The sequence below is a fragment of the Chryseobacterium sp. CY350 genome (assembly GCF_027945075.1).
Taxonomy (GTDB): Bacteria; Bacteroidota; Bacteroidia; order Flavobacteriales; family Weeksellaceae; genus Chryseobacterium.
The window spans coordinates 3,056,587-3,171,929 of record NZ_CP116034.1; the positions used below are offsets into that span (position 1 = coordinate 3,056,587).

The window sequence follows — 115,343 nt, forward strand, 5'->3', positions numbered from 1 at the left end:
GGTTTACAAAAAACAATCTGGTGGTAAGGGTAAATTTGCTGATATCGTATTTGAATTAGGACCAGCTGACGAAGGTAAAATAGGTCTTGAGTTTATTAATGAAATCAAAGGTGGTAACGTTCCTAGAGAATTTGTTCCTGCAATTGAAAAAGGCTTTAAAGCTGCAATGAAAAACGGTCCTTTGGCTGGTTTCGAAGTTGAAGGTATTAAAGTTATTCTTAAGGACGGATCTTTCCACGCGGTGGATTCTGATGCACTTTCTTTTGAGATGGCTGCAAAATTAGGATTTAAAGAAGCGGGACGTGCTGCTAAGCCAACTATTATGGAGCCTATTATGAAATTGGAGGTTGTAACTCCGGAAGAATATATGGGTAACATCATTGGTGACCTTAACAAGAGAAGAGGTACAATCAGTGGACAAGAAGAAAAGAACGGTGCCGTTGTTATCAAAGGTTCAGTTCCATTGTCTGAAATGTTCGGTTATGTTACTACTCTAAGAACACTTTCATCAGGAAGAGCTACTTCTTCTATGGAATTAGAGAAATATCAGGCTACTCCTCAAAACGTTGCTGAAGATATTATTGCTAAAGCAAAAGGTTAATTTTTTAAATCAAAGAAATGTCACAAAGAATCAGAATAAAACTAAAATCTTACGATTACAACTTGGTAGACAAGTCTGCTGAGAAAATCGTAAAAACGGTAAAGGCTACTGGTGCTGTTGTAAACGGACCAATTCCATTACCTACAAATAAGAGAATCTTTACAGTACTAAGATCTCCGCACGTAAACAAGAAAGCTAGAGAGCAGTTCCAATTATCAGCTCACAAGAGATTGATGGATATCTACTCTTCTTCTTCTAAAACTGTTGATGCTCTAATGAAATTAGAACTTCCTTCAGGAGTTGACGTTGAAATTAAAGTGTGATAAATTAGCCTTTGGCTTATCATCTTAAATATAAATCCCTTTTCGAAAGAAGAGGGATTTTTTTGTTGATATATCAATTTAAAACCACAGTTGATTTTTTGAATTAAACTTTAATCCTATATTTGTTTTGATAAAATTATTCATATGAGAAAGATTTTTTTGTTGATCGTTCTATTCGCTGTATCAGTAGCTGCACAAACTCACCGGTTTATCTATGATGTTGTTTATAAGCCTGATTCTACATCATCGGAAGTACGTAAAACAAATTATCATCTCGATATCAATCCTGACGAGACCTTCTATTATGAAAGAACGTTTTTCGAAAGCGATTCTATTTATAAAGCAACGGGATTACGTACTTTTGGTGGGCGGCCAAGTGATTTAATGAGTAAAAATCTTAAAGAAAATCAATATGTTCTTTATAGTATTCAGAATTATGATGTCTATAAGCTGAAAGATAAGCCGTCTATTTCGTGGAAAATTGGAAATGAAACTAAAGTTTCTGCATCACTTCAGCTTCAAAAGGCAACGTCTAATTTCGGAGGTAGAAAATGGACAGCCTAGTTTTCAAAAGAATTTCCTTTTCAGGAAGGACCTTATAAATTTAATGGATTACCAGGAATGATTATTGAGATTTATGATGAGAAAGAAAACTATCATTTTACACTCAACAAAACTCAGAATTTTGATGAAACTCAATTTATAGATTTTTACAAAAATGCCAAACAGAGAGGTGTTGAAATACCTTACAGTAAATATCAATCGATGCTCCTTGGGCATTTTAATGATCCGCTAAAATTTGTTAACAGCGGTCAGCTTGAAATTAATGAAAACAACAAACTTACGCTTGATGACGGAAGAGTGATCTGCAAACCTGAAGATCTCAGAACTTACAGCTTTGAAGAAAGGCAACGAATAAAACGATACAACAATCCTATAGAATTAGATAAAGCAGTAAAATATCCTGAAGTGAAAAAGTAACAACTAAATAATATCTCCCGAATTAATGATTTTTAGCTATTCTGTATATTACGTTTCTCATAATTTTTTATATTTGTAAATGATCAAAATGAAAACAATTTTATTAATTATCATAATGATAAGCATTACTTTAACAGCACAGACGCATCGTTTCATTTACGAATATCATTATAAAGTAGATTCAACTGATGCTGAAAGGCGCAAAGTAAGTATGGTTCTGGATGTCAATCCGTCAGATGTTAAATTTTATAATTACGATTTTGTAGTTACAGATTCTACCAATAAAACGAAAGGCCAGAATAATATTATTTGGGACGATACGCCTGCGTTAATCAGAAAGAAAAACTCTAATTTCAACTCAAATTATATCAACGTTCAAAATATGTTTATCGTAGATACAGAAGATCATGTAAATTGGAAACTCTCTGATGAAACTAAAAATATGGGAGGATATCAGTTGCAAAAAGCCACTACAGGATTTGGAGGCAGAAAATGGACAGCGTGGTTTACAAAAGATATTGCTTTATCAGAAGGACCTTACAAATTTAAAGGATTACCGGGAATGATATTTGAAATTTCAGATGATAAAGGTAATTTTAAATTTACTTTAGTTAAAAGTTATAAGCTTGCGAAAACATACGACACGACATCGATCATTGAAAATTTTGCAGGGCAAAAAGCTGTTAAAATTCCTGAAGCGAAACTTAAAAAAATTATGCTTGATAATTTTAATGATCCACTTCATGAGTTTAAAGAGCGGATAAAAAATAATACAGATCCTACCGCAAGATTTATGGTGATGGGAATTGAGGTTAAAAGTTCGGAGCAGATGAAAGAATTATCTGAAATGACACAGGATCATCTTAGAAAAGGCAATAATCCGATAGAGCTAAACAAGGCCGTTCGTTATCCTGAGAAATAATCTTTAAGTTGAAACAATTGGAAAGATCTTAAAATTACTATTGAAATAATTGGAAACTCCACGTATGACGCGGAGTTTTTGTTTACATTTAAGAAAAATTTAATGGTAATGTCAAAGACAGATAAAGATATTTTTGAGAGGTTTTCTAATTGGGCAACAAAGTTCACTGGTAGTTCTTATGCATTTATTAGTGCGGTAGCTATCGTTGTCATCTGGGCAGTTTCGGGTCCTGTTTTTAAATATTCAGAAACCTGGCAGTTGGTCATCAATACAGGAACTACAATTATTACTTTTCTGATGGTTTTTCTGATTCAAAAATCTCAGAATAAAGATTCAAAAGCGATTCAGATAAAATTGAACGAATTAATTGCTGCCAATGAAAAAGCAAGCAACCGAATGGTAGATATTGAAGATCTAACTGAGAAAGAGCTAGACCAGATTCATTGTTATTACGAAAAATTGGCCGACTTTGCCGAAGAAGACGAAGATATTCATGCGTCACATTCAATTGATGCCGCCAAAAGAAACCAAAATAGGAAACACGAAACCTTCAAAAGGAAACATGAAATATGGTTGCAGGAACAGAAACAAAAAAAGGAATCGTACTGATTCCTTTTTTTTATTTATTTATTTCTAAAAATTATCTCTTCATAAAATAATCAAAGTAACTACAGCTTCCTAAAAGAGTTCTCGCAGTTTCAGTATCGGAATATTGAGATTTTAACTGAGCAAAATAGGTTCTGTATTTTTGATTCTTAAGATCGTTCATCTGCTTTTGATAATCGTCATTTTTTTCAGACCATTTCGGATCAGAATAATCAGTGCTTGCTGGGTTTTTTGCTTCATATTGATAATATTTTCCCTGCTCCGCACTTGCCATCTGGAAAAGCAATCTTGCTTTCTGTTCTTTATTAGCAGAAACCGATAAGGCTTTTTTATAATAATTTAAAGCTAGATCAAAATTATCGGGTTCGATATAAGTCGTCGATGTGAAATTTTTATAATAATATTGATAAGGAGTTTTTTTGTCGGTACTCCAGAAATCGTATTTTCCTCCGTTGCTGTTGTCGATGTCCATTACAAAAACTTCACGATAATATCCTAAAACAGAAGTGTTATAAAGTAAATTACCGATCAGCTGATTGGCTTCAGCAGCTTTTTGATCTTTGCCATTTCCGATTTTTTTAAGCTGAATCACGGCTTCTGCAAGTTCAAGTTTATTCATTTTTGGTTTAATGAAAGGAAAAGCGCTGTAATCTTCTGACTCCATACTTTCTGCATCGGAACTCTGGAAGCTTTCCCAAACATTATGACCAAAAATCAAATCCGGTATGTTTTTAAAACCATCATAATTTGTACCGTCATAAACTAATTTCTCGTAGCTGTCAGTTTTGGGATTATAGGTTTCATAATTTTCTCGTGGAATTCCGCTAAAATTCTGCGCCTTCTGATAATAAGATTTCGCTTTATCAAAGTCTCCCAATCTCATTGCTCTGTCACCGTAGATTACATTAAAAAACGCATCAATATTCCCAACGTTATCCATGTTTTTTGAAATGATTTGTTTTTCAAATTCCGTCTTATCAGTCTTTCTGTAAAACTCTTCCACACTTTTTACCAACGTAGAATTTGGGTTATACTGAAGATCAGATAATTTGTTATTCATCAGGAAAGATTTTCCATCTTCGCCCTGTAGAAAGTATCGGTTTGCTAAAACGTCTTTAAGAAAGGAATCTGTAGAAGGTACAGATCCGTAATAATCATATCCTACCTCATTCGTGCTGTCTTTTTCGATTTTCTTTTCTGCAAAATATTCTTCATAATCTTTCATCAGATGATCTTCATATTCTGCGGTGATCTTTGGCTGAGAAACAATATCGTTCAGCACTTTCATTCTTTTGATCTCTTCAAGATATTCGGGATTTGCAGTTTTTATTTCGTCTAAAATTTCTGTACTCGATTTGTAATCTTTCTTTAAAAATTTAAGATAGGCATCTGCAATCTGCCAATATTCGTCATTCGATTTTCCTTTAGTTTTATCAGTGAATTTCTCCAGATCTTCAAGAAAATCTTTCTGCTTTTCGTCGTAGTAATAACTTTGATTTTCTGTGTAAAAAGGAATTCTATTAGGATTGTCTAACAGCTCATCGTCACTTTGATCGCTTTTTGTGCCGTCTTTAGACTTATCAGATTTTGAACTAAAGAGATTTTTGAAAAATAAAACAACTTTTTGCCAGAAGCTTAATTCTTTCGGTTTTACCTCTTTCGTCTCTGTGGTATTTGCAGAAGTTTTCACTTCTCCTGATTTTTCAGAATTTTTTGCTTCATAATAATAAGTTGGAAGGTAGCTTCTTTCCAATTCATTAATACTTCTAGCTGCCATCACTTTCAGTATTTCAGAATTTGGATCTATGTCGTACATCTTCTCCATCATCGGAATCGGATTTGTAAAATCTTCATATCCTAAAAGAAAGTAAGCCATATTTTTCTCGTCATTGGTTCCGGCTCTTTTCAGAATATTGTTGAAAGACGCTGTATCCGAAAGTTTCATAGAAACAAAAGCTCTTTCTTTTCTGCTTTTACTGTTTATGAAAACCTGAAAGAAATTCCAGTTTGCATCGCTTCCCATTTGCAAGCCTCGCTGCGCGCCCGCCAATTGATCGAGTGCCATATAATAAGCTGCACCTCTCAGTGAAATGGGTTGTACATAATTCTTGAAAGCCTGAAGTGCAACATCGTAATTTCTTGTGTAGTGATTAAAACGTACGATCTGAAAACCATATCTCTGCTTAACCTCCGGGTTTTTCGCAGCATTATATAAAGATGTTAATGCCGATATCGTTTTTGCATAATCTAAATTGGTTGCATTTTTATCACTTTCATTTTCACGGTAGTAAAAAGAGTCGGCCGATTCTACATAATTGATTTTCATGTACGGCTCTAGATATTTTGCTTCAATAAGATAATCGAAACCTTCACGATATTTCTGATAAGAATTCTGACCCAATTTTTTAAGTAAAACGTTACCAGTATTTCCTTTTTTTAAGTCATTAAGATCATTCATCGAAAGTTTATTCACGACAAATTCTGTTTCTGAGTAACTCAGTTGATTGTTGAAGAATTTCCTCCAAGATTCAATATTCTCATCAGGAATCTGTGATCTCTTAAAATCAGTATAAAATCGCGACGAATAGTTGTGAAGAAAAGGAAGGTAAGATTTATCTTTAATAATACTTTGGGTAAAAAGATTAAAGTAATCATAGTCTGGATCTGCCCATGCGCATGCTTCAGATTTAGTGTAAAAAAGCGATAAGACCGCTAGTGAAAGAATGTACTTTTTCATATTATTTTTGTGTAATATTTATTGATGTTTAAAAGTGTTGGAAAGATCTGCCTTCTACAAATTTACTATCTAATTGATAATATATAATGTTGTAATGACTTATTTTTTGATCTAAAAATTTCACAACATCTGAAATCTGTTGGTCAGAGATTTCTTCTGCTTTTATTTTAAAACCTTTACTGAGGAAATTTCCGAAATAAAAGCCGTCTTTCGCAACTTCAATTTCATCATCAGATATTTTTTTGAAATTTTTATTTTTCAAATCTTTTTTTGATAATGCATTAATGAGTTTGTGTTTTCCTAAATGATTTGTTACTATTCCCCATGAGTAAATTGGTAATGCAACTTCAATATTCTTTAACGGGTAATCTTCGAGTTTTGATAAGTAGCTTTTCAAAATTTGAACATCTAATATTGAATTTCTATCTGAATTTTCCAGCGGCGAAGAAGTAGAGTAGCACATAAGATACACTTTCTGCAAGGGAGGAATTCCCATCAATTCCTTATCCTTCACCTGATGAAGCCGCAGTGTGCAGCTAATTTGTTTACCCGAGATTTTTTTTAATGCGTTTAAAAACTTAAAATAATCTTCTCTAGTTCCGGCAGTCCAGTCGCAATCGATTTGAATTTCTTTGCTCGAAGATAATTGGTAATCTTTTACTTTCTTCTGAATTAACTGACTAACGCTTTCTGCAAGAAATTGTATTTCATCAATTTTTATATTATAAAATGTACGGTTGGTGATAAAAACTGTTGGAATGATTTCTTTTTCTGTACTGAAACTTTTGTCTTTTGTGATGACAGCAACAGGTTCAAATTTCCCATTCACTTTGTCAACATCAAAAAATCTTGTGCACAAAAAATTGGTGGTAGATTCGGCTAATGCTTTTTTCTCAGTTTTATTTAAAGAAAGATTTGTTTTCCAATAATAGTAAGCATAAGGATGAATCTTTTTATCGCTACAAGATGCAACGAGGAGGAAAGTTAAAAATAGTTGAAGGATTTTCATTATTTATAAATATTGAGTAGTTGAAATATTTTTCAAGGGAAGCATCAATGTGATGGAAATATTTTTCATATACTTTTTTCTCAAAATTAAAGAATTATTCAGAAGAATTTCGTTTCAAAATTCATGCAAATCGCTAAATCATTAAAAATCAAAATATTTTACTATTAATATTTGTCAAATTAAATATTATTCATACATTTGCACACTCATTTTAGGGGAGGAATATGCCCAATTCAAACTTGGTAATTATTTGAGATCCCGAAAAGTGAACGTGAATACAAGGAAATTTTATAACATATTATATAAATAATGTCAGGTATTATTGGAAAAAAAATCGGGATGACTTCTCTGTTTGACGAAAACGGCAAAAATATGCCGTGTACCGTTATTCAGGCTGGTCCTTGCTCGGTTTTACAGGTCAGAACCATTGAAAAGGACGGTTACAAAGCTGTTCAGTTAGGTTTCGATGACAAGAGTGAAAAGAACGTTGGTAAAGCGTTGGCTGGCCATTTTAAAAAGGCTGGTTCAGCTCCTAAAGCTAAGTTGGTAGAATTCTACAGAGAATTCGTAGATCAAGTAACTGTAGGAGAAGATGTAACTGTGAAGCTATTCGCTGAAGGCGAATTTGTGGACGTAACAGGAACTTCAAAAGGTAAAGGTTTCCAGGGTGTTGTTAAAAGACACGGTTTTGGAGGTGTAATGCAAGCTACTCACGGTCAGCACAACAGATTAAGAGCTCCAGGTTCGATCGGTGCGGGATCAGATCCTTCTAGAGTATTCAAGGGGATGAGAATGGCAGGTAGAATGGGAGGTAAGCAGGTAACTGTACAAAACCTTCAGGTATTAAAAGTGGATCAAGAACAAAATCTTTTAGTAGTAAAAGGTGCTGTTCCGGGAGCTAAAAATTCTTATGTAATTATCAGAAAATGGAACTAGTAGTATTAAATACATCAGGAAAAGAAACCGGAAAAAAAGTAACTCTAGACGAAACAGTATTCGGAATTGAGCCAAATAAGCACGCGGTTTACTTAGAAGTAAAACAATATCTTGCTGCTCAGCGTCAAGGTACTCATAAATCAAAAGAAAGAAGCGAAATTACTGCTTCTACTAAAAAACTTAAGAAGCAAAAAGGATCTGGTTCTGCTAGATACGGTGATATTAAATCCCCTACTTTTAGAGGTGGAGGTAGAGTATTCGGTCCTAAGCCAAGAGACTACAGATTCAAATTGAACAAAGCTCTTAAGAGATTAGCAAAAAAATCTGTTCTTTCTCAAAAAATGAAAGACAACAGCATCAGAATCGTAGAAGGATTGAGCATTGCTGCTCCTAAGACGAAAGATTTCATCACTGTATTGAATGCATTGGCATTGAATGACAAGAAATCTCTATTCATTCTTCCTGATACGAACAAGAATGTATATTTATCTTCAAGAAACTTACCTAAGACTAAGGTTATGAAATTCAACGAAATTTCTTCTTATGACTTAATTAATGCAGGTGAGATCGTTTTCTTAGAAGGTGCAGTTGAAAAATTCCAGGAAAATTTAAAGAAATAAATCATGTCACTAATTATTAAACCAGTTATTTCAGAAAAAGCAAACTATCTTACAGATTTAAGAGGTGCTTATTCTTTCTTAGTACAACCTAAGGCGAATAAAATCCAGATTAAAAATGCAATAGAGCAGGCTTATGGTGTAAAAGTAGCAGACGTTAGAACCATGATTTATGCTCCTAAAGTTTCTTCGAAATACACTAAAAAAGGTCTTCAAGTAGGGAAGACAAACAAATCAAAAAAGGCGATTATCACTCTTGTTGAGGGAGAAGTAATCGACATTTTTGCTGTAAATTAATTATTAATTATAAATAATAGTAATGTCTGTTAGAAAATTAAAACCTATCACCCCAGGACAGAGATTCAGAATTGTAAACAATTTTGAGGAAATTACTACCAACAAACCAGAGAAATCTCTAACAGTTGGTATTAGTAAGTCAGGTGGACGTAACCAAACTGGTAAAATGACCATGCGTTACACCGGAGGTGGACACAAAAAGAAATACAGAATTATCGACTTCAAAAGAAACAAGCATGATGTTGAAGCAACGGTAAAAACTGTAGAGTATGACCCAAACAGAACTGCTTTCATCGCTTTAGTGGAGTACGCAGACGGAGAAAAAAGATATATTATCGCTCCAAACGGGATCAAAGTTGACCAAAAAATCATTTCAGGAGAAAGCGTAGAACCTAATGTAGGTAACGCAATGAAATTGAAAAGTATTCCTTTGGGAACTGTAATTTCTTGTATCGAAATGAAGCCTGGTCAAGGTGCAATCTTAGCAAGAAGTGCTGGTTCATCAGCTCAATTAACTTCAAGAGACGGAAAATATGCAATCATCAAATTGCCTTCAGGAGAATCTAGAATGATCCTTACTGAGTGTTATGCAATGATTGGATCTGTTTCTAACTCTGATCATCAGTTAACTGTTTCAGGTAAGGCTGGTAGAAGCAGATGGTTGGGTAGAAGACCTAGAACTAGACCGGTAGTAATGAACCCTGTAGATCACCCAATGGGAGGTGGTGAAGGTCGTTCATCTGGAGGTCACCCTAGATCTAGAAACGGAATGCCGGCTAAAGGTTACAAAACCAGAAAGAAAAATAAAGCGTCTAACCGTCATATCATATCTAAACGTAAATAATTATGGCAAGATCACTTAAAAAAGGACCATTCATTCATCATACTTTAGATAAGAAGGTTCAGACAAACATAGAGTCTGGTAAGAAGACAGTTATTAAAACTTGGTCTAGAGCATCAATGATCTCTCCGGACTTTGTAGGACAAACTATTGCAGTACACAACGGGAAATCTTTTATCCCTGTTTATGTTACAGAAAACATGGTTGGTCACAAGCTAGGCGAATTTTCTCCAACAAGATCTTTCAGAGGTCATGGTGGTAACAAAAACAAAGGAAGTAGATAATCATGGGATCAAGAAAAAGAGAAAGTGCATTAGCACGTAAATTAACAAATCAAGATGTAGTAAAAGCATTACACAATGATTGCCCTTCATCTCCTAGAAAGATGAGATTAGTTGCTGATATCATCAGAGGGGTAGAAGTTGACAAAGCTTTAAGCATCCTAAAATATTCAAAGAAAGACGCTTCAAACAAATTAGAGAAAGTATTACTTTCTGCGATGGCCAACTGGCAATCAAAGAACGAAGGTGCTGATATCGAAGAAGCTAACCTTATCGTTAAAGAAATTTTTGTAGACAGTGCAAGACAATTGAAGAGACTAAGACCGGCTCCACAAGGAAGAGGGTACAGAATCAGAAAGAGATCAAACCACATTACACTAATCTTAGGTACAAAAGAAAATTAATTCAAGGTATGGGACAGAAGACAAATCCAATTGGTAACAGATTAGGTATCATCAGAGGATGGGATTCTAACTGGTTTGGTGGTAAAAACTACGGTGACAGAATCGCTGAAGATTACAAAATCAGAAGATACCTTGAAGCAAGATTATCTAAAGGTGGAATTTCAAAAATTTATATTGAAAGAACACTTAAATTAGTAACAGTTACAATCACTACTGCTAGACCGGGATTAATCATCGGTAAAGGAGGTCAGGAAGTTGATAAATTGAAAGAAGAATTGAAGAAACTTACAAAAAAGGATATTCAAATCAACATTTTCGAAATCAAAAGACCTGAGCTTGATGCAGTATTAGTTGCAGACAGTATCGCTAAGCAGATCGAAAACAGAATCTCTTACAGAAGAGCTGTGAAGATGGCTATCGCTTCTACAATGAGAATGGGTGCTGAAGGTATCAAAGTTCAAATCTCTGGTAGATTGAATGGTGCTGAAATGGCAAGATCTGAGTCTTTCAAAGACGGAAGAATTCCATTATCAACTTTCAGAGCAGATATCGATTATCATATCGGTGAGGCATTAACTCAATACGGTAAGTTAGGAGTTAAAGTTTGGATCATGAAAGGAGAAGTTTACGGTAGAAGAGATCTTTCTCCATTAGTAGGACAGCAGAAGAAAGGCGGTCCTTCAGGTGGCGGAAACAGAGGAGGCGGAGACAGAGATAACAGAAGACCTTCTAGAGATAAAAAAAATAATTAATAAAATTTTAGAGGATAGTTTTTAAATGACCGTTACTTTTTTAAAATCTAAATTCTAAAATCTAAAATTTAAGAAATTATGTTACAACCAAAAAGAACCAAATTCCGTAGAGTTCATAAGATGAAAATGAAGGGGATTGCTCAAAGAGGTAATCAACTTGCTTATGGAACTTTCGGAATTAAAGCTAACGAAGGTGCTTGGATCACTGCAAGACAAATCGAAGCTGCTCGTATCGCTGCGACAAGATATATGAAAAGAGAAGGTCAGCTATGGATCAAAATATTCCCGGATAAGCCGATTACTAAAAAACCAGCCGAAGTAAGGATGGGTAAAGGTAAAGGTGCTGTAGAATATTGGGTAGCTGTAGTAAAACCAGGTAAAATTATGTTCGAAATCGGAGGTGTATCTTACGAAATCGCTAAGGAAGCTTTAAGACTTGCTGCACAGAAATTACCAGTTACGACTAGATTTATAGTTGCCAACGATTTTGTTAAACCTCTTTAATCTCTGAACAATGAAACAAGCTGAAATTAGAAATCTAAGCGCTGAAGATATTCAAGCGAAATTGACTGAAGCAAGAGCTGAATTCTCTAAAATGAAAATGGCTCACAAAATCAGTCCGCTAGAAAATCCAATCCAAATCAGAGATTTGAGAAAGACAATAGCAAGACTAAATACTGAGTTAACTAACAAACAATAATCCTTTTTACAATGGATAGAAATTTAAGAAAAGAAAGAATCGGAGTGGTTTCCAGCAATAAAATGGAAAAAACTATTGTTGTTAGTGAAACTACAAGAGTAAAGCACCCGATGTACGGTAAATTTGTTTTGAAAACGAAAAAATATACTGCACACGACGAGAACAACGAATGCACAGAAGGAGATACTGTATTAATTACAGAAACAAGACCTTTGAGCAAGAGCAAGAGATGGAGATTAGTAAGAATCATTGAAAAAGCTAAGTAATGTTACAAACAGAATCAAGATTAAAAGTTGCTGATAACACAGGTGCTAAAGAAGTACTAGTGATCAGAGTTCTGGGAGGTACCAGAAGAAGATATGCTTCAGTTGGTGATAAAATCGTAGTTACTATTAAAGATTCTACACCATCAGGAAACGCTAAGAAAGGTCAAGTATCAAAGGCGGTAGTAGTAAGAACTAAAAAAGCAGTTAGAAGAAAAGATGGATCTTACATCAAATTCGAAGACAATGCTTGTGTTCTACTAAACGCTGGAGGAGAAATGAGAGGAACACGTGTTTTCGGACCTGTTGCTCGTGAGTTGAGAGACAAAGAATATATGAAAATCATTTCATTAGCTCCTGAAGTACTTTAATATTTAAAATTTTAAAAAAAATGTCAAAGTTAAAAATAAAAAGAGGAGATAACGTAATCATTACCACTGGTAAAAAAGAAATCAAGGGTAAAACTGGTGAAGTTATTGAAGTGATCAAAAAAGAAGGAAAAGACCCTAGAGTAATCGTTGCAGGACTTAACATCGTTAAAAAACACGTTAAGCCTTCAGCTTCAAATCCTCAAGGAGGAATTACAGAAAAGGAAGCTTCTATTCATATCTCAAACATAGCTTTAGTTGGTAAAGACGGAAAAGCTATCAAAGTTGGTTACAAAATCGACGGAGATAAGAAAGTAAGAATCGACAAAAAAACGGGTGAAACTTTATAATTTTAAATAACACATGGAATATATAGCAAGACCCAAAAAAGCATATCACGAAACAATTGTTCCAGCAATGATGGAAGAATTCGGTTACAAATCAGTAATGCAGGTACCAAGACTAGAGAAAATTATTTTATCTCAAGGTTTAGGTGATGCTACTGCTGATAAAAAAATCATCGATTATGCTGTTGAAGAACTTACAAATATTACCGGGCAAAAAGCTGTAGGTACTATTTCAAAAAAGGATGAAGCTGCTTTCAAATTAAGAAAAGGTATGCCTGTAGGTGCTAAGGTAACTCTTAGAGCTCACAAAATGTACGAATTCTTAGATAGATTGACTTCTTCTGCTTTGCCACGTATTAGAGATTTTTCTGGTATCAAAGCTGACGGTTTCGATGGTAGAGGTAACTATAACTTAGGAATCACTGAGCAAATTATCTTCCCTGAAATCGTAATCGACAAAGTAAAGAAAATCCAGGGGATGGACATTACTTTCGTTACAACTGCGAAAACAGATAAAGAAGCTAAAGCATTATTAACTCACTTCGGTTTACCTTTCAAAAAGAACTAAGAAATGGCTAAAGAATCAATGAAAGCGCGTGAGCGCAAAAGAGAAGCTACTGTAGCTAAATACGCTGAGAAAAGAAAAGCTCTTAAAGAAGCTGGTGATTACGAAGGACTTCAAAAATTACCTAAAAATGCTTCTCCTGTTAGATTACACAACAGATGTAAATTGACAGGAAGACCAAGAGGTTACATGAGAACCTTTGGTATTTCTAGAGTAACTTTCAGAGAAATGGCCAACAACGGTCTTATCCCTGGAGTGAAAAAAGCTAGTTGGTAAGCAATAAAAATTTTTACAGCTGACTTCTATATTTTTATAAGTCAGCTGTATTTTAATAAATAGAGTATAAAATTAAGTCGATTTAAAGGCAGAAGAAAAAAATAAATATTATTAATTTTTTTTGTACTTTTGCACCCGCTCAGGAAATTATTATTTCTCTGGGAGACTAATCTTCGTTTTAGCTATGTTTATTAGAATAAAATGAAGTTAAAAAAAATCAAAGTGACAATTAAGTTGTTGAGATACTGAGGATAAAGAGATTAGGTGAAGAGAGATTCGGAACCATATAGTCTTTAATCTTCAAGTCTTTGCAATACTGATTGTCATTAACCAATAATTTAAAACAAAGAAATGGTAACAGATCCAATTTCAGATTTCCTAACAAGAGTAAGGAACGCACAAAGCGCAGGCCACAAGGTGGTGGAAATTCCTGCATCGAAAATCAAAAAGGAGCTTACGAAAATCTTATTTGATCAAGGGTATATCTTAAACTATAAGTTTGAAGATAACGCTGTTCAAGGGACAATCAAGATCGCTCTTAAGTATGACAAGCAAACAAACAAGCCTGCAATCAAATCTATCCAGAGAGCTTCAAGACCAGGTCTAAGACAATACAAAGGTTCTGCGGAACTTCCAAGAGTATTGAACGGTTTGGGTGTAGCAATTATCTCAACTTCTAGAGGAGTAATGACAGATAAGAAAGCTAGAGAAGAAAAAGTAGGCGGTGAAGTAATCTGCTATGTTTATTAATTTTTAATCAAAGGAAAATGTCAAGAATTGGTAAAGCAATTATAACAATTCCAGCTGGAGTTACTGTCTCTGAAAAAGATGGCGTTGTAACTGTAAAAGGTCCTAAAGGAGAACTTACTCAGGAGCTTACAGACGGAATTACTTTAGAACAAGAAGATGGTGTGCTTACATTCAGCAGACCGTCTGATTCTAAACAACACAGAGCGCTTCACGGTTTGTACCGAGCGTTGATCAACAACATGATTATTGGAACTGCTGAAGGTTTCACTAAAAAGTTGGAACTAGTGGGAGTAGGATACAGAGCTTCTCACTCAGGTCAAAAACTTGAGTTAGCTTTAGGTTTCTCTCACGGTATCGTTTTAGAACTTCCAAAAGAAGTAATTATCGATACATTGACTGAAAAAGGTAAAAACCCAATTATTACTTTAACGTCTCATGACAAGCAACTTCTAGGAATGGTTTCTGCAAAGATCCGTTCGTTCAGAAAGCCTGAGCCATACAAAGGAAAAGGTGTAAGATTCGTAGGAGAAAATGTTAGACGTAAAGCTGGTAAATCTGCTTAATAAATTTTAAGAAAATGGCACTAAGTAAATTAGAAAAAAGAATAAGAATCAAAAGAAGAGTAAGAGGGAAAATCTCTGGATCTTCTGAATTGCCAAGATTATCTGTATACAAGAGTAATAAGGAAATTTACGCTCAGTTAATAGACGATAAAGATGGTAAAACTTTGGCTTCAGCTTCTTCGAGAGAAAAAGGTGTAGATGCTAAAGGTACTAAAAGTGAAATTTCTGCTGCTGTAGGTAAAGCTATTGCTGCTAAAGCTATTGCTGCTGGAATTGAAGCTATTGTATTTGATAGAAACGGTTTCGTATATCACGGTAGAGTTAAGGCTCTAGCTGATGGTGCGAGAGAAGGAGGACTTAAATTCTAATCATTAAATTTCGGAAAATATGTTAGGACTAGATAATATAGAAAGAGTAAAACCGGGAGGATTAGAATTAAAAGATCGTCTCGTATCCGTAAACAGGGTAACAAAAGTAACTAAAGGAGGTAGAGCTTTCGGATTTTCTGCAATTGTTGTTGTAGGAGACGAAGCTGGAACTATCGGTTTTGGTTTGGGAAAATCTAAGGAAGTTGCTTCTGCTATTGCTAAGGCTGTAGAAGATGCTAAGAAAAACTTAGTAAAAGTTCCTGTAATGAATCACACAATTCCTCACCAGACAACTGCTAGATACGGTGGTGCAGATATCTTCTTGAGACCTGCTTCTCACGGTACAGGTCTTATTGCCGGTGGTGCAGTAAGAGCGGTATTGGAGTCTGCTGGTATTCATGATATCCTTTCAAAATCTAAAGGATCTTCAAACCCTCATAATGTGGTAAAGGCAACTTTCAAAGCATTGTTAGACATTAGAAGACCAGAAGAAATTGCAAGAATGAGAGGAGTTTCTCTAAGTAAAGTGTTTAACGGTTAATAATTATACAATGGCAACAATTAAAGTAAAACAAGTAAGAAGCGCTATTGGTAGAACAAAAACCCAAAAGAGAACGCTTGAAGCATTAGGATTTAAGAAACTTCACCAAGTTGTAGAGCACGAAGCTACTCCTTCTATTTTAGGAATGGTAGCTGCAGTTAGTCACTTACTTGAAGTTCAAAAATAATTTTTAAAATAATTTTAAAATGAATTTAAACAACATAAGACCTGCTGCAGGTTCTACTTTTAGTTCAAAAAGAATTGGTAGAGGGCAAGGTAGTGGAAGAGGTGGTACATCTACTAAAGGTCACAAGGGTCAGAAAGCAAGAGCTGGTTATTCTCAGAAGATCGGTTTCGAAGGTGGACAGATGCCTTTACAAAGAAGATTACCTAAATTCGGTTTCAAAAACGTAAACAGAAAAGAATATAGAGCAATCAACCTGGATGATATTCAAAACTTAATTGATACTAAATCTTTAACAGGAGATATTACAAAAGAAGTTTTGGTACAAAACGGTTTGGCTACTAAGAACGAAATAGTGAAAATTATGGGTAGAGGAGAATTGAAATCTGCGGTTTCAATTTCTGCTGACAAATTCACTAAATCTGCTGAAGAGCTTATCTCTAAAGTAGGTGGAAAAGCAATTACCTTATAATAACACTAATGAAAGAATTTATACAAACCCTTAAGAATATTTGGAGCCTTAAAGAACTTAGAGATAAAATTCTCTTTACTTTGGGTATTATCCTTGTGTATAGATTCGCATCTTTCATCTCTTTACCTGCAATTAATCTTGCAGAAGTGGGAGATCTCTTAGAGCATTATAAAGATCAAGGCGGTAACAAGCAAGGAGCAGGTCTCCTTGGCTTGCTTTCGTCGTTTACAGGAGGTGCATTTAGTCACGCTTCAGTAATGGCGTTAGGTATCATGCCTTACATTTCTGCTTCTATTATTGTTCAGTTGATGGGGATGGCAATTCCTTATCTTCAGAAGCTTCAAAAAGACGGAGAGTCCGGTAGAAACACATTAAATCAGATTACCAGATGGTTAACAATTGGAGTTTGTCTTGTACAGGCGCCTTCTTATTTAACATCTATTACTCAGCTGTTTTTACCATATGCTCAATTCCAGTCTGCATATCTTATCGATCCAAACTCATTTATGTTCTGGTTCCCAAGTATTGTAATCTTGGTGGCAGGTTCTGTATTTGCGATGTGGCTAGGTGAAAAAATTACCGATAAAGGTATTGGAAATGGTATTTCTATCCTTATTATGGTAGGTATTTTATCTAGATTACCAGAAGCATTCGTACAGGAAATTGCTGTACAGAACGGAAAAGGAGGTTTAGGATCAATCATGATTTTGATTGAAGTGATATTCTGGATGTTGGTGGTTCTTTTAGCGGTGGTATTATCTGTTGCTGTAAGAAAAATACCTATTCAGTATGTAAGCAGAGCTCAGGCAAGAGGAGGTGTAAATAAAAATCTTATGCAGGGAGCAAGACAGTGGATTCCATTGAAAGTAAATGCAGCTGGTGTAATGCCAATCATTTTTGCTCAGGCATTGATGTTTGTACCCGGCTTATTGACAAAATTTGATGAGTCGAACACTTTTCTTGCAGGTTTCAAGAATGTTTTTAGCTGGCAGTACAATGTATTGTTTGCGCTATTAATTATTATCTTTTCATTTTTCTATACCGCAATTACAATTCCGGTAAACCAAATGGCTGATGATTTAAAGAGAAACGGAGGTTTGGTACCAAAGGTAAGACCTGGTAAAGAGACAGCTGATTACTTAGATGACATTTTATCAAAAATTACCTTGCCAGGTGCAATATTTTTATCTATCTTTGCAGTCCTTCCAGCAATAGTGCATGGAAGTCTTGTTCAGACAGATGCGTTCGCCTTATTTTTTGGGGGAACTTCGTTGCTAATTATGGTTGGGGTGGTACTAGATACTGTTCAACAGATTAACACTTATCTGCTGAATCATCATTATGATGGCTTAATGCAGTCTAAATTATCAAGATCGACTGGATATTAATTTATGGCAAAACAGAAACATATTGAACAGGATGGCGTTATTACGGAAGCACTTTCGAACGCGCAGTTCCGTGTAGAGCTAGAAAATGGGCATATACTTATCGCTCATATTTCTGGTAAAATGAGAATGCATTATATTAAACTTTTACCTGGTGATAAGGTAAAACTAGAAATGTCTCCCTACGATTTAACAAAAGGGAGAATTACATTTAGATATTAAACAACCGCCAAATGGAATCTTCTGATCTCCATTTGGCTATTGTTAAAAATAAATATATTTCAAAGGATATCGTGAGAGAGCTTTGATTTAGAAAAAAATTAAATATTTCAAATGAAAGTTAGAGCATCAATTAAAAAAAGAAGTGCTGATTGCAAAATCGTTCGCAGAAAAGGCGTTCTATTTGTAATCAACAAGAAGAACCCAAAATTTAAACAAAGACAAGGCTAAATTATGGCGAGAATTTCAGGTATTGATTTACCAAAAAACAAAAGAGGTGTTATCGGTTTAACTTACATCTACGGAATTGGAAGAAGTACTTCTTCAGAAATCCTTAAGAACGCCGGTATCAGCGAAGATAAGAAAGTCAACGAATGGAATGACGATGAATTGGCTGCAATCAGAAATTACATCACTGAAAACATTAAAGTGGAAGGTGAGCTTAGATCTGAAGTGCAATTGAACATTAAGCGATTAATGGACATAGGATGCCAACGAGGAATACGTCACAGACTAGGACTACCTTTAAGAGGCCAGAGAACGAAAAACAACTCGAGAACCCGTAAAGGAAAGAGAAAAACAGTTGCTAACAAGAAAAAAGCAAGTAAATAATCGTTAGGAATTATGGCAAAACAAAGTAAAGTAGTTAAAAAAAGAAAAGTAAAAGTTGAAGCTATTGGTGAAGCGCATATTCAAGCTTCTTTCAATAACATCATCATTTCTTTAACAAATAAAAACGGAGAGGTTATCTCTTGGGCATCTGCCGGTAAAATGGGTTTCAGAGGTTCTAAAAAGAACACTCCTTTTGCTGCTCAAATGGCAGCTGAGAATTGCTCTAACGTAGCTCACGAAGCTGGTTTAAGAAGAGTAAAGGTGTATGTGAAGGGTCCAGGTGCAGGTAGAGAATCTGCTATCAGAACTATTCACAATTCAGGTATCGAGGTGAGCGAAATTATTGACGTTACTCCTATGCCGCACAATGGATGTAGACCACCAAAAAGAAGAAGAGTTTAATTTTTAGAATTTACCCATTATGGCAAGATATATTGGACCAAAAACTAAGATTGCTAGAAAGTTTGGAGCTGCAATCTACGGAGACGATAAGAACTTCGAAAAAAGAAAAAACCAACCGCCAGGACAACATGGTGTTAACAAAAGAAGAGGAGCAAAGAAATCTGAATACGCTGTCCAGTTAATGGAAAAGCAAAAAGCTAAATATACTTATGGTATTTTAGAAAGACAGTTTGCTAACTTATTTGAAAAAGCACACAGAAGTAAAGGTGTAACAGGTGAAGTATTATTACAGCTTTGCGAATCAAGATTGGATAACGTTGTTTACAGATTAGGTTTTGCTAAAACTAGAGCTGGAGCAAGACAGTTGACTTCTCACAGACACATCACAGTGAATGGTGAGATCCTTAACATTCCTTCTTATTTGGTAAAAGCAGGTGATGTAATCGCTGTAAGAGAGAAATCAAAATCTCTTGAAGTAATTACTGATTCTTTAGCTTCTAAAGCAAATTACGAGTGGTTACAATTCAACGATGAGAAAAAGCAAGGTACTTTCGTATCTGCTCCAGAGAGAATCCAAATTCCGGAAGACATCAAGGAACAGCTTATCGTCGAACTTTACTCTAAATAATTTTTTAATCAAATTTTTGCTCAACCCAATAATATGGCAATTTTACAATTCATAAAACCCGATAAAGTAATTCTACTTAACTCTGATGAATTTAAAGGTCAATTCGAATTCAGACCTTTAGAACCAGGTTTCGGGCTTACAATCGGTAATGCTTTGAGAAGAGTGTTGCTTTCTTCTCTGGAAGGATATGCTATTTCATCTATCAAAATAGAAGGTGTAGAGCACGAATTTTCAACGATTCCGGGAGTAATAGAAGACGTTACCGAAATTATTCTTAACCTTAAGCAGGTGAGATTAAAAGCTACGGCAGAAAACCAGACAAATGAGCAGGTTGTTGCCAAAGTTTCCGGTCAAACTGTAATTACTGCTGGAGATTTAGGGAAGTCGATCAGCGGTTTTGAGATTCTTAATCCAGAATTGATGATCTGTAACCTAAACTCAGATGTAACTTTCGAAATTACGTTTAATATAGAAAAGGGAAGAGGGTATGTACCTTCTGATCTTAACAAGACAAACAATGCGCCTGTAGGTACTATTGCTATCGATTCTATTTTTACGCCAATTAAAAAAGTGCAGTACAGCATTGAAAATTATCGTGTAGAGCAAAAGACAGACTACGAAAAATTAGTATTAGATATTGAAACTGATGGTTCTATAAGCCCTCAGAATGCTTTAACTGAAGCTTCAAAGATATTGATTTATCACTTCATGTTATTCTCTGATGAGAGGATCACTTTGGAAACTGAAGCTGTAAAAGCATCTATCCAATACGATGAAGAAACTCTTCACACTAGACAACTTCTTAAGTCTAAATTAGCAGATATGGATCTTTCTGTAAGAGCCCTTAACTGCTTGAAAGCTGCTGAAGTTGAAACATTGGGAGAATTGGTTTCTTACAGTAAGTCTGATTTGATGAAATTCAGAAATTTTGGTAAAAAATCTTTGACAGAACTAGAAGAATTAGTGCATTCAAAAGGTCTTAACTTCGGTTTCGACGTTGCAAAATATAAATTAGACGCTGATAATTAAATAATAATGAGACACGGTAAAAAATTCAATCACTTAGGAAGAACAGCTTCTCACAGAAGCGCGTTACTTTCTAATATGGCTTGTTCTCTAATTGAGCATAAAAGAATCAACACTACTGTAGCTAAAGCGAAAGCTTTAAGAGTATATGTTGAACCTCTATTAACTAAAGCAAAAGAAGATACTACACACAACAGAAGAATTGTTTTTTCATATCTTCAAAGTAAAGAAGCGGTTACTGAACTTTTCAGAACTGTAGCTCCGAAAATCGCTGAAAGAAACGGTGGTTATACGAGAATCATCAAGACTGGTTTCAGACAAGGTGATGCTGCAGATACTGCTCTTATTGAGTTAGTTGATTTTAATGAGCTTTATAATCCTAATGCTGAGGAGAAAAAGACGACAAGAAGAAGTAGAAGATCTGCTTCTACTGCAAAAGTAGCTGTTGAAGCTCCTGCAGTAGAAGAAAAAGTTGAAGAGCCTAAGGCAGAAACAACTGATTCTACTGAAGAAAAAGCTGGTGAATAATTTTCATTCAGATATATAAAAAACCGCTCAGAAAACTGAGCGGTTTTTTTGTGTCTTTATATTTTTGTTTTTACCAACTCTATGATGTTTTCTCCTTGATGTAAAATCAAACTGTCACCTTTTGCAGTGGCTTTCATTTCACCTTTTTCATAAGTAGTTTCAGTTCCGGTAGATTTTACTTTATCAAGGATAAATGTTTTTTTATTACTCGTGATAGTAACATTGCTCGCTTCGGGATCGTAGTTATAAACAACTTTTACTAAAGCTCCGTCGGTAGCTTTATAAACATAATCTGTCTTAATGCTTTTTTTACCATTAATATCAACATTATAGCCGACGGTAGAATCTATCTTTCCGTTGTCTGCAAGGATTACGTTTTCAGATGAATCACTATTTATGACACCTTTGTTCCCACTTTTTTTGTCGCAACTACTTAAGAATAAAGCGACAAATGATACAACTATCAGTATTTCTTTTTTCATTTATTATTTTTTGAAAATTATTAATTCGAAATTAATCTTCTGTATACAGAAATTTCGTTAAATTTAATAAAAACTAAAAACAAACCAATACCTGAAAACTCGAATTTTAAAAATTACACAAAAGTGTAATTGTTTTTCCCTTGTTTTCTGTTGAATTTTGTTCTAATGAAATCATCAGACATGAGCATTTCTATAGCCATAGTAGAAGACGAAAAGAACTACAACAATGCGTTGAAGAAAGTGGTCGATTACCAAACAGATATGAAGGTAATCGCACAGTTCTTTGACGGAAATACTGCGCTCAAAAGTTTATCAGATTATTCTCCCGATGTTGTGATGATGGATATCCAACTTCAGGATATGCTTGGCATTGACATTATTGTAAAGTTGAAAATGAAGATGCCAAATACTCAATTTATCATGTGTACAAGCTTTGAAAATGACGAAATGATATTTAATTCCCTAAAAGCCGGTGCAATGGGATATTTAATCAAAGGCGAAAGTATGGATAAAATTCTAACATCAATCCGGGATGTTTATAATGGTGGTGCTCCTATGAGTTTTTCAATTGCAAGAAGAGTTTTAACTCATTTTGAAAGGAAAATAATTGAAGTTAAAAATTTCGAAGAGCTTACAAAACGTGAAACCGAAATTGTAGAACTATTATCTCAGGGACTTTTATACAAAGAAATTGCAGATAAAATATTTATCAGTATAGATACCGTAAAAAAACACGTAGGAAACATCTACAGAAAGCTTCATGTAAATAACAAAGTGGAAGCTATTAATAAATTTAACCATTTTAAAAACTAAGAATTATGGAAAAAAATAAGTTATTACAACTAATTGAAAGTGGATACACTCTCACAGAATTTAAAAAAGGAGATATATTCTTTGCTTTAAGAGCACCAATAGATTGTAGCAAGGGAGATGATATGATAACATCCTTCGATACTCGATTCCCTAATTATAAAGAAAAAGTATTTACTTTGACTAAGGAATTGATGAAAGATCTTAAAGGAAGAAAAAGAGACCTGGAGATTCATTTTATAGATGATGGAAATGGGATTGATCTTGCGTATCACCATCAAGATGAAACTTATTGCTATGTAAATAAAACTCCGAACGTAGTAATAAACTTTCAAGATGCAGTTGCTAAATTTAAAAATGATCATAAAACTAATCTACTTGTTGATGTGAAAAACCTTAGCTGTCCTGATTTTATTGTAATTCCGGTTAGCGATCTTAATGAATTTAATGACGCATCACATCATCGTGCAGAGTTTTGCCTTTCGATTTGTAATTCAAAAGGAGAGCCTCGTAGAGAGAATAGAGTGAGTTTGGTAATGAAATATATAGACTCAGGAAATAATGTAAAAATGTGCTTTGATACCTTCGATCCCCACCCTTAATAGGTATGTACGAAATTTATTTAGTTATACTATTTTTTTGCCTTGTTTTATCTTTTATAAATGAAGTCGCAAGGTGTAAATATTTGGGGATTTATTTTATAGTCGCTTTTATTTCAGAATTATTGATTTACTTTGAAATTTTAAATAGAAATAATTATGATTGGTTAAATGTACTTTATACGGTATTTTTTTGTTGGTATTATCTGATAGAATTTTTAAAAAAAAGTGAATTAATATTTGTCACTCTTATTTTACTTATAGTTGGTTATTTATTTATAAATGAAAGACAAAACTTAGTAATCATTCAAGCGTCTGTGTATATATTAGTAACTGCAAACTGGTTTTATAGACAAGTGAAAAGCACAAATGAAGTACCAATTTACAAGAAATTAAACTTTTGGATCAGTACAAGCTTGTTATTGTGGAGCTGCGTTTATATATTTCGAATATTACCATCCTATTTTTTTGCACATGAAGACATAAATTTTTTAGAAAATACAATTAATATAATTTATCAATCTATGGTTATTTTAAGCTATTTAATATTTTTAAAAGGACTTTGTTGTAAACAATGAAAGAACTTCCTTTTGAAATAAAACTTACATATACCATTGCAATGATTGTGATGATATTTTTTATTGGCTTCATAATTTTTATAATTCTTATGTACAACAAAAAACAACTGTTATACATAAAAGAAAAACAACTCCAAGAATCAGAATACCAAAACCAACTCCTCCAAAAAGAACTCGAAAAGCAAAAATCAATAGAAAAAGAGCGTGAACGAATTTCTCACGATATGCACGATGATCTTGGGGCAGGGATTTCCGCAATAAAACTTCAGGCAGAATTTCTGAAACAAAAGGCTGAAGATGAAGATTTGAAAACGGATATCAGCGAACTTCTGAAAACTTCCGAAGAAATGAATATTTCTATGCGCGAAATGCTTTGGAGTTTACATTCTGAAAATGATACCGTCCAAAGCTTTGTAGATTATTCTAAAATTTATGCGGAAGGCTTTTTGAAGAAGACAGAGTTGGAATTAAAGTTTGTAAACGATGTGAAAAACCCCGTTCTCCCAATATCTACAGAACTTAGAAGAAATATGTTTCTTTGTCTCAAAGAGTCACTCAATAACGCGTATAAGTATTCGGGCGGTAATCAACTAGAAATTTCGTTTAGATTGAATGACGGTTTATTCATCATGGAAATCGCGGATAATGGTAAAGGATTTAGGAAAGAAAATGTTTGTGGCAACGGCCTTCGGAATATGGAAAGGCGGATGAAAGAATCCTCTGGCAGTTTTGAAATAATATCCGGGGAAAAAGGAACATCTGTTTACTGTAAGATCAGTGTTTAAAATTATTGTTAAAACATAAAGTCAGCATCATGAAAATGGTGCTGACTTTTTTATTGAAAATCACCCATTTGTGTAATTGACTTGCTTTGTTGATTGTCAGAAATTTGAAGTATGAATTAAAAACTGATAACCATGAAAACTACAATTAATAACAGTTTTGAAGACTTTAAAAAAACATTAAGCAACAGCATTGAACTGCAACAGGAATTTCAGACAGATCCGATAAAGGCACTGAACAATTTTGAGGTTAAAAATCCGAAAGAGACAGATTCCTGGATATACAGAATTATTGTTTTGATGCTTGGCTTGTCTATCATTGCAATTATAGTAGGATTAATACTCCTTGCGTTTTGGGATCGCAGAAATCCAGACAGTCAACTGATAACCATTTTTGCTACAATTTCTTCCGGAGCAATAAGTGCTTTAGCCGGCCTTCTGGCTCCATCACCCAATAAATAATACTAACTAAAAAAAATTATCAATCATGAACGAAACTAAAATCCTCAGCTACATCTTAGAATGGAATACCAGTTCTAATGTTGGAAAAATTATTTTGGATCTTGAAGATGCGGAACCAAGATCTATTGAAAATTTAAATTTTGAAAAATTCAGTGCAATAACGAAAGTACTTGAAAAAAGTAATGCATGGATTAGAAATAACAACATCATATATAATAAATTCTTATGAAAAATCTACTTTTATCAGCTATCATAGTGACACTTACTTCTTGTGGTGCTTTTCACAAAGCAACATTAGAAAAGTTAGAAAATACAAATTATCAGATGTCGTACGATGCGATGAGAAGGGGTACTGTATTAAGCATCAATAAAGACGGAGAGATCAACACGATTCTTTCTGAGGTGCAGCCGGATGCAGCAATAGCAAAAGCTACAGAAATTACCAGTAAAATTGCGGCCAACCTGGATGAGAAAAAGAATGTTTCTGTTGACCAAATGACAAAAATAACTGAAACACTAACTAAGTTAGGAGAAAGAACTGCCCAGGTCAACATGCTTAGAGATGCATTGTATAGATTAGAAGAACATTGTGTTAATTTTAAATCTCAATGTCTGGACGAGCGCTATTGGAATAGTTTCGACGGAGTCGTTAAGGCTATTACAAGTATAAAGCAATCTGAGGCTGTAGAAGCAGGAAATGAAGCATTAAAAGCCGAGAAAGAATTGAAAAAAATTCAGGAGTTTAAAACGCTGTCGCCTGAAGATAAAGCAATATATTATAAAAGTAAATAGTAACAATTTTCATTTAATACTCGATCTCCATGTAAAATGGAGATTTTTATGTATGTAAATCATCAAAGAGCGTTTACATATAGCAATAAGATTATTAAAATTAACTAAAATTTAACTTTCAAACTATCAATTAAAATCTACAGTATAATGCAAAAACTTATTTTTTCATTAAATTTGTCTGAACTATAAATAAACAAAAAATGAGTTACATTTCTTACATAGAAGCAAGACAGATTTTGGATTCAAGAGGAAATCCTACAGTTGAAGTTGATGTATTTACAGAAAGTGGCGCGATGGGTCGTGCTGCAGTACCTTCTGGAGCATCTACCGGAGAACATGAAGCAGTAGAATTGCGTGATGGTGGTTCTGAGTGGATGGGAAAAGGTGTTTCCAAAGCTGTAGAAAATGTAAGAGAAGTAATCGCTCCTGAATTGGTGGGTCTTCCGGTTTATGATCAGAATCTTTTAGATCAGATCATGATCGATTTAGACGGAACCAAAAATAAAGGAAATATTGGTGCTAATGCAATTCTTGGTGTTTCTTTAGCTGCTGCAAAAGCTGCTGCTGCTGAACTAAAAATGCCGTTATACAAATACATTGGTGGTGTAAATGCAAATACACTTCCTGTTCCGATGATGAATGTAATCAACGGTGGATCTCACTCAGATGCGCCGATTGCTTTCCAGGAATTTATGGTAATGCCGGTAAAAGCAGATTCTTTTTCTCACGCATTGAGAAAAGGAACTGAGATCTTCCACAACCTTAAAGCGATTCTTCATTCTAGAGGTTTGTCTACTGCAGTAGGTGACGAAGGTGGTTTTGCGCCAACTTTCAAAGGAACCGAAGATGCTTTAGATACTTTACTTCAGGCAATCGAAAAAGCTGGTTACAAACCGGGAGACGATGTGATGATCGCATTAGATTGTGCAGCTTCAGAATTTTATAAGGATGGAATTTACGATTACAGAAAATTCCAGACTCCTGATGCAGCTCAGTTCTCAAGCAGCGAGCAGGTATCTTATTTAGCTGAATTGGCAAATAAATACCCAATCATCTCTATCGAAGACGGTATGCAGGAAAATGACTGGGAAGGTTGGAAAATGTTAACTGATAAAATCGGCGACAGAGTACAATTGGTTGGTGACGATTTATTTGTAACCAATGTTGAGAGATTGAAAAGAGGAGTAGACGAAGGAATTGCAAATTCAATTTTAGTAAAAGTAAATCAAATTGGTTCTCTTTCTGAAACAATGGCGGCAGTACAAATGGCTCAGCACAATAAGTTTACCTCAGTAATGTCTCACAGATCAGGTGAAACTGAAGATTCTACGATTGCTGATTTGGCAGTAGCGATGAATTGTGGCCAGATCAAAACCGGTTCTGCATCAAGATCAGACAGAATGGCGAAATACAATCAATTAATCAGGATAGAAGAAGCGTTGGGTGAGACTGCATATTTCCCTGGATTAGACGCCTTTAAAATAAAAAGATAAAATAAAATAAAAAAAACAGCAAACTTTTTTAGTATTGCTGTTTTTTGTGTATTTTTAAGAAATTTAAATAAAATATATATAATGTCAGACAACAAAGTTATATTGAATTATGACGGTAATTCGTATGAATATCCTATCGTAGATAGTACAATCGGAGACAGAGGAATAGATATTTCAAAATTAAGAGACCAAACGGGTCTTATTACCTTAGATTTAGGGTACAAAAATACAGGTGCTACATTAAGCGAGATTACTTATCTTGATGGTGACCAGGGAGAATTATTCTACAGAGGTTATCCTATCGAGCAGATAGCTGAAAAATCAAATTTCACTGAAGTAATGTATCTTTTGTTGCACGGCGATTTACCTACAACAGAGCAATTCAATACCTTCAACGGTAATATTAAAAAATATAATTTCGTAGCAGAGGAGATGAAAAAAATCATCGATGCATTCCCTCGTTCTGCCCACCCAATGGGAGTTTTGTCTTCTCTTACTTCTGCTTTGACGGCTTTTAATCCTAAAGCTGTTAATGTAAACTCAAAAGAAGAGATGGATCTGGCTGCAGAATTATTGATTGCTAAATTTGCTCATCTTGCAGCTTGGACTTACAGAAAAACTCTAGGCTTACCGCTTAACCACGGTGATAACAGTCTTAATTATGTAGAGAATTTCTACAAAATGTCATTCAGACAACCGAACGAAGAATTCGAAATCAACCCTGTAGTTGTTGATGCTTTAGATAAATTATTAATTCTTCATGCTGATCATGAGCAAAACTGTTCTACATCTACTGTAAGAATGGTTGGTTCTGCTCATACAGGTCTTTTTGCTTCAGTTTCTGCGGGTATTTCTGCACTTTGGGGTCCGCTTCACGGTGGTGCAAACCAGGCAGTAATCGAAATGCTTGAATTAATTGAAAAAGATGGCGGAGACGTTAATAAATGGGTTGCTAAAGCAAAAGATAAAAACGACAGCTTCCGTTTGATGGGCTTCGGACACAGAGTTTACAAAAACTTTGACCCTAGAGCAAAAATCATCAAAAAAGCTGCTGATGATTTGTTACTTGCGTTAGGAATCGAAGACAAAGCGTTGGAAATTGCAATGCAGTTAGAAAAAGTGGCTTTGGAAGACGAATATTTCATCGAAAGAAAATTATATCCAAATGTAGATTTCTATTCTGGAATTATTTACAGAGCATTAGGGATTCCTACAGAAATGTTTACCGTAATGTTCGCATTGGGAAGACTACCTGGATGGATCGCTCAGTGGAAAGAAATGAGACTGAAAGGAGATCCTATCGGAAGACCAAGACAGGTTTACCAAGGAGCTCAAAAAAGAGATTATATTGATATTGCAAACAGATAATCTTATTTTAAATATTTAAAAATCCCAAAGTTTACTTTGGGATTTTTTTGTGACTTATATGAGATAAATTACGCTGTTAACTGACAATCTTTAGCAGTTGTTGCTTTATTCAAATAATTCAAATATTAAAATAAACTGTCCTTTAATGTAGTACTTAGAATATGTTTTTCGGTAAACCAAAATGAAAGGCCAGAAGGAATTTATTCTAAATGATAGCAAGATTGGTCATTATTACTTTAATAGTTTTATCGTTTAGTTTTAAAAATAGATGCTTAATTTACATACTAAAACACTTGATCTGTAACTAAAATTTGCGGATATTTTGCAATACTTACATTTGAAATAACAGTAATTAGTGATCTTATTTTTATTAAAAATTAAATTTTTGACTTCGAGCGCGTTTCATTATATTTGTGGCTCATGCTATGTAACGAATGCTTAAATAAAGCAGATACATTAGAAGTATTTTTATGAAACTAAATATTAAAAACGAAACAGGCAGATTAAAATCAGTCGTTCTCGGGCAACCCAATTCAATGGGGCCAGATCCTACATTAGAAGAAAGTTATGATGCGAAGTCATACCATTCCATTCAGCATAATATCTATCCGAAAGAGAAAGACATCATCAATGAAATGGAAGATTTTGAGAAAGTACTGAAAAAATATGATGTTGAAGTTCTTCGCCCAAGCATCATTAAAGATTACAATCAGGTTTTTGCCAGAGACGTTTCATTTGTGATTGAAGATAAAATGATAATCTCTAATGTGATCGCTGACCGTGCAGACGAGCAGGATGCTTACCGCTCAATTTTTGAAAAGGTAAAATGGCGAGACATCATAAATCTTCCTGATACTGCACATATTGAAGGAGGTGACGTTATTGTCTGGAATGATTTTATTTTCATAGGAACTTGTTTTTCAGAAGATTACAGAAATTATAAAACTGCACGAACTAACGAGTACGCCATCGAAATACTAAAGGAATACTTTCCCAAGAAAAGGATACTTGATTTTGAACTAAAGAAAAATGACCGTGAACCTTATCAGGGAATTTTGCATTTAGACTGTACATTCAATCCGATTGGCAACGACAAATGCATTGTTTATAAAAATGGGTTTGTTGACGAAAGCGATTACAGTTTGATCATTGATATTTTCGGAGAAGAAAACTGCTTTCATGTAAATGACGAAGAAATGTTCGAAATGTTTCCGAATATTTTTTCAATTTCCCCGGAAGTTGTTGTTTCAGACAGTTCATTTACAAGGATGAATAATCACCTCAGAAACGAGTGGGGAATGACAGTTGAAGAAATACCGTACAGAGAAATTTCGAAAATGGGAGGTCTTTTACGTTGTTCTACAATGCCTTTGGTAAGAGAGTGATCGTATTATGATTGTGATTTTTTTAATTTTCCAATCATTTAATTTTTAAATATAATACAATGCAGACAACAGATACAGTATTAATGATAGAGCCGATTGCGTTCGGTTATAATGCAGAAACAGCAGAGAACAACTACTTTCAGATAGAGCAGAAAGGTGCAGATATTCAGTCAAAAGCTTTGGCAGAATTCAAAATTTTTGTTGAAAAACTAAAGAGTAAAGGTGTGAATGTCATCACAATACAAGATACAATAGATCCTCATACTCCGGATTCTATTTTTCCGAATAACTGGGTAAGTTTTCACAACGACGGTAAAATAGTTTTATATCCTATGTTCGCTTCCAACAGAAGAGTTGAACGAAGAGAAGATATTATTGAAAGCATTAAAAACCAAGGTTTTGAAGTTACTGAAATCGACGATTGGTCTTTACCTGAAATTCAGGGACATTTTTTGGAAGGAACAGGAAGTATGATTTTCGATCATGACAATAAAATCGCTTACGGATCGGTTTCTTTACGATTAGACGAAAATCTGTTCAGAGAATTTTGTAAAAAATACGGTTTTGAGCCGATTGTTTTTCATTCTTTTCAAAACGTAGGTTCAGAAAGACTTCCGATTTATCATACCAATGTCATGATGTGCGTCGCAGACCAATTTGTCGTAATTTGCCTGGATTGTATTGATAATGAACTTGAAAGAAGCAAAGTAGTCGAAACAATTAAAAATTCAGGAAAAGAAATCATTGAGATTACAGAAAATCAGATGCAGCAGTTTGCCGGAAATATGCTTCAGGTTCAGAATAGGGATGGCGAAAAGTTTTTGGTAATGAGCCAGACTGCTTATCATTCTTTAAATGCTGATCAAGTTTCAAATATCGAAAAATACTGCGAAATCATCTATTCAGATTTAAATACTATTGAAGTCAATGGTGGAGGTAGTGCGAGATGTATGTTGGCTGAAGTGTTTTTACCTAAAAAATAATCGATTTAATTTAAAAATAATGCTTCTGACTTTTAGTAGAGTCAGAAGTTTTTTATTTACATACTATGAATCGCCCGTTAAAAAAATAATTAAATTTGTAAAAGATAAGGATGATCATGATCAAAAAAATATACTTGAGTTTAGCTATTCTGCTGAGTTTGTCGATGAATGCCCAGCAAAAAACTTATTGCAACCCGATCAATATCGATTATGGTTACACACCATTTGAAGTTTTTTCTAAACAGGGAAAACATCGTGCAACAGCAGATCCGGTAATTGTTAATTTTCAGAAAAAACTGTTTTTATTCTCAACGAATCAGGAAGGATATTGGCACAGCGATAATATGCTAGACTGGAAATTTGTTAAAAGAAAATTTCTAAGAGATAACAAATATACACACGATCTGAATGCTCCCGCAGTGTGGGCGATGAAGGATACATTATATGTTTACGGTTCAACATGGGAATCTGATTTCCCGATCTGGAAATCGACAAACCCAACCCAAGACGACTGGAAAATTGCCGTTGATACTTTGAAGGTAGGAGCTTGGGATCCTGCATTTCATTATGATGAAGATAAAAATAAACTGTATCTATATTGGGGATCAAGCAATGAATGGCCGCTTTTAGGAACAGAAGTGAAAGTAAAAAACCTGCAGTCTGAAGGTTTTGTAAAGCCAATTTTAAGATTAAAACCTGAAGATCACGGTTGGGAAAGATTTGGTGAATATAATGATAATGTTTTCTTGCAGCCTTTTGTAGAAGGAGCTTGGGTTACAAAGTATAAAGATAAATATTACATGCAGTACGGCGCGCCGGCCACAGAATTTAGTGGTTATTCTGACGGAGTTTATGTTTCAAAAAATCCGTTGGAAGGCTACGAATATCAACAGCACAATCCGTTTTCTTATAAACCCGGAGGTTTTGCAAGAGGAGCAGGACACGGCGCAACATTTGAAGATAATTTTAAAAATTGGTGGCACGTTTCAACGATTTTTATTTCTACAAAAAACAACTTCGAAAGACGTTTAGGTATCTGGCCTGCAGGTTTTGATAAAGATGATGTGATGTATACCAACACTGCTTACGGCGATTATCCTACTTTGCTGCCGCAGTTTGCACAAGGGAAAGATTTCTCGAAAGGACTTTTCACCGATTGGATGTTGCTGAATTACAATAAACCCGTTCAGGTTTCATCAACTTTAGGAGGTTATCATTCGAACTATGCAGTAGATGAAGATATTAAAACATACTGGAGTGCAAAAACCGGAAATTCGGGAGAATGGTTTCAGACAGACTTAGGTGAAATTTCTACCATCAATGCAATTCAGGTCAATTATGCAGATCAGGATGTAGAATTTATGGGAAAAACTTTGGGGAAGATGCATCAGTACAAGATCTATGGATCTAATGATGGAAAAAAATGGAAAGTGATTGTTGACAAAAGCAAGAACACCAAAGACGTTCCTCACGATTATGTTGAGCTGGAAAAACCCGCCGAAGCAAGATATTTAAAAATAGAAAATCTGAAAATGCCGACAGGAAAGTTTGCGTTAAGCGGATTTAGAGTTTTCGGAAAAGGAGCTGGAGCAAAACCTGCGAAAGTGCATAATTTTGTTCCGTTGAGAGCTGATCCTAAAAAATATGGTGAAAGAAGAAGCATCTGGATGAAGTGGCAGCAGAATTCAGATGCCGATGGCTATGTTATTTATTGGGGAAAATCTCCGGACAAACTATACGGAAGCATTATGGTTTATGGTAAAAACGAGTATTTCTTTACAGGTGCAGACCGAGTTGATTCTTATTATTTCCAGATAGAAGCTTTTAATGCAAATGGAATTTCTGAGAGAACGGAAGTGGTGAAGTCTGAATGATTTATTTGAACCATTAAGTCGGATAAGTTTTTAAGTTGAACTATAAAATAATTCGGAAGGGTACTGCTTAATTTGGCGCCAAATTCTTAGATGATTTAACTTTATTCATTAATCTTAAAAAAAAGTTTATTCCGAATTTGTAAAAAGTTTTAAAAAAACTAAAGAAAGGAACTTAATAAATATAACGCTTTGGAGATTTCCAAGGCGTTTTTTTATTTAATTTGCTTTAAAAATTCTTGAATTTTATTAATAACAAATGGTTTATTTTTTTCATTGTCCCAATCGAGATGTCCACCGGGAAATTCAAAAGACTGATTATAAATTCCATTTTTATTCAGAGCTGAATCTAAAATGCTTTTTTGTGAAAAAGGGACAACCTGATCGTTATTTCCGTAAAAAGAAATAGTGGGTGGTGATTTTTCGTTGATCCAATAAACAGGATTGGGTACATCTCTGTTGGTAAGATCTGTAGGAGTGGGAGTTTTCATGTCAATCATATGTTTTTCGAGAAAAGCATAATCGGAATAATTGGCAAAATCATGATGCAGTAAATCTGCAGGACCAACAATATTGACAACCGCTTTGATTTTGTTATGATATTTTAAATCAAATAAAGAATTGTATCCATATAACATTGATAGATGAGCTCCTGCACTGTTTCCGAGTAAAATAAATTTCTTTTTTGGACCAAACTTTTTAGCCAAAAAACCAAGTACACGATCAATATCGTCTGTCTGATTGGGAAGAACAAAAGAGTTTGAATCTGCCAAACGATAATTAATGTTGGCAAAAGCATAATCCGGAAGCTTCTCCATTAACGATAATGTGAAAAATGTAAGGTTAGATTTATCTCCTGCTCTCCATCCGCCACCATGAATCATTACAAATATTCCTTCCACAGAATCTTTGTTTTTCGGAATATAAAGATCTAATTTTTGTTGAGAATGATCGCCATAAGTAACATTTTCCTCTTTATCAAACGAAATATCTCTCCCCAGATGCACGGTTTTTTCTTCACATCCCGAAAGTATTAAGATCAATAAAAGAATTCCAATAAATTTATTCATACTCCTAAAGATAGAAAAACCCACCGGTTTCCCGGCAGGCTTCTCTTACAAAATAATATATGAAGAATGATTGTTTTATCTCGTTCTGCTTTTAATGGCGTCAGAAGCTCCATTAATGTCTCTCATTTTTTTCACTTTCTGATTTCCGAAGTTATAAGTGATGCTAAAAGTTCCGCCACGATTGTACTGGTCGTTTTTTACATAGTTGTAATTTCCGTTTGCCTGAGAATCTTCAATTTCCACAATATTTGTTCGCAGCACATCTTCAAGATTTAGGGCAAAAGTCCAGTCGTTCCAGTTTTTCTTAATGCTAATATCTAAGCTCATAAGATCTTTCAGCATTCCCAGTTCGATCTGTTGTTTGTCTACGTAGAAATAATTGATTCCCAAAAACCATGTTTTCTTTTTGTCTAAACGAATGGTGTTATTGGTTTGAATAACTACGCTTGAAGATTCTCTGTTGTTGATATATGTATCAAAAATCTGTCCTGTAGTAGGATCTGTATTTAGCGTACCTTTGTTAATATTATGTTGCAATCCAATATTAAAATTGGTGGTAAGATACTGATTGAAAAATGTTTTCTGCATTCCCAGCATCGCAGACATTTCCTGTTTATCACCAAAATTGGTACGGATGTACGCCAACTGTCTGTATGTTTTATCATCTTTCACAATATCTCTCTGAAGTGGAACCTGAGTTATAACATCTTTAAAATAAGAGTGATTCAGAATAAGGAAATAAGAATTTTTAAACATATAGGTCAACTCCTGGTTATATGTTGATGAAGCTTTTACAAAAGGATTGTTTTGAGTGTAATTATATTGTGTAAGAATGTTTTTTACAGGATTCAGTTCCCAAAAACTCGGTCTTCTCATTCTGCTCGAAAATGCGTATGAAATATTGTTTTTGTCATTAATTGCATAATTTAAGCTCAAATACGGAAGCAGATTATTGTAATCTCTTTCAAATTTTTGCATCGGCTGATTGGGAATTTCAGATGTACCTAAGCTTTTTGTGATTTCATATCTTGCTCCGACTTTACCGGATAGCTTGTCTGAAAACTTCTTTTCAAACGTAAGATAGGCACCATAAATTTTCTCGTCGTATATAAAATGGTTGAGTTCTGCTTTTACACTTTCAAACTTTCCTTGTTTGTCATAGTAATTGAAAAAGTTTTTGGTATCGTTATCAGTTTGAGTGGTATTAAAATTTCCTCCCACAGAAACCGTCAGGTCATTTTTAAATTTCTGAATATAATCTACGGTTGCCGAGAAATTATTAACGATCTGTGGAATTTCCTGAACTACATTTTGTCGATATTGATCAAAACTTCCTGAAGGAGCCTGTACCAAAGTTCTGTTATCAGAATTCTGAAATCTTTTATAAATAAGATAAGCAGCATTCATATTAAGTTTACTTCCTAAAGAATCTGTCTTTAATTCGTAATTTAAATTTACAGAATTATTATAATTCCTTGCATTTTCCAGATTACTTGAGCGTGTAATATCAGTCTCGTCTAAACTTCCATCTGCTTTATAAGTTTTCAGAGTATTTAAAAGTTCTACAGTAGAACCATAACTCTTATTCGCCCAGGAATTCCATGATAAGGCCAAATTACTTTTATCGTTCAACTGGTAATCGAAGTTCAGATATCCGCCGAGGTTTTTGTTTGGATCGTCGATATCTCCTACAGATTCATTTTTCACAGAATCAGTTCCGTTTTTCAAGATGTAGCTTTGAGCTTCTAAATTTTCTCCGCCAATTAAATTAGCGCTGATTCCTAACTTATCTTTTCTATAATTTACCGAAAAACTTGCCTGACTAGAGTTGTATTTGTTCTGAGAATTAGACATTCTCATGTTTCCGTTCGTACCATCGCTCATTTTCTTTTTCAAAACAATATTGATGATTCCGTCTGAAGATTCTACCTGAAATTCACTTCCGGGAACGGTAATGACCTCAATTTTCTGAATATTTTCTGCGGGTGTATTTTTTAAGAATTGAGTCAGAGATTCAGGATCCATATTGGTTTTTCTACCGTTGATGTAGATCAGCGCGCTGTTTTTCCCTGCAATTTTTAGTGTTTTATCATCTGTTGTAGAAAGTAAAGGTGTTTGCTTCAAAAGATCGAATGTCGTATTTCCTTTTGTGACAGGTGAAGCGGCAACATCATATACAAAACGGTCGCTTTGTTTTTTGAATACTTGTTTCGTTAGAACAACTTCTTCTATTTTTTTTGTCTGTAGCGTATCAGATTTTTTTTCTTGTGCGAAAGTAAGTCCTGAAAAAAATATTGCGGCGATGAGGAGTGGCGTTTTCATGATTTTAGATTTTAATAGTGTATAGATGCTTGTATCTGTTATTATTTTACATTGCAAAGATATGTAATATATTTAGTATCATGCAATACAAAGTAGTAAAAAAGTTTTGATTTAATTTGTAACTATTTAATTATGAGCTACTAAATTTTTATATTTAAATTTTTACTGCTTTGATGTTCTACATAATTAGACAATTGGCAGCCTCTTTTTGTTACATTGAAAAATAAAATTTTTAGTTCACATTTTTTTGAGTAATTTAGAGTTCACAATAAAACGTAATAATCTATGACAAAACTTTACTCATTAATCCTTATTTTGATGATTCTTGTATCGTGTAAAAGCGATTCTTTTATCGATCTCGAAAATCAGCAGCAAGGAAGCGAGGAAACAAACTTTAACTTTGGAAATTCAGCACAAAGAAATTTCAACGGTCTAGTTTTATCAACAAACGGAAGTCCTGTTTCCGGAGCAACAGTAACTATTGGGTCAGCAACCGCTCAGACCAATTTTAAAGGAATTTTTGTAATTAAAAATGCCGATGTGAAAGAAAATTTCGCCTATGTAAAAGTAACCAAAGCGGGTTTTGTAAACGGTTCTCGTACTCTTGTTCCAACTACCGGAAGTAATAGGATCAACATCATGATGATTCCTGCAACCAATACCGCAACTATTGCTACAGGAACTACCGCAACTGTTTCCTTACCAAACGGAACTAAAGTGAAATTTGACGGTAGTTTCAAAGATGCAAACGGAAATGCATACAGCGGAAGTGTAAATGTGGCAATGTTTCACTTGAAATCTTCAGATCAATATCTTAATGAATTGATGCCTGGTTCTTTTCTTGCAAATAATACAGCAGGAAATGCAAGAGTAATGGAAACTTACGGAATGCTACATGTACAATTGACGGGTGCTTCAGGGCAAAACCTTCAGATTGCAAACGGTCATACCGCTGAAATGACAATGGCGATAGATGCTGCCCAAACTTCTACGTCTCCTGCTACAATTCCGTTATGGTCTTTTGAAGAAACTACAGGGATTTGGCAGGAAGATGGTTCTGCAACGAAGGTTGGGAATGCTTACGTAGGAAATGTAAGCCATTTCTCGTGGTGGAATTGTGATGTGCAATTTCCACAATCCATTTTAAAGGTAACAGTAAAAAATTCTGCAGGTGCGCCAATGATAAATTCGTTGGTAACTTTAAAGAGAGCCAGTCAAACTTACGAATCATACGGATACACAGATAATGTAGGAACTGTATCAGGAATAATTCCGGCAAATGAAATGCTTGTTCTGAAGGTTTATGATGTTTGTAATACAGTGGTTTACACTTCAAATGTTGCACCTGTGACAGCAGGAACAACAATGGTTCTACCGGATATTGTTGTAACAACAACGGGTAATCAATATACGATTCAAGGAAATATTAAGACATGTGCGAATACAGAAGTTACAGACGGATATGCGATTCTAAGATTACCAACAAGTACCAATTATTTTCAATTTCAATCTGTTCCTTTAAGTAATACAGGTAATTTTTCTTTCACAGCTTATTCTTGTGCAGCCAATACTCAAATGATTTTAGAAGGGTATGATTATACCAATTTGAAAACGACAGGTGACATTTCTTTTATTGCAAATTCACCTGTGATGAATTTTAATAATCTCGTTGCCTGTAATGCCGTAAACGAATTTATCAGTTATAAAATTGATAATCAAAACGTGAGATATATTTTAGGGGGCATCAATGCGCAATGGTCGGGACTTACATCTACATCTCCAAATATGCCTGCCAAACAATTAAGAATAAACTCCTTTTCTCCTGCGGGTAATGTTTTTTCTATGGTACAGGAGAATATGCTTGGAACTGTGGGTAGCTTTAGTACAGATCATTCGTTTGAATTTTCAGGAGGGTCTTTTAATTCGAGTACAGGAAATGTAGTGGTGCAGGTAACAAATTTCGGAGCCGTGGGAACTTACATAGATTTTACTGTATATGGAACATATACAGATACTGCCGGAAACCATACATTTACCGCAACGGGTCACGTCATGAGAGATTTTTAAGAATTTAAATTAATTTTAGACAAAAAAGGACTTGAAAAAAGTCCTTTTTTTATTTATTCTCTATCAAAACGAGCGATTTTTTTATCAATCCAAATCGTAGCAAACGGAAAAAATGCGGCTATTAAAGCGAACACTGTATCTTCATCATCCCAGGTATATATCTTTCTCATCGAGGGTAAAAATAAAAGGTAAAGCGTAAAAAACAATCCATGAATACTTCCGATGGTGCTGATGTAAACGATTGGTAAAATTCCTTCAGGATCAACCCGAATCCACGTCATTGCCGTGAAGAGAAAAAGCCACGAGATCGCTTCTGCCATACAGATTTGCTTAAACCATTTAATAAGTTTTTCCTGAGGATATTTTGAGAAAAAATTTTCGATGAATTCCATATTTATTCTGCTACTTAATTTGCCTAAATTCTAACTTCTATTTATAAAAACTACTGCCGTCCAAATAGTCAAAAACCTCTGGTGGAAGCATTGGTCTTACATTTTTACCCTCTTTAATCATATTTCTGATTTCTGTTGCAGACAATTCTATGACAGGAGCTTTTATCATTGAAATATTTTCATGCTGCAGATATTCCGAATCTTTTTTCTCACCTTCAAATACTCTGGGATATACAATGATATGATGATTTTTTATTAAAACATCAGAGTTTTTCCATTTTTGAAGTCCGTTGAGGTTGTCTTCTCCCATAATCAAACTGAAAGAAAAATCAGGATATTTTTCCTGAAGATACGTTAATGTGTCAATTGTGTAACTTGGTGTTGGTAAAGAAAATTCAACATTTGAAGCACGCATTTTAGGATAATTTTTTACGGCGAGTTGCACCATATCCAAACGATTGTGATCTTTTAGAAGAGATTTTTTTTCTTTAAAAGGATTTTGCGGACTTACAACAAACCACAATTCATCCATATCAGAATTTTCAAGAATATAGTTGGCCAAAATTAAATGACCGATATGAATAGGATTAAAGGATCCAAAAAATAAACCGATTTTTTTCAAAGTTGAGGTTGAGTTTAAGGTTAAGGTTGCATTCGATTGAGGTATGATGTTATTTTATTGAGTTCATGAATTACTTCATCAATAATATTTTTAATATCCAAATATTCTATTTCTTGAAAGTACGTTACTCTTAATCCATAAATCAAATGACTTTTAGTTTCAAATGCAGATCCTCTCGCAATATCATAGAAACGACTTTTATCTTTGCTCGTTCGTCTTCCAAAACCTTCCGCAATATTAGCAGAAATACTTTCAGCCGATCTTCGTAATTGTGAAGTAAGAGCGTAATCTTCTTTTCGTGGTAAATTTTCTGAAATGGTGAAACACTTTTCAGCAACATCCATTGCCTTTTGCCAAACAGGCATTTCAGTAAAATCGTTTATCATTTGTTTAGTTTAAAAAATTATCAGATTATCATCCTAAGCCTATACCTAAGCCTTATCCTCAACCTTCAATAAACTTCACATCCCGAATATTAAGATAGTGCGTCACATTTCCTTTCCAGTGGTTTTCTTCTAAAGTAAAAGCAATGTCAAAAGATTTAGTTCTGAAATCATCAGCAAACTGCCCGAGTTTGAAGCCAACGCATTCAATATTTCTTCCTGTAGAATCTTGCTTAATGTAAAATTTCAGGTGATTATTATCTTTTCCCATTGTTTTCAGGTAACCGGCGATTTTTTGATTTTTCAAAACCAGATTCGGTTTCATGTTATGCGGACCAAATGGTGCAAGTTTCCTGTGGAAATTGATGAAATCTCTGTTAATATCGTCTATCTCTATATCTGCATCGATCGTGATCGACGGTTCTTTTTGATGATCTTTTATTTTCTCGGCAACAGTTTTTTCGAATTTAATTTTAAAATCGTGGAATTTATCTTTTTCCATTGAAAGTCCGGCCGCAGCATGATGACCTCCAAATTTTAAGAAATATTCCGAACACAGATCCAACGCTTCATGTACATCAAAATCTGAAACAGATCTTGCGGAAGCTACCATTTCACCATTATTTCCATCTGTGAAAACTAATGTCGGTTTATAATACGTTTCGATAAGTCTCGACGCTACAATACCGATCACGCCTTTGTTCCACTCCGGATGATATACGATAGTTGTGTATTTTGTTTCCTGCTGAGATTCTATAATTTGTTTTAAAGCAGATTCTGTAGAAAACATATCGAGTTCCCTTCTTTCATCATTCAGATTCATGATGTCGCCTACAATTTGTTGGGCGTGTTTCAGATTGTCTGAAACCATCAGTTCCACTGCCGCTTTTCCTTGGGAAATTCTACCCGCTGCGTTGATTTTTGGAGCAATTTCGAAGACAATATTTGAAATTTCAAAATTAGAAAGCTTGTCTTCAGGAATTAAAAGTCGCAAACCTAGATTTCTTGTTTTTCTGAGAATTTTAAGTCCCATTTTTGCAAACACTCTGTTTTCACCTGTCATAGACACGATATCTGCAGCAATAGAAATAGCAAGAAGATCAGTCAATTCAAATAATTCTGTCTCTGGGATTTTGTAAATAGTATTTAATCCCTGACACAATTTAAAACCAACTCCACATCCTGAAAGTTCTTTAAAAGGATATCTGCAGTCGCTTCTTTTAGGATCTAAAACAGCTACAGCATCAGGAATTTCGTCTCCCGGTAAATGGTGATCGCAGATAATAAAGTCGATTTGCTTTGCTTTCGCATAGTTAATCATGTCAATCGACTTAATACCGCAATCTAATGCGATAATCAAAGAAAAACCGTTTTCTTTTGCAAAATCGATTCCCTCTGTAGATATTCCGTAGCCTTCAGAGTTTCTGTCGGGAATATAAAAGTCTAAATATTTTTTCTGAACAATTTTTCTTAAATAAAGATAGGTAAGAGCAACAGCTGTGGTTCCGTCGACATCATAATCGCCGTAGACCATTATTTTTTCTCCGTTTTCAATGGCTGTGGCAACACGCTCTACAGCTTTTTGCATATCTGCCATCAAAAAAGGATTGTGAATATCAGCTAAATTTGGCTTGAAAAATTCTCGTGCCTTCTGATAATTGTCAATTCCTCTCAAGACCAATAGTTTGGATTCAAAAGTTCCGAAACCAAGAGATGAACTCAATCCATCTACAGTTTCTTCATCCGGTTCGGTTTTGTAAATCCATTTTTGACTCATTTCACAAAAATAAGTAAAATTTATTTTAAAAAAAGATTAGCGTTAAGATCTTTCCTCATAAAGATTGGTCTCGTAATTGATTATGTCTCAATATTTTTGACGGTAAACGAAGATTAATTTAATAAATTTTAAATTTTTTTGAAAATTAAAAAACCAAATCCAAACTTATATCGTAGATATCATTAAAAGTACTAAACCTTTCTAAAAATAATATTATGAAAAAACCAATCAATGTTTCTAATCAGGGAGCTACCCTGGATACCAGCAGAAGAAACTTCCTAAAACTAAGCGGCATCGGTATTGCCGTTGCGGGGCTTACTTTGGTAGGCTGTGACGATGACGATTTTGAGTATAACGATAATAAGATATTCGATTTGGGTATGGGCGATGTAGGAGTTTTAAACTACGCGTACGCTCTTGAACAGTTAGAAGCAGATTTCTACACGAAAGTTGTCAATAACTTCTATGCAGGAATTTCAAATGCTGAAAAAGAAGTTTTGACAGATTTGTATCACCACGAGGTAATTCACAGAGATTTCTTCAAGGCAGCAATTACGGGTGCCACTACCAATGTTTTACCAACACTTGAGTTTCAATATCCAAATGTAAACTTCAACGATAGAAGTTCTGTTTTGGCAACAGCAAAAGCTTTGGAAGATACAGGAGTGGCGGCTTACAATGCTGCAGGTAAATACATTACCAATCCTGCTTATCTTGTTTTGGCCGGGAAAATTGTGTCGGTAGAAGCAAGACACGCTTCAGCGATCAGAGATTTGATCAACCCATTAACTGCAGCTTTCTCAGGAGACGATGTAGTAGATCCGGTAACTGGTCTTGATGTGGCAAAAGAACCAAAAGATGTCGTTGCGGCGGCGGGAGGATTCTTTAAAACTCCATTTACCTGGAAAGAAAGAGGTATTAACTAATTATTCACTCAAAAATCGATTATTATGAACATTTTAAAATTATTAGATAAACTTTCTGACGATACATTTTTCTCAAAACAAACGTCTAGATTAGATAACCTTTCAGATCTTTCTACATTTGGTAAAAAAGCGGCAGTTGCAGCATTACCTTTAGGTTTAGGAAGCTTTTTAGCAACTTCTGCAAAAGCAGAAACTAAAAATGAACCAACTTTAGCTATGAAAAGTGCGCTTACAGACGCTCTTCAGTTAGCTCTAACTTTAGAATATTTAGAAGACGAATATTATAGAATAGGATTGCAGACTGCCAACCTTATCCCTGCATCAGATAAAGTAGTTTTCCAACAAATTTCAAAACACGAGACAGCTCACGTTACTTTTCTTAAAAGTACACTGAATTCTCTTAACGTTGCTCCTATAGCAAAACCAACTTTTGACTTTACTGTGAATGGTGCTTTTTCACCTTTTACAAATTATCAGCAATTTCTTGTTCTGGCTCAGGCGTTTGAAGACACAGGCGTGAGAGCTTACAAAGGACAGGCAGGAAATGTAATGTCAAACGGAGCTGTTCTTCAGGCAGCTTTACAGATTCACTCTGTAGAAGCAAGACATGCCTCTATGGTTCGTAGAATGCGTGCAAACAAAGGGTGGATTGAGTTAGCAAGTGGAGGAAGCGGAAGTGGAGGAATGCCTGCAGCAACTAATGCTGTTTATGCAGGTGAAGACGTTACAGTGCAGGCTGGCTTTAATACGGCAACAACTTTCGGTGCGGCAGCAGGTTCTGCAGCATATGATGAGGTATTGACTGGAGCAGAAGCTACAGCAATTGCATCTTTATTTATTGATTAATTTAGTTTATATAGTTTAGGTTAAATCCTTTTTCGGTACTTCTCCGAAAAAGGATTTTTTTTGTTTAAAAGTGCTATCTTAGAAGTCTAAATTATATTAAATGAAAAAAATTATTATCGGTGTATTCTTACTGGGATCATTACAGGCAGTAAAGTCACAGAAAATCAATCTGGGAAAAGCAACAGATATTATTTCAAAAGGTGCTAAAGCACTAACCTTTACCAACGAAGATGCTGTAAAACTTTCCAAAGAATCCGTAGATTATATGGATAAAAACAATCAGATTGCAGGGCCAAAAGATCCTTATACAGTAAGACTGAACAAGCTTTTTTCTAAACACAAATCTCAGGACGGGCTCAATCTAAATTATAAAGTCTACAAAGTAAAAGACATTAATGCCTTTGCCTGTGCAGATGGCAGTGTACGTGTTTTTTCATCTTTGATGGATGTGATGACAGACGATGAGCTTTTGGCAGTTATCGGTCACGAGATTGGTCACGTTAAAAATCAGGATACAAAAGATGCTATAAAATCTGCTTATCTTAAAGCTGCCGCATTGGATGCAGCTTCATCAGCCTCATCCACCGTAGCAAATTTAAATGACAGTCAGGTTGGTAAAATGGCAAATGCATTTCTTGATGCCTCTCACAGCAAAAAGCAAGAATCTCAGGCAGATACTTACTCCTATGATTTCATGAAAGCAAACAAATATAATGTAGTGGGTGCTTACACCGCTTTTAAGAAGTTGGCTTTACTTTCAGAAGGAGGATCTACGCAGTCAGGCCTTCAGAAAATGTTCAATTCACATCCCGACAGTAACAAAAGAGCTGAAGCAATAAAAAAGAGAGCAGAAAAAGACGGTCTTTGGAAAGATCCGGGAACTGTTTCTCTTCCTACAGCAAAATTGACGAAATAAAAATTCATACATATATTAATAAGTCCGGTTCTATACCGGATTTTTTTTGCGATCAATATTTTATCATCTATCTTAATATAGCGGTTTTTCCTCCGTAGCTTTTTCCCGCTCTCCACTATATCTTTTCCGGGAAGGTCTACACTTCGCTTCGTCCATCCCGAAAAAGGATGCCGTTTTGATCGGGGCTAGGGGATAGATCTTCGGATGAGCGTTTTTTTCAATTACTAAATAATCAGCCCTTCAGAAAACCAACTTTATATAATGAAGCCATTCTTTTCATCAAAAAACAGTGCTGAACATATCATCACGTCAAAACCCACCGGAGGAATTAGAAATTTTTCTATCAGATCTTCAAAGGGTTAAGTTCGGATATGAATTAAAAATGAACATTATGTTAAATATATTTGGAAGTATGGGGATAAACGTACTACTTTTGCCCCACTGAAAAACGAGAGTAGATCGGTAGCGCAGAAGCGCCTTTAGATAGGCAGGAACAAAAAAAACTCCGGTATAAATGATTTTAAATACCATGAAATTTTATTCAAATAAATTTTGTGTAATTAGAAAAAGTTTTTATCTTTGCAGTCCCGATACGGGGAGCGCAGGAGTAGATAGGTTGAGGGTTAAGAGAAGGGTTTAGGGTTACTTAAAAAACTTTAAAATTTCTTCAAAAAACATTTGGCTAATTAGAAATAAAGTTTTACTTTTGCACACGCAAATACGGCAACGCCCAACGACAGAAAAGGGCAGCTGAGAAAGCGTAAGAGAAGAGATCATTGAAAAATAGATATAACAACCAAGTAAGGAAAAACTAAAGCGTCAAAACTTTGAGTGAGTCAGACAAACATACAATGGAGAGTTTGATCCTGGCTCAGGATGAACGCTAGCGGGAGGCCTAACACATGCAAGCCGAGCGGTAGAAGTCCTTCGGGACTTTGAGAGCGGCGCACGGGTGCGGAACACGTGTGCAACCTACCTTTATCTGGGGGATAGCCTTTCGAAAGGAAGATTAATACCCCATAATATATTGAATGGCATCATTTAATATTGAAAACTCCGGTGGATAGAGATGGGCACGCGCAAGATTAGATAGTTGGTGAGGTAACGGCTCACCAAGTCAATGATCTTTAGGGGGCCTGAGAGGGTGATCCCCCACACTGGTACTGAGACACGGACCAGACTCCTACGGGAGGCAGCAGTGAGGAATATTGGACAATGGGTGAGAGCCTGATCCAGCCATCCCGCGTGAAGGACGACGGCCCTATGGGTTGTAAACTTCTTTTGTATAGGGATAAACCTATCTACGTGTAGATAGCTGAAGGTACTATACGAATAAGCACCGGCTAACTCCGTGCCAGCAGCCGCGGTAATACGGAGGGTGCAAGCGTTATCCGGATTTATTGGGTTTAAAGGGTCCGTAGGCGGGCTCGTAAGTCAGTGGTGAAATCTCATAGCTTAACTATGAAACTGCCATTGATACTGCGGGTCTTGAGTAAAGTAGAAGTGGCTGGAATAAGTAGTGTAGCGGTGAAATGCATAGATATTACTTAGAACACCAATTGCGAAGGCAGGTCACTATGTTTTAACTGACGCTGATGGACGAAAGCGTGGGGAGCGAACAGGATTAGATACCCTGGTAGTCCACGCCGTAAACGATGCTAACTCGTTTTTGGGCTTTCGGGTTCAGAGACTAAGCGAAAGTGATAAGTTAGCCACCTGGGGAGTACGTTCGCAAGAATGAAACTCAAAGGAATTGACGGGGGCCCGCACAAGCGGTGGATTATGTGGTTTAATTCGATGATACGCGAGGAACCTTACCAAGGCTTAAATGGGAATTGATCGGTTTAGAAATAGACCTTCCTTCGGGCAATTTTCAAGGTGCTGCATGGTTGTCGTCAGCTCGTGCCGTGAGGTGTTAGGTTAAGTCCTGCAACGAGCGCAACCCCTGTCACTAGTTGCCATCATTCAGTTGGGGACTCTAGTGAGACTGCCTACGCAAGTAGAGAGGAAGGTGGGGATGACGTCAAATCATCACGGCCCTTACGCCTTGGGCCACACACGTAATACAATGGCCGGTACAGAGGGCAGCTACTATGCGAATAGATGCGAATCTCGAAAGCCGGTCTCAGTTCGGATTGGAGTCTGCAACTCGACTCTATGAAGCTGGAATCGCTAGTAATCGCGCATCAGCCATGGCGCGGTGAATACGTTCCCGGGCCTTGTACACACCGCCCGTCAAGCCATGGAAGTCTGGGGTACCTGAAGTCGGTGACCGTAACAGGAGCTGCCTAGGGTAAAACAGGTAACTAGGGCTAAGTCGTAACAAGGTAGCCGTACCGGAAGGTGCGGCTGGAACATCTCATTTTAGAGCGTCTTTCGACGTTAAACAAATAAAGGTACTTTAATGTACCATGTACTTACTTAAAAGAAAACGTTTTAGTTTTTTACTCGGTTGCTTATATTATAAAAATACAAACCCACTAGAAATTAGTATCAGAGGGAGAGATTTAGAAAATAGAGGTTAGAAAATTAGAAGTTAGAGATTAGTCTAACATCTGGTGTCTAAAATCTAACATCTAAACAAAGTCTCGTAGCTCAGCTGGTTAGAGCGCTACACTGATAATGTAGAGGTCGGCAGTTCGAGCCTGCCCGAGACTACTAATTGAAGCGGATGGCAAATGGCTTATAGCTGATGGCAAGAAAGCTGGAAGCAAGAAGCAAATCGCCAGAAGCACCTAGAGGGGAATTAGCTCAGCTGGCTAGAGCGCCTGCCTTGCACGCAGGAGGTCAAGGGTTCGACTCCCTTATTCTCCACCATTACTGAGAAGTAATAAAAAAGTTACAGAGATGTAACGAGCACAGAAGTTATTTAAAGAATAAACAAAGGATTTTAGCCGATAGGGGCTAGAGCGACCCGATTCATCGGGAAGGTCAAGGGTTCGACTCCCTTATTCTCCACAGTTTTGTAAGTTTGATTTAAAAGTAAGATGGATAGAGCCAAAACAAATATCCATTTATCAGACGAGCAGAAAGACATTAAGATCATTGACATTAACGGTAAAAATATCACAAAGAAAAAACCGAGCACTTGCGAGTGCTTGAGAAATAAATAGGAAAGAAATCGTTAAGGGCGTATGGCGGATGCCTAGGCTTTCAGAGGCGAAGAAGGACGCGGTAAGCTGCGAAAAGCTCGGGGGATCGGCACACACGAATTGATCCCGAGATGTCCGAATGGGGCAACCCGTCTGGTTGAAGACCAGTCACTCCGCAAGGAGAGCAAACCAGGAGAACTGAAACATCTAAGTACCCTGAGGAAAAGAAATCGAAGAGATTCCGTAAGTAGTGGCGAGCGAACGCGGATTAGCCCAAAAGTCTTTATATATTTAAAAGAATGTTCTGGAAAGAACAGCCATAGAGGGTGATAGCCCCGTATTTGAAAGGTATATTTAGATGATAAATGAGTAGGGCGGGACACGTGAAATCCTGTCTGAATATGGGGGGACCATCCTCCAAGGCTAAATACTCCTGAAAGACCGATAGTGAACAAGTACTGTGAAGGAAAGGTGAAAAGCACTTCGAATAGAAGGGTGAAATAGAACCTGAAACCGTACGCCTACAAGCGGTCGGAGCCCACAAGTTGGGTGACGGCGTGCCTTTTGCATAATGAGCCTACGAGTTAATGTTACTAGCGAGGTTAAGGACTTCAGGTCCGGAGCCGGAGCGAAAGCGAGTCTGAATAGGGCGCATAGTTAGTAGTATTAGACGCGAAACCTTGTGATCTACCCATGGGCAGGTTGAAGCTTTGGTAACACAAAGTGGAGGACCGAACCGGTTGACGTTGAAAAGTCTTCGGATGACCTGTGGGTAGGGGTGAAAGGCCAATCAAACTGGGAGATAGCTCGTACTCCCCGAAATGCATTTAGGTGCAGCGTCGTGTATAAGTTTATTAGAGGTAGAGCTACTGATTGGATGCGGGGGAGTCAAATCCTACCAATTCCTGACAAACTCCGAATGCTAATAAATGTTCCACGGCAGTGAGGGCGCGGGTGCTAAGGTCCGTGTCCGAGAGGGAAAGAACCCAGACCAACAGCTAAGGTCCCCAAATCTCTATTAAGTTGAAGCAACGCGGTTGGACTGCATTGACAGCTAGGATGTTGGCTTGGAAGCAGCCATTCATTTAAAGAGTGCGTAACAGCTCACTAGTCGAGCGGTCCGGCATGGATAATAATCGGGCATAAATAGAGTACCGAAGCTATGGATTTACAACTTAGGGTTGTATCTGGTAGGGGAGCATTCTGTTTGCACAGAAGCAGTGGCGCGAGCCATTGTGGAGCGTACAGAAAAGAAAATGTAGGCATAAGTAACGATAAAGCGGGCGAGAAACCCGCTCACCGAAAGACTAAGGTTTCCTCAGCCATGCTAATCAGCTGAGGGTTAGTCGGGACCTAACGCGAACCCGAAAGGGGTAGTGGATGGACAATGGGTTAATATTCCCATACTTGCTCACACTAAAAAGGGGACGGAGTGCCGTACTTACTGGAGACTGACGGAATAGTCAAGACCTAGCCTTCGGGCGAAGTTGCTGTAAGGAAAGTGCTTCCAAGAAAAGCCGAAGTGAAGCAACCCGTACCAAAACCGACACAGGTAGTCGAGGAGAGAATCCTAAGGTGCTAGAGTGAATCATGGTTAAGGAACTAGGCAAAATAGTCTCGTAACTTCGGAAGAAGAGACGCCAGCAGCAATGCTGGCCGCAGTGAAGAGGCCCAGGCGACTGTTTATCAAAAACACAGGACTCTGCTAAATCGAAAGATGCTGTATAGGGTCTGACACCTGCCCGGTGCTGGAAGGTTAAGGAAGGGCGTTAGCAGCAATGCGAAGCGTTTGACTGAAGCCCCAGTAAACGGCGGCCGTAACTATAACGGTCCTAAGGTAGCGAAATTCCTTGTCGGGTAAGTTCCGACCTGCACGAATGGTGTAACGATCTGGGCACTGTCTCAACCATGAGCTCTGTGAAATTGTAGTCTCGGTGAAGATGCCGAGTACCCGCAATGGGACGAAAAGACCCTGTGAACCTTTACTATAACTTCGTATTGACTTTGAGTAAGTAATGTGTAGGATAGGTGGGAGACTTTGAAGCAGGCACGCTAGTGTTTGTGGAGTCAACGTTGAAATACCACCCTTTACTTACTTGGAGCCTAACTTCTTTTAGAAGGACACTGCGTGGTGGGTAGTTTGACTGGGGTGGTCGCCTCCAAAAGAGTAACGGAGGCTTTCAAAGGTACCCTCAGCACGCTTGGTAACCGTGCGTAGAGTGTAATGGCATAAGGGTGCTTGACTGTGAGACCTACAAGTCGATCAGGTGCGAAAGCAGGACATAGTGATCCGGTGGTTCCGTATGGAAGGGCCATCGCTCATAGGATAAAAGGTACTCCGGGGATAACAGGCTAGTCTCCCCCAAGAGCTCACATCGACGGGGAGGTTCGGCACCTCGATGTCGGCTCGTCACATCCTGGGGCTGGAGAAGGTCCCAAGGGTTGGGCTGTTCGCCCATTAAAGTGGCACGCGAGCTGGGTTCAGAACGTCGTGAGACAGTTCGGTCTCTATCTATTGCGGGCGTTAGATGTTTGAGAGGGCTTGATTCTAGTACGAGAGGACCGAATTGAACAAACCTCTGGTGTATCAGTTGTTCCGCCAGGAGCACCGCTGAGTAGCTACGTTTGGAAGAGATAAGCACTGAAAGCATATAAGTGCGAAACTCGCCTCAAGATGAGACATCTTTTAAGGGTCGTTGGAGATGACGACGTTGATAGGCTACAGGTGTAAAGTTGGTAACAGCATAGCCGAGTAGTACTAATTACCCGTAGATTTATAGCCTATTACAGGAATAAATATAATCATCAATGAGTAATCATTTAAAAAATTATAAACCTATCTCAAATCGCTTGCAAGTGCAAGAAAGGTTTTTTCTTTGTGACTGTTTTTATCGATTAAAAAGCCATAAGCTTAAGGCCTAAAGCCTAATGCTTACAGCTATATACAACCTTTAGGGTGGTTTTAGCGGTGGGGCTCACCTGTTCCCATTCCGAACACAGAAGTTAAGCCCACCAGCGCCGATGGTACTGCGAAAGCGGGAGAGTAGGTCGCCGCCAGTCTTTTTTTTTAAAGCTCCTTTATCAACCGATAAAGGAGCTTTTTTTTGTGTATACGCAATTGAAAGTTAAACGTAATTGTAATAACAGCTATTAACTTCATTCTAATTCCAGCAATTATTAGTTCCAGGCAAAACATCATAGAACTATGGTTCTGGATAACGCTTTATTGCAGTTAGCATTTACATCCGAATCAATTATTTTAAGTATAAAGCGCTGGCTACAATTAGAATACATCAAATATTACTGTTTCTTGAGAAGAGAGCTATTTAACTTGAACTAAAATATGAATTTAAGCATAGTGAAAATTACAACTATCTTATGATTAAATATAATTTCTCTGAGTATAATGTAGCTAAGCAATATCAGCAATTAAATTTTCTGTATAAGCATTGAAAATGTTTTAGTAATCATATAGATATTCGGAATCTCTCCATTGCTTTCTATTATTAACTTTCATATATGTTTAAATATTGAAATTACGCTTTTAAAATTGCAAAACCGTAAGAAAAATTATGATAAGAGTTGCTACTTTATTCCATAAAAAAATGTTAATACGTAATATCACATACCGAAGTTATAAATTTATTTATCTAAATTTTGATTCAATTATATTATGTCGGATGTTTTAGAAAAAAGTTTTATTAATACTTATATATAACGTGACTAAAACTACACTTCGAGATTTCTTGACTCATTAATTAAATTTCTTATGTTTCAAGTTTTCGGACATTATTAATAAAAAACATAATTTTACTTATTAAAGTTTGGGCTCTTTTTCTGTATAGCTTCGATATGTTTTTATCTTCACAAGTATGATTTGCCACGTTTTTGCTGAATTTTTAGTAGAGAGTTCTACTTCTTGTCTTAATAATTTTAATAAATCTAAATTTTTTTTAACTTGGAACTAATTTCGTTTGCAACTAATTTACGTCTGTAGTAATTCCATCTAGTTTCACTTTTTCTTCTAAAAGGAGTAACAATCTATAAAGGCCAAATGTGAGGCGAGTATAAGTAACTGAATAAGCATTTTAGACAAAGAAATTTATTTAAAGTAAATGTAGATAATTAAAATTTTTCGGATTCTAAAATATCAAGTGATTATAAGGCAATGATTTATATAAAAGGAATATTTTTTCATGTAAATGGCAAATTTAATCAGATATAAGTAGTCTTACTAAGCTATTGTCGCTGACTCAATGCCAAAATACTTTATTTATTAATTAGTTTACAATAAAAGATTCCAATTAGACAAAAAAATCCGCCTCAATATTAAAATGAGACGGATTGTATTATAATTTCTTAAATGATCCTTAAGAATACATTTTTTCTCTTAGTTCCTTGATCTTTTTATCAGCAAGATAATCATCGTAAGTTGTTTCTCTGTCGATAACTCCTTTTGGGGTAAGTTCAACAATTCTGTTACATACTGTTTGAAGCATTTCGTGGTCATGAGAAGACAATAGAAGGTTACCTTTGAAATTTGACAATGAGTTGTTCAAAGTTGTAATACTTTCAAGATCTAAATGGTTTGTAGGCTCATCCAATAGTAATACGTTAGCTTTTTGAAGCATCATTCTGCTGAACATACATCTCATTTTTTCACCTCCGGAAAGCACTTTACACGATTTTAAGGCTTCATCACCAGAGAATAGCATTCTTCCTAAGAATCCTCTCATAAATTCTTCATGACGCTCTTCATCATTTTTAGTAAATTGTCTCAACCAATCAACTAAATTGATGTCTTCCTGAAAGAAAGTAGTATTATCCAAAGGCATGTGAGACTGGTTAGTCGTAACTCCCCATGCAACATTTCCTTTATCTGCCTGAGTATTTCCGGCTAAAATTTCGAAAAATTCTGTAATAGCTAAAGAGTTTTTAGAAATGATGGCAACTTTATCACCTTTTTTAAGATTTAAATCAATGTTTGAGAATAATAATTCTCCATCTTTAGTTTTTTCTAAACCTTTAACATCTAAGATCTGATCACCAACTTCTCTTTCCATTTCGAAAATAATTGCCGGATATCTTCTTGAAGATGGTTTAATATCATCAATGTTTAATTTATCGATCATTTTTTTTCTTGCAGTTGCTTGTTTAGCCTTAGCAACGTTTGAGCTAAATCTTGCGATGAAGTCCTGAAGTTCTTTCTTCTTTTCTTCTGCTTTTTTATTAGCCTGTGCTCTCTGTCTTGTTGCTAGCTGAGAAGCTTGATACCAAAAAGAGTAGTTACCTGTATATAGATTTAATTTAGCATAATCTAAATCACCAATGTGCGTACAAACCGTATCTAAGAAGTGACGGTCGTGAGAAACTACAATTACTGTATTTTCATAATCAGCAAGGAAATCCTCCAGCCATGCGATGGTGTCAATGTCAAGGTCATTGGTAGGTTCATCAAGAATCAAAACATCAGGGTTTCCGAAAAGCGCCTGAGCCAAAAGAACCTTTACTTTATCTTTATTCTCAAGTTCACTCATCATTTGCCAGTGCATATCGTCTTTGATACCCACATTTGAAAGCATAGTTTGTGCATCAGATTCTGAATTCCAACCACCCATTTCGTCATAAACTACACCTAGCTCTCCTGCTTTTAAACCGTCTTCATCAGAGAAATCTTCTTTAGCGTATAAAGCGTCCATCTCTTCTTTTATCTCAAATAATTTTTTATTTCCTCTCAGTACAGCTTCAAGAACTGTATATTGATCATATGCAAAGTGATCCTGCTCCAAAACCGACATCCTTTTCCCTGGTTCCAGAGATACGTGTCCTGTGGTTGGATCTTGCTTTCCTGTTAATATTTTGAGGAATGTAGACTTTCCTGCACCATTTGCTCCGATGATCCCGTAGCAGTTTCCTTTCGTAAACATAATGTTTACCTCGTCAAAAAGGACTCTTTTCCCAAATTGTAAAGATAAGTTAGATACTGTTAACATATAAGTTTGTAAATTTGGCGCAAAATTACGAAAAGAATTTGGGTAAATATAATAATGTAATACTCAAGTTTTTAATGTGTGGTATATTTGTATTGTACAGTAATGAAATTTTAGATATGAAGATCGAAAAAACAGTAAATATATTTAACAGAAGAGCCAGATTCGAGTACGAAATCATGGAGGAATTCGAAGCGGGAATGGTACTCACGGGAACCGAAATAAAATCTCTGCGGTCATCCAAAGCATCCATTACAGAAGCCTTCTGCCAGTTCATCAGCGGTGAATTATACATCATTAATATGATGATTGATGAATATAAATTGGGCACTTTTTACAACCACAAAACAAAAAGGGAACGAAAGTTGCTGTTGCACAAAAGAGAATTGTTAAAACTCGAAAAAAAACTCAAAGATGCAGGAAATACCATTATACCTTTAAAACTTTATATTAATGACAGAGGCCGGGCTAAAGTACTCATAGCTTTAGGAAGAGGGAAAAAGCTTTTCGACAAAAGGGAAGCAATAAAAGACAGAGAAAGCAAACGGAGCCTCGACAGAATATTAAAGAAAAGTTAAAAATCATCCTGAAAACTTTGTTTATAAAGAAAAATTATATTTATTTTGCAATATCAATTATTTAATCATTTAATTCTATGAAAAATCTAAAATTAGGAATTTCAGCATTGGCGCTTACGGTTGCCTCTACTGTTTTCGCTCAGACTACCAACAATCCGTGGATGATCGGAGTTGGTGCTCATGCGGAAAACCATAAAGCTCAGGCAGGTAATTTCAGTAATACCTTCTCTGCTACAAACTTGACGAAGAATATGTTCAATGTGGACAATTTCTCGATCACTCCACCATTATCTAAACTTACTGTTGCAAGAAACATCGGTAAAGGTTTGGTAATTGACTGGCAGACTACAGTTGGTAACGTTGAAAACCAAAGATTAAACATGGGTAAAGAATTCATGTTAATGACAGGTTTAGGTTTCCAAGCTAAAGCAGCTGGACTTATCTGGAATGAAGAGTCTTGGTTTGATCCGTATTTAAGAGTAGGTGCTAACTACCTTAGACACGATTATACAGCTCTTTCTTTCCCAAGAACTGACTGGAGAGGTGAAACAGTAACAAACGGTGAGGCTGGTAACGAGCCTGGTAAAGCTAATCACTTTACAGTTTCTACTGGTGCTGGTGTTAACTTTTGGTTAACTAAGAACTTCGGTCTTGGTGTACAAGGAGATTATGTTTCTACTCCTGGTGACAAAGCAAACTATGCTAACTTTTGGCAAGCTTCTGCTTCTTTGAACTTTAGATTCGGGAACAGAGACAGAGATAAAGATGGTATCTTAGATAAAGACGATTTGTGTCCAGATACACCAGGTTTACCAGAATTCCAAGGTTGTCCTGATACTGACGGAGACGGAGTTCCAGATAAAGACGATCAATGTCCAGAAGTTGCTGGTCCGGTTGAAAACAACGGTTGTCCTTGGCCAGATACAGACGGTGATGGTGTAATCGACAAAGATGATGCTTGTCCTACAGTTGCAGGTCCTGCAGAAAACAATGGTTGTCCTTGGCCAGATACAGACGGTGACGGTATCTTAGATAAAGATGATGCTTGTCCTACTGTTCCAGGTCTTCCAGAATACAACGGATGTCCTAAGCCTAAAAAACAAACTGCTATTGAATTAGAGCAAAGTTTCGGAAGCGTATTCTTCGATTTCAACAAAGCTACTATTAAAGCAGATTCTAAAGGTGCATTAGATGCAGCTGCTGAATTGATCAAAAAAGACGGTGGTAACTACTTGTTAGAAGGTAGAACTGATGCTAAAGGTGCTGAAGCTTACAACTTGAAATTATCTAGAGAAAGAGCTGCTGCTGTAGTTGCTGCTTTAGATGCAAGAGGTGTAGATGCAAACGCTTTAAAATCAGTAGGTGTTGGTGAATCTAAAGCTACAGTTTCTGAAAAAGCTTCTGATGCTGAAAGACAAGTAGACAGAAAAGTTGTAGTAACTGCTGTTGAAGATGCTGCTGAGTGGAACGCAATCAAGAAAAGAGATTACGAAGATGCTCCAGTGAAAAAAGCTCCAGCTAAAAAGAAAGCTACTAAAAAAAGAAAATAATTAATTTTTCTAAATAATAAATACCTCCAGATTTTCTGGGGGTATTTTTTTTGTTGTTGATTTTAAGTAATTTTGTGCAAATTAAATTATAAAATGGGAAGAGCATTTGAATATAGAAAAGCTTCGAAAATGGCACGCTGGGACAAGATGGCCAAAACTTTTTCTAAAATAGGTAAAGATATTGCGCTAGCGGTAAAAGCAGGTGGTCCTGACGCTGAAGCAAATCCGGCATTGAGAAGATGCATACAAAATGCTAAAGGTGCGAATATGCCTAAGGATAATGTTGAAAGGGCAATTAAAAAGGCAAGTGGCGCCGACGCTGAGAATTATGAAGAAATCAACTATGAAGGTTACGGGCAGGGTGGTGTAGCATTCTTTGTTGAATGTACTACTAATAACACGACAAGAACCGTTGCTAACGTAAGAGCTATTTTCAATAAGTTTGATGGCAATTTAGGAAAGAATGGTGAATTGGCTTTCATCTTCGACCGAAAAGGAATTTTCAGTATCGATTTATCACAAATCAAAATGGATTGGGATGATTTTGAAATGGAAATGATTGATGGCGGAGCAGAAGATGTTGAAAAAGATGACGAAGAAGTAATGATAACTACAGCTTTTGAAGATTTCGGCTCGTTATCTCACAAATTAGATGAGCTTAAGATAGAAGTGAAAAGTGCAGAACTTCAAAGAATTCCAAATAATATAAAAGAAGTTACGGCAGAACAATTTAAAGCAAACATGAAGATGCTTGATCGTTTCGAGGAAGATGATGACGTGCAAAACGTGTATCATAATATGGAAATCACAGACGAATTATTAGATTCTTTATAAAAGATAATATTTCATTCATATATAATTCATTTTCAATTAGTTTCTTTGCACAAGAATCAATTGTGAAATCGCCGTTCTTGGTAAATCAAAATACTAATTGATATGGCGATTACATTTGATCATTTACATAAGCAAATATCTGCGAATGAAAAGAAACGTTGAATTGGTTGTCATTTCGGATGTACATTTAGGAACTTACGGATGTAAGGCTAAAGAATTGTTGAGATACCTCAATTCAATTCAACCAAAAACTTTGGTATTGAACGGTGATATCATCGATATCTGGCAATTTAAAAAGTCTTACTTCCCTAAGACTCATCTGAAAGTAATTAAAAAGATAATTTCGTTCGCTACAAAAAGTACAGACGTGTATTATATTACGGGCAATCACGATGAGATATTTAGAAAATTTACTGATTTTGAATTGGGAAAATTAAAAGTTATAAACAAACTGCACCTCACTTTAGGTGATAAGAAAACTTGGATTTTTCACGGAGATGTTTTTGATGCTTCCGTACAGCATTCGAAATGGATTGCAAAACTTGGAGGGAAAGGGTATGACCTGCTGATTGTAATCAATAATCTTGTCAATTTTTGTTTAGAGAAAATGGGAAGAGAGAAATACTCATTTTCAAAAAAAATTAAGAATAACGTCAAGAAAGCTGTGAAGTATATAGGTGATTTTGAGCTGACAGCTTCTGAACTTGCCATCGACAATGGATATGATTTTGTAGTTTGCGGGCATATTCATCAGCCGCAAATACGTGAAGTTAAAACTAAAAAAGGTTCATGTACTTACTTAAATTCGGGTGATTGGATTGAGAATCTTTCCGCCTTAGAGTATCATAATAATGAATGGAAAATCTTTCATTATGAAGAGCATCAACATTTACTTAAAGATGATGAAACCGAGGACATGCATGATCTTAATAATTCTGATCTTCTGAAAATCGTTACTCAATTTACATAATATGAAGATATTATATGCATTTCAGGGGACAGGAAACGGTCATGTTGCAAGAGCGCAGGAGATTATTCCTATATTAAAAAAATATGCTTCTGTAGATACTTTGATTAGCGGACACCAGTCGCAGTTGAAGACAGACTTTCCCATAGATTTTAATCACCGCGGGGTTTCGCTCCTTTACAATAAAACTGGAGGAGTCTCATATAAAAAGATTCTTTTTGAAAATAATTTTCTTGAGGCTTTAAAAACCGTGCGACAGATAAAATTAAGTCATTATGATTTAATTATAAATGATTATGAACCTTTGACTGCATGGGCTTGCAAATTGAAAGATTTAAAAATGCTCGAACTTAGCCATCAGGCTTCCATGAGCTTTCTTGAAACTCCTAAGCCGGATAAAAAAGACTTTTTTGGAGATTTGATTCTCAAACATTATTGTCCCGGAAAAAATAAAATTGGTTTTCACTTCGAAAATTATCATCGGCAAATAAAAAAGCCGGTTATTAGAAGAAAAATCAGAGATCTAAATCCAGTAAAAAAAGGATTTTATGCGGTTTATCTCCCAAGTTTTTCAGATGAAAATATTATTAAAATTTTAGGTCAAATTCCTGTTCAGTGGAGAGTATTTTCGAAATACACAAAAATTCACACTAAAATAAGTAATGTAGAAATCTATCCCGTGGATGAAACACATTTCTTAGAATGTTTTGAAAGTTGTGACGGAATTCTCTGTAATGCAGGTTTTGAAGGACCCGCAGAGGCTCTTTTTATGGATAAAAAGCTATTTGTAATTCCTATTCATCGTCAATACGAGCAAGAATGCAACGCATGCGCTCTGGATAAGATGGGTGTGCCAAATTCTAAAACTCTGAAGATTGAAGAAATTCAGAATTGGGTAGATTCAGACATTCATATTAAAGTAAATTATCCTGATGATATTGAGGATATTATTTTAAATGAAGTTTTAACGTTCTAGAAAAATATCTTCCACGTCATTCATTCTTCTCATGACGGCTCTGGCGTAAGAACAGTGCGGATATACATTCCACTGATTTTCTCTGGCGAATTTTATGGCTTCTTCCACTAAGTATTTTCCCATGCCGCGACCTTCAAATTCAGAATGGACTAGCACAAATGAAATGATCAGTTTTTTATCTTCCGGAAATATGGTATAAGTTAATCTCCCGACTTCTTTTATTTCGTTATTGAGTGTGATGACTCCGCCATTTCCTGATTTATTGTTTTCGAATTTCATATTGTAGTTTAATTTTAACAGAACAAATGTTATCTCCTATTTACATGGCGATGTTATAAGTCCGATTTTACATAAAGATACAAAATCTAAACCGAAAAGGGAAGAAGCTAAGTAAAAGTGAAGTATGATTTTCACTTAGATAAGTTGTGAAATCCCGAAACCCAAATTGACAATGGCCTGCGTATCATAAAATTTATCGTTGATTATGAAAATTATTCTTTCCCTGTGTAGTAATTATAATCCTTGATTACCACTCCTATAAACTGTCTTTCGGTCATTTTCGTGGGATCAACTTCCAGTTTTAAAATTCCTTTTATTTTATCTGAAAGCTTAGTGATAATTTGACGGTCATCTATCCTTAAAGCCTTTAAATAATTGTCTTTAATAATTCTCATATCGTTATCGCTCAGGCCAATTACCTGAGGAAAAGTAGGGACGTAATCTTTATTGAGATTTTCCAGAATTGTATGCGAAATATTAATCTGATTTTTAAGTGAAATCACGGCTGTTCCCGCTGCAATGTCTCCAAAACGCTGATTGTTTTTTGTGATGATCATCGTAATGAAGCCGACAAGCAGAACAGAAATATCAATTACTCTGAAAACCCAGCGAATCAGATAATCACCAAAACTTGCCTGATAACCATCGATTTTCACCACACGTATTTTCATTACTTTCTTGCCAAGCGTTTGTCCTTCCATCAGACTTTCTAAAACAACCGGATAAATAACGGTGGGGAAAAGTAGAATGCTGTACACTGCACCAACTGACCATTGATCGAGACCGTTTAAAATATATCCTAAATCAAAAACACTGAAAAAAAGATAAAAAATGATAATGCCGTATGCAATCTTTACCGCAGAATCGATGAGAAAGGCAACAAATCTTTCACCAATACTTGAAATGTTAAAGTTAATATTTACATTTTGTGAGGTGTTAATCGCAATTTGAGACATATTTTTTATTATTTTAGCCTTACAATTATGAGAGAAGTTTATTTTATTAAACAAAATAAAGAAAAATGGTTGGGAATCGAACAGGTTATTCAGGGGAAAATCAAAAAAAATCCTGACGACCTGTCTTCACTGTACATTAATCTGATCAATGATCTGTCTTTTGCACAGACTTATTACCCCAAAAGTAATACGACGGTTTATCTAAACCATCTTTCTTCTCAAATTTTCCAGAAAATTTATAAGACCAAAAGGGTAGAAGAAAACAGGATACTGTACTTTTTCAAAACTGAAGTTCCGCTTTTGGTTTATCAATACAGAAGATATCTGTTGTATGCATTCTTGTTTTTTATTCTGTTTACGTCGATGGGCGTACTTTCTGCAATCTACGATAAAGATTTTGCCAATATTATTTTGGGTGAAAGCTATGTAAATACGACGATTGAAAATATAAAAGCCGGTAATGCAGTCGGTGTTTATCAAAGTGGTTCTACGTGGGGAAGCACGATCGGAATTACAATGAACAATATCGGCGTAGGAGCCAAACTTTATATCTACGGTATTTTTGGTGGAATTGGGACGTTATGTGCTCTTCTTTACAATTGTGTAATGTTGGGCTCGTTTCAGTATTTTTTCTATGATTACGGAGCTTTAAAAGACAGCGCAAGAGGTATCTGGCTCCACGGAGTTTTTGAAATTTTTGCCATGGTTGTAGAAGCAATGTGCGGATTGATTTTAGGAACCTCCATACTTTTTCCAAAAACATTGTCAAGATTCGAATCTTTAAAAATCGGTTTAAAAGATTCATTTAAAATATTTTTAAGTACAATTCCATTTACCATTTGCGCAGGCATTATTGAGGGCTACGTTACAAGACATGCTTTAAAAATGCCCGAGTTTTTAAATTTAATAATCATTTTCGGATGCCTGGCGATCATAGGATTTTACTATCTTGTATATCCGTTTATGGTCAACAAAAAATAAACAATAACTATACAATCAACAACAAAGATGCAATTCTATAAAAAAAGAGATTTCGGATCGTTTATCAGCGACAGTTTCGGTTTTTTCCGGTTATATGGCAAAAATTATTTTAAAAACTACATTCTGCTGAATGGGCTTTTGATTATTCTGATGGTCGTTGTTGCTATTTTCGGCTATCGCGAATTATTTTCACAGTTATTTTCATCAAATCTAAGTGGAAACAGTTCTTACATGGAAAATTATTTCGAAAGCAACATCGGGATGTTTATTGCGATAGGAATTTTAACATTTTTACTTTTTGTTGTTTTAATGATAGTCAATTATCTCTATCCTGTTTTTTATTTGAAAAGACTTTCGGAAGGTCAGCAAAAAATAAAGACAGATGATATTTTTAACGATTTTAAAAATAACATTGGCAGAATAGGAGTGCTTTCTCTTGGGATGATCTTTATCGTAGCTCCGCTTTCATTTATTTTGATCGGTGTTTCTTATGCTTTGGTATTTATCATTATTGGTTTGCCGATTCTCATATTCGTTTTTCCTACAGTTTTTAATGTTGTAAATTTTTTGATGTATGATTTTTTCAACAGCAAAAGAGGTTTTTTTGAAAGTTTAAGTTACTCTATCCGTTCACAGTTTTCTTATGCCAACGGCCGTGAGAAATCTCCATACTGGAAATATTGGGGAGCTACACTCATCATGTCTATCATTTTATATGTTATTACAACAATCTTTACGATGGTTCCTTTGATCATATTTTTTGCCTCTCTATTTACTTCTGCTCCCAATGGTGAATTTGAGCAAAATCCTTTTGCAGGAACAATGGGCATCCTGTTTTTCGTAGTTTACGGAATTTCAATGTTGGTTTCATTTTTTATCTCAAATCTGCTGTATGTAAATTCAGGGCTTCTTTATTATGACAGCAGAACAGATCTTCATCAGCAGGTAGAATTGGCAGAAATTGATACAATCGGCATCAATGAATAAAGTCTTTTTCTTCATATTAATTATTTCTGTATTTCACCTCGGTAAAGCTCAGGTTGTAGACAGCACGGCTGTTTATGAAGACGAATATTCAGATTATGATGAAGATACTCTAAGCACGGGACATTATAAAAATATGTATCGTGCAGATTCTGTTTTGCTTAAAAATCCGGTTTCCGAAAATACGCTTTATCCAAAGCATTTTAAGGAAAACATGAGGTCTAAATATAAAGGTGAAGAGTTTGATTATTCTACTTCAAAACCACGAGAGTCTTTTTGGGATAAATTGATGAGAAAACTTCTTAAGCTGATTCAGACTATTTTTGGTGAGACAAGTTTCGAAAATTCGGCAAAGATTACCACCATCATTATTCGCCTATTTGCAATACTTCTGGTAGGTTTTCTCCTCTATTTCATCATTAAATTTATTTTAGGCAAAAACGGAAGTTTTATTTTTGGTAAAAGGAATAAGAAAGTAATTATCAACGACGAAGAACTTCACGAAAACATCCACGAAATCAACTTTCCTGAAAGTATTTCCAGCTTCGAACGTTCAAGAGATTATCGGTCTGCAGTACGGTATCAGTTTTTATTTTTGTTGAAAAAACTCAGCGATAAAAAACTTATTTTGTGGAATCCCGAAAAGACAAATAAAGACTATGTTGCCGAATTGAAAGTTCCCCATTTAAAAAATGAATTTTCTAATCTCTCGTATATTTTTGACTATGTCTGGTACGGTGAATTTAGTATTGATGAGCAGAGTTATGCGAGATTCAAAGAACAATATCAGTCATTCAAACCCTAATTTCAATGAATAAAACTTTCAAAATATATGCTTTAATATTCATCATTATCATGGTGATTTTGGCGTTGCTTGAAGTGAACAAAAAAGAAGTAGTAGATTGGCGCAAGAATTTTGATGTAAATGAGAAATCGCCTTTCGGATTATTTGTTTTTAACCGGGAAGCGAAAGATTTATTTAAAAATAATCTTAAAAAAATTGATGTTACCGCTTACGATTATTACGATGAAAATAAAAAGAAGCCACACAATATTCTGGTCATAGAAAGCGAAATTGATAATGAATCTTGGAACGATATTCTAGATCAGGTGACAAATGGTTCTGATGCAATGCTTATTATGGCAAAAATGCCAAAAGAAATATCAGACCGCATCGGTTTTTACGATTCTCAGATATCTTTTGAAGAGACAAACGTACTGAAATTAACAGATAAGAAATATCAGAATGATTTTATTAAATTAGATAAATTTCCATCTGGCAGAGGTTTTTCATACATCAAACCGAATGTTCAGATTTTAGGAAAAACCGTTGAAAAAGGAAACGACGATCAGGCTAATTTTATCAAAGCTAAGTTTGGAAAAGGAAATATTTATGTACACTGTGAGCCACTATTTCTTACCAATTATTATCTCCTGAAATCTGGAAACACAAAATACGCACAGGACGTTTTTTCTTATCTGAATGATAGAGAAACGCTTTGGTTTGTCGAAGCCAACACCAAAGAGTCAAGATTTTTCATGCGGTTCATTCTCGGGAATCCGGCTCTGAAATATGCTTGGTGGCTTTTATTGGCAGGTTTACTTTTATTTATCTTTTTTAATGCTAAAAGAAAACAGCGCATCGTTCCTATCATTGAGCCGTTGAAAAATACTTCAGTCGATTTTGTGAAAAGTATAGGGAATTTGTATTTAAAGGAAGGAGATTTCCATGATATGATGGCTAAAAAAGCACAATATTTTCTAAACAAAGTAAGACTAGATCTTTTGATTGATACCCAGAATTTAGACGAACAGTTTGCTAAAAAACTTCAGTTGAAAACCGGGAAAAACATAGAAATCATCGAAGAATCGATTGCTCTTATTAAGAAAGCACAAGATCCTTATGCAAGTGTGATGAAAGAAGATCTGGCCAGAATGAATAAGCTTTTAGACAGTATTTTAAAATAAATTAAAAAGAGCTTAGAAAAAAAATTTAAACCAAAACTACAAACATTTTGCTCCTTAAAGAGCTTTAATAATGAAATAAAATGGAAAACGAAGAACATCAGAATACAGAACCTCAGCTTTCTATTAATTTAGATAAAAACGAAAATGCTTTCGAATCAAGAATCGATATGATTGAACTTCGGAACAGTCTAGAAAAAGTAAAAGTTGAAATTGCAAAAGTAATTGTTGGTCAGCATGATATGATCGAACATTTGTTGGCGGCTTTGCTATCAAACGGTCATGTTTTGATCGAAGGCGTACCGGGAGTTGCAAAAACGATCACAGCAAAATTGTTGGCAAAAACGATTGATGTAGACTTTAGCAGAATACAGTTTACGCCAGATCTGATGCCATCGGATATTTTAGGAACCTCAATTTTCAGTATGAAAAATTCTGAATTTGAATTCAAAAAAGGTCCTATATTTTCGCACTTTGTATTGATTGATGAGATCAACCGTTCTCCTGCCAAGACTCAATCTGCCCTTTTTGAAGTGATGGAAGAGAGACAAATCACGATGGACGGAACTCAATACGAAATGGAAGCTCCCTTTTTAGTTGTAGCAACCCAAAACCCAATCGAACATGAGGGAACGTACAGACTGCCCGAAGCGCAGCTCGACAGATTTTTGTTTAAAATAAATGTGGGCTATCCAAATCTTGAAGAAGAAATTGCAATCATTAAAAACCAGCACGAAAACAGGCAAGAGGACAAAACAGATGTTGTAAAACCTGTAATAAGTGCCCAACAGCTAAGTCGCTATCAAAACTTGGTTAAAGAAATCATCGTTGAATCTCAACTGATAGAATATATTGCCAAAATCATCATCAATACGAGAGAAAATCAGTTTTTATATTTAGGAGCATCGCCAAGAGCAAGTTTGGCATTGTTGACGGCATCAAAAGCCTTTGCTGCGTTGAGAGGACGAGATTTTGTCACGCCTGAAGACATCAAAGAAGCTAGTTATGCAGTTTTACGTCACAGAGTGATCGTATCGCCGGAAAGGGAAATGGAAGGTTTGACAGCCGATGAAATTATCCGCCAGATTTTAGAAGGAATTGAAATTCCGAGGTAGGTCAGAGTACAATTATAAAATAATTTATAACGTAAAAACTTTCGCCTAAATCTAAACCATCATCTTCAAAATGAAAAACTTATACATCAACAATCGTTTTTTCTTCACACTCATCGGAGTGGGAATTCTCTATGTTTTTGCATTTTTCTTTTCGATTTTGATGATTGTTGGTCACGTTGCCTTATTAATAGTTTTTTTGGCGGCGATGGTTGATTATCTTCTGTTATTCAGAGAGAAAAATGGAGTTTCAGCTCAACGAATTTTACCTGAAAAATTATCAAATGGTGACGAAAATCCTGTAAAAGTAGATATTAAAAATAATTACAGTTTTAAAATTTATACTAAAATAATTGACGAGATTCCGTTTCAGTTTCAGAAGAGAGATTTTTTAATTGAAAAACAAATCGAGTCCGGAAAAAACACTTTATTTCAATATATTCTCGAACCCAAAGAAAGAGGGGAATATAGTTTTGGTGCTCTAAATATCTTTGTGTCTTCGCCTTTAGGTTTTGTGTCCAAAAGATTTACCTTTCAAAAAGATACATTGCTTCCTGCATATCCTTCATTTATTCATTTAAGAAAATATGAATTGATGGCTTTGCAAAACGAGTTTCTGCTGGGAGGAATCAAAAGAGTAAGAAAACTGGGACACACCATGGAATTTGAGCAGATCAAAGACTATGTTCCTGGTGATGACATAAGAACCATCAACTGGAAAGCGACTTCTAAAACTAATCGTTTGATGGTGAATCAGTTTCAGGATGAAAAATCCCAACGTATTTTTATGCTGATTGATAAAGGAAGAACGATGAAAATGCCGTTTGCCGGATTGAGTCTTCTCGATTATTCAATTAATGCAAGTATGGCTCTGTCGCATATCATTCTTAAGAAAGGTGATCGCGCTGGAATGATGACATTTTCCAAAAAAACAGAAAATAAAGTGGCTGCGGACAATAAATCTGGTCAGTTAAGGAAAATTTCTGAAGCTCTTTATAATATTAAAACAGATTTTTTTGAAAGTGATTATAACAGATTGTATCAGGATGTGAAATATTCTGTGAATCAGAGAAGTCTGGTTTTACTTTTTACTAATTTTGAGACTTTAGATGCTCTTAATCGTCAGATGAAATATCTGCGTGGAATCGCTAAAAATCATTTGTTGGTGGTTGTTTTCTTTAAAAATTCTGAATTACAGACTTTATTACATAAAAATCCTGAAAGTATGCAGGAAATTTATGACGAAGTGATCGCCGAGAAATTTGAATTCGAAAAAAAACTCATCATTCAGGAATTAAGAAAATATGGAATTTATTCTGTGTACACACTTCCGGAAAACCTGAATGTAGATGTGATTAATAAATATCTGGAAATTAAAGCAAGAGGAATTTTATAACTTTGAAATAAGCAATAAGCAAAATGAAAATAACACTCAACAGAATCAACGATGATTTTTTATTTGAATGTACCAACGCGCAGGGAAATTCAATTCTTTTAGATAACACTTCTCAGCCCGGTGCTAAAGGCGTTTCTCCTATGGAAAGTGTTTTGATGGCAGTTGCAGGTTGCAGCGGAATTGACGTTGTTTCGATTTTAAAAAAGCAAAGACAGGAAATCACAGGCTTCAAGGCTGAAGTAGAAGGCGAAAGAATTCCTGTAGATGATGCAAAACCATTTAAATCAATGATGGTTAAATTTTTCTTGGAAGGAACAATTGATCCCAAAAAAGCCTTAAAAGCAGCTGAATTATCATTCGAAAAATATTGCTCAGTTTCAAAAACGTTAGAGCCAAACGTTGAAATTGGCTATGAAGTTTATGTAAACGGAGAAAAAGTTTAGTTTGTAATTATTAATTTCGATAAACATAAAAAAACCGGATAAAGTTACCCGGTTTTTATTTGTCTCAAGCTAATCTCGGTTTCATCAATTTAGCTACGGTTGCCGTCCATCCTGTTTGGTGAGAAGCGCCGACTCCACGACCGTTATCACCGTGGAAATATTCAAAGAAAGTAATATAATCTTTGAAATTCGGGTCATAATTAAATTTATAATTTCCGCCATTGAAGGCTCTTTGTCCGCTTTCATCTTTTAAGAATATTGAGCAAAGTCTGTTGCTGATATTAGAAGCTACTTCATCAAGATTTTTCTGTTCGCCGCTGCCTGTCGGAAAATCAACTTTCAGGCTGTTTCCATAATAAAAATGAAAACGTTGCAGACTTTCTACGATCAGGAAGTTAATAGGGAACCAGATTGGTCCTCTCCAGTTGCTGTTTCCACCAAACATTCGGCTGTCACTTTCTGCCGGAGTATAGTAGACTACATTTTTGTTTCCGTGAACGGTAAAAACAAAAGGGTTTTCTTCGTACACCTTAGACATCGCACGGATTCCATAAGAACTCAAAAACTCTTTTTCATCAAGCATTCTTGTCAGAACTTTTTTAAGTCTTGTTTTACGTAGAATACTCATCAGATGTTTTCTGCCGCTTCCTTCTTCGTCCCAATGAGAGACAAGATTGGCGAGTTCTGGTTTGTTTTTTAGAACCCAATCCATTCTTTCACGGAAATTCGGCATTTTCTCAAGCAAATGATGGTCGATAATTTCCACCGCAAATAATGGAATCAAACCAACAATACTTCTCAAACGCAGCGTTACGCTTTCACCGTTTGCAAGCTGAAGAACGTCATAAAAGAAACCGTCTTCTTCGTTCCATAGACCTTCTTTGTCTTCACCCATATTTTCCATGGCTTCGGCAATATAAAGATAATGCTCGAAAAATTTAATGGCCATATCTTCATAAACCTGATAATATTGAGCTAATTCCATAGCGATACGCATCATATTCAGAGCATACATCGCCATCCAGCTTGTTCCGTCTGCCTGTTCAAGATGCTCACCATCTTTAAGTGTCATATTTCTGTCGAAGGCACCGATGTTATCGAGTCCTAAAAATCCTCCTCCAAAAATATTTTTACCGTTTTTATCTTTTCTGTTGACCCACCATGTGAAATTCAGAAGTAACTTTTGAAAAACCTTTTCTAAAAACAGTAAATCTGGTGTGCCGTTATTTTTTTCATCAATTTTAAATACTCGGAAGCAAGACCACGCATGAACCGGCGGATTTACATCGCTTAAGTTCCATTCATAAGCCGGCATCTGCCCGTTGGGATGCATGTACCATTCTTTAGTTAAAAGAAGTAACTGATTTTTAGCAAAATCACCGTCAATAATCGCATACGGCACACAGTGGAAAGCCAAATCCCATGTCGCATACCAAGGATATTCCCACTTGTCGGGCATTGAAATGATGTCTTTATTGTGAAGATGTTCCCATTCGGTATTTCTTACATAATTCGTAAAATCTCTGGGAGCTTCATGATTAGGATCGCCTTTCAGCCATTTTCCTACATTGTAATGATAGAATTGTTTATTCCAAAGCAATCCCGCAAAAGCCTGTCGCTGTACATTTTTTTCATCATCATTCGGAACATCCTGTTGGATCTCTGCATAGAATTCGTCAGCTTCGGAGATTCTTGAATTAAAGATTGCTTCAAAATCAAAAAAAGGATCTTCCATTTCGTGAGGAGCTAATCTGAATTCGAAAACTTCAGATTGACCTGCTTTTATTTCAGCTTCTACGATAAATGTAGCTTTAGAGCCTTTTCTCTCAGGATTGATGGTGTTTTTTTGATGAACAATATAATCGTTGATACCATCTTTATAGTATGTGTTTTCTATTTCAGGAGTATCGTATAATTTCGGATTGTTGGTCTCATTATCGCAAAAAGCCTTCTCTGCAGTACTGTTTTTAGAATAAAACTTTTTTAGAGGAACACTGTCGTGATTAATGTTGATACATCCATCATCTGAATCTTCGAGCTGACCTTTGTATTCGTTATAACCCCATTTCCAGTTGTTTCTATACCATGCCGTGGGAAGTACAACGATTGGTGCATCTATTTTGCTTCGGTTGCAAACCGTAACTCTCACTAATATATCATTAATTTCTCCTTTGCAATATTCGATAAAAATATCAAAATACTCGTCTTTATCAAAAACACCTGTATCGAATAGTTCGTATTCGGGTTCTTTCTTTGTACGTCTGCCATTTTCTGCGAGAAGATCTTCATAAGGGAATTTATTGATGGGATATTTGTAGACCATCTTCATGTAGCTGTGAGTAGGCGTATTGTCCAGATAGTAGAAAATTTCTTTAATATCTTCTCCATGATTACCTTGTGGATTACTCAATCCGAAAAGGCGTTCTTTTACTCGTTCGTCATTTTTATTCCAGAATGATAGTGCAAAACAGAATAGTTGCTTTGTATCAGAGATTCCTGCTATACCTTCTTCGCCCCATCTGTAGGCGTAGCTTTCGGCATTATTGTGATTTGCGTAATGCCACGCGTTTCCATTCGGGCTATAGTCTTCACGTACATTTCCCCACTGTCTGTTGCTGACATAAGGTCCCCAGTTTAGCCAGGTTTTATCTTTTAATCTCTGCTTTTCAACATTCATATGCATCATTTTCTACGCTAAGGTAGATTTTTTGGCAAAAAAAAACAATTTTTTTAATCTGAATAATTCTTAACATTCTTTTCAAACGCTTATCAGCAAAAGGTTTTTCCACATAAATTATTTTTTTTTAATTTTTAATTTAAAATGTATTATCTTTGCTGCATTCGTTCATTTACATATTGAAAATGTTATCAAGAAAGGTTGAGGGATAGACCCTGTGAAACCTTAGCAACCCTTTGTGCAAGCGAAGAAGGTGCTACGTTCTACCAGAAATTATATTTTGGACAGATAACTTACTGAAGTTCTTTTCAGCCATTTCTTATGGCATTTTCAAATTTATGTTAATAATAATATAAAATTGAAAACAGAACTGCAACATATTAATTTTTTGTATCAAACAGATTCCTATAAGGAATATCATATCTCATTAAGCTACCAGCTTTTTGGGAAAGAATTGTTTTCTGCTCCCATCATTCTAATTAATCATGCCTTAACCGGAAATTCAAATGTATCCGGAGAAAAAGGGTGGTGGAAACAGTTGATAGGCGAAAACCAGATTATTGATACCAATAAATATACAGTTCTCTGCTTCAATATTCCCGGAAACGGATATGATGATTTTTTTATTGATGAATATTCAGATTTCACTCCTTCAGACATTGCTAATATATTTCTGAAAGGGCTTGAAATTTTAAATATTAAAAACTTATATGCCATAATTGGAGGATCGCTCGGAGGAGGAATTGGTTGGGAAATGCTGGCTAAAAATGCTGATCTTGCGGAAATTTTTGTCCCGATTGCGTGTGATTATAAAACGCACGATTGGCTTCGTGCACAATGTCTCGTTCAACAATTTTTATTAAATGGAAATGATGAACCACTTCAGAAAGCCAGAATTCATGCGATGTTGTGCTACAGAACGCCTCAATCTCTGAACGAAAGATTTCAAAATAAATTTAACGATGATAAACAATTGTCAGAATCCGAAGACTGGTTGATTTATCATGGGAAATCACTTACAGAAAGATTTAGTTTAAAATCATATAAATTGATGAATCATCTACTCAAGCACATCAATGCAGACGATAAAGATTTAAATAAAATTAAAGCACGAATGCACATGATCTCGGTAGATACAGATTTATTTTTCCCCGCTTCTGAAATTCGGATGTGCTTTGAAAAGCTAAATAAGGAAAAGGAAGATGTTTTCTATCACGAGATCAAATCAATTCATGGCCACGACGCCTTTTTAATGGAATATCAACAGTTAAATACGATTATAAAAAATATTTTGTAGATGAAAGCTAATGCAAACGAAATAAAGTTTTTAAAGAACAGATCAATCATCAAATTTGAAGGAGCAGATTTCTTAGGTGAAATCGGGATTGACGGCAGGGTTTTTAAAGCACTCACTTTGGCAAGAATAAGTGTAGGAGTAATTTCTCAACAAGCGGTGGAGAACGGGTTGTCAATACTTGTGCACGAAGATGATTCTGCAAAAGCAGTAAACTGTCTGATCGAAGAATTTGCTGCTGAAAGAAAATCGGGTAAAGTTTCTCAGATTTACAGTATTAATAATGTTTCTGTCATTGGTTTTGTGGCAGATGATTTCAATAAAATACTTTCTGAACTGGCGAGAAACAATGTTTTTCCCTTGCTTTTAAACCAAAATTCAAGCGAAAAGCGCATCAATATTGTTGTGACCTCTTCCCAGGATGAAAAAACTAAAAATATCATCGAGTCGGAAATTTTCAAGAAACCAAAAACGGTTCATCTGGCAATTATCGGTCATGGAAATGTCGGAAAGACGTTGATCGAACAGGTTTTACATTCTTCAGAAGAAATTAAAAGAAGGAAAAATATCCATTTGAAAGTGGTTGCGGTTGCCAACTCCAAAAAAATTGCTTTCAACAAAAAAGGATTTGACAGTACTTGGAGCGATGAGGTTTTTGCAGCCGAAAGATCTTCCAGCGTTGACGAACTAATTAATTTTTCAAAAGAAAATCAGCTTGAAAACCTGATTGTTGTTGATAATACAGCAAGCGTTGATTTTGTGAAAAACTATCAGGCTTTAGCTGAAAATGGTTTTGATCTGGTTTCATCCAATAAAATTTTCAACACCCTTCCAATCGAAGAATACCGTAAACTAAGATATACGTTGAATAAAAATAACAAACGTTATCTGTACGAAACCAATGTAGGTGCTGGTTTACCATTAATAGATACGATAAAACTTTTACACCTTTCCGGAGAGAATATTACCAGAATCAAAGGAGTTTTCTCAGGAACATTGAGTTATGTGTTCAATAATTTTTCTTTGAGAGATGATAAATTTTCAACCATTGTCAATGAAGCTTTAGAAAAAGGCTTCACCGAACCAGACCCGAGAGAAGATTTATCAGGAAATGACGTTGCGAGAAAATTATTGATTTTAGCTAGAGAATTAGATTTAATTAATGAATTTTCAGATATCAATATTCAGAATCTAGTTCCCGAAGCTTTGCTTTCTGTTTCAAAACAGGAATTTCTTTCAAGATTGGACGAACTAGATGAAGAGTATGAAAAAATCAAAAAGAATCAGGAGCCGAATCACGTGTTGAGATATGTCGGAGATTTGCACGGAGATTTGCAACAGGAAAAAGGTGAATTGGATGTAAAATTAATTTCAGTCCCCGCAACTTCAGCTTTAGGTCAATTAAAAGGTTCAGATTCAATTTTTGAAATCTACACCGAAAGTTATGGAGAAAACCCAATCGTCATCATGGGTGCCGGAGCTGGAGCAAAAGTGACTGCACGTGGTGTTTTTGGAGATATCTTAAGACTAAGCGAAACAAAATAATTTTTGTACAAAATAAAAAGTATACATGTAACAAAGTCCCAAAGGGACGGTTTAATAGAGGATAGGATGCAGTCCTATCAGTAAAATGAGATAAAAATGGAAAACGAAAATTTTGAAACCCTTGCGATAAGAATCCAAACCGAAAGAACTCAGTTTGACGAGCATTCTACGCCTTTGTATCTTACTTCAAGCTTTGTTTTTGAAGATGCAGAAGATATGAGAGCTAGTTTTGCAGAGGAAAAATCTAAAAATCTGTACAGCCGATTTTCGAATCCTAATGTTACAGAATTTACTGATAAAATTGTAAAAATGGAAGGTGCGGAAGCAGGTTACGCTTTCGCAACAGGAATGGCTGCCATTTATTCAACTTTTGCAACTTTACTGAATGCAGGAGATCATATTGTGAGCTGTCAGTCGGTTTTCGGTTCTACGCATACTTTATTCACCAAATATTTTCCGAAGTGGAATATCGAGACGACTTATTTCAAGGCTGAGGATTCTGAAAATGTAGAAAAATATATTAAGCCAAACACAAAAATTCTGTATTTGGAAACGCCAACCAATCCTGCAATAGAGATTCTAGACTTAGAGTTTTTTGGAAAGATTGCCAAAAAGCACAATTTAATTTTTATTGTAGACAACTGTTTTGCCACGCCTTACCTTCAGCAACCGATAAAATACGGTGCTGATCTGGTCGTTCATTCAGCAACAAAACTGATAGACGGACAAGGTCGTGTTTTGGGTGGGGTAGCGGTAGGTAGAGAAGATTTGATTCGTGAAATTTATCTTTTTGCAAGAAATACAGGTCCTGCAATGTCGCCATTCAACGCTTGGATTTTATCGAAAAGCCTGGAAACACTTGCTATCCGTGTAGAAAGACATTGCGAAAACGCTTTGAAGGTTGCAGAGTTTTTAGAAAGTCATCCGAATGTACAATTTGTAAAATATCCATTTTTAAAATCTCATCCCAGTTACGATATCGCAATAAAGCAAATGAAGTTAGGCGGAAATATCGTTGCATTTGAAATCAAAGGAGGCATTGAAGATGGAAGAAGCTTTTTAGATAAAATAAAGATGTGCTCACTTTCAGCCAATCTTGGTGATACGAGAACAATTGTAACACATCCCGCTTCTACAACGCATTCCAAACTTTCTGACGAAGAAAGAAATGAAGTGGGAATCACTGCAGGATTGGTTCGCTGCTCTGTAGGTCTCGAAAATGTGGAGGATATTATTGCAGATTTAAAGCAGGCGTTGGGTTAAAGTGTTTGGGTTTGCCCTGAAAGGGCAAAATCAACAGCCTGCGGTGAAGCCGCAGGTAATAACGAATACAGATAATAAGCCCTGAAAGGGCGGCGACAACATTTTTTAATTGATGTAAATTATGTCACAATCTTTAAGTAAAATATATGTTCACATAGTTTTTAGTACAAAAAATAGAGAACAAATGATATCCGATGAATTTAAAGAAGAAATTTTTAATTATCTAGGAGGTGTCTGTAAAAATTTAGAGTGTAATCCCATTCAGGTTGGAGGTTATCGGGATCATGTCCATATTTTGTGCTTGCTTTCAAAAAAAATAACTTTGGTGAAACTTTTAGAAGAAGTGAAATCAGCTTCATCAAAATGGATTAAAACTAAAGGTGAAAAATTTTCTGCTTTTTACTGGCAAAGCGGGTACGGTGCATTTTCTGTTAACCCGACTGAAATTGAGGTAGTGAAAAATTATATAAGAAATCAGGAAGAACATCATAAAGTGAAAAGTTTCCAGGACGAATACCGAGCATTCTTAAAAAAATATGATGTACAGTACAATGAAGATTATGTTTGGGATTAGTGACGTCGCCCTTTCAGGGCTTAATGCAGCTACAAATTTTATTCATTGGGCTTCACCCAATGCTGATGATAAAGCCCTTTCAGGGCTCTGCGCTACTATAAAAAATATAATCATTGGTGAACATCCAATGCTGATGACAAAGCCGTAAATGGTTTTACAATATAAAAAAGAATAGAAAAATGAAAAATTCAGAACAACTATATAAAGCCCTTTCCGGGAGAATCTTAATTCTCGACGGAGCGATGGGAACCATGCTTCAGAGATACAAATTCGAAGAAGAAGATTACCGTGGTGAGCGTTTCAGAGACTGGGAACATCCCGTCAAAGGAAATAATGACCTGCTTTCTCTCACGCAACCTCATGCAATTGAAGAAGTTCATAGAAAGTACCTTGAGGCCGGCGCTGATATTCTTGAAACCAATACTTTTTCGGGAACTACAATTGCAATGGCAGATTACCACATGGAAGATTTGGTCTATGAACTCAACTACGAATCAGCTAAAATTGCCAGAAAAGTTTGTGATGAGTTCACTGCCAAAAACCCTGATAAGCCTAGATTTGTTGCAGGTTCTATCGGACCAACCAACAGAACGGCAAGTTTAAGCCCTGATGTCAACGATCCGGGTTATCGTGCGATTACTTTTGAGGATTTAAGACTGGCTTACAAACAGCAGTCAGAAGCTTTGCTAGATGGAGGTTCAGATATTCTTTTGGTAGAAACAATTTTTGACACATTAAATGCAAAAGCCGCTTTATTTGCCATCGACGAAATTCAGGAAGAAAGAGGAATCGAAATCCCGATCATGGTTTCTGGGACGATTACAGATGCGTCGGGAAGAACACTGAGCGGACAAACCGCAGAAGCATTTTTAATTTCAGTTTCACATCTAAACTTATTGAGTGTTGGGTTCAACTGTGCTTTGGGAGCGAATCAGTTAACTCCATATTTAGAAACGCTGGCTCATAATTCAGAATTCCACGTTTCGGCTTATCCGAATGCGGGTCTTCCGAATGCTTTCGGACAGTATGATGAATCACCAGACCAAATGGCTGCACAGATCAGGGAATATGTAGAGAAAGGATTGATCAATATTATTGGCGGATGCTGCGGTACCACGCCGGAACACATTAAAGCAATAGCTGATTTAGTTGATAAATATGAGCCAAGAAAAGTGAAATATTTTGTATGATTTTTGATCTGGAATTTTAGAGCAAGTATGAAAATACTTTTTTAAAAACCAAATCAAATTCTTATGGAAAAGCCATTTTACTTAAAAAATCCAGAAGACGCCAAATTGTTTAATGAACTTAGAAAAAGAGTGAACGAGCGACTAGAAACACTTCCCAAAAACAGAGATGTTTACATTCAGATCAAAGCAATTATTTTGCCTTTGGTCTATTTCGGGTTGTATCTATTTGCCATTTTTAATGCAGACCAGCCTTGGGTTTACATTTCAAGTTTTGTTCTGATGGGCATTTCCCTCGTTTTAATTTATTTAAATTTAATTCACGAGGCAGCTCACAACAATATTTTTAAAAGTAAAAAACTCAACAGTCTGGTCCTGAAAATTTTCGATCTTGTGGGAGCCAACTCTTATATCTGGAAAAAAAGGCACATCGCATCGCATCACGCCTATCCAAACGTTGACGGTTGGGATACCGACATTGAGCAGAGCGGAATTTTACTCATCGTTCCATGGATTAAAGCTAAAGGAATTCAGAAATATCAGCATTTCTTTTTCTTTCTGGTGTATCCGCTTTATTTATTTAACTGGATGTTTATCAGAGATTTCAGGGATTTTTTTGATCATGAAAGAGTAATTTTAAAAACTCAGGGTAAAATTCCGGTTTCAGAAAAGATTAAAATGATCAGCTTTAAATTATTTTACTTTTTCTATCAGATCGCAATTCCGGTTTTATTTTTTAAAATTTCTCTTGGTTTGGCCTTGGTTGCTTGGTTTTTGCAGGTGATTGCAGCAAGCATTTTTGCACTTTTTGTGTTGTTGCCTTTACATCCGCTTCCGGATAATGCTTTTCCGAAATTGGATGAAAAAAACGGACTTCCGTTCAGCTGGATTCGCCATCAGCTTGAAGTAACCAATGATTTAAAAGAAAATAACTGGTTTGTGAGAAATGTTTTGGGGAATTTCAATTTTCATGTTGCCCATCATCTTTTTCCGAACTACAGCTATATGTATTATAACGAAATTACTGAGGAAATCGAGCAGTTTGCGAGAGAAAATAATTTGAGCTACAAACGGTTTCCGATTTTCAACGCTTTGGGCAAACATGTCGATTTGCTGAAGCAAAATGCGAATAACGCCTATTTTATTTTAGAAGAATAAATTAATGAAATATTTAAAATTATCAGGGCTCGAACCTCTGATTATTACTCCGGAATCGAATTTCATCAACGTTGGTGAAAGAACTAATGTTGCCGGATCTAAAAAGTTTTTAAGATTAATTAAAGAAGAAAAATTCTCTGAAGCTTTAGATATCGCAAGAGATCAGGTTGACGGCGGAGCTCAGATTCTTGACGTCAATTTTGACGACGGTTTGATCGACGGAAAAGCTTCCATGATTAAATTTCTGAACCTTATCGGTTCCGAACCTGATATTTCCAAAATTCCGATCATGGTCGATTCTTCCAAATGGGAAATATTGGAAGCGGGTTTACAAGTTGTTCAGGGAAAATGTGTGGTGAATTCCATCAGTTTGAAAGAAGGAAAAGAAGAGTTCGTAAAACACGCCAAAGCGATCAAAAGATACGGAGCGGCGGTGATTGTTATGGCTTTTGATGAGGTCGGACAAGCCGATAATTATGAAAGAAGACTGGAAATCACCCAGCGTTCTTATGATATTTTGGTGAATGAGGTTAAATTTCCCGCTGAAGATATTATTTTCGATTTAAATATATTCCCCGTTGCAACCGGAATGGACGAACACCGTCGCAACGCAATCGATTTCATTGAAGCCACACGTTGGGTAAGACAAAATCTTCCTTACGCTTCGGTGAGTGGAGGGGTTTCCAATGTCTCGTTCTCGTTCCGTGGAAATGATACCGTACGTGAGGCGATGCACTCGGTTTTCCTTTATCACGCAATTCAGGCTGGAATGAATATCGGAATTGTAAATCCTGCATTGCTCGAGGTCTATGATCAGATTAATAAGGAACTTCTTGAGCTTGTAGAAGATGTAATTCTCGACAAAAGAGAAGATGCGACCGAGAGGCTTTTAGATTATTCTGAACGGAATAAATCGGTTAAAAAAGAGAAAGTTGAGGAGCTTGAATGGCGAACTTATCCTTTGCAGGAAAGAATTACCCATTCTTTGGTAAAAGGTATTGACCGTTTTATCGAAGAAGATGTAGAAGAAGCCAGACTGCAGTCGGCAAGACCGCTTCACGTTATCGAAGTCAATCTGATGACCGGAATGGGCGTTGTCGGTGATTTATTTGGTGCCGGGAAAATGTTTCTTCCGCAGGTGGTAAAATCTGCCCGTGTCATGAAAAGAGCGGTCGCTTATCTGCAACCGTTTATCGAAGCGGAAAAAGATGTAGCTCAGAAACCCAACGGAAAAATCTTGATGGCAACTGTAAAAGGTGATGTTCACGATATCGGAAAAAATATTGTGAGCGTAGTGTTGGGTTGTAATAATTACGATATTGTCGATTTGGGAGTGATGGTTCCTGCCGAGAAAATTATTCAGGCAGCGATTGATCACAATGTCGATGTCATCGGTCTTAGCGGATTGATTACGCCGAGTTTAGATGAAATGGTGTATATCGCCTCAGAACTAGAAAGACAGAATTTAAATTTTCCTTTATTGATCGGTGGTGCGACGACTTCTAAAGCACATACTGCCGTAAAAATTGATTTAAAATATAAAAATGCAGTGGTTCACGTGAATGATGCTTCCAGAGCGGTTAACGTGGTAAGTTCATTGTTGGGAGATAGAAATAAAGAATATGTTGATGATTTGAAAAGTGATTATTCAGATTTCCGTGAAAAGTTTTTGAACAGGCAGATTGATAAAAACTATGTTTCCATTGAAGATGCCCGAAAAGATAAGTTTAAAATCGATTGGGAAAACGAAGAAATTTTCACTTTAAACAATTTGGGAATTCAGGTTTTCGAAAATCAGGATTTGGAAGAATTGATTCCTTTTATCGACTGGTCGCCGTTTTTCAGAAGCTGGGATCTGCACGGGAAATATCCGAATATTTTTGATGATGAAGTGGTGGGCGAACAAGCGAAAGAATTATTTGCAGACGGTCAGAAAATTTTAAAGAAAATTGTTGATGAAAAACGATTAGTTGCCAAAGCAATTTTTGGAATCTTTAAAGCCAATTCAAACGAAACTGATGATATTTTGATTTACGATGAAAATGATCAGGAAAAAGTTAAGTTTTTGACTTTAAGACAACAGGTTCAGAAATCGAAAGGTAAAGATTACATTGCATTAAGTGATTTTATTGCTCCAAAAAGTTCAGGAAAGACCGATTACATGGGTGCTTTCTGCGTTTGTACAGGTTTCGGAACGGATGAATTGTCGGATCAGTATGAAAAAGACAACGACGATTACAACGCGATTATGGTAAAAGCAATTGCCGACCGTTTTGCAGAAGCTTATGCAGAATTTTTACATAAAAAAGTACGTACAGAATATTGGGGTTACGCCAATCAGGAAAATTTAAGCAACGAAGATTTAATTGCTGAGAAATACAAGGGAATTCGTCCCGCTCCGGGTTATCCTGCCTGTCCGGACCATTTGGAAAAACATGCGATTTGGGATTTGTTGAAAGTTGAAGAAAACATCGGCGTTTATCTCACTGAAAGTTTAGCGATGTTCCCGACAGCTGCTGTTTCAGGTTATTATTTTGGAAGTCCGCACGCCAAATATTTCGGATTAGGAAAAATTTCAGAAGACCAGTTGAAAGAATATTCTGTAAGGAAAGGAATTTCTCTGCAGGAAGCCAGAAAATGGCTGAACCCGAATTTGGCAGATGGAATTTAGATGAGAAGACAGATTTGGGATAAGATGAATTTGAGGGATTAAATTCTATTTTTGTAAATAAAAATAATTATGAAAAATATCAAAATATTAGAAAATTTAATTGAAATAAAATCAATTGATGAGAAAAAAAAATCGATTGATTCTAACCGACCATTTTCTAATGAGTTGGAAAATAAAATTTTTCAGAAATTAAAATTAGATTGGAATTACAATTCAAATGCAATCGAAGGAAATCAGTTGAGTTATGGTGAAACAATCGCTTTTTTAAACTTTGGTTTGACGGCTAAAGGAAAACCTTTCAAAGATCATTTAGATATTAAAGGTCATAATGAAGCGATTGGTTTCATGTTGCAATTAATTAAAGAAAATCGTCCGCTTTCGGAAAGTGATATTAAGGATTTGCATAAAATAATTTTAGTTGAACCTTATTTTTCAAAAACTATTTCGCCACAAGGAATTGAATTCGAAAAAGAAATAAAAATTGGACAATATAAAACCTCACCAAACCATGTAAAAACAGTTTCCGGTGATATTCATTATTATACCAATCCTGAAGAGGTTGCTTTTGAAATGAACAATCTTTTGGAATGGTACAGGAATGCCGAGGAAGAAAATCTACATCCAATTGTTATTTCTGCAATTTTTCACCACAAGTTTACTTCGATTCATCCATTTGATGATGGAAACGGACGTTTAGCAAGAATTCTAAGCAATTTTATTTTGCTTAAACATCAATATCCAGTTATTGTAATTAAAAATAAACACAAAATTCAATATTATTCTGCATTGAATATTGCTGATAATGGAATCTACGAAGATTTAGTAAAACTATTTGCCGAAAATATTGGATTTAGTCTTGATATCATGCAGAAAGCAATTAATGGAGAAAATATTAATGAAGCAGATGATTTGGATAAGGAGATTGAATTGTTTGTCAAAGAAATGGAAATTCATAACACTAATATTGTTGATGTAATAAAAGATAAAGATTTTTTGATTGATACTTACATAAAGGGACTTTTTGACTATTTGTCACCTAAATTAAGCAAGTTTGAAAGTCTTTTCCAAGAATCATACTTATTTTTTTCTGAAACTAAATTTCTGATAAATGATTATAAATCTTTGATTGATAGAATTAAAGAGGATAATGAGTTATTGTTAAATGATGATTTTACAATATCAATTGTTTTTGATGATCATGTTAACTATGAATTTAATGTAGACTTAGATATAACAATAACTATTAAAAAGAAGACGTTAAAATATTTTGTAAAAGAAGAGCATTCTTCTTATGATGAAGCAATGTTGGAATCTTATCTCTACAGAAATACAGTCTTTTCAAAAATATATTCTTACGATTCTGAAAAAGAATCAATTTATAATGAAGTTACAAAAGGAGTTGTTAACTATCTTATAGATTTCATAAAAAATAAAACTAAACAAGGTTAATGAAAATCACAGACCATATAAAAAACGCCAACGGCAAAACCTTATTTTCTTTAGAGGTTGTTCCGCCTCAAAAAGGAATCGGGATTGAAGATTTATATACCAACATCGATCCTTTAATGGAATTTAAACCACCATTCATTGATGTGACGACTTCCAGGGAAGAATATATTTACATCGACAAAGGAAATGGTTTAATGGAGCGTCGTATTACAAGAATGCGTCCCGGAACTTTGGGGATTTGTGCGGCGATTCAGCATAAGTATGGAGTTGATACCGTTCCGCATCTGCTTTGCGGAGGTTTTACAAAAGAAGAAACAGAATATCTTTTGGTAGACTGTATGTATCTCGGAATCGACAATATTATGGCACTTCGCGGCGATGCGATGAAAGGGCATCAGTATTTTGAGGCAACTCCTGGCGGTCATGCAAGCGCAATGGATTTGGTTAATCAGATCAACAACTTGGGAAGAGGAAAATATTTGCATGATGAGCAAATTTGTGATGATCACAATAAATTCTGCATCGGAGTTGCCGGTTATCCTGAAAAGCACATGGAAGCTCCGTCAATGAATTATGACCTGAAATGGCTGAAACAAAAAGTAGATGCAGGCGCAGATTATATCGTAACTCAAATGTTTTTTGATAATAAAAAGTATATCGAATTTGTAACCAAAGCAAGAGAAATGGGAATTACAGTTCCTATTATTCCGGGAATTAAACCGATTGCAACAAAAAAACATTTGAAACTGTTGCCGCAGGTTTTCAAAATAGATTTGCCTGAAGACTTAATCAATGCTGTAGAAAGTGCAAAAAATAATGAAGCCGTAAAACAAATCGGTGTAGAATGGGCAATCAGTCAGTGCAAAGAACTGCTTGATTTTGGCGTTCCTGTACTGCATTTTTACTCGATGGGTAAAAGTGATAATATTAAAAAAGTGGCTGGAGAGCTGTTTTAAATAGTTAGTAAAAGTGATTAAATAAGGCTTCAGATATTTAAGAAGCCTTATTTAATATATTCAATTTGATATTGAATTAACCTTTCAAAAACACTTTTTGTTGTCGGTTTTGAAGAATTGGTATTAAAAATGAACATTCCGCTGTCGATGTTGAAAAAATATTTCGTTGTATCATCGCTAACAGAAAACCATTTCAACAAGCCGTTTACAAGATTCACATCTTCCCATTTTATTGAAGAATCATCTAAGTTAAATATATGCGGATGTTGATTTAAAGTGTCTCTGAAAACAATTTTTCTGTCTTCAACATAGATAATTTCGCTTCCCTGAAATGCCTTCAGTTTGAAAAATTCGTTTTGAGTATTTCCCACATTATAACGTACAAAAGCATGAAATTCGGGAGTGCCAATTTCCTCCAAAAGAATTTTCTGTTTCTTTTTTCTGCTTTGTGCCGCTAGATAGGCAATCAGAAAAATAATTGCTGGAATAGATAGTATAAAAAAGAGAAAAACAATAAAGAAAAGTGCTAATGAATTCATGATTATTTTTTTTAAAATTTAGACTGTGGGATGTCTTTCAAATTCTTTCTCCCTATCAAATAAATATCTGTAAGTCGCTAGTTTTCTCGTCATCTCGGTCTCCAGATGCTTTGCAAGACCAAGCATTTTTGGGTTGAAATCACCAATCCACTGCATTTCAAAATCTAAAAATTCTGTAGCTTTTCTGAAATGATTAGCCGCTTCTACGATGAGGTAACCTTCTACACCTTTGTTTTGCCAATCTGGGAGGACTCCAAAAATTAAACCAACAAACTTAGTATTCTTTTTCACTTTCTTGTAATACAAAAATTTAATCTTATCCCAAAGCCCGAATTTTCCATTAAGATATTTAAACCATTGATTCAAATCTGGAATATTGATCCACATTGCGATAGGCTTTTCATTTTCATAAGCGAACCAGGCTATATGCTCGTTCATTACAGGTTTCATCGTGTTGAACATCTTTTTTATTTCCGCCAAATTCATCTGTTTTCCACCACCGTGGCTCTCCCAGGATTTATTGTAGATGGTATAAAAATCTTCAGCAAACTTTTCAAGATGGGCTTTGGTAACGGGTTTTGCAGAAAAATTTTCATTTTTGGAATGTTTAGCATGCATGATGTTGAAAATCCTTGAGGTCGGAGCGTGAGCCTTTCTACTGAAGCAAAGTTGGTTATAGTAAATCTGGAAACCGTAATTCTCAAAAAGTTCTTGATAATAAGGAAAATTGTAATTCATTCCATACAAAGGCTGAGAGAAGCCCTCAATAAGAACACCCCAAAATTTATCTCTTTCGCCGAAGTTTATTGAGCCGTCCATCGCTTCCATGCCATGTTTCAAAAGCCAGTTTTTGCAATGGTCAAATATGAAATTGGCAGTCTTCTGATCATTAATGCAGTCGAAGAAACCAATTCCTCCGGTCGGTTGTTTTTCTAGGTATTTTTTGTTTACAAAAACGGCAACTTTTCCCACCGTTTTTCCTTCCTTATTTTTGAACAGAAAACGAGCGCTTGCACCATTTTCAAAGGATTTATTTGTATTGCGGTCAAAAACCCCTTCAATATCTTTATCCAAAGGTCGGATATACGCTGTATCATCTTTGTAAAGTCTGGCAGGAAACTCTAAAAACTCTCTTTTTTGTGCGTTATTCTCTACTTCTTCAATGGTGATCATAATTATTTCAGACTAATGATGTGAAAGGTAATTCAAATTTGAGCTAAATTAAAATATAGAATTATTTTTATCCGTATTTTTGTTGCAAAATAAATAAAAATGGTTGATTTTACCGATAACGATGATGATATTTTCACAGGAAAAGAGCATACGCCGATCCGTGAAGATGCTTTTGAGAAATCGCCACAGGAAAAAATTGAAAAAATAACCGAGCTATTCGGGGAAATTATGGAAACTTTAGGTCTTGACATGACTGATGATTCATTAAAAGATTCTCCAAAACGTGTTGCTAAAATGTATGTTAATGAAATTTTTGGCGGGCTTCTTCCGGAAAATAAGCCAGGAATTTCTACATTTTCAAACAAATACAAATACCGACAGATGTTGGTAGAAAAAGATATTACAGTATATTCGTTCTGTGAACATCATTTTTTGCCGATTATAGGAAGAGCGCATGTAGCTTATATCTCAAACGGAGAGGTGATTGGCCTTTCAAAAATTAACAGAATCGTCGATTATTATGCAAAAAGACCGCAAGTTCAGGAGAGATTGACGATGCAGGTGGTAGACGCGTTAAAAGAAGCTTTAGGTACCAAAGATGTTGCCTGCATTATTGATGCAAAACATCTTTGTGTGAATTGCAGAGGAATAAAAGACACTGCAAGCTCAACAATTACTGCCGAATTAAGCGGAATTTTCAGAACCAATCCTATTACAAGACAAGAATTTCTGCATTATGTAGGAAGTCATGCTAAACTGGATTAAATAAAAATTTACGAATGATAAAATTTAGAAAAGCCTCAAGTAGAATTTTTATGGTAACAATCGTCTGTTGTAAATGATTTTTCTTTGAATTAATTTAAAATCAATCATCAATTATCTTTAATAAATCATGCTAAAAATATACAATTCGCTTTCAGGCGAAAAAGAAATATTCACTCCAATCCATGAAAATAATGTCGGGATGTACGTCTGTGGACCAACAGTTTACAGCAATGTGCATTTAGGAAATGTTCGTACATTTCTTTCTTTCGATTTTATCTACAGAAGCTTAATGCATTTGGGATATAAAGTGAGATACGTGAGAAATATCACCGATGCGGGACACCTTACAGATGATGGAGACGTTAACAACGACCGTTTCGTTAAGCAAACACGTCTGGAGAAACTGGAACCCATGGAAATCGTGCAGAAATACACAGTCGATTTTCATAAAGTTCTGGAAATGTTTAATTTGCTTCCTCCGAATATTGAACCTACGGCAACGGGACATATCGTTGAACAGATAGAATTGACGCAGAAATTAATCGAAAAAGGTTTTGCTTACGAAAGCAACGGTTCGGTTTATTTTGATGTTTTAGAATACAACAAAAGAGGTTTGAACTACGGCGAACTATCAAAACGTAATATTGAAGAACTTTTTGCGAATACGAGAGATCTTGACGGACAAGGCGAAAAGAAAAATCCGCAGGATTTTGCTCTGTGGAAAAAAGCTTCCCCCGCACACATTATGCGTTGGAATTCTCCCTGGGGAGAAGGTTTCCCGGGATGGCATCTTGAATGTACCGCAATGAGTACAAAATATTTGGGAGATAAATTTGATATTCACGGAGGTGGGATGGATCTGAAATTCCCTCACCACGAATGTGAGATTGCCCAAGGAAAAGCTTGCAATGACGTTGAGCCGGTTAATTACTGGATGCATGCAAATATGTTGACGATGAATTCTCAGCGTATGAGTAAATCGACAGGAAACTATATTTTACCTAAACAATTGGTTTCCGGAGAAAATGATTTCTTCGAAAAACCTTTTCATCCTACAATCGTCCGTTTCTGCTTTTTACAGGCGCATTACAGAAGTGTTTTAGATATTTCCAATGATGCGATGATTGCAAGCGAAAAAGGTTTTATCAGATTAATGGAAGCGTTGAAAGTTCTGAATTCTATTACTCCGGATGATCAGAAAGAATCAGGATTTAATCTCAAAGAATGGAAAACCAAAGCATATGAGGCTTTGACAGATGATTTCAACTCCCCGGTTTTGATTGCCCATTTATTTGAAGTTGTGAAATTTATTTTTGCTTTAAAAGATGAAAAAGAAACAGTATCGACGGAAGATCTCGAAGATTTAAAGTCAACTTTAAATGCTTTGATCTTTGATGTTTTAGGACTTCAGGCTGTTGAAGAGAATAATAATGAAAAATTAGACCAAACATTGCAGGTTCTGATTGAATTGAGAAATCAAGCCAGAAAATCTAAAAACTTCGAACTTTCAGACCAAATTAGAGATAAGCTTTTAGCTGAAGGAATTGAATTGAAAGACGGAAGAGACGGAACTTCTTATGTTTTAAATTAGAATTTTTATAAATATATCTCTCGCAGATTTTACAGATTTCGCAGATTTTTAAATACAATCATCTGCTCAATCCGCAAAATCTGCGAGATTTTTTTTTGAACTTAATTGAGATTTAAATTTCACCAATAAATTATCAAAGCAAATCAAAAAATGTTTAACTTAGTAAGACTAAAACAATTACAAATAAAATTTTTTTGAATATGAAAAAACATTTATTCCCTGTTATTCTATTATTACTTGGAAATACAATCAATGCGCAGCAGGATTTTTTTGCGCTTGCAGGTAAAGATTCTCCAAGAATTGAGTTTAGCGATTTTCGTGCGATGAACGCAGACGGAACTTCCGGACAAAGTTTTTTTGGCGTCTCTTCTGAAGCGAAAGTAATTTCGCAATCGAGAAAAACCGCTGTTGCCGAAGACAAAACTTCTTATAATCATGCGCAAGCGATGACTTTGGCAGCTTTGGCGTATGACGCTTCGGGAGACAATTTGGTTTATATGCCAATGTTTTCCTCAAATATTTACGTTTTAAATCAAAAAACAAAGGAGATTACTCTCGTCGAAAATACAGTTGCGAGAGTAACATCATGTGATATTAACTCTCATATCACGAGAATGGCGACTGGTTATGATGGAAATATTTATGCGATTAATAATTCCGGTACGCAATTTCTTCAGATCACTAAAAAGAATGGTCAGTTTTCTGTAAATGATCTCGGCATTATAAAAGATGATGTAGCAAACGGTAACAATTCTTTTACAGCAATTGCAAGCGGATTCGGAGGAGATATGATTGCTGATGCTGATAATAATTTCTATGTTTTCTCAACTTCCGGCAACGTTTTTAAAGTTTCAACTAAAGAATTGAAAGCTAAATTTGTCGGAAAAATCTCAGGGCTTCCTGAAAATTATTCCGTGAACGGTGCTGCTGTAAACTCTAAAGGTAAAGTGGTAATCGCGAGTGCAAAAGGAGATTCAATGTACGAATTGAGCCTTGATAATTTAGAAGCTAAACAGCTTTCAGGAGAAACTAATCTTCATATTTATGATTTGGCGAGTAAATATTTTGCCAATGAGAGAAAATCTTCTGCTAATGTTTTTGCCGATGTTGATGTTTATCCCACAAAGGTTGATGAAGGTTTTGTTTATTTGAAAATCGATGATAAAACGGTTAAAGGCAATCTATTACTTAATGCCTACGATGTTTCCGGAAAAATTCTGATGACTCAAAGATTTGCGGTAAAAGATGGTCAATTAAATCAACAGGTTTATTTGAAAAATTTAGTAGCAGGTTCGTATATTGTGAATATCACGGATGAATCTGGTAAAGCTTTATTAAATAAAAAAATTCTCGTAACAGAATAATTTCATTTTTAACTGATTAATTGAACCTTTTTTCACTTGTGAGAAAAGGTTTTTTAATAAATATTTGATACTGCAACCGTTTGTTTTTCAATTTTAAAACCTTATTTTTATCAAAAAATATATAGATGAAATTGTATTTTAATGTTGCCTATCATACAAAACCGGGTGAAAATTTGCAGTTGATAATTGATGAAAAGGAAGGTGTTTCAAAGATTCATACAATGTTTTATACTGAAGATGGATATTGGAAATGTGAAATTGATTATTTTTCCAAATCAATTTCGTACAGATATCAGCTCGTAGATGACAAAAATTCTGTTTTGAGAGAAGAGTTTGTTTCTCATAATCTTAATTTTCCACACAATTACAAAGAGTTTTTAATTTTTGATGAGTGGAACAATGAAAATTTCCCTGAAAATTATCTAAATAATAAAGTTCTTTATAATAAACTCACCCATTTTGTTCCTCAAAAGCTGAGCGTTCTAAAAAAGCATACTCATTTGTTTAGAATTGAAGCTCCGGTTTACAATCCTGATTGGGAAATTGTGATCATCGGAAATGTTGTATCACTTGGGAATTGGGATCATGAAAAAGCAATTCATTTATCTCAGACAGATTTTGGAGTTTGGGAAGCTTCTGTTGAGATTGCTGAAAATCAATTGATTCAATACAAATATGCGATCTTTGATAAAACGCAGAGGAAAATAATTGATATCGAAACCGGAGAAAATAGATTTACAATTCCCAATATTCAAAAAGATGTTCTACAGATTTCTGCTGATCATTACTTCAGATTTAGGTCTTACCAAATGTACCACGCTGCAGGAGTTGCAGTTCCTGTTTTCTCTTTACGAAGCGAAAATGGTTTTGGTGTAGGTGAGTTTTCTGATCTTAAAAAACTTGCAGATTGGGCAAAGGAAACTTCTTTAGGAATTATTCAGATATTGCCTATTAATGATACGACAGCTAATTATTCATGGACAGATTCTTACCCATACGCGGCAGTTTCTGTATACGCTCTTCATCCTCAATATATATCCTTAGAAAATTTAGATTTCAATTTACCGAAAGAATTAGTTGAATATCATGAAGCTTTAAAATCGGAATTAAATTCACTGGATCTGATCGACTATGAGAAGATGATTTCAGGCAAATGGAAATTTTTGAAAGCTGTCTTTAATACTGAAAAAGAGAAGATTTATAAAGATAGAAATTTCAAGAAATTCATTAAAGATAACGAATCCTGGCTACTTCCTTACTCTGCGTTTTGTGTGCTAAGAGATAAATATAAGACTCCCAATTTTAATGACTGGAAGACACATAAAAAATATATTGCCGGGAAAATTTCTCCTTTTTTCTCAACAAAAAGTAAAGATTATGATGCTTCTATGCTTCATGCATGGGTTCAGTTTCAGCTTCATAAACAACTGAAAGATTCGGTAGACTATATTCATAGTTTAGGAGTTTCGTTAAAAGGAGATTTGCCGATTGGAATTTACAGACATTCTGTAGAAGCATGGACGGAGCCGGAATTATTCGGGATGGATTTTCAGGCAGGAGCTCCACCGGATCAGTTTACAGAATTAGGACAAAACTGGGAATTCCCTACCTACAATTGGGAAGCGATGAAAGCTGATGACTATCAATGGTGGAAAAACAGATTCAAAGCATTAGAGCAATATTTTGATGCGATGAGAATAGATCATATCTTAGGGTTTTTTAGGATCTGGAGAATGCCTATTTCTGCTACACAAGGGATTTTGGGGTATTTCTATCCGGCAGTGCCGATTGTTTTGGAAGAATTTAAGGCAAGACATATTCCGTTTGATTACGACAGATATTGCAAGCCGTTTATTAACGACCAGATTCTTTGGAATTATTTTAATGAAGAAAGCAGTAAGGCATTAGATTTCATTAACAATAATCACAATGGTACATATAGCTTTAAAGAAGAATTTGAGACGCAAAGGAAACTTGCGGATTATTTTAAAAAGAATCCTACAGGAAACGCAAGAGTGGAAGAGCAATTAATCGCTCTTTGCGCAAACGTTTTATTCTTACCGGAAGAAAAAGATGGGCAGACGGTCTATCATCCAAGATTCAATGCGTTCAAGACGGAATCTTACAAATATCTTTCTGATTGGGAAAAGAAGGCAATCTACGAATTATACCATGATTATTTCTTTAAAAGGCAAGATTATCTGTGGCGTGAAAAAGCAATGGAAAAATTACCTGTCATACTGAACGCTACAAAAATGTTGATTTGTGGTGAAGACTTAGGAATGGTTCCAGATTGTGTTCCCGAGGTGATGAATGAATTGGCAATCATAGCTTTAAAGGTTCAGAGAATGCCATCGGAGCAGATTCTTTTTTACAACCCGAAGGATGCAGGTTATATGAATGTTGTTACGGCTTCGTCCCACGATAGTTCTACTTTAAGACAATGGTGGAAGGAAGATCCGCAACTTACGCAGCAGTATTTTAATCAACAACTGATGCAATACGGAAAAGTATCAGATCATATGGAACCTTATTTGGCAGAAATTATCATGAAACAGCATTTATACAATGACGCGATGTTGGCAGTTTTCCCTCTTCAGGAATTTCTGGCTACGGAGGAAAGTCTTAGCAATCCGCTGATTGATAATGAAAGGATTAATAATCCTGCAGTATTTCCGCACTATTGGCGATACAGAATGCATTTAAATGTTGATAATTTAAAGGAAAATACATTGTTTAATCAAAAAATTTCAAGTTGGGTCAAAGACAGCGGTCGATCTTAATGAAAATAATTGCATTGATTATCAGTTAATTAAAAATATTATGAAAGAAGTTTTACCGAAGGGTTTAACTTCTTTTTTTTCTTTACATCAAAAAGATAAGAATGAGAGTTCTGATCAATTAACCAATTAATGCTTATAGAAATGAAAAAAATACTTTTGGGATTTGCTTTGACTTTGTCGACTTTGTCGTTTGCTCAGCAATATCCGAACAACGGTTACGGTAACGACGGATACAATGATGGTTACTACAGTGATGATGATGACCGCGAATATTTTCCGGATGATTACTACTACAACTATCCTCAGGATTATTATCCTCAAGATTATTATCAAAGTCAATATGGCGATTATAGAAACAGTATCGTCAACATCAACTGGAATGTATTTTTTCAGCAAAATAGACTAAACCGTTGGCAAATTGATCAGATTTTGTATCTGAATAATCTGTACTCAAGTTTTTCTAACTGGAATAATTTTTACAGATACAACCCAGACAGATGGTACTATGACAGGTTTTATGCAATGGAAAGAATTTTGGGACCAAGAGTTTTTGTTGTTTTCCAGAATAATTATTATCACAGACAAAGTCCGATTGTATATTTCCAAAATTACAGAAGAACTTATTACTCGCCAAGATTTAGGGTAACGCCTCGTTATAGAAATGTAAATATCAACATTTACAGAGTCGACAGAAACAGTATCAGAAGAAATGATAATCCTACGCTAAATGTGGTGAGAAATTCAGGATTCAGAAACAACAATAACGGAAATTCTTCCGGAGGTTTCAGAAATGAAAACAATGCAGTAAGAGGAGGAAGCAACGGAAACAGCGGAGGATTTAGAAATGATAACGGAGTACGAAGTAACAATGGTAACAATGGAGTAAGAGGAAATGGAAATTCTGGTGGTTTCAGAAATAATGAAAACAGAAAGTCTGATACTGGTGGCATAAGAGCAGCCACACCTCGATCAGAGAATAGTGGCACAAGAGGAAACGGTGGTTTTAGATCTCAACAGAGAAATGAAAGCCCAAGTCCGAGAATTCAAAACAGTACGCCGAGACAGCAGAATAACAGAAATGAGGGAAGAAGTTCTGGTGGTTTTAGAAATGGTTTAGTAAGCAATTAGATAGTTATTTTCATATATTATATTTGAGTGGTGTGGAGATCAGGTTTTATTACCTGGTCTCTTTTTATTTTTTTAAATATTTAAATATATGATAAAAAAAATTAACAATAATTATGAATTTTACATTTAACTTTCTCCAAAATTCTATATCAAATAGATATAACAAACCAATTAATTAATTTAAATCAAATGAAAAAATTAGTATTATCAATAGCGCTTATCGGAATGGGAAGTTTTGTAATGGCTCAACAGGTTCCTCAGGATAAAAAGGTGAACAGAGAAGAAATGAAGCAGAAGATGCAGCAAAAAGAGCAGGAAAGAATGGCTGAAATGCAGAAAGAACTAAATCTAAACCAAAGTCAGATTGCGCAGATTAAAGATCTTCATGAAAAAAGAAAATCTGAAATGAAGAACAGCTTTGAAAAAAATAAAGAGCAAAGACAGGCGAAAATGGAGGAGATGAAAGCAAAAAGACAGCAGATGGATAATGATATGAAAAAGATTCTTTCGCCGGATCAATATGACAAATGGCAAGCCGGAAAAAAAGCAAAAATGGAGCAGCGAAGAGCAATGATGAAAGAACGAGGAATGAAAGGTGATCACAAAATGAGACATGGCCTGAAACCTGCTCCTCAACCGCAAATAAACTGATAGTTTATAGTTTTGATTTTTTAATGTTATTAGGGCAGAAGCAATTCTGCCCTTTTTATATTAAATCTAAATTTTCACAAAACTTTTTGATTAGCCTTTTAATATGTATTTTTGAATATAAATTTTTATTATGGTAAGTGAAAAAATTGCACAGTCAATCAACGAACAAATAGCGCACGAGCAATATGCTGCTCAATATTATCTTTCTATGTCTGCATGGTTTTTTGCAAAAGATCTCGACGGTATTGCCAATTACTTCAGAGTTCAGAGCAAAGAAGAATTAATGCATGCAGATAAAATGTTTGACTACCTGAACGATGTAGGAGGTGAAATTATCATTGGGGAAATACCGAAACCACCGCATATTTTTGAAAATGCAGTCGATATATTTGAAAAAGCTCTGGAGCATGAAAAGAAAGTAACGAGAAGCATTTTCAATATTGTAAAAAATGCTAATGATGAAGGCGATTTTGCTACAACTTCATTTCTGCAATGGTTCATCAATGAGCAGGTAGAAGAAGAGGCGAGTGCATCACAATATGTAACAAAAATAAGAATGGTTTGTGATAATCCTTCCGCATTATATCTTTTTGACCAGGAACTTGCAACCAGAGTTTTCGTGCCGGATACAAAAGCTTAATTAGTTCTAAGACGAAAAATTTACGGCGGCACCAAAGGTGCCGCCGTAAATTTTTATTTATTTAACTATTTCTGTAAATAAATCAACTGCGTTTTCAAAACCTTCATTCCCAGTCTTTCAAGAACATTCTTATAAGTTGCAATCTGTTTTTCGTTCTTTTCAGATTCTTGTCCGGTTTTAAAATCTACAATAATATATCCTTCATCGCTTTTCAAAATACGATCTGGTCTGTAGATTTTGCTTATGCCACGCTCAGAAATCATAATGTCTTTTTCATTGATTACTTCCCATTTTTCATCAAAAAATTCAGAATGTTTGGTGATGATTTCTTTTAAGTCATTATGAATTTCCTCTTTTTCAGCTAAAGTGATTTGTCCTTCCAAAGTGTAAGTTTCAAGAACTTTCAGAATATCTTTTTCTGTATTTATTTTAGATAACAATTCGTGGACGAAAATTCCGGTTCGTACTTTTTTATTTCTTTCCTGATATGTTTTTGAAGGCGTCGCAATTTTTATCGAGGTGATTTTTTCGTGCTTGTTATTTAGATTTTCAATTTCCTTCGTTTTGTAAGATGAGCTTTTATGCTGGCTGTGTTTTTTCAGCATTTCAGGATGCGTTTCATAAAGATCAAATTCATCAAGCTCCTGAAAGTTTTTAGATTGAATAAACTCCAGAATTTCCAGATTATTCGAAGTCTTATTGGCTTTTTGAAGATAAAAGAAAAGCTGTTCTACAGGTCGTGTTGTGGCAACATATTGCAGACAAAGTCGGTCTACAAAATTTTTGTAGGAATTTATTTTATTAAACTTTTCAATTTCGGGATCGTAGGCTTCAAGACTTTTATTAAACTGATTAATGTTCACAGATTTCAAAGCTTCATCACTGTCAGTATCAAACCAATTATTAAACTGGCTGTCAGAATTTTTGTTTTCCAGCGGAATAAAAACGATAGGAAACTCCAGACCTTTTGCTTTATGAATCGTCATAATCTGAATGGCGTCGATATTTTCTGATGCTTGAATCGTGTGTTTTGAGGCTTCCTCATCCCAATATTTCAGAAATTCTTTCGTGCTTGCTCCGGCATTTTGGGTAAAGTTAAAAAGCATTTCAAGAAAGTTGAGAAGGAAGTCGGTTTCTTTATTTTCTACTGCAAATTCGTTGATGTAATATTCCACGAAATTGTAAAGATTAAACTTCGGAAAATTATCCTGTTTAAGTTTTAAAGTATATTTATTCTGAATAAATTCTATAATTTCCTCATGCGTTTCGATCGTAAGAATTTCTTTGATCTCTAAACTGAAATCGGTCATCGTAATTCTGCCCAAACGATTTAGGTAAAACATCAGCATGATGAGGTGTGGCTTGTTTTTAGGATTGGTTTCCCATCTCAAAAACTGAATAACCGCCTGTAAAGTATTTGATAATTCTAAGGTGAGGCCTTTATCAGAAATCGTTTTGATATTGGTTGATTCATCGTTATAAGTGACTTTCAGATTACCGAGTTTTTGAGAATAACTGAAAATGTCAAAATTTCCGCGACACAAAATCGTAATGTCGGAAAATCTAAATCCGTTATCCAGACATTCCTGAATGTCTTTTTGCATCTTTTCGGAAACATCATTGTAAAAATCTTCTTTCGTCTGGTTTTCAATTAAATTAACTTTTACCCGACCATCAATTTTAGATTTTGAATTTTGTTCTGCATCAGTTCCGAAAATATTTTTATGCTCTTCTTCAAGATAAGTCGAATGAAATTGATAAAGCTCATTATTGAACTGAACAATATTTTTTGCACTTCGCCAATTGTCTTTTAAAATCAGTAATTCAGCTTCTTTGGGTGAAATTTCTTTTTTATTGATAATATCGAGCATCAGTTTGCTTTCACCACCACGAAAACGGTAAATACTCTGTTTCGGGTCACCTACCAACGTAAAAGAGGTATTGTCGGTTGAAACACTATGATCTCTCAACGGAACAAAATTTTGCCATTGCAGTTCTGAAGTATCCTGAAATTCATCGAAGAAATAATGCTGGAACTGCGAACCTACTTTTTCATAAATAAAAGCAGAAGGTTCATTTTTTAGATTTTCGTTGATCAGAATATTAAATTTTGAAAGTAAAACCAGATCGTTTTCTTCCTCAATTTTTTTCAGCTCATCCTGAATGTCTTTATTTACTTTTAACGGAAGCAAAGCAGAAAGAATTTTCTCTTTTTTCTGAGTTTCTATAAATAAAAGAATCAGTTGCATTCTGTTCTGTAAAAGAGTATCGAGAATTTCAAAAATCTCACTCTCTTTATGTTTAGATTTTGTAGCCGCTCCTTTTTGAATATTATTTAATGCACTTTCTTCGTTTGTTGGAAACGGGAAACCCGGCCTTTTTTTATTGTAGAAATCTAAAATCTTGGTAAAAAATCCTCCAATTCCATTTTTACCCTGCGAGAAATCTTCAATATCAATATTTCTAGATTTAAAAAGTTCGATCGATTGTGTTGCAATTTCTAAAGAACGCTTTTTCTGTGAAACGATTTCTTTACGAAGTGTGTTTTTGATATCTTCATATTTGATGTCGTCAAAACTTTTGTTATTTTTAAGATGCTCATAATGAATATCTTTCACAAATTCTTTTGCAGAATCATATAGGTTTTTATTCAGGTTAATTCTCTCATTATTATCAAGGCTGTAATCCACATAATCCATAAAAGAATTCGAAATGCTGTCGTTTTCTCCGATCTGATCGAGCATTTTATCAACAGCTTCTATTAAAAATGGTTCTGCATCAATTTCAAGATTAAAATTTTTGGCCAAACCCAGTTCGTATGAAAAACTACGCACAAGTCTTGAATTAAACCGGTCAATTGTCCCAATATTTAAAGTTGAATAATTATGAAGAACGTAATCTAATAATTTTTTTGATCTGAAATGAAGTTCATCAATTGTAATTTTTAAGCCTTCATTTTCAAAAGCGATCTGAATATTTTTCAGATCAGCATTTTCAGCATAATTTTCAGCGGTAAAATTTCCCAGCCACGAAAGAATTCTTTCTTTCATCTCATTTGCTGCCTTGTTTGTAAAGGTTAAAGCCAGAATATTCCTGATCGAATGTTGTTGATAAGGATATCGTAAGCAGATCATCAGAAGTCTCTGAACGAGTGCATATGTTTTTCCCGAGCCGGCTGAAGCATTGATAACGGTATAAGAATTCTGCATGAAAAGAATGAATTGAGACTGCAATTTAATTAAAATTTAAATGGAATTTTAACAATTGATGACACGTTTTTAACAGTTTAAAAAAGAAAATTTCAAAAAATATTATTAAAAGCGTTAACTGTGGTTAAACTTCTCAAAGACAATGAAATTTACTTTAGTTTTGCTCTATAAAACAATAATCCGTGAAATGTAAACTACTTTTTCTTATATCCTTTTTCTTCTTCGTAAGTATCAATGCTCAGGATTTTATTTTCGGGAAGATTTTGTCGGAAGATAATATGGAAATTTCTGATGTTACCGTGATCAACATTCGTACAGATGAGCGGGTGGCAACCAATCGGGATGGCCATTTTATGATTTCCGGAAGGTTTGGAGATAATCTCCGTTTCATTAAAAGTGGTTACGACAGAGTGAGTACAAATGTCACCAAAGAAAATCTCTCTTCGCCCATTAATATAAAACTGATACGAAGCGCGCAATTAATTGACGAGGTCGAAATAAAAAAAGCACTGACCGGAGATTTAAAGGTCGATACAAAAACAATGAATCCGCCAAGAAAGGTTGAAAAACTAAAAAGCGATCTTGCGGTATACATGAAGCAAAAATCTGATCCCAGAATTCTTGCAGCAAGACCCGGAGAATTTGTACAGCCAAAAGGGCAGGGATTTGTCATCGGAAAAATTAAAAATAAATGGGACGATGTAGATTTTATGGATTATATGGTTACAGCTTTGGGATATCAGTATTTCAGTGATTTAAAAATAGAAAAGTCACAAGTCCAGCATTTTATTTACTATGTTCTTTCTGGCGGCTTTGAGCGGAAAAGTATTCTAAAATACGGTTTTGTGAGCGATGCCGATTTAATGAGATTTCAAAGAGCTGTCTTGACCAGAATTTCTACTTATAAAGCGCCGCCGATACAAAAATGAATCTAGTAGAATTTTGTTTGATAAGAAAAATTGGTCTGACGATTAGTGATAAACCACATCGTAAATTTCATCTTTCACATGTAGAATATTTTCAGGATGATAATTTGATAAAAGCCAAAGTGGTAGCGGCTTTTTGCCTTCACCGTAACTTGGCTGAATATACATTTCATCAATCAAATGAAAATCATTTCTCTGATAAAAAAAGAAACGTCGCTGAGAATTTTCGTCAAGATGTTGAGGTTCGATTTCTAAAATAATTTTTGGATAATTTTTAAACAGATAATCTGTGATATGTGAACCTAATTTTTGGTTTCTAAATTCAGAAAAAACTTCGAAATGTTCTACAAACAGAAACGAACTCAATTGCCAGATAATCAAATAACCAATATTTTCAGAATCATTTAGAACAGAAATTACTTTAACTTGCGGATGATCAAAAAGGCGCAAAAATTTGTGCCAGTCTCGTCTTTCGTCTTCAGGAAAACTTGATACATAAGAGTTGTAAATTTTCTGAACGCGGTAGTCGTCCGGCGAAGTGATCTGTAGAAATTCCATATTTAAAGATCAAAAACGCTGGGTCTTCTGGTAATGAAAATGTCCTTTACCCACAATGTAAAAGCCAGCCCGAGATAGATTAAAAAGAAAAACCCGGCTGTTGCAAAGGTAGAATAGATAAAAAAAACACGAAGTTTAGAAACAGGAATCCCGAATTTGGCACCCATTCTTGTGAGTACACCAAACCATTCTCTTTCCATTTTATGACGCAGATTATCAAACATGATGGGGCTCTTTTAAAATCTTAAATCCGATGCTGCAATTTAAGCAATTTTTTGCTGAACAGTAATTTTTGAAATGATAATTTAAACTTTGGGTTTGTAATGCATTTTTTGTTTTCACGCCAATTTTCTTCCAGCCATCGATAATCGAATTTTTTTCCGGAGCAATCTCTCTGTAAAATGTGAGAATTTCATCTGTAATTTCTTCGTTTTGATATTTGTGATAAGTGTATTTTAGTGGCAGAATTGTATTGAGTATAAGGAGGTCAATGAAGTCTTTAGATAAAATTTTAGGCTGATCTACAGGAGATATTTTCCCAAAATTGAAATGGGTGTCCCAATATTCTGATGCCTTTATATCTTTAAAAATTGTGAATAGTTCTTCAGTTTTTTTTGCATTGATAATTTTTGAAAATAAATTTTGATGCTGAAAATACAGATCAGCTAATTGCGAAAGTCTAATGGTAGGGAAGTTAGGCGGTCGTAATCTGAGAAATTTCGGACGGATAACAAGATCGGAGATGTCAAATTTAGCTTTTAGAAAATCAAATTCTCGTCGCCAGATTTTCATTTGGTCATCTTTTGGATCTTCAAGCCACCCCGAAATTCCAAACAGTAACGCTTCGGTTTGGGTTTTATTTTGCCGGATTTTATTAAAAACACCAAAATCAATACTTACCGCAATATCTTTAAACAGATGCGCATTCACCTTCAATCCGAAAGAGTAGGAAAGGCTGTGAAATAGAACAGCTTCGTAATTATTTTTGTGACTTTCAAGATCTTTTTCTAGCTCTGAAGATTTTTCATCAAGTTTTTTCAATAAACTTTCTTCGTAAAAGTGAACCGGAATTTTATCAGCACTAAAAATGTTTTCACATGGAATAAACTGATTTTCTTTTAATAAATTTTGATATTTCGCGAAAATAGTTTCGTCGATATGTTCTCTTAATTCGAGTGTCGGAACGTTTTTATTGTGCAGGTCTGGAAGATCGGCGTCATTCTGATAAACTACGTGTAAAATAATGTTGTCGTAATTTGGATCTTGTGAGTGTTGGTGGAAAATCCAGTCAGATGATTTTACATGAAGTTCAATATTTCCGGCGAGAATTATATTGTTTATTTTAATTTTTGCCATCAGGAAATCGGGTCCCGAATCTGTATTCCAAATGCCGAAATTTAGTATTTCAATTGGGTTTCCGTCAAGATCTTTAAAATCGTAATTCACAAATATCTTATAGTTCCACAGATATTGTAATAATTTTTCGTTCATCGGATGTGTTTTGTGTAACACGAATGTATGAAAAATTTGATTTTGAAATCGTTATATGAAAAAAAAAACTACTCATAGAGTAGTTTTTGTAATTTATTAATGTAAAAGTCTTAAACTTTAGCGGTATCCTTTTTAAAATTCGCTAGCGTAGTTTTGTACATTTCCTCATAAATAGGAAGAATGTTGGTAAGATCAAATTTTATGGCTTGCTCTTTTGCATTTATTTTCATCTGAGCTAATAATTCTTCGTTGCTGAGAAGCTTGATAGTGTAGTTGCTCATGGCCTCTACGTTACCGATTTCTGCTAAAAATCCGGTTTCGCCCTGAATGTTCACCTCAGGGATTCCGCCTGCATTAGAACTGATAACCGGAGTATTTGCGGCCATGGCTTCCAACGCTGCCAGACCGAAGCTTTCCTGTTCAGAAGGAAGCAAAAATACATCTGAGAGTCTGAGGATTCTATAAAGGTCATTCACTTTTCCTAAGAGTCGGATTTTAGAAATCAATTCCGGATTTTCTTCCAAAAATGAATTTACTTTTTCCATATCCGGACCTTCACCAATAATAATCAGTTTAGATTTAACTTTTTTCTCAACGCTTTTGAAAATCTGCAAAACTTCATCTACACGTTTTACCGGTCTCAAATTAGATACGTGAATAAGAATTTTCTCATCTGGACTGGCAAACTGGGTTCGCTGGCATTCGTTGAGATCTTCAAATTCTGTATTATCAATGAAATTCGTGATGACCTGAATTTCTTTTTTGATATTAAAAAACTGCAGGGTATCTTTTTTCAGACTTTCAGAAACAGACGTGATCGCATCCGATTGATTGATAGAAAATTCTACTGCGTGTTTGTAACTTGGATGTTGGCCGACCAATGTAATATCTGTCCCGTGAAGTGTGGTCACCAAAGGAATATCGTTATTATCTTCCTTTAACATTTGCTTTGCCGTAAACGCTGCGTAGGCGTAAGGAATAGCATAATGAGCATGAAGCAGATCTAACTTATAAAGATTTACAACGCGGTAAATCATTGAACTCAATGCAATATCATAAGGTTGATATTGAAAAAGCGGATAAGTCTGAACATTTACCTTATGAAAGAAAATATTAGGGTTCGTAATATCTAATCTCGCCGGAAGTGCCGAACTTATAAAATGTACCTCATAACCTTTATTGGCGAGAGACATCCCAAGTTCTGTTGCCACGATTCCGCTTCCGCCGTATGTTGGGTAGCAAAGTATGCCTATTTTCATCTTTATTTTTCGTTTTATTAATAACCTGACAGAACGATAGAACATCGTTTTATCAATTTAAATTTATTTTGATGTGGTGAATTCTGTTGATTTTGAAAACTGTGGAACTTCTAAAGTAATTCCCATTCCCGCTTTCAGTTGATCACTGACCAATACAGGAAGCCTCCCTGATATTTTTGTTTTTCCGTTGATTGCGTTTGCTGTTGCAATCATTGCATCATCATTGTTCTCGTAAGATACCAAAACTGTTGAAACTTTTGATAAATCAATATCTTTCAAAGCATAAGCGCTTCCAAAAACATTTAAAATTACATTTTGATTTTTAGCTAGATCGGCCAAAACCTTCTTAGATTCATTTGAAATTTTATAAGGTTTGTAAGCTGTCGAGTTATCTTTATGAAAACCTACAATCACTGTTGAATTTGCTGGAATACTATTAATTTCCGAAGCTTTTTTAATGATAACGGTTGAGTTTAGATTCAACTGGTCTGCGAAAGTCTGATAAGACGCCTCTTCCAAAGGAACATAATAGCAAGTGTTTTTGCAGTTAAGAGGAAGCAGTTTTTTTTCGTCTTTAATTAAAGTTAAAGCATTTGAATAAAGATTCTGAACCAGCTTTTTGTGAGAATCATTATTGATGTCAGCGCTCACATTTTCAGGATTTTGCGGAGTGTATTGATTTAATCCTAAATAATATTTTGTCAGTAAAATTTTCTTTACGCTTTCTTCTACTCTTTTTTGTGAAATTTCACCGTTGTCGATTGCTTTTTGAATCAGTTTTTTACCTTCAGCGACTCCTTGTGAAAAAAGCATGATGTCGTTTCCTGCTTTGAAAGCCAACGCGTCTAGTTCTCCGGGTTTATATTTGTTGGCAACAGCTCCCATGTTCAGAGCGTCGGTAATAATCAAACCTTTATATCCGAATTTCTCTTTCAATAAACCTGTAATGATGTTTTTAGAAATCGAGGCAGGGATTCCTTTGCCTGATTCTAAGCTCGGTACATAAAGATGTGCTACCATCACGCCGCCAATTCCTTTATCCATTAAAGCTTTAAAAGGAGCTAATTCTACAGCGTTTAATCTTTCTGAATTATGCGCAACTACCGGAAGATCAAGGTGCGAATCGGTATTCGTATCACCATGTCCGGGGAAATGTTTTATCGCAGCTAAAATATTATTGTCCTGCAAGCCATTAGAATAGGAAAGTGCAGACTGTGTTACATTAGAAACCTCCGAACCGAAACTTCTGTTACCAATAATCGGATTGTTAGGATTGGTATTAACGTCCACAACAGGAGCGAAATCCCAATTGATGCCCATTCTTTTGCAATCTTCGGCAATTTTTGCGGCCATCTGATAGATCAGGTTTTTATCCTGAATTGCTCCCAAAGTCATCGCCCACGGAAACTTGTGAGCGGTTGCAATTCTCTGATACAATCCCCATTCGGCATCCATCCCGATCATCAAAGGAACTTTTGATTTTTGCTGAAACTCATTGACTAAATTAATCTCTCTGGCCGCATCGTCCTGCATTAGGATTAATCCTCCAATTTTATCGTTTAATACAATGTTTCGTACCTGGTTAATGTGATTTTCATCTTTATTGGTATACAGAGCAACTATGAAAAGCTGTCCCAATTTCTCGTCTTGAGAGAGAGCGTCATAAGTTTTGTCAACCCATTGCTGAGCTTTTTTTTGATCTGAATGAGAAATGTTTTTCGGCCGATATTGTGCTGAAAGTTCTGAATTTATAAACAGTATAATGAAGAGTAATTGAAATGCTACTTTGTTCATAAGTTTTGAATAAGAACAAAAATACAACTAAAAAAATCAGCAGAAACAAAGTTTTTCAGTTTTTTGGTATGTGATTTGATTCCCAATTTATAACTAACAATTTTAAATTAAATAAGATGAGAAAAATTCTTCCAATGCTAACACTGGCTTTTGCTAGTTTCTTTATATATAGCTGCGATAATAATGATGATGACGTTGTACAACAAGAGCAAATCGTTTTAACGGTAAGAGACGTAACGGGTACTTTTAATAGCAATAATGACTTTCAGCTAGAGCAAGGCCTTACGTTGCAGCCGTCAGACGCAGTGCTTGTTTACAGAAATATTAATTCCAATACAAGTGGAGGTAAAGTTTGGCAGCTAATCCCCAAGACATATTATTTAGATGATGTTCAAAATTTGCCTGTAGGAAGAGAATTAGACTATAATTTTGATTTTACTACAGAAGATGTTCAAATTAGAACTGAAGCAAATTTTAATCAGTCAAGTCAAATTACAAATGCAGAGGTAAGCCAGTTTTTGACTAACCAGACATTTAGAATCGTATTACTTCCTGGAAAAGCAGCTAAAAATGCAAGTACTGTTGACAAAAATGATTATAATGCAGTAATTAAATATTACAATATTGATGACTCAAAGGTTCCTTTAACCAAAGTTAACTAAAATTAAATCTTTTCAGTTTTTATAATTAAAAAGCTCCGGAAAATTTCCGGAGCTTTGCTTTTTTAAATAATGAATATTCTACTTTAATCCTGTTCATCCAATAAATGCCCAAAATAATCTTTTTTTGTTTTGAGATATCCTCGGCTAGAATCGGTTGCCGGTATTTGTAGAGGTATTCTTGAATTTAAATTGACATTACTTTCATTTACAAACTTCACCTTTTCAGGGTTGTTGGTCAATAAATTAATATTTTTAACTTCTAAAATATTGAGAATTTCGATAGCGACTGCAAAATTTCTGTCATCAGCAGGCAAGCCTAATTCTAAATTGGCTGCAACGGTATCAAAACCTTTTTCCTGAAGAGAATAAGCCTTTAATTTATTTATGATCCCTATATTTCTGCCTTCCTGTCGGAGATAGACAATAATTCCGCCGTTTTCCTGCATATATTTCATTGCTGCATCAAGTTGTTGCCCACACTCACATTTCTGAGAATGAAAAACTTCACCGGTGATACATTCTGAATGAAAACGCACATTGACAGGTTTAGAAAAATCTGTATTTTCTGCAACGATCGCCATATGAGGCATCCAGTCGGTAGATTCTTCGGAGAAAGCTATCATTCGGAAATTGCCGTGTTCTGTAGGAACATTTGCTTCCGCCTGAATTTTTATCATGTGTTTTTGAGTTATTTTTTAGTGTTTATCGAATCTTCGATAAAAGTAACATTGGTTTTTATACGTACCAAATATCTGTTAAGAACTGCATCGTCATCCTTATTTAGATATTTCCGTAATTTTTGAATTTTTTTGTACGATTTTTCCAGACTTTTAAGAGTTTTATTTTTTCCGGATATGTTTCCAGAATCTATTGCGTAAAGATAATTCTGCAAAGTATATTTCAGCGAGCTGATCTCTTCGTTTACTGCTGCATTTTTAAACTTTGGAAAGCTGGAAATCAAATTAGTGATCTCTGCAGCATTTACATTTTCATTAATATTGACAGAAAAATTTTCAATTCCGGAATCAGACTCGGTTTTTTTTGTTTCACTGTAGAAACCGTTGGACAGAGGAGAAACATTTGGTTTTTCTGTAGCGCAGGAATTGATCGTAAATATAATTAGAAATCCGAAAAAAAATAGTCGTTTCATTTTTGGTCCTTTTGATAAAGGATTGGGTTAAGACTTTCATCATTGTACATCTTCATCTGTTTGTACACCTTCATCTTAACATCACCGTTTTCAATATCAGTAAGCAATTGATCTATAGAAGTAGACAAATCTTTTTTCTGATCAAGCAGCACGTCTAGCTTTTTCTGGCAATTCAGACGATGTTCTTCTGATGCAGATTCTCTATGCGCTTCCATCGACATGTGATAAACCTTTAAGGCAAGAATAGATAATCTGTCAACTGCCCAAGCGGGAGTTTCAGTATTTATTTTCGCATCATTTTTCGGGGTAATGTCTTTGTATTTTTGTAAAAACCAACTGTCTATATATTCCACCAGATCTGTCCTTTGCTGGTTTGAAGCGTCTATTCTTCTTTTAAGCTTAAGAGCTTCGGTAGGATCTATATTTTCATCCCTGATAATATCTTCAAAATGCCACTGAACGGTATCAATCCAGTTTTTAGCATACAAAATCCGTTCCAAACTATCAGCCGGGAAGGCATTATTTATCGGGGTATCAACGTTGTCTAAAACATGGTAGTCCTCAATAGATTTATTGAAGACTTGCCAAGCTGTTTCGGTAAAATTCATATATTCTGAGAATATTAGTTGCTGGTATTGTTGGTAGTTGATGAAGACGGATTTTCAGTTTTGGTAACCGGCTTGTCTTCTTCTTTTACAGCATCTTTAAATTCTTTAATTCCAGATCCCATTCCTCTCATTAATTCCGGAATTTTTTTTCCTCCAAAAAGTAATAAAAGAATGATCGCTACGATCAAAATGTGTTGCCAAGATAATGACAGTATTGTAAGTGTGTACATGTCTTAAAATTTTTACAAAGTTAATATTTTTTTAATATGAAACCCAACCTAACGGGTCAACCGGTGTATCGCCTCTCCAAATTTGGAAATCTAAGGTGAAAGTACCGTCAAAATCTTGAGCTACAGTACCTACAGATGTTCCCGCAGAGACCTGCTGACCTTTCGATACTGTATTATTACTTAAGTTTGAATAGATGGTGAAATAATCGCCATGTTTTATCAAAACTGTTTTCGTTCCGTCAGATGCAGGCATCACTGAAGAAACTGTTCCCGGGAAAATTGCTTTTGCGCTGGTCCCTTTTGCTACGGAAATTTTTATTCCGTTGTTTTCTTCTACAATATTTTTGAATACAGGGTGAGGCTGTCTTCCAAATCTGTGAGTAATTGTCCCGTAAGCCGGCATCGACAATTTCCCTTTATTTGCTGAAAAATTATTTCCTGCCGCTGTCGACACACCATAATTAGTCATTGCCTTTGTTTCTGCTGCTTTTTTATCTTCAGTAGATTTTTTCTCCAGAGCTACTTCGGCAGCTTTAGCAGCAGCCAACTTACTTGCAGCTTCTCTGGATCTCAGAGCAGCTTCGTCAGATGCTTTTTTTGCAGCAACTTTTCTGGCTTCATCCCTTGAGTTTGCTTCACTTCTTGCAGCTTCCTCGTTTCTTTTTCTCTCGTCTTCGGCTCTTTTTGCTGCAAACTCTGCTGCTTTTTTTGCCTCAGCTTCAGCAATTTTTCTTTCCTTTTCTAATGCTTCGGCTCTCGCTTTATTTTCTGCATCAATTCTTGCTTTTTCCCTGTCTGCCGCAATTTTAGCAAGACGAATTTTCTCAGCCTCAGCTTTTGTGCGTGATTCTTCTTCTGCTTTGGCTTTTCTTATTTCTTCTGCAATGATTGATCGTATCTGTCCCTCCAATGCTTTAGATTGCGTTTGCTTCTGTTTTAGTTCGCCCGCAAGTTTATTCTCGTTCTTCTTAAATTCGTTGACTAACTGCTCTTTCTGAGCCTTTTCAGCATTTATGGTTGTTAAATCTTTTTGCTGATTTACCAGCAGATTTTCTTTTTCGTTAGCAGAACGTCTCTTTTTCTCAACAGAATTTTTTAATTCTACTGCTGCATTGGTAATTTCTGCTGCTTTTTTATCCTGATAATCAGAATATTGCTTTAAATATTGTACTCTTCTAAGCGCTTCTCCGAAACCCTTTGATGAAAGAATAAATGTAACTTTATTCTGAACACCTTTATTTTTGTAAGCATTAACTAAAACCTGGGCATAATTTTTTCTTAAAACTGCCAGCTCGCGGTTCTGTCGATTAATTTCTAGCTGACGAAGATAAATTTCATCTTCAATAAATCTTTTTTCCTTTTGTGTATTGTTATAAACCTTTTCTCGAAGAGCCAGTTTTTGGTTCACACTTGTAAGGTAAGAAACCGATAATTTTGATTCGTTTCTGGTTTTTGCTAAATCAGCATTTATTTTTGCAATTTGTTTTTTAAGTTCGGCATTTTGTTGTTGCAACTGTTCTTTTTTTTGCCCGAAGTGCAACGAGAACAGTAAGATACCTATTAAAAAGCTAAATTTTTTAATCATTTAATCTCAATTTTCTTATAATTGGCTGGAACTGAATACGGTGTTTCCATTTTGTTGAAGCCAAATTTCGTGTTTTCCAGTAAAATCTGACTTGTTTTTGAACCTTTTATAATTATTTTAACATTTTGAGGTAATCTGAGATTATTTTCAAAAGCCTCCCATCCATCATATACGATTTCTACTGCGTCATCGGATTTTACATCCTGCAATTTAACATAAATTAAATCATAATCATTAGAATATCGCATATCGATTTTATACTCTCTTTCCACACCATTTGTTACAATTTTTTGGTTGGCGATCGATGAAAGCTGATATCCTTCTGCATTTTTAGTAATATTTGAATTTCTGTTACTTACCGATAAAAAAGTTCTCCCAATGAGAATCTTTTCCAGAGTTTTGTAATCGACCAGATTGATATTGAGCAGATTATTTAAGTATTCGAAATCTGAATCTATAAAATTTTTGTTGTATTTGTCAACAGCTTTTATTCCCTCTGGTGTAATAATCGCTCTCGCTGCATTAAAAAAAAGAAAATTGATGTTTGACCAGATCTTTTTGTCGCTTTCGATATAAATTGTTGCGTCTAATGGGCTTACTCTTATATTGTCTGCCGTAATCTTACTGTTGATTTTTATTTGATCAAATTTTGGGTGAATGTAGATGTTTTCATAAAAAGTCAACCTGTCCTGAATGTTTTTTCCCGCTTCGATAGGATCATTATTGTCGGATGTTTCTACTTTAATGCTATCGTTTTCAGAAGTATTTTTCATCGCATTTTTTTTGGTTTTACACGACAGCAAAACCATTGTAATCAGCAATAAAGAGCCCCACTTTTTCATAAATTCTTTTGTATAAATACTTTACAATATTAACGCCAAACCACACAAAATGTTTTGTGTGGTTTATTGTCACTTTATTTAATTTTGATTACTCCTTGTTCAGAAAGTCTAATACAGAATAGTCTCCTAGAGAAATTTCTCTCGCAACGCCAAAATATTGAGCAGAATTTCCGATCATAGAGTTAGAAAGATTTCCGTGGTTGATCTTCGTATTTTCCTGGATAAGAGAATTTTCAATATTTGAGTTGATGATTACTGTATTGTTTCCGATGGAAACTCCCGGACCTATCTTAGAATTTTTAATTTTCACATTTTCACCAATAAAACAAGGTGGAATGATCAACGAATTTTCTATAGTACTGGTTGATGTAAAGTGAGACATTTCTTCTGTTTCGTAGGCGAGAATTTTACTGTTGGTTTCTACAGTTGCGTTTTTATTTCCGCAATCCATCCAATCATCTACTTTACCAAGTGAGAATTTTGCGCCTTTTTGACGAAGATTTTCCAATGCTGTTGTTAACTGATATTCGGTACCGACTTTAATGTCATTATCCATGATATAGTTAATCTCTTCCATCAGTTTTTCTCCCGAGTTGAAATAATAGATCCCTATGATAGCGAGATCTGAAACGAACGTCTCGGGTTTCTCCACGAAATCTGTAATGAAGCCATAATCGTCTAATTTTACAACACCAAAAGCTGAAGGATCTTCTACTTTTTTCACCCAAATAACACCGTCAGAATTTGTATCTAAAGTAAAATCTGCTCTAAATAGTGTATCTGCAAAAGCTACAACCACGTTACCTGTCATCGATTGTTCTGCACATTTAATTGCGTGAGCGGTTCCCAAAGCTTCTTCCTGATGATAAATGCTTCCTTTTGCGCCTAATCTTTCAGCAATAAGAAGTAGTGATTTTTCAACCTCATCACCAAAATCACCAATGATAAAAGCAACTTCTTCAATTTCTTCACCAGCAACTTTCGCAATATCTTCTACCAATCTTTGTACAATCGGTTTTCCGGCTATCGGAATCAAAGGTTTTGGAACTGTTAAAGTATGTGGACGTAATCTAGAACCTCGCCCAGCCATTGGAACAATAATTTTCATGTATTGTATGTATGTTTAATTAATATTTTATGATTTTCTCAGAATTTTATTAATCATCGTGCGCTCATTATACACTAAAAACGCGATGAATAAGATGAACATTCCGTTGCCTATTAAATAATTATGCCTAAAACAATAGAATGAAATCATTGATATCGCTATGGACAAAACTAAATATACTGCTATTTTTTTTATGTTATAATGAATAGGATACTGCACTTTCCCCCAAATGTAAGAAATCACCATCATACTTGTGTAAGTAATTAATGCTGCAAAAGCACTCGCCCAATATCCGTATTCCGGGATAAAAGTAAAGTTGATGAATATCGTAATCGCTGCTCCTATTAATGAAATGTATAATCCGACTCTTGTCTGGTCTGATAATTTATACCAGATTGAAAGATTTAAATAAATTCCTAAAAATAAAGCTCCGAGCATTACAAAAGGAATAATTTCGATTCCTTCAAAATAAAGTGGGTTTCCTAAATATTCTTCAGAAATCCATTGTAGATTGACCATTAACCCTATATAGATCAAACAGTTGCAAATGACAAAAACGTCCATTAAGACAGAATATGTTTTGTGATTACTTTTATCTTTAAAACTCGAAAAAAAATAAGGTTCAATTCCCAGTTGATAAGCCTGGCGGAACACCGTGATAAAGGTCGCGATCTTATAAACACCTCCGTAAACACCAATTTGATGTTTGGCTTCTTCTTTTGGAAGGAGAAATTTAAGAAACTGCCGATCTAAGGTCTGATTGATAACTCCTGCCAATCCTGCAACCATCACCGGCCAGGAATAATTCATAATTCTTTTCCAAAGGGCAAAATCAAACTTTCTGAAACTGAAGTTTACAAATTCTTTCCCTACAATGGCTAACGTAATGATACTCTGAACTAAATTGGCAATGAAAACGTATCCTACACCAATTTCAGGATCATATTTTAAACCTAAAATACCATTTGGATAATGCGGAAGCCATTTGATGAAAAAAACAATCAGAAAGTAATAAACCAATGATCCTGCGACTTTTGAAATGGTATATAAAACCGGTTTTCCTTCAAGACGTAAAACCGCAGATGGAATCGTAGAAAAGGCATCAAACGAAAGAATAAAAAGAAAAATGACAAGATAGTTGACCTGATCCGGCGTTTCGAATGCGTTGGCGAGATCTTGTCTGAAAGTATATCCTAAAATTAGATAGATAAAACCGATTCCCAAAATACTCAATGCAGTAGTGGAGACCAAAGTTTTTTTATCGATATCGCCTTCCTGCGCAAAACGGAAAAAAGAAGTTTCCATTCCGTGGGTAAGGAAAACGGTAATAACTCCTGCAATAGAGTACCAGTCTACAAAAGGTGAAGATGCAGACGGCCCGAAAGCTTTGGTAACAATTGGTGCAATAAGGAAAGGAAAAATCCTCACCAGAACCGAACTTAGTCCGTAAACAGCGGTTTGCCCAAATAATTTCTTGTACAAATTTATTTTTTTAAAGTGCAAATGTAAATATTAGAATTCACAATTTTCAGACTTATGCTCAAAAATCATTGTTGAAAATATTAAATTTGTGCAATAAATCTATATCTCTAAAAATTAAAAATGAAAATTCTTATAAAAAACGTAAAAATCGTCAACGAAGGACAAATTATTGAAAGTGATATTCTCATTGAAAATGATTTGATTTCTAAAATTGATTCCGGAATTTCTGAAGAAGCAGATCAGATTATTGAAGGTTCTGGAAAATATCTTTTACCGGGAGTGATTGATGATCAGGTGCATTTTCGTGATCCGGGACTGACGCATAAAGGCGATATAGAAACCGAATCTAAAGCCGCAATTGCTGGTGGAATTACAAGTTTTATTGATCAGCCTAACACCGTTCCGAATGCAGTGACGCAAGATTTATTAGCCGATAAATATGAAATTGGTTCTCAAAAAGCATATGCCAATTACGGTTTTATGATGGGTGGAACGAATGATAATCTTGAAGAAGTTTTAAAGACAAATCCACGAAATGTCCCCGGTATAAAATTATTTCTAGGCTCTTCTACAGGAAATATGCTGGTTGACAATCCTGAAACTTTAGAAAATATTTTCAGCAATACAAAAATGCTGATTGCCGTTCATTGCGAAGATGAAGCAACCATTAAAGCAAATACTCAAAAATATTTAGATCAATATGGTGAAGATATTCCTGTGAAATTTCATCATTTAATAAGGAGTGAAGAAGCTTGTTATAAATCTTCTTCTAAGGCGGTGGAATTAGCGAAGAAAACAGGAGCGAGACTGCACGTTTTCCATTTGTCAACAGCAAAAGAAATGGAACTTTTCAGAAATGATATTCCTTTAAAAGATAAAAAAATTACAGCTGAAGTTTGTGTACATCACCTCACTTTTACGAATGAAGATTACGATACAAAAGGTGGATTGATCAAATGGAATCCTGCCGTAAAAACACAAAAAGACAAAGACGGACTTTGGGAAGCACTTCTTGATGATAGAATTGATGTAATTGCGACAGATCACGCGCCTCACACGTGGGAAGAAAAACAGAACGTGTATACAAAATGTCCATCAGGAGCGCCTTTGGTTCAGCATTCTTTGGTGGTGATGTTGGAAAATTATATTAACGGAAAAATTTCTTTAGAAAAAATCGTAGAGAAAATGGCTCATAATCCTGCGATTCTTTTCAGAGTAGAAAAAAGAGGTTTTGTGAGAGAAGGTTATAAAGCAGATTTGGTTTTGGTTGATTTAAATGAAAGCTGGACGGTTGCCAAAGAAAATATTCTGTACAAATGCGGTTGGAGTCCGCTTGAAGGAATGAATTTCCATGCTAAAGTGACCCACACTTTCGTAAATGGAAATCTGGTTTACGACAACGGAAAAATTAATGACGAAAAATTCGGAGAGCGTTTGCTTTTTGAAGTTCAGGAATAAATTATAACGAAATAATTGTATCAATCGGAACGGGCTTTAGCCCGTTTTTTTATTTAAATCAGAACGGATTCAGCCAAATTTAAATCTCTCGCAAATTGTACAAATAAAGCAGATTTTAAAAATTCAATCATCTGCAAAATTTGCTAAATCAACGAGAGAAAATTATCTAACAATTTTAAATTAATCAATCAAAATACTTTCAATAGCATTTTCTAAAGAGTTTTCCATAATTCCCGGAATTGACAAACCTTCTGCACGAAAAACGGTAACATCTGTAACTCCATAGAAACTAAAAACATTTTTTACATAAGGAACATTAGAATCATAAACCTGATAAGGACCTTTAGAATAAATGTTCCCCGAAGAAAAAGCAATATATAATTTCTTGTTTTTCAGCAATCCTTCAGGGCCTTTTTCGCTATATTGAAAAGTATATCCTGCTCTTGAGGTGTAATCAAAATACGCTCGAAGTGTTGCAGGTACCGAAAAATTGTACATCGGAGATTCAATAATTATAATGTTAGCTTCCTGCAATTCTGCAATAAGTCCTTCAGAATATTCATTAATTTTTTCCTGTTCGGGCGAGCGGTTTTCTGCCGGAGTGAAAAAAGAATTGATGTGAACATCTTCCAAAAGAGGAACAAGGTTTTTTGAAAGGTCACGTTCTTTTACCGTACTGTCAGGATATTTTTCCTGAACTTTTTCTAGTACACTTTTTCCTAATTTTCTGCTTGCGGATGCTTCTGCTCTCGGACTTGAGATGATATGCAAAATTTGTTTCATATTTTAAATTTTAAAATTTCTGTGACAAAATTATGTACATTTGCTTATCAAAAGTTAGTAGTGAACAAAAGGTTAGTAGTAACCTTTAAGTTAGTTAAATATATAATTATGGAAAATCAGGTAGCCAATGAGGAAGCTCTTAGCAGGGTAAAATGTGGCGAAAGCCTTTCTTCTGTTGAAGATGCCATCTACGTGATCGGTGGAAATGGAAGCTGAAAATCATTATTTCACTACAGGAACACGGCAGTATTCGATTCAATGAGCTTCAACGAATCGTTACCGGAATATCTGCAAGAGTACTTTCGAATGAATTGAAAGATCTGGAATTAAATGGTTTTGTCAAAAGAATTGTGCACTCAGAGCAAACTCCGGTTGTTGTAGAATATATTTCGACCGATTATAGTAAAACTCTGAAAAATGTAATCATGTCGCTCTCTGAATGGGGTATAACGCACAAACGCAATATCAGGGAAGATGTTTTTTAAATATTTGGAGTTTTAAAAAGTAAGTGCTATTTATTTGGCTTAGAACTCATATAAAAACTCAATTTTCCACCGTTCATAATCTCAGAATGTTTCAATGTAAAGTTCTTAATTTCCTTACCATTCAAAAGAATTTTTTGAACATAAACATTTTTCGGACTTTGATTGATGGCTTTAATTTCAAATGTTTTTCCGTTTTCCAAATTTAAAACAGCATTGTCAATTGCCGGACTTCCAATTGCATAATTTTCCGATCCCGGAGCAACAGGATAAAAACCAAGCGAACTCAAAATATACCACGCACTCATTTGTCCCGCATCGTCATTTCCGCCCAATCCATCGGGTGTTGCTTTGTATTGCATTTCTAAAATCCGTCTGATTTGCGCCTGGGTCTTCCCCGGTTGACCTGCCCAATTGTAGAAATAGGCAACGTGATGCGCCGGCTCGTTTCCATGAACATATCCGCCGATAATTCCTTCTCTTGTAATGTCTTCTGTATCTGCAAAAAACTCATCAGGCAAATGCATCGTGAACAATTCATCAAGTTTTGAAGCGAATTTTTTCTTCCCGCCCATCATTTTCATTAATTCATCCGGGTTTTGGGGAACAAAAAAACTGTAGTTCCAGGAATTTCCTTCAATAAAACCTTGTCCGTGCGTGCTCAAAGCATTAAAGTCTTTTTTAAAACTTCCGTCCGCCAAACGAGGTCGCATAAATCCGATCGTTTTATCAAAATTGTTCTTCCAGTTTTCAGAACGTTTGATGAATTGATTATAAATCTCTGTTTCACCCAAATGTTTTGCCAACTGAGCAATTGCCCAATCGTCATAAGCATATTCCAACGTATTGGAAACCGAAGTTCCGCTTTTTTCCGTCGGAATGTAACCCTTATCGATATAAAAACCGATTCCTTCGTAATCTCTTTTGTTGGCAGTTTCCACACAAGCTAACAATGCAGCTTTTGTGTCGCCGTCATAATTTCCTTTAATAATTGCATCAGCCACTACACTTACGCTGTGATAACCGCTCATGCACCAATTATCGTTTGCGTAGTGCGACCAAATCGGCAACATTTTCATTGAAAACTGATTGTAATGAGCCATCATCGATTTCACCATATCATTATTTCTCTTAGGCTGAATGATGTTGAAAAATGGATGAAGCGCACGATAAGTGTCCCAAATTGAGAACGTTGTGTAATTTGTAAAACCTTCTGCTTGATGAGTGTTTTGATCTAAACCTTTGTATTCTCCGTTACTATCTGTGTAAATTGTGGGGCTTATAAAAGTATGATACATTGCCGTATAAAAGTTCGTTTTTTCAGTTTCAGAACTTTTAATGAGGATCTTATTTAATTCTTTATTCCAGATTTTCTGTGTTTGTGCTTTGATTTGATCGAAAGATAAATTTGCAGTTTCTTTTTCTAAATTTTCTAAGGCATTAGCTTGACTTACAGGTGAAATTGCCAATTTAACTTCGATCGCCTCATTTTCATTCGTATCAAAATCAAAGTACATTTTCAGATTTTTTCCAGCGATTTCGGGAAAGTTTTTCGTCTGATCAAATTTTCTCCAAAAGCCGTTATAAACCTTTTTTTCATCAAAATTTTTCTGACCGTACGATTTAAACGACTTTGAAAATTTCATCGCAAAATAAACCGTTCTGGTTCTTGCCCAACCGTTGGTTTGTCGATAGCCTGTAACAGTATTTCCGTTTTCCACACGAACATATGTCCATACATTTTTACCGTCATAATTGTAAATTCCCGCCATCAAATCTAAAATAATATGAGCCTGATCAGATTTTGGAAAAGTATATCGATGAACTCCGACTCTTGTTGTTGCGGTTAATTCAGCTAAAATATTGTGATCATCCAATTTAACTCTGTAATATCCGGCTTCAGCTTTTTCGTTTTGATGAGAGAATCTGCTTCTGTAACCACTTCCGGGATTTGCTGCCGTTCCGGGATTCAATTGTAATTTTCCGACAGTCGGCATTACGAGAAAATCTCCTAAATCAGAATGTCCTGTTCCGCTAAAATGGGTAGAGCTGAAACCTACAATCGTTTTGTCTTCGTATCGGTAACCTGCACAATATTTATAAACTTCACCATTGTATTTTCCGTTGAGTTCGTAGGAAATCGTATCGGTTTCCGGACTTAGCTGAACGGCTCCGAAAGGTGCTGTTGCTCCGGGATAAGTGTGTCCCATTTTTTCGGTTCCGATCAACGGATTGACGTATTGTATTAATTTCTCAAATTGTTGAGCTTGAACATTTAAACTAAAAAACAATGCAATAAGAAAAAATGAAATTCCCGAATTTTTCATGAAGAATAGATTTTGAAAACGATAAAATTAATCAAAATCAAAAGATAATTGTTAATTGAAAAAAGATTAATAAAAGTCAGGCAAAAAAAATATTATTTTTCAGAAAACCGAAAACCAATTCCGTGGATATTTTCGATGACGATATTTTCCTCAGTTGCAAGCACTTTTCGCAATCTTGAAATAAAAACATCCAGACTTCTTCCCATAAAATAATCATCATCGCCCCAGATAGCTTTCAAAATATCCTGTCTCTTTAAGACAGAATTTTTGTGACGGATGAAATATAAAAGCAATTCAGATTCCCTCTGGGTAAGGGTAACCGTCTTTTCTGAATTTTGTAAGGTGTAATTTTTTGGATCGAAATTATATTTACCGACCGTATATTTTGGTGCTGAAGACTCTGTTTTCTTTGAACGTTTCAGGAAAATTTCAATTTTTAAAATCAATTCTTCGATGCTGAAAGGTTTTACCAGATAATCATCAGCTCCAATTTTTAAACCTTTTATTCTGTCTTCTTTTAAGGCTTTGGCAGAAATAAAAATGATCGGAATTTCTGAGTTTTTACTCCGGATTTGTTCGGCAAGATCAAAACCGTTCATTTCGGGCATCATAATATCTAAAAGACAAATGTCGAAATCTTTAGAATTGAAGGCTTCAAGTGCTGATTTTCCGTCTCCGAAATGTTCAATTTCATAATACGCTTCTAAGCTGTCCTCGATCAGAAAAGCAATGGTTTTGTCGTCTTCGGCGTATAAAATTTTAGATTTTTCCATTATTTATTAGTTACATTAAAACGGAAAAAACAAAGTTGTGGTAATTCCTTCATCTTTATTATTCTCAACAGATATTTTCCAGTGATGTTGCTGAACGATCTTTTTCACATAGAAAAGTCCAAGTCCAAAACCGGTAACTTCCTCACTTTTTTTTGTATTTACTCTGTAAAATTTATCAAAGATATAAGGAATATTCTTGGCTGGAATTCCCATACCGTTGTCTTTAAACTTTAAATATAAACCTTTTGAATCTTTGTCAGACGAAATTAAAATATTAGGTTTTGTCTCGCAATATTTAATGGAATTATCTAAAATATTATGGATGATGTTGGTAAAGTGAAATTTGTCTGCGACAACAGAAGTATTATTGTCGATAAGTAAAGTAATTTTGAGATTCTCATTTTTCAGCTGCATTGTTTCTGCAATTTCCTGAATGAATGGAAAGAGCGTGATTTTTTCAGTTTTAAGTGAAAGTCCTGAAGAATCGTTTTTAGCAATATTCAATATTTTCTCAATATGGTTGTTCAGCTTATTGCTTTGTTTGATGATAATTGATGTATACGTTTGAAGTTTGGTATTCTCTTGTACAACGTGTTGTTTATTAAGTGCTTCTGTCGCTAAAAGTATTGACGAAAGCGGAGTTTTGAACTCGTGCGTCATATTATTAATAAAATC

Annotated in this window: 112 protein-coding genes, 2 tRNA genes, 3 rRNA genes, 1 pseudogene and 1 riboswitch (2 of these 119 only partly in view); of the genes and pseudogenes, 85 read left to right on the top strand and 33 right to left on the bottom strand. The window is 35.2% G+C overall.

The window, feature by feature from the left end:
* From fusA to PGH12_RS14245, 5 genes and pseudogenes are all read left to right on the top strand, one after another.
* Positions 1-601, top strand: partial view of an elongation factor G gene (gene fusA, locus PGH12_RS14225; RefSeq protein ID WP_267596228.1) — the end only. It extends 1,517 nt beyond the left edge of the window; the window shows 601 of its 2,118 coding nt (coding positions 1,518-2,118); its start codon lies beyond the left edge, outside the window; its stop codon occupies positions 599-601.
* A 17-nt stretch (positions 602-618) separates the two neighbouring features.
* Positions 619-924: a 30S ribosomal protein S10 gene (rpsJ, locus tag PGH12_RS14230; protein ID WP_002661363.1), complete on the top strand. Its 306-nt coding sequence runs from the start codon at positions 619-621 to the stop codon at positions 922-924.
* Between the two features lie 144 nt (positions 925-1,068).
* A pseudogene (locus PGH12_RS14235) lies at positions 1,069-1,905 on the top strand (GLPGLI family protein).
* Positions 1,906-1,993: 88 nt separating this feature from the next.
* Positions 1,994-2,827: a GLPGLI family protein gene (locus PGH12_RS14240; RefSeq protein ID WP_267596224.1), complete on the top strand. Its 834-nt coding sequence runs from the start codon at positions 1,994-1,996 to the stop codon at positions 2,825-2,827.
* A 108-nt stretch (positions 2,828-2,935) separates the two neighbouring features.
* A complete protein-coding gene (locus PGH12_RS14245; protein ID WP_267596222.1) occupies positions 2,936-3,436 on the top strand; it encodes a low affinity iron permease family protein in 501 nt (166 codons plus the stop codon).
* Between the two features lie 31 nt (positions 3,437-3,467).
* On the opposite strand, the gene PGH12_RS14250 is transcribed toward PGH12_RS14245, so the two are convergent.
* Complete coding sequence (locus PGH12_RS14250) at positions 3,468-6,170, bottom strand: hypothetical protein (RefSeq protein ID WP_267596221.1); 2,703 nt, start codon at positions 6,168-6,170, stop codon at positions 3,468-3,470.
* Positions 6,171-6,198: 28 nt separating this feature from the next.
* The gene (locus PGH12_RS14255) at positions 6,199-7,179 is read right to left on the bottom strand and encodes a hypothetical protein (RefSeq protein WP_267596220.1); all 981 of its coding nucleotides are present in this window, start codon (positions 7,177-7,179) and stop codon (positions 6,199-6,201) included.
* A gap of 309 nt (positions 7,180-7,488) precedes the next feature.
* On the opposite strand from PGH12_RS14255, the gene rplC reads away from it, so the two are divergent.
* From rplC to rplQ, 28 genes are all read left to right on the top strand, one after another.
* Positions 7,489-8,115, top strand: coding sequence for a 50S ribosomal protein L3 (gene rplC / locus PGH12_RS14260; protein WP_267596218.1), 627 nt, complete (start codon positions 7,489-7,491; stop codon positions 8,113-8,115).
* Positions 8,106-8,735, top strand: coding sequence for a 50S ribosomal protein L4 (gene rplD, locus PGH12_RS14265; protein ID WP_267596217.1), 630 nt, complete (start codon positions 8,106-8,108; stop codon positions 8,733-8,735). Before rplC ends, rplD begins: the two co-directional genes overlap by 10 nt.
* 3 nt (positions 8,736-8,738) lie before the next feature.
* Positions 8,739-9,029 carry a 50S ribosomal protein L23 gene (gene rplW / locus PGH12_RS14270; protein WP_267596216.1) on the top strand — a complete coding sequence of 97 codons (291 nt, stop codon included), beginning with the start codon at positions 8,739-8,741 and terminating at the stop codon, positions 9,027-9,029.
* Positions 9,030-9,051: 22 nt separating this feature from the next.
* Positions 9,052-9,873, top strand: coding sequence for a 50S ribosomal protein L2 (gene rplB / locus PGH12_RS14275; RefSeq protein WP_047442262.1), 822 nt, complete (start codon positions 9,052-9,054; stop codon positions 9,871-9,873).
* Between the two features lie 2 nt (positions 9,874-9,875).
* A complete protein-coding gene (gene rpsS / locus PGH12_RS14280) occupies positions 9,876-10,154 on the top strand; it encodes a 30S ribosomal protein S19 (RefSeq protein WP_034702850.1) in 279 nt (92 codons plus the stop codon).
* 2 nt (positions 10,155-10,156) lie between these two features.
* A complete protein-coding gene (rplV, locus tag PGH12_RS14285; protein WP_050378486.1) occupies positions 10,157-10,555 on the top strand; it encodes a 50S ribosomal protein L22 in 399 nt (132 codons plus the stop codon).
* Between the two features lie 8 nt (positions 10,556-10,563).
* On the top strand, positions 10,564-11,307 hold the full coding sequence (rpsC, locus tag PGH12_RS14290) for a 30S ribosomal protein S3 (RefSeq protein WP_129535109.1): 744 nt from the start codon (positions 10,564-10,566) through the stop codon (positions 11,305-11,307).
* Positions 11,308-11,385: 78 nt separating this feature from the next.
* A complete protein-coding gene (gene rplP, locus PGH12_RS14295; protein ID WP_047442258.1) occupies positions 11,386-11,811 on the top strand; it encodes a 50S ribosomal protein L16 in 426 nt (141 codons plus the stop codon).
* A 10-nt stretch (positions 11,812-11,821) separates the two neighbouring features.
* Complete coding sequence (rpmC, locus tag PGH12_RS14300; protein WP_267596213.1) at positions 11,822-12,007, top strand: 50S ribosomal protein L29; 186 nt, start codon at positions 11,822-11,824, stop codon at positions 12,005-12,007.
* Between the two features lie 11 nt (positions 12,008-12,018).
* The gene (rpsQ, locus tag PGH12_RS14305) at positions 12,019-12,273 is read left to right on the top strand and encodes a 30S ribosomal protein S17 (protein WP_027383312.1); all 255 of its coding nucleotides are present in this window, start codon (positions 12,019-12,021) and stop codon (positions 12,271-12,273) included.
* Entirely contained in the window at positions 12,273-12,641 is a 369-nt protein-coding gene (rplN, locus tag PGH12_RS14310) for a 50S ribosomal protein L14 (RefSeq protein ID WP_034684837.1), read from the top strand. The genes rpsQ and rplN overlap by 1 nt, the downstream gene beginning before the upstream one ends.
* Before the next feature lie 20 nt (positions 12,642-12,661).
* A complete protein-coding gene (gene rplX, locus PGH12_RS14315) occupies positions 12,662-12,988 on the top strand; it encodes a 50S ribosomal protein L24 (RefSeq protein ID WP_267596209.1) in 327 nt (108 codons plus the stop codon).
* A gap of 13 nt (positions 12,989-13,001) precedes the next feature.
* Positions 13,002-13,553, top strand: coding sequence for a 50S ribosomal protein L5 (gene rplE / locus PGH12_RS14320; protein WP_267596208.1), 552 nt, complete (start codon positions 13,002-13,004; stop codon positions 13,551-13,553).
* A gap of 3 nt (positions 13,554-13,556) precedes the next feature.
* Entirely contained in the window at positions 13,557-13,826 is a 270-nt protein-coding gene (rpsN, locus tag PGH12_RS14325; protein ID WP_047442254.1) for a 30S ribosomal protein S14, read from the top strand.
* Positions 13,827-14,177: 351 nt separating this feature from the next.
* Positions 14,178-14,576, top strand: coding sequence for a 30S ribosomal protein S8 (gene rpsH, locus PGH12_RS14330; RefSeq protein WP_047442253.1), 399 nt, complete (start codon positions 14,178-14,180; stop codon positions 14,574-14,576).
* A 17-nt stretch (positions 14,577-14,593) separates the two neighbouring features.
* The gene (gene rplF / locus PGH12_RS14335) at positions 14,594-15,139 is read left to right on the top strand and encodes a 50S ribosomal protein L6 (RefSeq protein ID WP_267596204.1); all 546 of its coding nucleotides are present in this window, start codon (positions 14,594-14,596) and stop codon (positions 15,137-15,139) included.
* Positions 15,140-15,153: 14 nt separating this feature from the next.
* Entirely contained in the window at positions 15,154-15,507 is a 354-nt protein-coding gene (gene rplR, locus PGH12_RS14340; protein WP_047442251.1) for a 50S ribosomal protein L18, read from the top strand.
* Between the two features lie 19 nt (positions 15,508-15,526).
* Positions 15,527-16,048 carry a 30S ribosomal protein S5 gene (gene rpsE, locus PGH12_RS14345; protein WP_267596201.1) on the top strand — a complete coding sequence of 174 codons (522 nt, stop codon included), beginning with the start codon at positions 15,527-15,529 and terminating at the stop codon, positions 16,046-16,048.
* Positions 16,049-16,058: 10 nt separating this feature from the next.
* Entirely contained in the window at positions 16,059-16,235 is a 177-nt protein-coding gene (gene rpmD / locus PGH12_RS14350; protein ID WP_267596200.1) for a 50S ribosomal protein L30, read from the top strand.
* 19 nt (positions 16,236-16,254) lie between these two features.
* On the top strand, positions 16,255-16,704 hold the full coding sequence (gene rplO, locus PGH12_RS14355) for a 50S ribosomal protein L15 (protein ID WP_267596199.1): 450 nt from the start codon (positions 16,255-16,257) through the stop codon (positions 16,702-16,704).
* 8 nt (positions 16,705-16,712) lie between these two features.
* The gene (gene secY / locus PGH12_RS14360; protein ID WP_267596198.1) at positions 16,713-18,092 is read left to right on the top strand and encodes a preprotein translocase subunit SecY; all 1,380 of its coding nucleotides are present in this window, start codon (positions 16,713-16,715) and stop codon (positions 18,090-18,092) included.
* A 3-nt stretch (positions 18,093-18,095) separates the two neighbouring features.
* Entirely contained in the window at positions 18,096-18,311 is a 216-nt protein-coding gene (gene infA / locus PGH12_RS14365) for a translation initiation factor IF-1 (RefSeq protein ID WP_034684855.1), read from the top strand.
* Between the two features lie 111 nt (positions 18,312-18,422).
* The gene (gene rpmJ, locus PGH12_RS14370; RefSeq protein ID WP_007839480.1) at positions 18,423-18,539 is read left to right on the top strand and encodes a 50S ribosomal protein L36; all 117 of its coding nucleotides are present in this window, start codon (positions 18,423-18,425) and stop codon (positions 18,537-18,539) included.
* Positions 18,540-18,542: 3 nt separating this feature from the next.
* Positions 18,543-18,920 carry a 30S ribosomal protein S13 gene (gene rpsM, locus PGH12_RS14375; protein WP_050378498.1) on the top strand — a complete coding sequence of 126 codons (378 nt, stop codon included), beginning with the start codon at positions 18,543-18,545 and terminating at the stop codon, positions 18,918-18,920.
* A gap of 12 nt (positions 18,921-18,932) precedes the next feature.
* Complete coding sequence (rpsK, locus tag PGH12_RS14380) at positions 18,933-19,322, top strand: 30S ribosomal protein S11 (protein WP_129535100.1); 390 nt, start codon at positions 18,933-18,935, stop codon at positions 19,320-19,322.
* Between the two features lie 19 nt (positions 19,323-19,341).
* Positions 19,342-19,950, top strand: coding sequence for a 30S ribosomal protein S4 (gene rpsD, locus PGH12_RS14385; protein WP_162087518.1), 609 nt, complete (start codon positions 19,342-19,344; stop codon positions 19,948-19,950).
* A 33-nt stretch (positions 19,951-19,983) separates the two neighbouring features.
* Entirely contained in the window at positions 19,984-20,979 is a 996-nt protein-coding gene (locus tag PGH12_RS14390) for a DNA-directed RNA polymerase subunit alpha (protein ID WP_267596186.1), read from the top strand.
* A gap of 6 nt (positions 20,980-20,985) precedes the next feature.
* A complete protein-coding gene (gene rplQ, locus PGH12_RS14395) occupies positions 20,986-21,504 on the top strand; it encodes a 50S ribosomal protein L17 (protein ID WP_267596185.1) in 519 nt (172 codons plus the stop codon).
* A 56-nt stretch (positions 21,505-21,560) separates the two neighbouring features.
* Here rplQ and PGH12_RS14400 read toward each other — a convergent pair whose 3' ends face one another.
* Positions 21,561-21,986: a hypothetical protein gene (locus PGH12_RS14400; protein ID WP_267596184.1), complete on the bottom strand. Its 426-nt coding sequence runs from the start codon at positions 21,984-21,986 to the stop codon at positions 21,561-21,563.
* Between the two features lie 165 nt (positions 21,987-22,151).
* Between PGH12_RS14400 and PGH12_RS14405 the strand changes: the two genes are divergently transcribed.
* The 11 genes from PGH12_RS14405 (at position 22,152) to PGH12_RS14455 (ending at position 33,112) form a co-directional block, all read left to right on the top strand.
* Complete coding sequence (locus tag PGH12_RS14405) at positions 22,152-22,799, top strand: response regulator transcription factor (protein WP_267596183.1); 648 nt, start codon at positions 22,152-22,154, stop codon at positions 22,797-22,799.
* A gap of 5 nt (positions 22,800-22,804) precedes the next feature.
* Complete coding sequence (locus PGH12_RS14410; protein ID WP_267596182.1) at positions 22,805-23,398, top strand: hypothetical protein; 594 nt, start codon at positions 22,805-22,807, stop codon at positions 23,396-23,398.
* A gap of 571 nt (positions 23,399-23,969) precedes the next feature.
* A complete protein-coding gene (locus tag PGH12_RS14415; RefSeq protein WP_267596181.1) occupies positions 23,970-24,758 on the top strand; it encodes a sensor histidine kinase in 789 nt (262 codons plus the stop codon).
* Between the two features lie 132 nt (positions 24,759-24,890).
* Complete coding sequence (locus PGH12_RS14420) at positions 24,891-25,217, top strand: phosphatase PAP2 family protein (protein ID WP_267596180.1); 327 nt, start codon at positions 24,891-24,893, stop codon at positions 25,215-25,217.
* Between the two features lie 25 nt (positions 25,218-25,242).
* Positions 25,243-25,446, top strand: a complete 204-nt coding sequence (locus PGH12_RS14425) for a hypothetical protein (RefSeq protein WP_267596179.1) — start codon at positions 25,243-25,245, stop codon at positions 25,444-25,446.
* Positions 25,443-26,009: a hypothetical protein gene (locus PGH12_RS14430; RefSeq protein ID WP_267596178.1), complete on the top strand. Its 567-nt coding sequence runs from the start codon at positions 25,443-25,445 to the stop codon at positions 26,007-26,009. Before PGH12_RS14425 ends, PGH12_RS14430 begins: the two co-directional genes overlap by 4 nt.
* Before the next feature lie 200 nt (positions 26,010-26,209).
* A complete protein-coding gene (gene eno, locus PGH12_RS14435; protein WP_267596177.1) occupies positions 26,210-27,502 on the top strand; it encodes a phosphopyruvate hydratase in 1,293 nt (430 codons plus the stop codon).
* Between the two features lie 81 nt (positions 27,503-27,583).
* Complete coding sequence (locus PGH12_RS14440) at positions 27,584-28,870, top strand: citrate synthase (RefSeq protein WP_267596176.1); 1,287 nt, start codon at positions 27,584-27,586, stop codon at positions 28,868-28,870.
* Positions 28,871-29,340: 470 nt separating this feature from the next.
* Positions 29,341-30,255, top strand: a complete 915-nt coding sequence (locus tag PGH12_RS14445) for a dimethylarginine dimethylaminohydrolase family protein (protein ID WP_267596175.1) — start codon at positions 29,341-29,343, stop codon at positions 30,253-30,255.
* A gap of 59 nt (positions 30,256-30,314) precedes the next feature.
* Positions 30,315-31,238, top strand: coding sequence for a citrulline utilization hydrolase CtlX (gene ctlX, locus PGH12_RS14450; RefSeq protein WP_267596174.1), 924 nt, complete (start codon positions 30,315-30,317; stop codon positions 31,236-31,238).
* A gap of 116 nt (positions 31,239-31,354) precedes the next feature.
* Positions 31,355-33,112 carry a discoidin domain-containing protein gene (locus PGH12_RS14455; RefSeq protein WP_267596173.1) on the top strand — a complete coding sequence of 586 codons (1,758 nt, stop codon included), beginning with the start codon at positions 31,355-31,357 and terminating at the stop codon, positions 33,110-33,112.
* A gap of 212 nt (positions 33,113-33,324) precedes the next feature.
* On the opposite strand, the gene PGH12_RS14460 is transcribed toward PGH12_RS14455, so the two are convergent.
* Positions 33,325-34,179, bottom strand: a complete 855-nt coding sequence (locus tag PGH12_RS14460; RefSeq protein WP_267596172.1) for an alpha/beta hydrolase — start codon at positions 34,177-34,179, stop codon at positions 33,325-33,327.
* A 75-nt stretch (positions 34,180-34,254) separates the two neighbouring features.
* Entirely contained in the window at positions 34,255-36,501 is a 2,247-nt protein-coding gene (locus PGH12_RS14465) for a TonB-dependent receptor domain-containing protein (RefSeq protein ID WP_267596171.1), read from the bottom strand.
* 285 nt (positions 36,502-36,786) lie between these two features.
* Here PGH12_RS14465 and PGH12_RS14470 point away from each other — a divergent pair, with 285 nt between their 5' ends.
* Complete coding sequence (locus PGH12_RS14470) at positions 36,787-38,568, top strand: hypothetical protein (protein WP_267596170.1); 1,782 nt, start codon at positions 36,787-36,789, stop codon at positions 38,566-38,568.
* A gap of 53 nt (positions 38,569-38,621) precedes the next feature.
* Here PGH12_RS14470 and PGH12_RS14475 read toward each other — a convergent pair whose 3' ends face one another.
* Genes PGH12_RS14475 through recJ form a run of 4 tightly spaced genes read right to left on the bottom strand, consistent with a single transcriptional unit; the run spans position 38,622 to position 41,742 of the window.
* Entirely contained in the window at positions 38,622-38,960 is a 339-nt protein-coding gene (locus tag PGH12_RS14475; RefSeq protein WP_267596169.1) for a DUF3817 domain-containing protein, read from the bottom strand.
* Between the two features lie 37 nt (positions 38,961-38,997).
* Positions 38,998-39,582, bottom strand: coding sequence for a nicotinate (nicotinamide) nucleotide adenylyltransferase (gene nadD, locus PGH12_RS14480; protein WP_267596168.1), 585 nt, complete (start codon positions 39,580-39,582; stop codon positions 38,998-39,000).
* Positions 39,583-39,602: 20 nt separating this feature from the next.
* Positions 39,603-39,968, bottom strand: a complete 366-nt coding sequence (locus PGH12_RS14485; protein ID WP_267596167.1) for a four helix bundle protein — start codon at positions 39,966-39,968, stop codon at positions 39,603-39,605.
* A 58-nt stretch (positions 39,969-40,026) separates the two neighbouring features.
* Positions 40,027-41,742 carry a single-stranded-DNA-specific exonuclease RecJ gene (recJ, locus tag PGH12_RS14490; protein ID WP_267596166.1) on the bottom strand — a complete coding sequence of 572 codons (1,716 nt, stop codon included), beginning with the start codon at positions 41,740-41,742 and terminating at the stop codon, positions 40,027-40,029.
* Positions 41,743-41,957: 215 nt separating this feature from the next.
* Between recJ and PGH12_RS14495 the strand changes: the two genes are divergently transcribed.
* From PGH12_RS14495 to rrf, 8 genes are all read left to right on the top strand, one after another.
* Positions 41,958-42,668: a ferritin-like domain-containing protein gene (locus tag PGH12_RS14495; RefSeq protein WP_267596165.1), complete on the top strand. Its 711-nt coding sequence runs from the start codon at positions 41,958-41,960 to the stop codon at positions 42,666-42,668.
* Positions 42,669-42,692: 24 nt separating this feature from the next.
* Positions 42,693-43,514 carry a ferritin-like domain-containing protein gene (locus tag PGH12_RS14500; protein ID WP_267596164.1) on the top strand — a complete coding sequence of 274 codons (822 nt, stop codon included), beginning with the start codon at positions 42,693-42,695 and terminating at the stop codon, positions 43,512-43,514.
* A gap of 100 nt (positions 43,515-43,614) precedes the next feature.
* Positions 43,615-44,430 carry a M48 family metallopeptidase gene (locus PGH12_RS14505; protein WP_267596163.1) on the top strand — a complete coding sequence of 272 codons (816 nt, stop codon included), beginning with the start codon at positions 43,615-43,617 and terminating at the stop codon, positions 44,428-44,430.
* An 848-nt stretch (positions 44,431-45,278) separates the two neighbouring features.
* A 16S ribosomal RNA gene (locus PGH12_RS14510) occupies positions 45,279-46,795 on the top strand.
* A gap of 219 nt (positions 46,796-47,014) precedes the next feature.
* Positions 47,015-47,088, top strand: a tRNA-Ile gene (locus tag PGH12_RS14515).
* 82 nt (positions 47,089-47,170) lie between these two features.
* A tRNA-Ala gene (locus PGH12_RS14520) sits at positions 47,171-47,247 on the top strand.
* A gap of 297 nt (positions 47,248-47,544) precedes the next feature.
* Positions 47,545-50,304: ribosomal RNA gene (locus tag PGH12_RS14525) — 23S ribosomal RNA — on the top strand.
* A 170-nt stretch (positions 50,305-50,474) separates the two neighbouring features.
* Positions 50,475-50,582: ribosomal RNA gene (gene rrf, locus PGH12_RS14530) — 5S ribosomal RNA — on the top strand.
* Together the 16S, 23S and 5S rRNA genes with 2 tRNA genes alongside form the textbook arrangement of a ribosomal RNA operon.
* A 1,310-nt stretch (positions 50,583-51,892) precedes the next feature.
* Here rrf and PGH12_RS14535 read toward each other — a convergent pair.
* A complete protein-coding gene (locus PGH12_RS14535) occupies positions 51,893-53,515 on the bottom strand; it encodes an ABC-F family ATP-binding cassette domain-containing protein (protein WP_267599783.1) in 1,623 nt (540 codons plus the stop codon).
* 116 nt (positions 53,516-53,631) lie between these two features.
* Between PGH12_RS14535 and smpB the strand changes: the two genes are divergently transcribed.
* The 5 genes from smpB to PGH12_RS14560 all read left to right on the top strand — a co-directional run bounded on the left by smpB (position 53,632) and on the right by PGH12_RS14560 (position 58,417).
* Positions 53,632-54,090 (top strand): SsrA-binding protein SmpB, encoded by a 459-nt coding sequence (gene smpB / locus PGH12_RS14540; RefSeq protein WP_267599784.1) that lies wholly within the window; start codon positions 53,632-53,634, stop codon positions 54,088-54,090.
* Between the two features lie 77 nt (positions 54,091-54,167).
* Positions 54,168-55,640: an OmpA family protein gene (locus PGH12_RS14545; RefSeq protein ID WP_267599785.1), complete on the top strand. Its 1,473-nt coding sequence runs from the start codon at positions 54,168-54,170 to the stop codon at positions 55,638-55,640.
* A gap of 93 nt (positions 55,641-55,733) precedes the next feature.
* Positions 55,734-56,474, top strand: a complete 741-nt coding sequence (locus PGH12_RS14550; protein ID WP_267599786.1) for a YebC/PmpR family DNA-binding transcriptional regulator — start codon at positions 55,734-55,736, stop codon at positions 56,472-56,474.
* A gap of 145 nt (positions 56,475-56,619) precedes the next feature.
* A complete protein-coding gene (locus tag PGH12_RS14555) occupies positions 56,620-57,444 on the top strand; it encodes a UDP-2,3-diacylglucosamine diphosphatase (protein ID WP_267599787.1) in 825 nt (274 codons plus the stop codon).
* 1 nt (position 57,445) lies between these two features.
* Positions 57,446-58,417, top strand: coding sequence for a glycosyltransferase family protein (locus PGH12_RS14560; RefSeq protein ID WP_267599788.1), 972 nt, complete (start codon positions 57,446-57,448; stop codon positions 58,415-58,417).
* Here the strand turns inward: PGH12_RS14560 and PGH12_RS14565 are convergent.
* Together PGH12_RS14565 and PGH12_RS14570 are read right to left on the bottom strand one after the other, a co-directional pair.
* The gene (locus PGH12_RS14565) at positions 58,406-58,696 is read right to left on the bottom strand and encodes a GNAT family N-acetyltransferase (protein WP_267599789.1); all 291 of its coding nucleotides are present in this window, start codon (positions 58,694-58,696) and stop codon (positions 58,406-58,408) included. The genes PGH12_RS14560 and PGH12_RS14565 overlap by 12 nt on opposite strands.
* Positions 58,697-58,908: 212 nt before the next feature.
* Positions 58,909-59,652: an RDD family protein gene (locus PGH12_RS14570; RefSeq protein ID WP_267599790.1), complete on the bottom strand. Its 744-nt coding sequence runs from the start codon at positions 59,650-59,652 to the stop codon at positions 58,909-58,911.
* A gap of 27 nt (positions 59,653-59,679) precedes the next feature.
* On the opposite strand from PGH12_RS14570, the gene PGH12_RS14575 reads away from it, so the two are divergent.
* From PGH12_RS14575 to PGH12_RS14605, 7 genes are all read left to right on the top strand, one after another.
* Complete coding sequence (locus PGH12_RS14575) at positions 59,680-60,633, top strand: stage II sporulation protein M (RefSeq protein ID WP_267599791.1); 954 nt, start codon at positions 59,680-59,682, stop codon at positions 60,631-60,633.
* Positions 60,634-60,660: 27 nt separating this feature from the next.
* Positions 60,661-61,620 (top strand): DUF4013 domain-containing protein, encoded by a 960-nt coding sequence (locus tag PGH12_RS14580; RefSeq protein ID WP_267599792.1) that lies wholly within the window; start codon positions 60,661-60,663, stop codon positions 61,618-61,620.
* On the top strand, positions 61,613-62,422 hold the full coding sequence (locus tag PGH12_RS14585) for a DUF4129 domain-containing protein (RefSeq protein ID WP_267599793.1): 810 nt from the start codon (positions 61,613-61,615) through the stop codon (positions 62,420-62,422). The genes PGH12_RS14580 and PGH12_RS14585 overlap by 8 nt, the downstream gene beginning before the upstream one ends.
* Before the next feature lie 5 nt (positions 62,423-62,427).
* Complete coding sequence (locus tag PGH12_RS14590; protein ID WP_267599794.1) at positions 62,428-63,585, top strand: DUF4350 family protein; 1,158 nt, start codon at positions 62,428-62,430, stop codon at positions 63,583-63,585.
* A 167-nt stretch (positions 63,586-63,752) separates the two neighbouring features.
* On the top strand, positions 63,753-64,697 hold the full coding sequence (locus tag PGH12_RS14595) for an AAA family ATPase (protein ID WP_420710342.1): 945 nt from the start codon (positions 63,753-63,755) through the stop codon (positions 64,695-64,697).
* Between the two features lie 70 nt (positions 64,698-64,767).
* Positions 64,768-66,090: a DUF58 domain-containing protein gene (locus tag PGH12_RS14600; protein ID WP_267599796.1), complete on the top strand. Its 1,323-nt coding sequence runs from the start codon at positions 64,768-64,770 to the stop codon at positions 66,088-66,090.
* 23 nt (positions 66,091-66,113) lie between these two features.
* On the top strand, positions 66,114-66,533 hold the full coding sequence (locus tag PGH12_RS14605) for an OsmC family protein (RefSeq protein WP_267599797.1): 420 nt from the start codon (positions 66,114-66,116) through the stop codon (positions 66,531-66,533).
* 64 nt (positions 66,534-66,597) lie between these two features.
* On the opposite strand, the gene PGH12_RS14610 is transcribed toward PGH12_RS14605, so the two are convergent.
* Positions 66,598-69,210 carry an MGH1-like glycoside hydrolase domain-containing protein gene (locus PGH12_RS14610; protein WP_267599798.1) on the bottom strand — a complete coding sequence of 871 codons (2,613 nt, stop codon included), beginning with the start codon at positions 69,208-69,210 and terminating at the stop codon, positions 66,598-66,600.
* A 185-nt stretch (positions 69,211-69,395) separates the two neighbouring features.
* Positions 69,396-69,505: riboswitch (SAM riboswitch) on the top strand.
* 63 nt (positions 69,506-69,568) lie between these two features.
* On the opposite strand from PGH12_RS14610, the gene PGH12_RS14615 reads away from it, so the two are divergent.
* From PGH12_RS14615 to metF, 9 genes are all read left to right on the top strand, one after another.
* Positions 69,569-70,507 carry an alpha/beta fold hydrolase gene (locus tag PGH12_RS14615; RefSeq protein WP_267599799.1) on the top strand — a complete coding sequence of 313 codons (939 nt, stop codon included), beginning with the start codon at positions 69,569-69,571 and terminating at the stop codon, positions 70,505-70,507.
* Complete coding sequence (locus PGH12_RS14620; protein WP_267599800.1) at positions 70,508-72,049, top strand: ACT domain-containing protein; 1,542 nt, start codon at positions 70,508-70,510, stop codon at positions 72,047-72,049.
* Between the two features lie 96 nt (positions 72,050-72,145).
* Complete coding sequence (locus PGH12_RS14625; protein ID WP_267599801.1) at positions 72,146-73,312, top strand: O-succinylhomoserine sulfhydrylase; 1,167 nt, start codon at positions 72,146-72,148, stop codon at positions 73,310-73,312.
* Between the two features lie 121 nt (positions 73,313-73,433).
* Complete coding sequence (tnpA, locus tag PGH12_RS14630; RefSeq protein WP_267599802.1) at positions 73,434-73,886, top strand: IS200/IS605 family transposase; 453 nt, start codon at positions 73,434-73,436, stop codon at positions 73,884-73,886.
* Between the two features lie 179 nt (positions 73,887-74,065).
* Positions 74,066-75,076, top strand: a complete 1,011-nt coding sequence (locus tag PGH12_RS14635) for a homocysteine S-methyltransferase family protein (protein ID WP_267599803.1) — start codon at positions 74,066-74,068, stop codon at positions 75,074-75,076.
* A 63-nt stretch (positions 75,077-75,139) separates the two neighbouring features.
* On the top strand, positions 75,140-76,231 hold the full coding sequence (locus PGH12_RS14640) for a fatty acid desaturase family protein (protein WP_267599804.1): 1,092 nt from the start codon (positions 75,140-75,142) through the stop codon (positions 76,229-76,231).
* Between the two features lie 4 nt (positions 76,232-76,235).
* Positions 76,236-78,902 carry a methionine synthase gene (gene metH / locus PGH12_RS14645; protein WP_267599805.1) on the top strand — a complete coding sequence of 889 codons (2,667 nt, stop codon included), beginning with the start codon at positions 76,236-76,238 and terminating at the stop codon, positions 78,900-78,902.
* Between the two features lie 69 nt (positions 78,903-78,971).
* Complete coding sequence (locus tag PGH12_RS14650; RefSeq protein ID WP_267599806.1) at positions 78,972-80,351, top strand: Fic family protein; 1,380 nt, start codon at positions 78,972-78,974, stop codon at positions 80,349-80,351.
* The gene (gene metF, locus PGH12_RS14655; RefSeq protein WP_267599807.1) at positions 80,351-81,307 is read left to right on the top strand and encodes a methylenetetrahydrofolate reductase [NAD(P)H]; all 957 of its coding nucleotides are present in this window, start codon (positions 80,351-80,353) and stop codon (positions 81,305-81,307) included. Before PGH12_RS14650 ends, metF begins: the two co-directional genes overlap by 1 nt.
* 47 nt (positions 81,308-81,354) lie before the next feature.
* On the opposite strand, the gene PGH12_RS14660 is transcribed toward metF, so the two are convergent.
* Positions 81,355-81,846, bottom strand: coding sequence for a hypothetical protein (locus PGH12_RS14660; RefSeq protein WP_267599808.1), 492 nt, complete (start codon positions 81,844-81,846; stop codon positions 81,355-81,357).
* Between the two features lie 18 nt (positions 81,847-81,864).
* Entirely contained in the window at positions 81,865-83,019 is a 1,155-nt protein-coding gene (locus tag PGH12_RS14665) for a hypothetical protein (protein ID WP_267599809.1), read from the bottom strand.
* 99 nt (positions 83,020-83,118) lie between these two features.
* On the opposite strand from PGH12_RS14665, the gene folE reads away from it, so the two are divergent.
* The 7 genes from folE (at position 83,119) to PGH12_RS14700 (ending at position 91,941) form a co-directional block, all read left to right on the top strand.
* Positions 83,119-83,784 carry a GTP cyclohydrolase I FolE gene (gene folE, locus PGH12_RS14670; RefSeq protein WP_267599810.1) on the top strand — a complete coding sequence of 222 codons (666 nt, stop codon included), beginning with the start codon at positions 83,119-83,121 and terminating at the stop codon, positions 83,782-83,784.
* Positions 83,785-83,911: 127 nt separating this feature from the next.
* A complete protein-coding gene (cysS, locus tag PGH12_RS14675) occupies positions 83,912-85,375 on the top strand; it encodes a cysteine--tRNA ligase (protein WP_267599811.1) in 1,464 nt (487 codons plus the stop codon).
* Positions 85,376-85,575: 200 nt separating this feature from the next.
* Entirely contained in the window at positions 85,576-86,739 is a 1,164-nt protein-coding gene (locus PGH12_RS14680; protein ID WP_267599812.1) for a T9SS type A sorting domain-containing protein, read from the top strand.
* Positions 86,740-86,864: 125 nt separating this feature from the next.
* A complete protein-coding gene (locus PGH12_RS14685; protein ID WP_267599813.1) occupies positions 86,865-89,522 on the top strand; it encodes a 4-alpha-glucanotransferase in 2,658 nt (885 codons plus the stop codon).
* Between the two features lie 141 nt (positions 89,523-89,663).
* On the top strand, positions 89,664-90,650 hold the full coding sequence (locus PGH12_RS14690) for a hypothetical protein (RefSeq protein ID WP_267599814.1): 987 nt from the start codon (positions 89,664-89,666) through the stop codon (positions 90,648-90,650).
* Positions 90,651-90,839: 189 nt separating this feature from the next.
* Positions 90,840-91,301, top strand: a complete 462-nt coding sequence (locus PGH12_RS14695; RefSeq protein ID WP_267599815.1) for a DUF4890 domain-containing protein — start codon at positions 90,840-90,842, stop codon at positions 91,299-91,301.
* Positions 91,302-91,431: 130 nt separating this feature from the next.
* On the top strand, positions 91,432-91,941 hold the full coding sequence (locus PGH12_RS14700; protein WP_267599816.1) for a ferritin: 510 nt from the start codon (positions 91,432-91,434) through the stop codon (positions 91,939-91,941).
* Positions 91,942-92,006: 65 nt separating this feature from the next.
* On the opposite strand, the gene PGH12_RS14705 is transcribed toward PGH12_RS14700, so the two are convergent.
* Entirely contained in the window at positions 92,007-95,150 is a 3,144-nt protein-coding gene (locus PGH12_RS14705) for a UvrD-helicase domain-containing protein (protein ID WP_267599817.1), read from the bottom strand.
* A 182-nt stretch (positions 95,151-95,332) separates the two neighbouring features.
* Between PGH12_RS14705 and PGH12_RS14710 the strand changes: the two genes are divergently transcribed.
* Positions 95,333-96,079, top strand: coding sequence for a hypothetical protein (locus PGH12_RS14710; RefSeq protein ID WP_267599818.1), 747 nt, complete (start codon positions 95,333-95,335; stop codon positions 96,077-96,079).
* A gap of 42 nt (positions 96,080-96,121) precedes the next feature.
* Here the strand turns inward: PGH12_RS14710 and PGH12_RS14715 are convergent, their stop codons facing one another.
* From PGH12_RS14715 to PGH12_RS14735, 5 genes are all read right to left on the bottom strand, one after another.
* The gene (locus PGH12_RS14715; protein WP_267599819.1) at positions 96,122-96,634 is read right to left on the bottom strand and encodes a GNAT family N-acetyltransferase; all 513 of its coding nucleotides are present in this window, start codon (positions 96,632-96,634) and stop codon (positions 96,122-96,124) included.
* A gap of 2 nt (positions 96,635-96,636) precedes the next feature.
* On the bottom strand, positions 96,637-96,858 hold the full coding sequence (locus tag PGH12_RS14720) for a PspC family transcriptional regulator (protein ID WP_267599820.1): 222 nt from the start codon (positions 96,856-96,858) through the stop codon (positions 96,637-96,639).
* Positions 96,851-98,125, bottom strand: coding sequence for a DUF2851 family protein (locus PGH12_RS14725; RefSeq protein ID WP_267599821.1), 1,275 nt, complete (start codon positions 98,123-98,125; stop codon positions 96,851-96,853). The genes PGH12_RS14720 and PGH12_RS14725 overlap by 8 nt, the downstream gene beginning before the upstream one ends.
* Positions 98,126-98,235: 110 nt before the next feature.
* Positions 98,236-99,384, bottom strand: coding sequence for an N-acetyl-alpha-D-glucosaminyl L-malate synthase BshA (gene bshA / locus PGH12_RS14730; protein WP_267599822.1), 1,149 nt, complete (start codon positions 99,382-99,384; stop codon positions 98,236-98,238).
* Between the two features lie 63 nt (positions 99,385-99,447).
* Positions 99,448-101,178 (bottom strand): glycoside hydrolase family 3 protein, encoded by a 1,731-nt coding sequence (locus tag PGH12_RS14735; protein WP_267599823.1) that lies wholly within the window; start codon positions 101,176-101,178, stop codon positions 99,448-99,450.
* A gap of 116 nt (positions 101,179-101,294) precedes the next feature.
* Here PGH12_RS14735 and PGH12_RS14740 point away from each other — a divergent pair, with 116 nt between their 5' ends.
* On the top strand, positions 101,295-101,840 hold the full coding sequence (locus PGH12_RS14740) for a hypothetical protein (RefSeq protein WP_267599824.1): 546 nt from the start codon (positions 101,295-101,297) through the stop codon (positions 101,838-101,840).
* Between the two features lie 83 nt (positions 101,841-101,923).
* On the opposite strand, the gene ribA is transcribed toward PGH12_RS14740, so the two are convergent.
* From ribA to PGH12_RS14780, 8 genes are all read right to left on the bottom strand, one after another.
* Positions 101,924-102,517 carry a GTP cyclohydrolase II gene (ribA, locus tag PGH12_RS14745; RefSeq protein WP_267599825.1) on the bottom strand — a complete coding sequence of 198 codons (594 nt, stop codon included), beginning with the start codon at positions 102,515-102,517 and terminating at the stop codon, positions 101,924-101,926.
* Between the two features lie 11 nt (positions 102,518-102,528).
* Positions 102,529-102,990: a hypothetical protein gene (locus PGH12_RS14750; protein WP_267599826.1), complete on the bottom strand. Its 462-nt coding sequence runs from the start codon at positions 102,988-102,990 to the stop codon at positions 102,529-102,531.
* Positions 102,987-103,598 carry a DUF4254 domain-containing protein gene (locus PGH12_RS14755; protein WP_267599827.1) on the bottom strand — a complete coding sequence of 204 codons (612 nt, stop codon included), beginning with the start codon at positions 103,596-103,598 and terminating at the stop codon, positions 102,987-102,989. Before PGH12_RS14755 ends, PGH12_RS14750 begins: the two co-directional genes overlap by 4 nt.
* 14 nt (positions 103,599-103,612) lie before the next feature.
* Complete coding sequence (locus PGH12_RS14760) at positions 103,613-103,828, bottom strand: twin-arginine translocase TatA/TatE family subunit (protein ID WP_267599828.1); 216 nt, start codon at positions 103,826-103,828, stop codon at positions 103,613-103,615.
* 31 nt (positions 103,829-103,859) lie between these two features.
* A complete protein-coding gene (locus PGH12_RS14765) occupies positions 103,860-105,413 on the bottom strand; it encodes a peptidoglycan DD-metalloendopeptidase family protein (protein WP_267599829.1) in 1,554 nt (517 codons plus the stop codon).
* The gene (gene lolB1, locus PGH12_RS14770; protein WP_267599830.1) at positions 105,410-106,255 is read right to left on the bottom strand and encodes a lipoprotein insertase outer membrane protein LolB1; all 846 of its coding nucleotides are present in this window, start codon (positions 106,253-106,255) and stop codon (positions 105,410-105,412) included. The genes PGH12_RS14765 and lolB1 overlap by 4 nt, the downstream gene beginning before the upstream one ends.
* 88 nt (positions 106,256-106,343) lie before the next feature.
* Positions 106,344-107,363, bottom strand: a complete 1,020-nt coding sequence (locus tag PGH12_RS14775; RefSeq protein WP_267599831.1) for a sugar phosphate nucleotidyltransferase — start codon at positions 107,361-107,363, stop codon at positions 106,344-106,346.
* 27 nt (positions 107,364-107,390) lie between these two features.
* Entirely contained in the window at positions 107,391-108,845 is a 1,455-nt protein-coding gene (locus PGH12_RS14780) for a lipopolysaccharide biosynthesis protein (RefSeq protein ID WP_267599832.1), read from the bottom strand.
* Positions 108,846-108,965: 120 nt separating this feature from the next.
* Here PGH12_RS14780 and PGH12_RS14785 point away from each other — a divergent pair, with 120 nt between their 5' ends.
* Positions 108,966-110,303, top strand: coding sequence for a dihydroorotase (locus PGH12_RS14785; protein ID WP_267599833.1), 1,338 nt, complete (start codon positions 108,966-108,968; stop codon positions 110,301-110,303).
* A 180-nt stretch (positions 110,304-110,483) separates the two neighbouring features.
* Here the strand turns inward: PGH12_RS14785 and PGH12_RS14790 are convergent, their stop codons facing one another.
* A complete protein-coding gene (locus PGH12_RS14790; protein ID WP_267599834.1) occupies positions 110,484-111,086 on the bottom strand; it encodes an FMN-dependent NADH-azoreductase in 603 nt (200 codons plus the stop codon).
* A 248-nt stretch (positions 111,087-111,334) separates the two neighbouring features.
* Between PGH12_RS14790 and PGH12_RS14795 the strand changes: the two genes are divergently transcribed.
* On the top strand, positions 111,335-111,571 hold the full coding sequence (locus PGH12_RS14795) for a winged helix-turn-helix transcriptional regulator (protein WP_267599907.1): 237 nt from the start codon (positions 111,335-111,337) through the stop codon (positions 111,569-111,571).
* 26 nt (positions 111,572-111,597) lie between these two features.
* On the opposite strand, the gene PGH12_RS14800 is transcribed toward PGH12_RS14795, so the two are convergent.
* The 3 genes from PGH12_RS14800 to PGH12_RS14810 all read right to left on the bottom strand — a co-directional run.
* Positions 111,598-113,895, bottom strand: coding sequence for a GH92 family glycosyl hydrolase (locus PGH12_RS14800; protein WP_267599835.1), 2,298 nt, complete (start codon positions 113,893-113,895; stop codon positions 111,598-111,600).
* A gap of 92 nt (positions 113,896-113,987) precedes the next feature.
* The gene (locus PGH12_RS14805; RefSeq protein ID WP_267599836.1) at positions 113,988-114,668 is read right to left on the bottom strand and encodes a response regulator transcription factor; all 681 of its coding nucleotides are present in this window, start codon (positions 114,666-114,668) and stop codon (positions 113,988-113,990) included.
* Between the two features lie 15 nt (positions 114,669-114,683).
* Positions 114,684-115,343: the 3' portion of a sensor histidine kinase gene (locus PGH12_RS14810; protein ID WP_267599837.1), read on the bottom strand. The gene runs 588 nt beyond the window's last position; only the last 660 of its 1,248 coding nucleotides appear in the window; its start codon lies off the right edge, out of view; its stop codon occupies positions 114,684-114,686.

Excerpts from the sequence above, each read along its gene's own strand:
- PGH12_RS14785 (WP_267599833.1), top strand. The coding sequence starts at position 108,966 with ATGAAAATTCTTATAAAAAACGTAAAAATCGTCAACGAAGGACAAATT.
- PGH12_RS14740 (WP_267599824.1), top strand. The coding sequence starts at position 101,295 with ATGAGAAAAATTCTTCCAATGCTAACACTGGCTTTTGCTAGTTTCTTT.
- rplX (WP_267596209.1), top strand. The coding sequence starts at position 12,662 with ATGTCAAAGTTAAAAATAAAAAGAGGAGATAACGTAATCATTACCACT.
- PGH12_RS14425 (WP_267596179.1), top strand. The coding sequence starts at position 25,243 with ATGAACGAAACTAAAATCCTCAGCTACATCTTAGAATGGAATACCAGT.
- PGH12_RS14805 (WP_267599836.1), bottom strand. The coding sequence starts at position 114,668 with ATGGAAAAATCTAAAATTTTATACGCCGAAGACGACAAAACCATTGCT.
- rplD (WP_267596217.1), top strand. The coding sequence starts at position 8,106 with ATGGAACTAGTAGTATTAAATACATCAGGAAAAGAAACCGGAAAAAAA.
- PGH12_RS14610 (WP_267599798.1), bottom strand. The coding sequence starts at position 69,210 with ATGAATGTTGAAAAGCAGAGATTAAAAGATAAAACCTGGCTAAACTGG.
- folE (WP_267599810.1), top strand. The coding sequence starts at position 83,119 with ATGGTTGATTTTACCGATAACGATGATGATATTTTCACAGGAAAAGAG.
- PGH12_RS14585 (WP_267599793.1), top strand. The coding sequence starts at position 61,613 with ATGAATAAAGTCTTTTTCTTCATATTAATTATTTCTGTATTTCACCTC.
- bshA (WP_267599822.1), bottom strand. The coding sequence starts at position 99,384 with ATGAAAATAGGCATACTTTGCTACCCAACATACGGCGGAAGCGGAATC.
- rpsK (WP_129535100.1), top strand. The coding sequence starts at position 18,933 with ATGGCAAAACAAAGTAAAGTAGTTAAAAAAAGAAAAGTAAAAGTTGAA.
- PGH12_RS14445 (WP_267596175.1), top strand. The coding sequence starts at position 29,341 with ATGAAACTAAATATTAAAAACGAAACAGGCAGATTAAAATCAGTCGTT.
- PGH12_RS14800 (WP_267599835.1), bottom strand. The coding sequence starts at position 113,895 with ATGAAAAATTCGGGAATTTCATTTTTTCTTATTGCATTGTTTTTTAGT.
- PGH12_RS14720 (WP_267599820.1), bottom strand. The coding sequence starts at position 96,858 with ATGTTTGATAATCTGCGTCATAAAATGGAAAGAGAATGGTTTGGTGTA.
- ribA (WP_267599825.1), bottom strand. The coding sequence starts at position 102,517 with ATGATAAAAATTCAGGCGGAAGCAAATGTTCCTACAGAACACGGCAAT.
- PGH12_RS14560 (WP_267599788.1), top strand. The coding sequence starts at position 57,446 with ATGAAGATATTATATGCATTTCAGGGGACAGGAAACGGTCATGTTGCA.
- eno (WP_267596177.1), top strand. The coding sequence starts at position 26,210 with ATGAGTTACATTTCTTACATAGAAGCAAGACAGATTTTGGATTCAAGA.
- rplV (WP_050378486.1), top strand. The coding sequence starts at position 10,157 with ATGGGATCAAGAAAAAGAGAAAGTGCATTAGCACGTAAATTAACAAAT.
- rplC (WP_267596218.1), top strand. The coding sequence starts at position 7,489 with ATGTCAGGTATTATTGGAAAAAAAATCGGGATGACTTCTCTGTTTGAC.
- PGH12_RS14550 (WP_267599786.1), top strand. The coding sequence starts at position 55,734 with ATGGGAAGAGCATTTGAATATAGAAAAGCTTCGAAAATGGCACGCTGG.
- PGH12_RS14390 (WP_267596186.1), top strand. The coding sequence starts at position 19,984 with ATGGCAATTTTACAATTCATAAAACCCGATAAAGTAATTCTACTTAAC.
- PGH12_RS14420 (WP_267596180.1), top strand. The coding sequence starts at position 24,891 with ATGAAAACTACAATTAATAACAGTTTTGAAGACTTTAAAAAAACATTA.
- PGH12_RS14715 (WP_267599819.1), bottom strand. The coding sequence starts at position 96,634 with ATGGAATTTCTACAGATCACTTCGCCGGACGACTACCGCGTTCAGAAA.
- PGH12_RS14400 (WP_267596184.1), bottom strand. The coding sequence starts at position 21,986 with ATGAAAAAAGAAATACTGATAGTTGTATCATTTGTCGCTTTATTCTTA.
- PGH12_RS14705 (WP_267599817.1), bottom strand. The coding sequence starts at position 95,150 with ATGCAGAATTCTTATACCGTTATCAATGCTTCAGCCGGCTCGGGAAAA.
- PGH12_RS14415 (WP_267596181.1), top strand. The coding sequence starts at position 23,970 with ATGAAAGAACTTCCTTTTGAAATAAAACTTACATATACCATTGCAATG.
- rpsS (WP_034702850.1), top strand. The coding sequence starts at position 9,876 with ATGGCAAGATCACTTAAAAAAGGACCATTCATTCATCATACTTTAGAT.
- PGH12_RS14575 (WP_267599791.1), top strand. The coding sequence starts at position 59,680 with ATGAGAGAAGTTTATTTTATTAAACAAAATAAAGAAAAATGGTTGGGA.
- PGH12_RS14660 (WP_267599808.1), bottom strand. The coding sequence starts at position 81,846 with ATGAATTCATTAGCACTTTTCTTTATTGTTTTTCTCTTTTTTATACTA.
- PGH12_RS14440 (WP_267596176.1), top strand. The coding sequence starts at position 27,584 with ATGTCAGACAACAAAGTTATATTGAATTATGACGGTAATTCGTATGAA.
- PGH12_RS14725 (WP_267599821.1), bottom strand. The coding sequence starts at position 98,125 with ATGAACGAAAAATTATTACAATATCTGTGGAACTATAAGATATTTGTG.
- recJ (WP_267596166.1), bottom strand. The coding sequence starts at position 41,742 with ATGAGTCAAAAATGGATTTACAAAACCGAACCGGATGAAGAAACTGTA.
- PGH12_RS14465 (WP_267596171.1), bottom strand. The coding sequence starts at position 36,501 with ATGAAAACGCCACTCCTCATCGCCGCAATATTTTTTTCAGGACTTACT.
- PGH12_RS14250 (WP_267596221.1), bottom strand. The coding sequence starts at position 6,170 with ATGAAAAAGTACATTCTTTCACTAGCGGTCTTATCGCTTTTTTACACT.
- PGH12_RS14665 (WP_267599809.1), bottom strand. The coding sequence starts at position 83,019 with ATGATCACCATTGAAGAAGTAGAGAATAACGCACAAAAAAGAGAGTTT.
- PGH12_RS14755 (WP_267599827.1), bottom strand. The coding sequence starts at position 103,598 with ATGAATTTTACCGAAACAGCTTGGCAAGTCTTCAATAAATCTATTGAG.
- PGH12_RS14600 (WP_267599796.1), top strand. The coding sequence starts at position 64,768 with ATGAAAAACTTATACATCAACAATCGTTTTTTCTTCACACTCATCGGA.
- rplN (WP_034684837.1), top strand. The coding sequence starts at position 12,273 with ATGTTACAAACAGAATCAAGATTAAAAGTTGCTGATAACACAGGTGCT.
- PGH12_RS14765 (WP_267599829.1), bottom strand. The coding sequence starts at position 105,413 with ATGATTAAAAAATTTAGCTTTTTAATAGGTATCTTACTGTTCTCGTTG.
- cysS (WP_267599811.1), top strand. The coding sequence starts at position 83,912 with ATGCTAAAAATATACAATTCGCTTTCAGGCGAAAAAGAAATATTCACT.
- rpmC (WP_267596213.1), top strand. The coding sequence starts at position 11,822 with ATGAAACAAGCTGAAATTAGAAATCTAAGCGCTGAAGATATTCAAGCG.
- PGH12_RS14605 (WP_267599797.1), top strand. The coding sequence starts at position 66,114 with ATGAAAATAACACTCAACAGAATCAACGATGATTTTTTATTTGAATGT.
- PGH12_RS14410 (WP_267596182.1), top strand. The coding sequence starts at position 22,805 with ATGGAAAAAAATAAGTTATTACAACTAATTGAAAGTGGATACACTCTC.
- PGH12_RS14245 (WP_267596222.1), top strand. The coding sequence starts at position 2,936 with ATGTCAAAGACAGATAAAGATATTTTTGAGAGGTTTTCTAATTGGGCA.
- PGH12_RS14685 (WP_267599813.1), top strand. The coding sequence starts at position 86,865 with ATGAAATTGTATTTTAATGTTGCCTATCATACAAAACCGGGTGAAAAT.
- smpB (WP_267599784.1), top strand. The coding sequence starts at position 53,632 with ATGAAGATCGAAAAAACAGTAAATATATTTAACAGAAGAGCCAGATTC.
- infA (WP_034684855.1), top strand. The coding sequence starts at position 18,096 with ATGGCAAAACAGAAACATATTGAACAGGATGGCGTTATTACGGAAGCA.
- PGH12_RS14475 (WP_267596169.1), bottom strand. The coding sequence starts at position 38,960 with ATGGAATTCATCGAAAATTTTTTCTCAAAATATCCTCAGGAAAAACTT.
- PGH12_RS14240 (WP_267596224.1), top strand. The coding sequence starts at position 1,994 with ATGAAAACAATTTTATTAATTATCATAATGATAAGCATTACTTTAACA.
- PGH12_RS14580 (WP_267599792.1), top strand. The coding sequence starts at position 60,661 with ATGCAATTCTATAAAAAAAGAGATTTCGGATCGTTTATCAGCGACAGT.
- tnpA (WP_267599802.1), top strand. The coding sequence starts at position 73,434 with ATGTCACAATCTTTAAGTAAAATATATGTTCACATAGTTTTTAGTACA.
- rpsN (WP_047442254.1), top strand. The coding sequence starts at position 13,557 with ATGGCTAAAGAATCAATGAAAGCGCGTGAGCGCAAAAGAGAAGCTACT.
- PGH12_RS14470 (WP_267596170.1), top strand. The coding sequence starts at position 36,787 with ATGACAAAACTTTACTCATTAATCCTTATTTTGATGATTCTTGTATCG.
- rpmD (WP_267596200.1), top strand. The coding sequence starts at position 16,059 with ATGGCAACAATTAAAGTAAAACAAGTAAGAAGCGCTATTGGTAGAACA.
- PGH12_RS14405 (WP_267596183.1), top strand. The coding sequence starts at position 22,152 with ATGAAATCATCAGACATGAGCATTTCTATAGCCATAGTAGAAGACGAA.
- PGH12_RS14570 (WP_267599790.1), bottom strand. The coding sequence starts at position 59,652 with ATGTCTCAAATTGCGATTAACACCTCACAAAATGTAAATATTAACTTT.
- ctlX (WP_267596174.1), top strand. The coding sequence starts at position 30,315 with ATGCAGACAACAGATACAGTATTAATGATAGAGCCGATTGCGTTCGGT.
- metH (WP_267599805.1), top strand. The coding sequence starts at position 76,236 with ATGAAATATTTAAAATTATCAGGGCTCGAACCTCTGATTATTACTCCG.
- PGH12_RS14430 (WP_267596178.1), top strand. The coding sequence starts at position 25,443 with ATGAAAAATCTACTTTTATCAGCTATCATAGTGACACTTACTTCTTGT.
- PGH12_RS14620 (WP_267599800.1), top strand. The coding sequence starts at position 70,508 with ATGAAAGCTAATGCAAACGAAATAAAGTTTTTAAAGAACAGATCAATC.
- PGH12_RS14650 (WP_267599806.1), top strand. The coding sequence starts at position 78,972 with ATGAAAAATATCAAAATATTAGAAAATTTAATTGAAATAAAATCAATT.
- PGH12_RS14735 (WP_267599823.1), bottom strand. The coding sequence starts at position 101,178 with ATGAACAAAGTAGCATTTCAATTACTCTTCATTATACTGTTTATAAAT.
- PGH12_RS14690 (WP_267599814.1), top strand. The coding sequence starts at position 89,664 with ATGAAAAAAATACTTTTGGGATTTGCTTTGACTTTGTCGACTTTGTCG.
- PGH12_RS14680 (WP_267599812.1), top strand. The coding sequence starts at position 85,576 with ATGAAAAAACATTTATTCCCTGTTATTCTATTATTACTTGGAAATACA.
- PGH12_RS14535 (WP_267599783.1), bottom strand. The coding sequence starts at position 53,515 with ATGTTAACAGTATCTAACTTATCTTTACAATTTGGGAAAAGAGTCCTT.
- PGH12_RS14255 (WP_267596220.1), bottom strand. The coding sequence starts at position 7,179 with ATGAAAATCCTTCAACTATTTTTAACTTTCCTCCTCGTTGCATCTTGT.
- PGH12_RS14775 (WP_267599831.1), bottom strand. The coding sequence starts at position 107,363 with ATGAAAATTATTGTTCCAATGGCTGGGCGAGGTTCTAGATTACGTCCA.
- PGH12_RS14790 (WP_267599834.1), bottom strand. The coding sequence starts at position 111,086 with ATGAAACAAATTTTGCATATCATCTCAAGTCCGAGAGCAGAAGCATCC.
- PGH12_RS14460 (WP_267596172.1), bottom strand. The coding sequence starts at position 34,179 with ATGAATAAATTTATTGGAATTCTTTTATTGATCTTAATACTTTCGGGA.
- rplQ (WP_267596185.1), top strand. The coding sequence starts at position 20,986 with ATGAGACACGGTAAAAAATTCAATCACTTAGGAAGAACAGCTTCTCAC.
- PGH12_RS14595 (WP_420710342.1), top strand. The coding sequence starts at position 63,753 with ATGATTGAACTTCGGAACAGTCTAGAAAAAGTAAAAGTTGAAATTGCA.
- rplE (WP_267596208.1), top strand. The coding sequence starts at position 13,002 with ATGGAATATATAGCAAGACCCAAAAAAGCATATCACGAAACAATTGTT.
- rplP (WP_047442258.1), top strand. The coding sequence starts at position 11,386 with ATGTTACAACCAAAAAGAACCAAATTCCGTAGAGTTCATAAGATGAAA.
- rpsD (WP_162087518.1), top strand. The coding sequence starts at position 19,342 with ATGGCAAGATATATTGGACCAAAAACTAAGATTGCTAGAAAGTTTGGA.
- PGH12_RS14700 (WP_267599816.1), top strand. The coding sequence starts at position 91,432 with ATGGTAAGTGAAAAAATTGCACAGTCAATCAACGAACAAATAGCGCAC.
- rpsH (WP_047442253.1), top strand. The coding sequence starts at position 14,178 with ATGGTAACAGATCCAATTTCAGATTTCCTAACAAGAGTAAGGAACGCA.
- rpsQ (WP_027383312.1), top strand. The coding sequence starts at position 12,019 with ATGGATAGAAATTTAAGAAAAGAAAGAATCGGAGTGGTTTCCAGCAAT.
- PGH12_RS14640 (WP_267599804.1), top strand. The coding sequence starts at position 75,140 with ATGGAAAAGCCATTTTACTTAAAAAATCCAGAAGACGCCAAATTGTTT.
- rpsE (WP_267596201.1), top strand. The coding sequence starts at position 15,527 with ATGTTAGGACTAGATAATATAGAAAGAGTAAAACCGGGAGGATTAGAA.
- rpsM (WP_050378498.1), top strand. The coding sequence starts at position 18,543 with ATGGCGAGAATTTCAGGTATTGATTTACCAAAAAACAAAAGAGGTGTT.
- PGH12_RS14495 (WP_267596165.1), top strand. The coding sequence starts at position 41,958 with ATGAAAAAACCAATCAATGTTTCTAATCAGGGAGCTACCCTGGATACC.
- rplB (WP_047442262.1), top strand. The coding sequence starts at position 9,052 with ATGTCTGTTAGAAAATTAAAACCTATCACCCCAGGACAGAGATTCAGA.
- metF (WP_267599807.1), top strand. The coding sequence starts at position 80,351 with ATGAAAATCACAGACCATATAAAAAACGCCAACGGCAAAACCTTATTT.
- rpmJ (WP_007839480.1), top strand. The coding sequence starts at position 18,423 with ATGAAAGTTAGAGCATCAATTAAAAAAAGAAGTGCTGATTGCAAAATC.
- PGH12_RS14695 (WP_267599815.1), top strand. The coding sequence starts at position 90,840 with ATGAAAAAATTAGTATTATCAATAGCGCTTATCGGAATGGGAAGTTTT.
- PGH12_RS14635 (WP_267599803.1), top strand. The coding sequence starts at position 74,066 with ATGAAAAATTCAGAACAACTATATAAAGCCCTTTCCGGGAGAATCTTA.
- PGH12_RS14590 (WP_267599794.1), top strand. The coding sequence starts at position 62,428 with ATGAATAAAACTTTCAAAATATATGCTTTAATATTCATCATTATCATG.
- PGH12_RS14505 (WP_267596163.1), top strand. The coding sequence starts at position 43,615 with ATGAAAAAAATTATTATCGGTGTATTCTTACTGGGATCATTACAGGCA.
- PGH12_RS14485 (WP_267596167.1), bottom strand. The coding sequence starts at position 39,968 with ATGATAAACGATTTTACTGAAATGCCTGTTTGGCAAAAGGCAATGGAT.
- PGH12_RS14545 (WP_267599785.1), top strand. The coding sequence starts at position 54,168 with ATGAAAAATCTAAAATTAGGAATTTCAGCATTGGCGCTTACGGTTGCC.
- PGH12_RS14760 (WP_267599828.1), bottom strand. The coding sequence starts at position 103,828 with ATGTACACACTTACAATACTGTCATTATCTTGGCAACACATTTTGATC.
- PGH12_RS14455 (WP_267596173.1), top strand. The coding sequence starts at position 31,355 with ATGATCAAAAAAATATACTTGAGTTTAGCTATTCTGCTGAGTTTGTCG.
- rplF (WP_267596204.1), top strand. The coding sequence starts at position 14,594 with ATGTCAAGAATTGGTAAAGCAATTATAACAATTCCAGCTGGAGTTACT.
- rplW (WP_267596216.1), top strand. The coding sequence starts at position 8,739 with ATGTCACTAATTATTAAACCAGTTATTTCAGAAAAAGCAAACTATCTT.
- rplO (WP_267596199.1), top strand. The coding sequence starts at position 16,255 with ATGAATTTAAACAACATAAGACCTGCTGCAGGTTCTACTTTTAGTTCA.
- PGH12_RS14565 (WP_267599789.1), bottom strand. The coding sequence starts at position 58,696 with ATGAAATTCGAAAACAATAAATCAGGAAATGGCGGAGTCATCACACTC.
- PGH12_RS14500 (WP_267596164.1), top strand. The coding sequence starts at position 42,693 with ATGAACATTTTAAAATTATTAGATAAACTTTCTGACGATACATTTTTC.
- secY (WP_267596198.1), top strand. The coding sequence starts at position 16,713 with ATGAAAGAATTTATACAAACCCTTAAGAATATTTGGAGCCTTAAAGAA.
- PGH12_RS14750 (WP_267599826.1), bottom strand. The coding sequence starts at position 102,990 with ATGAAACGACTATTTTTTTTCGGATTTCTAATTATATTTACGATCAAT.
- PGH12_RS14625 (WP_267599801.1), top strand. The coding sequence starts at position 72,146 with ATGGAAAACGAAAATTTTGAAACCCTTGCGATAAGAATCCAAACCGAA.
- rpsJ (WP_002661363.1), top strand. The coding sequence starts at position 619 with ATGTCACAAAGAATCAGAATAAAACTAAAATCTTACGATTACAACTTG.
- lolB1 (WP_267599830.1), bottom strand. The coding sequence starts at position 106,255 with ATGAAAAAGTGGGGCTCTTTATTGCTGATTACAATGGTTTTGCTGTCG.
- PGH12_RS14555 (WP_267599787.1), top strand. The coding sequence starts at position 56,620 with ATGAAAAGAAACGTTGAATTGGTTGTCATTTCGGATGTACATTTAGGA.
- rpsC (WP_129535109.1), top strand. The coding sequence starts at position 10,564 with ATGGGACAGAAGACAAATCCAATTGGTAACAGATTAGGTATCATCAGA.
- rplR (WP_047442251.1), top strand. The coding sequence starts at position 15,154 with ATGGCACTAAGTAAATTAGAAAAAAGAATAAGAATCAAAAGAAGAGTA.